Genomic DNA, 113930 nt, shown 5'->3' with positions numbered 1-113930 from the left:
CGGGATTACTTATGTTATTTAGAAGAAAGAAAGCGAATAGATAGTCGAGAAATATAAAAAGGATTACCGATTTGGTAATCCTTTTTGTTATATTATGAAACTGGTACTGCTTTTTCTTTTTTCCATGAAAGACCGAATCCAGTAAAGCCGACGATAATGGTTACGACTGGACAAGCTAAACAGAAGATTGCGTATGGCAGGTAATCGAATGTTGGAACGCTAAGAACGTTTGTTAAGAATACGCCACTGACACCCCATGGTACGAGTGGATTAATTACTGTACCAGCATCTTCTAATACTCGTGATAAATTACGACGCTCTAAACCGACTTCATCGTATTTATTAGCAAATGCTTGTCCTGTTAAAACGATGGATAAGTACTGCTCACCGAGTAAGAAGTTTACACCAATTGCAGTTGAAGCAGTAGAAATAATTAAGCGTGTGCTATTTTTTACGAAGCTAGAGATAATATTCATCAGCTGCGCTATAATGCCCATTCCTTGTAATAATCCTCCCATACACAGAGCTAGGAAAATAAGAGCGATTGACATCATCATACTTTGCAGACCACCGCGAGATAATAAGCTATCAATATCTTTAATACCAGTTTTAGAAACGTATCCGTCTTGCATAATTTTCATTAAATCCGCTAAAGAAGTGCTAGGTTTAAAAATAAAGAGAATAATAATCCCTACCACAATTCCTGCAAGTAATGTTGGAACTGCGGGTACCTTTTTAAATGCGAATAGGAACAGTAATAAAATGGGAATCAGCGTAACGATAGAAATCGTTGCATTTTTTTCTAGTGTGTTAATAAATGCTGAGAAATCAACGTTTCCACCAGATCCGCTTCCTAAAATGAAAAATGCGATAAAAGCAATAATGAAAGCTGGTACTGTTGTCCAAAGCATGTTACGAATATGTTCAAATAAATCTACACCCGTTACAGCAGGCGCTAAGTTTGTTGTATCAGATAAAGGAGACATTTTATCTCCGAAGAATGCACCAGAAATAATTGCACCAGCAATAAGAGCTGGATCGTATCCAAGGGCAGTACCCATTCCCATAAAGGCAAGTCCTACAGTTGCAGCAGTTGTAAATGCACTACCGATACTCGTTCCAACAATTGCACAAACAACAAAAACAGTTGGAACGAAAATTTTTGGAGATACAAGTTGGAAGCCATATACCATTAAAGTTGGAATAGTTCCAGCTGCGATCCAAACGCTAATTAATACGCCTACAAGTAAGAAAATAAATATAGATGGAATACCAGCTGAAATACTACTGATCATCCCTTTCTCCATAGTAGACCAAGAGATTCTCTTCAGGAATCCAAATGCTAATAAAAGAACGATACCAAATAAAATTGGGATGTGTGGTGAAACTTCTAATTGAATAACACTAAAACCAATACAGAAAAAGATAAAAGTTGTTAAAAGAACAGACTCAATTTTTGAAACCATTGTTTTCCCCTCCTAAGTAATGTAAAATAGCTCTTTTTTATATAAAATTCGCCAATATTGTATATTTCCTTCTAAATTTTAGAATTTTGTGACAAATTACCGGTAATTGTTAGTCCTTCTATATGATACGGAAATGATTGGATAAAAAAACGTCCCTGCATATAATTATGCAGGGACGAAGAAATCGCGGTACCACCCTAGCTTGTGAAATGAATGTATCACAAAATAAAGGGTCATATGATATGCGCTTATAAAATAAAAAACGTCCCTGCAATATATGCAGGGACGAAAAATTCGCGGTACCACCCTAAATTGTGAAACAGTGTCGTTTCACCACTCTTTAGACATAACGGTCTATAACCGTCTTTCACTACTCCTCACGTTTCGTAAAAGAAGCTCCAGGGGGTAATTCATAATTCGCTCTGTACTGGTTCGCACCGACCACCAGCTCTCTGAAATCAGAAATCGAAATACTACTAAATCCTATCAACGCCGATTCATATGATGTTAGTTAAATTTTTATCATATTTTCATCTTACATGTCAATAAAAATATTAAATATTTTTTTAGGGAAATAAAGGAGAATTGTTTTTAATGCTGTAAAAATGTACGTTATAATGAATTTGAAAGGGGGAGGAAAGAGTGAAGAAAAAAATAATTCTTTTTACCACTTTATTAGTTATTGGAGGAAGTGCTGGAATTTACACAGCTTTTGCGGCTGAATCAGAGCAGTTGAAACAAAAGCAAATACAACAGTCAGAAGTGAAGAAAGTAAAAGAAATAGAAGAGAAGAAATCAATGGAAAAAGCAGCAGAGAAACTAGGAGTTTCTACTGAGGGGAAAACAAAAGAAGAGGTTACGAAAGAAGTGAATACCGCTAGGTTTGAGGAGCGTCATGATTTATTAATTGAGCACGCTAAGCAACTTGGAATTGATACAGAGGGAAAAAAAGATGAAGAAATTATTTTAGAAATTGGAAAGATACAGCATGGAAAGTAGAACAACTTATCGTATGATAAGTTGTTCTTTTTTAAGAACCATTTGATTTTAAAATAATTGACAGTCATTCGGATTTAATGTTAACTGTATTTATAAATAAGTTAACATTAGGGGTGACAGTTGTGACAATAAATAGTAGAACGATTGAAAAATCATCTTATACATATGAAGAATTAGCAGAGAAAAATAAAGCTTACGTATGGCACCCATTTACACAAATGAAAGATTATTTAGAAGAAGATCCAGTCATTATTGAACGTGGAGAGGGAAGAAAGCTATACGATGTAAATGGTAATGAATATTGGGATGGTGTTTCATCTATATGGTTAAATGTTCACGGACATCAAGTACCGGAATTAGATGAAGCAATTCGTGAGCAATTAAATAAAATTGCTCATTCTACTATGTTAGGACTTGCTAACGTTCCATCTATTTTATTAGCAGAAAAAATTATTGAGGTTGTACCAGATGGATTGAAGAAGGTATTCTATTCTGATTCAGGTTCTACCGCTGTTGAAATTGCAATTAAGATGGCTTTCCAATATTGGCAGCATAAAGGGAAACCAAAGAAACAAAGATTCGTTACATTAAAAGAAGCATATCACGGTGATACAATTGGAGCTGTTTCAGTAGGAGCAATAGACTTGTTTCACCAAGTGTATAGTTCGCTCTTATTTGATGCGATTAAAATGCCGTATCCATATACATATCGTTCTCCTTACGGAAATAATAAGGAGGAAATTGTAAAAAGCCATTTAGAAGAAATGGAAGAATTGTTGAAAGAAAAGCATGAAGAAGTAGCTGCCATCATTGTAGAGCCATTAATGCAAGGTGCTGGCGGAATGATTACAATGCCAAAAGGATATTTAAAAGGACTGCGCGATTTATGTACAAAGTACAATGTATTATTTATTACAGATGAGGTAGCGACTGGATTTGGGCGTACAGGGAAAATGTTTGCGTGTGAACATGAAAATGTGACGCCAGACATTTTAACTGCTGGTAAAGGTTTAACAGGTGGATATTTACCAATTGCAGTTACGGTAACGACAGATGAAATATATAATGCCTTCTTAGGAGAATATGAAGAACAAAAAACATTTTTCCATGGACATAGCTACACAGGCAATCCGTTAGGGTGTGCCGTAGCAATCGCGAATCTAGAACTATATGAAAAAACAAATTTAATAGAAGAAGTGGCACGTAAAACGGATTATGTGGCAGCACAATTAGAAAAGCTCTTTGCGTATAAACATGTAGGTGATATTCGTCAGTGCGGATTAATGGTTGGTATCGAGCTTGTGAAGAATAAGGAAACGAAAGAAGCTTTTGACTGGAAAGAAAGAGTCGGTGTTCAAGTATGTAAACGCTCAAGAGAGCTGGGTATGATTTTACGACCGCTAGGTAACACGATTGTATTTATGCCGCCACTTGCTTCTACTTTTGAAGAGATTGATGATATGTTACGCATCTTATATAAGGCAATCTCGGATGTTACGGAGGGAGAATAATGAGTGGTTTTTTCATAACAGCAACTGATACTGAAGTTGGAAAAACAGTAGTTGCAGGTGCTATAGCAGGTGTATTTAGAGAATTAGGATATAACGTAGGGGTATATAAACCGTTGCAAAGTGGGCATGTTGCATCAAACCCTGAGGGAGATGCGGCAAGGTTAAAAGTATTATCAGGTGTACCGACACAAGAAAATGAAATTTGCCCTTATTCTATTGAAGAACCACTTGCTCCGAGACTTGCCATGAAAAGAGCTGGAAGAGTAGTAAAGTTAAAAGAAATTACTGATTACTATAATGAACTATTAAAAGAGTTTAATAGCTTATTTGTAGAAGGAGCAGGTGGGCTTGCTGTCCCATATACAGAAGATGCTTTAGTAATTGATTTTGCAAAAGAATTACAGTTGCCTCTTATTGTAGTAGCTCGTCCTACGTTAGGAACAGTAAATCATACAGTGTTAACGATTGCTTACGCAAAGGCGCATGGCCTAACCGTAGCGGGTGTCATTTTATCAGGTTGCAAAGAATGTGAAATGGAAAGAGTGCAAGAAAATAAAGAGATGATTGAAGAGTTGAGCGGGGTACCAGTTTTAGGATTATTACCATTCTTTGAAGGTGAGTTTACGAAAGAAGAAGTATTGGAATCTGCAAAAGAACATATTATGATTTCAAAATTAGAGGAGTTTATCCAAAATGAATCAAACGTGGCGGGCGCACCTTCAATCTAAATTACAACAATTACATGAGCAAGGGCAGTATCGAAATTTATATGTAACAGAGCAGGCAGAAGAGACTTGGCTTATTCGAGATAAAAAAAGGATGTTAAATTTAGCGTCAAATAATTATTTAGGGTTAGCTGGAGATGAAAGGTTAAAAGAAGCTGCTATTGCCTGTACAAAAAGATATGGAACTGGAGCGACTGCCTCTCGTCTCGTTGTAGGAAATCATCCATTATATGAAGAGGTTGAGAGAAGCATATGTGACTGGAAAGGTACTGAAAGAGCTTTAATTGTAAATAGTGGGTATACGGCAAATATAGGTGCCATATCTTCTTTAGCCTCTCGGCAAGATATTGTTTTTAGTGATAAGTTAAATCACGCAAGTATTGTTGATGGAATCATATTAAGCGGGGCAGAGCATAAAAGGTATCGTCATAATGATTTGGATCATTTAGAGAAGCTTTTGAAAATGGCTTCGCCTGAAAAGAGGAAATTAATCGTAACAGATACCGTTTTTAGTATGGATGGTGATACTGCGTATTTGAGAGATTTAGTACAACTGAAAGAGAAATACGGAGCAATCATTATAGTCGATGAAGCACATGCGAGTGGAATATATGGAATCGGCGGAGCTGGATTATCTCACATAGAAAAAAATCTTGCTCAAAAAATTGATATACATATGGGGACGTTTAGCAAGGCTTTAGGGTGTTATGGTGCGTATTTGACAGGTGATGAAATTTATATAGAGTATTTACAAAATATGATGAGAAGCTTTATTTTTACTACAGCTTTACCACCAAGTACGTTAGGGGCGGTGCAAAAAGCAATTGAAATTGTAAAAGAAGATAACGAAAGAAGAGAGAACCTTATAGCAAATGGAGAATACTTCAGAACTAAATTAAGGGATGCTGGTTTTGATATTGGGAATAGTTCAACTCATATTGTACCGATTGTAGTCGGTTCGAATGAACATGCTTTACGGTTTAGTGAAAGGTTACAAGAAGCAGGGATTGCGGCCATTGCAATTCGTCCGCCAACTGTGCCGGTTCATAGTTCTCGAATTCGCTTTGCAGTTACATCGCAACATACAATAGCTGATTTAAAATGGGCTATTGACCGAATTATCCACATTGCGAAAGAAGAGGAGCTTTTCGTATGAACGATCTAAAGATTATTTTTATCCCCGGATGGGGAATGGAAGAGAATATTTGGGATTTAGTACTTCCGTATTTTAAAGGATATCCTGTTCAATGCATAGATTGGCGTAATATGAACGAACGAAGTGAATTTGTGGAACGAATTATAGATGTAGCGCATAACGACAACGTAATTTTAGTTGGTTGGTCACTAGGAGCGTTAGCAGCAGTTGAAGCTTATAAAAAGATTAAGGCAAAAGGCATCGTATTAATTGGTGGTACTGCTAAATTTACAAATACGAGCGATTACAGTAACGGATGGAATGCCTTGCATGTAGAACGGCTGAAAAGGAATTTGTTGAGAAGGAAAGAAGATACGCTCAAGCGGTTTTATGAAAATATGTTTACGAAAGATGAGCTAAAAGGGAATAAAAACTTTGAAGACATTGTAGACCGTTTTAAAGGTGATTCTATTCAGTCTTTACAACTAGGTTTGGATTATTTAATAGAAACAGATATGAGAGAAGAACTAAAAGAAATTAAAGTACCTATACTACTTATTCACGGAGAACAGGATGTAATATGCCCATTGTCTGCGGCACGTAGTATGACGGAGAATAGCAGCAGCGAGCTGAAAGTAGTAAGTGAAGCAGGGCATGCATTATGTGTAACGAATTTTGAATATTGTGCAAATGAGATAATTCAATTTGTAGAGGGGATACGACATGATCAACAAAACGTTACTACAAAAACGGTTTAATGGGGCAGCCGTATCTTACGATCGATATGCAAATGTACAAAAAAAGATGGCACGTTCATTACTTTCAATCTTAAAGGAACGATATAGTGAAACGGCATCAATACGTATTTTAGAATTGGGGTGCGGGACGGGGTATGTAACAGAGCAATTATCAAAGTTATTTCCGAAAGCACATATTACAGCAGTTGATTTTGCTGAAAGTATGATTGCGATTGCGCAAACTAGACAAAATGTAAAAAATGTAACGTTTCACTGTGAAGATATTGAGCAATTACGATTAGAAGAATCATATGATGTCATTATTTCAAATGCTACATTTCAATGGTTAAATAATTTACAACAAGTGTTAAGAAATTTATTTCATCATTTGTCTATAGATGGGATATTACTCTTTTCAACGTTTGGACATGAAACATTTCAAGAATTGCATGCCTCGTTCCAACGTGCGAAAGAAGAAAAAAATATAAAAAATGAAACAGCGATTGGTCAACGTTTTTATTCGAAAGATCAGTTGCTTCATATATGCAAGATAGAAACAGGGGATGTGCATGTTTCTGAAACATGTTACATAGAGAGTTTTACAGAAGTTAAGGAGTTTCTGCATTCTATTCGAAAAGTAGGAGCAACTAATAGCAATGAAGGATCATATTGTCAAAGTCCCTCACTCTTTCGTGCGATGCTACGCATATACGAAAGGGACTTCACGGGAAATGAAGGGATAATGGCAACGTATCATGCTTTATTTATGCATATAACAAAAGAGGGGAAGAGATGAAATGAAACAAGTACAAACAAAAAGGGATTGGAAAAAGCTTGCATACGATGTAGTGGAAGAGAAGATGATTACGAAAGAAGATGCAATAGCGATATTAGAAGCTGATGATACAGAAGTTTTAGAAATTATGAATGCAGCTTACATCATTCGCCATCATCACTTTGGTAAGAAAGTAAAATTGAATATGATTATTAATACGAAATCTGGATTATGTCCTGAAGATTGTGGATATTGCTCACAGTCTATTATTTCAGAAGCACCGATTGATAAATATGCATGGTTAACGCAGGAGAAGATTGTAGAAGGGGCACATGAAGCAATACGCCGTAAAGCAGGTACATATTGTATTGTAGCGTCTGGTCGTCGTCCGACGGATAAAGAGGTAAATCACGTAATTGGAGCAGTTAAGGAAATTCGTGAAACGACAGATTTGAAGATTTGTTGTTGTTTAGGTTTCTTAAATGAAGATCAAGCAGGACGTTTAGCGGAAGCTGGCGTGCATCGTTATAACCACAACTTAAATACACATGCAAATAATTACGATAGTATTTGTTCAACTCATACGTATGATGATCGTGTTGATACAGTTCAAAAAGCGAAACAAGCTGGTATTTCACCATGCTCTGGAGCGATTTTTGGCATGGGAGAAACAATTGAAGAGCGTGCTGAAATTGCATTTGAATTACAACGTATAGATGCAGACTCTATCCCTTGTAATTTCCTTGTTGCTGTAAAGGGGACACCTCTTGAAGGGCAAAAAGAGTTAACGCCAGTAGAATGTTTAAAAGTACTGGCAATGATGCGTTTTGTAAACCCAACAAAAGAAATTCGTATTTCAGGAGGACGTGAAATCAATTTACGCTCTGTACAGCCAATCGGTCTATTTGCAGCAAATTCTATTTTTGTCGGGGACTACTTAACGACAGCTGGACAAGAGCCAACTGCGGACTGGGGTATGATTGCAGATTTAGGATTTGAGATTGAAGAATGTGCATTATAAGATAGATGAAAAAGCAAACTTGTAAAAGGGTTTGCTTTTTTTTGTAAATAAAATGTAATAAATAGTTGTGAACGCTTGATACTATTGGTTTTTGAACGAAAAAAAGAATTTTTGTGGACGAATTTTCCAAGCCCTAGTTGTACATAGTAAATATGTAATTTATATTGGGTTGGAGGATTTTACATGTACAAATACATATTAGCGATTATGACTTGTTTAATTTTAATAAAAGCAATAAGTTCTGATCCAGTTAAGGCTGCTGAAAATCCTGAACAAAAAGAGATGCAACAAAGAATCGAACAACACTTTCGAACGAAAGCTGAACATTTTGGATTGAAAACGGAAGGAAAAGATTTAAAGGAAGTTAGAAAAGAAATTACTATCATAGAAGAAGCGAAAAAAAGAGAGAATGTATGGAGAACAGCACAAGCTCTTCATATAAAAACAGAAGGAAAAACGATGAATGAATTAATAAAAGATGTACAAAAAAAGGTGGAAAAATAAAAAGAGGCCGCAGCCTCTTTTTATGCCCATTGTTTTGATAAGTGAGCCATTTCAATTGCAGCAACAGCTGATTCATATCCTTTATTACCAGCTTTCGTACCTGCGCGTTCAATCGCTTGTTCAATTGTTTCTGTCGTTAATACGCCGAAAATAACTGGGATGTCCATTTGTAGTGATAAAGACGCAACACCTTTTGCTACTTCATTACAAACGTAATCGTAGTGAGTTGTAGCACCTCGGATTACAGTACCTAATGTAATAACAGCATCATACTTTCCGCTACTCGCCATCTTTTTAGCGATTAAAGGAATTTCAAATGCACCAGGAACCCAAGCAACATCAATATCATTTTCTTCTACACCGTGACGCTTTAATCCGTCTAAAGCGCCGCCAAGTAACTTACTTGTAATAAATTCATTAAAACGTCCAACAACAACTCCAACTTTTAATCCTGTACCAACTAAATGACCTTCGAATACCATAATAAATCTCTCCTTTAATTATAAGTTTAGTAAGTGTCCTAATTTGTTTACTTTCGTTTGTAAATACGATTTATTTTCTTCTTTTGCCGGCATTTGCAACGGTACACGCTCGACTACTTCTAAATCATAACCTTGTAAGCCAGCAATTTTTCTTGGGTTATTCGTTAATAATCGTAAACTTTGTAAACCTAAATCTTTTAATATTTGAGCACCGATACCGTAATCACGAAGATCAGCAGGGAAGCCAAGTTTTTCATTTGCTTCTACAGTATCGAATCCTTCTTCTTGTAATTTATAAGCGCGAAGCTTATTAAGAAGCCCAATGCCTCGTCCTTCTTGTCTCATATAAAGAAGAACGCCTTTTCCTTCACGCTCAATTTGAGCAAGTGCTGCATGGAGTTGTGGTCCACAATCACAGCGGCATGAACCGAATACATCTCCTGTTAAGCATTCAGAATGAACACGTACAAGTACCGGTTCACCTGTTGAAATATCACCTTTTACAAGTGCGATATGTTCTTTCGTATCTAATGAGTTAGAATAGCCAATTGCTTGGAAAGTACCGAAATCTGTAGGTAATGTAATTTCCACTTCTCTCGTCACAAGTGTTTCATGATGGCGGCGATAAGCAATTAAATCTTCTATTGTAATCATTTTTATATCAAATTGTTTTGCGCATTCTATTAAATTAGGTACACGTGCCATCGTGCCGTCCTCATTTATAATCTCGCAAATAACTCCAGCTGGTTCGGCACCGCATAGCTTTGCTAAATCAACAGCAGCTTCTGTATGACCTGCACGACGCAGGACACCGCCTTCTTTCGCAATTAATGGAAAGATATGTCCAGGCCGATTGAAATCAGTGCCTTTTGATGCAGGGTTTAACAATTCTTGTATCGTAGTTGCACGTTCGTGAGCGCTAATTCCTGTTGTTGTAGAAACATGGTCAATGCTCACTGTAAACGCAGTGTGATGTGAATCTGTATTATGAGATACCATTGGTTCTAATTGTAGACGTTCTGCGTACCCTTCCGTAATCGGTACACAAACGAGACCACGGCCATGTGTAATCATAAAATTAATTGTTTCTGATGTAATGTACTCTGCTAAAGCAATAAAGTCGCCTTCATTTTCTCGGTTTTCATCATCACATACGATAACGACTTTACCTTGTTTTAAATCTTCTAGAGCTTCTTCAATACGATGAAACATTGTGCTTCCCCCTTATAGAAATCCGTTTTCTTGTAAAAAACTTTCGGTCATTGAACCTACTCGTTTTGCAGGTTTAGTAATAAAGCGTTCGATATATTTACCAATCATGTCACACTCAATATTTACGATATCTCCGGCATTTTTTTCTCCAATGACAGATTCGCTTACTGTGTGCGGGATGAGTGAAATCGTTATGGAAGCTTCGTCTATATCAAATATCGTTAAACTCGTTCCATCAACAGCAATGGACCCTTTATGCAAACAATAGTGTAGCAATTCATCAGAAATTGCTATTTTATAATAGACGGCATTGTAATGTTGTTTTTTAGTTAAAATCGTTCCGATGCCATCAATATGTCCTGAAACGAAATGTCCACCGAATCTTCCGTTTGCAGACATTGCCCGCTCTAAATTTACTTTAGAGTGGGGTTTAAGCATGCGAAGCGATGTCGACTGCATCGTTTCAGGCATTGCATCAACTGTAAATGAAGTAGTTGTAAAGTTTGTTACAGTTAAGCAAATACCGTTAACCGCGATACTATCACCTAAGTGAACATCTGATAAAATTTTCTTTGCATGAATCGTTAATTTCATCGCTTCTCCGCTTTGTTGCATGTTTGCTATCGTTCCTAATTCTTCTACAATTCCTGTAAACATTCCGTCACCTCGTTTCGGGCATTCGCAACGATTTTTATATCATCACCAATTTGTTTCATCTCTTGAATTTTCAAGGAAAGCGCATCTTGTAATTTTGAAAAACCATATCCTCCAAATAAAGTAGGAGCATCTTTCCCACCAATTAATTTCGGGCTTATATAGGTTACAATTTCATTAAAATTGTTTGTTTTTAAGAAACTTGCATGAATCGATTGGCCACCTTCAACGAATAGAGAAAGAATTTGTTTTTCTCCAAGAAAGGAAAGAAGGTCCTCGATTTCTATATGCTTCGTTTCCATTTGGAATATAGCTATATTTTTAGATTCATAAGAAGATATCTTCTCTTTCTTTACATCCTTACCGACAATAATCCATGTCGGTGCTAAACCATCTGTTATAACATGAGAAGATGGTGGCGTTCGTAAATGGGTATCTAAAACAACGCGAATAGGATGTTTTCCCCCATTTAGAATTCTTGTTGTTAAATGAGGATTATCAGCTATAACTGTATTCACTCCAACAAGAATTGCATCATGTGTATGGCGATATTGGTGAACATCAGCACGTGCTTCTTCACCTGTAATCCACTTACTTTCACCAGTTACAGTTGCTGTTTTTCCATCTAAGCTCATCGCTGTTTTGATTGTTACAAAAGGGCGTTTCGTTTTCATGTAGTGAAAAAAGTAGCGATTTAATAAAACTGCTTCTGCTTCAAGAACACCGGTAGTTACTTCAATTCTAGCTTCCTCTAATCTTCTTTTTCCGTTACCAGAAACGAGCGGATTACAATCGAGAGTAGCAATTACAACACGCTTAACTCCTTTTTCGATGAGCAATTCACAACAAGGTGGTGTTTTTCCAAAGTGGCTACACGGTTCCAGTGTTACATAAACGGTAGCGTCTTTGGCGTTCTGACCAGCCATTTGAAGGGCATGAACTTCTGCGTGTTCTTCACCAGCTCGTAAATGAGCCCCCATACCAACGATGTTTCCATCTTTTACAACAACAGCACCAACCATAGGATTTGGACTTGTTTGTCCTGATGTCCCTTCTGCTAACTGCAGGGCAATCCTCATATATTCTTGATCTGTCATTTTCTTCACCTCTCCTAAAAAAATCAAAAAACCCCAAGGATTTAATATCCTTGGGGTTTGGGAGACGTGATTTCTAGAAATATAGTTTGAATACGAAAGCATAGGAAAGAAACCTAACGATAATTGATATTTCTGCATAAAGAAAAAACCCAGCAAAATATCGAATTTTTAAACGCTAGTTGTCTCTTTTTATTTCAGTATAAAAAATAAGTATAGAAAATTAAACATATATAAAGAATCAAAATGAATCTTTAAAAATATGCATACTGAAATAAAAGTGTATTCACTATATAAAAAACTAGAAACATATCCTTCTCCCATCCAGACTATACTGTCGGCCCTAGAGTTTCACTAGATCCACCGTTTTCGAGTTGAAAACGGGTCACGGACTTAGAAGTTTTCACTTCATCACCGCCGGTTGGGAATTTCACCCGACCCCGAAGGATGCTGTTTGCTCAAATTATAGCACAAAAAAAATAAAAGGCTAGTAAAAAATATTCGAATGTGAAGAATTGTGTGAAAATATATGTGGGCTGGAATGGAAATAAAAGTATTAGAAATGTTGTAAGGAGAAGGGATATAACGGAGTTACTAAAAAGAAAAAAACATGCACAAAAAAATGTGCATGTCACATGTAAAATTATTCTGCCTCTGGTGCTCTAACAACAGACTCGAATTTACCTTTATGCGAAGCGTCGCAATAAGGCATATTTTTTGATAAACCACAACGGCATAAAGAAAATGCCGGTTTTGCTGGGAATACATTCCCTTGTGAGTCGACTAATTCCACGTCCCCTGTAACGCGAAAAGAGCCATTATCATTTACTTTAATTTGTACTTTTGCCAACGTTATCCCTCCTTCCCAAACGCTTAATTTCATCATATAATCAAGGGAAGTGCTTGGCAATATAAAGTGAAACTTTAATTAGTGGGGGAGGCATCCCCCACTAATTATTAGTTGAACCAATCGGGCTTTTAGGGGCAGTTAATCTCCCACCTAACGTCTTTGTTTCAGCCGAATTTTGAGGTGGGAGTTTTACTGCCCGCAAATAGCGGGGAAAAAAGAGCACTTTGTTTGAGAAAGAAGAGAGTGTTATAATAGTTTTCATAACTGACTAGAGTAAGGTGACGAGAGATGGATAAACAATTACATACATTACGAAACATTGCAAATGAGCGCACGTGGGCATCATTTTTGAATGATAATCATCCATATAGTTTGTTACATTGGTCCATTGCAGGTGTAGGGCAAGAGGCAAAGGATGTTTGGTTACTTCAAGATGAAGTAACATTTCAAACGACAGAATTCCCAACGTTAGATGATGCAATGCAATGGATTTCTGAAAATATGGAACAAGTTACAGACGTTTTAGCGCAATAAAAAACAGGCTTATGCAAGCCTGTTTTTTGTTTCTTTCACATATGTGTTTAAAAATTGATCGACGGCTGCTTCGTACTCTTCTTTATTTTCGTTATAAGAGCAAGCGTGTGCACCGTGTTCTGCAATATAAAGCTGCTTATTATTTTCTTTCGCTTCATATAACGCTTTTGTCATATCAGCTAAAATATAGTCGTCATCTTTACTATGAATAAAGAGAACGGGATTGTTAATGTTTTTTATACAGTCGATTGGTGAAACTTCACGAATTGTATAACCGTCACGAACTTTCAAAAATGCGTTTGCTAAAGGTAATAAAGGCCATTTTGGTAAATGGAATTCAACCTTTAAACGGTGCTGTAATTGTCCGTGAAAATCAGAGAAAGGACAATCTGCAATATAGAAATCAGCACCATCTTCTACAAGTCCTGCGTATTGAAGAAGTGTTGCAGCTCCCATAGATTCACCATGAATACCAAGTGTAATATTGGTGCCAAAACGGTTTTTTAGCCAGTCAACTACGGATTTTAAATCATGTTTTTCATAGTATCCATAGCTTGTTGTTTTTCCGCCAGTTTTACCATGACGACGATGATCGTAAATGAGGACGTTATATCCTCTTTTTAAGAATAAGTTTGCATATTTTACAGAGTTTATTTTATTTACAGTTACACCGTGGCAAAAAACCATAAACTTATTGGTGGAATGACCAGCAGGAATGTAATATCCGTGAAGGTCGTATCCGAATTGTGAAGGGATATGAATTTCTTCTTTATGAAGAGCATCAAAATCCTCTATACGAAAATGTTTTTTCGTTTCTCTTTCGAGTACTTCTTCCTCTGTTTTTTTCTTTAAGTACATCACTTTATTTGTAAAGAAAATCCCAAGGGCAGTTATTGCACCTAGTATAGTAAACAATGCTGCAAAAAAACGTTTCATACTTTACCTCATCCTCCAAATACCGTTACATGTGATACACTTATATTGTATCACAATGATATAAAAGGGGAGAAATAGGAAATGCTGCATATACAAAAAATTACGCCAGCGATGAAAGAAACAATCCGAATGTTCATGTGTGAGAACTGGGGAAGTTCATTGATGGTTTCACGTGGTAAGGGACATCAGTTAGAAGAGTTGCCAGGATTTGTTGCGCTCTTAGATGACAGAATAATCGGAATTATAACGTATGAAGTGACCGGGAATATGTGCGAAATTGTATCGCTAGATAGCTTTGAAGAAAGAAAAGGAATAGGGACGAAACTTGTGGATTGTGTATTACAAGTTGCAGAAGAAGAACGGTGCAGACAGGTTTGCCTTATTACAACAAATGATAATATGAATGCGTTACGATTTTACCAAAAACGTAATTTTGTAATGACTAATTTATATGTGAATGCGGTAGAGGAGGCACGAAAAATAAAGAAAGAAATTCCACGTATTGGATATGATAATATCCCAATTTTACATGAAATTCAGTTGGAGTATCGTTTAGTGAAATGATGTAACAATTTTCAGAAATGTGAGTTATTAATCTTGACGGATAGTGTAATTTAGTTTACCGTAAAATTGTAATCTATTACCATATTAAGGGGTGACGATGTGGCAACTATACGTGATGTTGCAAAATTGGCAGGTGTTTCAGTCGCAACCGTTTCACGAGTTATTAATGAAAAAGGATACGTTCATGAGGACACAGTAAAACAAGTAAAGGAAGCAATTGAAGAATTACGTTATAGGCCAAACAGTGCAGCGAAGCCACTATTTAAAGAGAATTCAACGATAATTGCATTACTTGTAGATAATTTATGTAACCAATCAAACATCACTTTGCTACATTGTATTGAGGAAATAGCATATAAAGAAGGTTATCAAATCATTATTTGTAATATAGAGAATAAAGATAGATACATACATATGCTGAAGCAAAATAACATTGCAGGTGTTATTTTGACAAGAGCAGTTTTTAAAAGTGTAGGAAAAATTCCATTTCCGTTTGTTGTGATCGATGAGCAACAATCACATGGAAATTATTATGAAAGTGGACAGAGAGCTGTTTCTTTATTAAAAGAGAAAGGGTGTCACTTTCTTGCATATTTCGGTGAGGGAGAAGAAAGTGAAGAAATGGAAGATCATATAGCAGGGTTTTTAGACGCTGTTTGGGATGAAGGAATCTCTTATCGAGAAGAATGTGTACAAGGGTATACAAATAAACAATTTATTACATTATTGCAAAACAATCCGTATGTAGATGGAATTGTAGCCTCAAGTGATCAGATTGCTATTGAGTTAATTCGGTCAGCGAGATTTCTAAATATACATATACCAGATAAATTAAAAATTGTTGGACCCAATGGGAGTATAGAGTGTGAATGGATAGGTTCATCACTACCGACAATTGAAAGCTATGTCAAAGATAACGGAAAAGTAGCTTTTCAACAATTAAAAGGAAAAATAAAAAAGTAAAAGGTGCGTTTTATACGCACCTTTTTATAATGTAATTGCGGCAATAAAGCCAAATATAAGTAACGGTATATTGTAATGTAGAAAAGTGGGTACACATGTATCCCATATATGATGGTGCTGACCATCAGCATTTAAACCGGATGTTGGTCCAAGGGTACTATCCGATGCTGGAGATCCTGCGTCACCTAGTGCTCCGGCTGTACCGATAATTGCAATTGTGGCCATTGGACTAAATCCAAGCTGAATGCAAAGAGGTACAAAAATGGTTGTTAAGATAGGGATGGTTGAAAAGGATGAACCAATTCCCATCGTAACGAGAAGTCCAATAACGAGCATAAGAAATGCAGCGAGTGGTTTGTTATTTCCGATTATATGTGCACTCGTTTGCACCAGAGATTCAACATGTCCTGTTTTTCGAAGAACAGCGCCGAATCCAGCGGCAGCAATCATAACAAAGCCAATGAAGGACATCATACGCATTCCGCTTGTTAATATCGCATCTGCTTCTTTAAGTGGTAGACTGCCACTAACTGATAAGACGATAATACCTGCTAAAGCACCGAAAATCATTGATTCTGTTGTTAATTGAACAGTTAATGTAGCAATGATAGATAATAACCCGAAAGTAATGCTACGTTTTGTATAGGGAACGATTTCATTTTCGGTAGAATGAATTTGTTCTGTTTCATACGTACGAGGTTTTCGGTACGTAATGAATACCGCTACACATAATCCAATAATCATACCAATTGCTGGAATAGTCATTGCTTTTGGAATAAGTGTGACATTAAATGTAAGGCCGCTTTGCGCAGCGTTGGTTTGTAATACGTCATGATAAATTTTTCCGAATCCTGCAGGGATCCACATATAAGGAGTAATCAATCCAAATGTAATAATACATGTGACAAGTCTGCGATCCACTTTCAGCTCATTTAATACTTTTAAAAGTGCTGGAATTAAGATGGGGATGAAAGCAATGTGAACAGGAATCACATTTTGTGAGAAACAAGCCATCGTTAAAATAATGAATAAAATAAGTATTTTAGAATAAACTTGTTTTTTCGTGTCTTGTTCATTGCCAATCCATTTTAATGCAGTTTGAATCATAGCATCTGGAAGTCCTGTTTTGGAAAGGGAAATAGCGAAACCACCAAGCATTGCATAACTTAAAGCGATTGGAGCACTGTTTCCAAGACCAGTTGTAAAAGTGTTAATCGTTTCTGAAATACCGAGTCCGCCGATAATTCCGCCTGTTAAAGCTCCAACAATGATGGCGACAATGACCTGGACACGTAACAAACTAAGCAATAGCATAATTGCTACTGCGACGAGTACAGCGTTCATAATAAATGTAATCTCCCTAAATTTTTATTCTGTTAAGACAAGTAAATATGAAACATTTTGCTATATTTATACATACTTGCGACATATTATTATAAAATGTTTTCTATGAAATGTAAAAGAGCCTTTTGTTACTAATGCTGAAAAGCTAGCTCTTGTTTAATTGATCGCAAAGAATTGGCGAATAATTCTGGTTCTTCTAAATCAGGAGAATGTGCTGAATTTGGGAACCAAATCATCTTTTTTATAGGCGCTTCAATAATATCGCAATATTCCTGAACGAGTGCATAAGGAGTTTGATAATCATAGCGACCAGAACAAAAATAAACTGGAATAGATAAACTTGAGATAGAAGAAAAGAAATCGATTGTCAGCATTTCTTCCCATAAAACACCAGATTTTAAATTTCCTGTGAGAAACTTGAACCAATCTAATAGCGTATACTCAGGAGAAAAGAAACCTTTTCGTATGAAAGAAAAGGAAGATCCGTTTTGGATTGCGCCTCCAAATGTGCCAAGCCACTTTCTTTGAATAATGAGACGTCTCGTATCTAAAAATGGTGGTTTGCCTAATTTTAAAAGGGAAGCTAATGCTTTTTTATGATCATGTTTTTTTGCAGAATGAATTAAATGTTGATATAGTAATTCTTCATTTTGTTTCATATGTACAATTTGCCCAATACCGATGTAAGCCTCGATATACTTTGGATATTGATGTGCTATGTTAAGCCCAATAATACTTCCCCAAGAATGACCAGCGAGAAATAGTTTTTGTTTGTTGAACCTTCTAAGTGCATATTGAATCACTTCTTTTGCATCGGAAACGAAGTGTTCGATTGTAAAATTTGCTCCGAAATCTTTCATTGAAAAAGATTTACCTGCCCCGCGCTGATCCCAATTAATAACAATAAAGTGCTTCTCTAATTCTTTTTGAAAATGACGAATAAATCCGATTTGTGCCATGCCGGGTCCACCATGACAGCATAATAAAATAGGCTGCTCTACGTTTTGCCCACGCATAAGGAGAGTTTGTTTTCGATTATTAATCATAACGCTTTCTATCGTAGCGATACTATTAGGAATGAGTTGTTTGTTTTCATTATAGAACTGAGGGGTATAGCTACGCAAAAGCATATTGAAAACCTCCTTTTGTGAAATCGTATGAATCGCACAGGCTATTCATTTTGCATATACTGTTAGAAAATCATTGTAACATACCATACTAGTGTCATTTCAACACGGGAGGAGGGAAATTGTGACGATTGGAGAAATTATAGATGGTTTAAATAGGCGTGAATCCATCGCTATTATAGCAAAACGTCTTGAAATAAGCCCGTATACATTATCGAAGAAATTAAGATTGATTGGATACGAATATGATGGAGAGCAGAAGAAACGTATTTTTGTAGGAGATGGAGAAGAACCACGTCACTTACAACTCCAAGAAGCGACCGCCCTTCAATATGAGAAAACAGATTATCAATTATTAATTTATGAGCAATTACAAAGTATTTATGAATTATTAAGAAGAAGAGAAGAAGTAATTGCACCAATTATGAGTAAAAGTACAGAGAAAAAGAGACGCACCTTTTCTATTAATACAGAAATATTAGCAAGATTGGACCTTATATCAGAATCGAAAGGAATTCAAAAATCTAAAATTGTAGAAGAGGCGTTGCAACAATTTTTACAGCAATATGAATTTAACAAAACATCACATTTTGATAACTAAAGAAAAGGATACTATGTTCATTGGAAGAACGAGTATCCTTTTTATGATGTATATTACGTATAAATACAGGATCAGTGCAAATCCTTTATAGCGTGAAAAATGAAATTTCTTATTAGAGAAACACTTAATTTACTTTTTGGATTCTTCCATCAATAACTGGCTGAATTGGTTCTTTTAATTGTTTTACGTAATCGACTAACGCTTCAAAGTCGTTTGGACCAGTTTCTGCATTTTTACCATTTTTAAATGATACGAATCCGTCACCGCCAGAAGCTAAGAAAGCATTTGCAACTACGCTATACGTTTTAGATGGAGATAATTCTTCTCCGTTTGTTAAACGTATATTTGTAACTTTTTCACCGTTTGGTTTATTTGCATCCCATGCATATTGAATACCTGAAATTTGAAGCATTCTTGTTGTTCCTTTTTGCCATTGCTGATTTAAAATATCGCGAATGTCTTGACCTGTTAAATCTACTTTAATCAATTGATTTCCAAAAGGTTGAATGCCGTATAACTCACCCCACGTAATATCACCAGCATCTAAGTCATTACGAATGCCACCAGGATTCATGAGGGCGATTTGAGTTTGCATCGTTTGACGTTGAGCATCGGCAACTAAATTTCCAAGAGTGGACTCACCAGCATCATTTTGTTTACGGTCGATAGATGCTGTAGATTTTCCGACCACCTCATTTACAAGTGGTGCGATTTTTTCTTTATATTGATCTAGTTTTTTCTTTACTTGTTTATCAGGTTCTACACCTTCATGATACGTTGTAACAACTTCAGCTTTTTTCTTTATAATATCCTTTGTTTTACGATCAATTGTTACATCCACGTCTGAGAAAGCCGTGCCGTAAGAATTTGCTTGGACAATTAGTTTATTATTTACTGTACCATTTACATACGTATGACTATGTCCACCGAAAATAACATCAACTTCTGGGTCTGTTTCATTTGCAATTCGAGTAAGGTCGCCATTTGTTACCCCAGACTCATCGGTTGTTCCACCGACATGAGCAAGAACGACGATAGATTTAACGCCGAGGCGTTTTAATTGTTGTGTTGATTTATTAATTGCTTCTACTTCATCAGTAATTTGTACATTTTTAAGCATCGTAGGCATAACGACATTTGGTGTATCAGTTGTAACAACACCAATGAATCCTACAGGAACACCATCTACCATTTTTACAGTAAATGGTGGTAAAAATAAGCGGCCAGTTGATTTGTTATAGAAGTTAGCAGCTACATAGGGGAAGTTAGCCCCTTTGAAATTCCCTGTGTTTTCATGATATCCACCGTAAATGAGGCGTTTCATTTCATCAATGCCTTCATCAAATTCATGGTTCCCGATTGTACCAACATCAAATTTTAAGTCATTTAAAAATTCAATCGTCGGTTCATCTTGTAATAATGCTGAAACTGGTGGACTAGCTCCGACGATATCACCAGCATGTACGAGAAGTGTATTAGGGTTTTGTTTTTTACGTTCTTTTAAATAAGTAGCTAAGTAATCAGCGCCACCAGCTTCTTTATTATTAATTTTTTTAACAGTATCTAGTTGTCCATGGAAATCATTAATACCAAGCATTTGTACGTCTATGTAGCGGTTTTGTTCAGCTGGATTCTGAGATGGGGGAGCGGCAAATACGCTTGAAAAAGTAATAGTGCTTAAAACAGCAACGGCAGGAATAATTTTTTTCCACATAGTTCATTTCTCCTTTTTTATAATCTGACATCATACGACATAATTTTAATAGATTCATAGAATTATAGCTACATAAAAATTTAGTCTTTTCGAAAAATTAACATATTTACAAAAAGTGAATAATAGAGTAAAGACCCTTTTTTATTGTCGATTTCATCGTGTATCTACTATAATGGAGAAAAAAGTAAAAGGTGAGTAGCATGAAGAAAAAGAAACAAAGACAAATGCAAAGACAATCGCAAGTGAATCAACCAAAGAAAGAAACACTTACATTAGGCGATCAATTAAATGATTCACTCATGCAACAATTAAAGAGTAAGAAGAAAGAGTTGCAAGTGAGAGAAGAGGAAAAAGAGGCAGCTGAACTGGAAAGAAAGCGCAAAGAACAAAAAGAACGTGAAAAGAATAAATCATTTGAAGAACTGCTAAGTGAAAGTAACCTTACTTGGAAAGACTTTAAATAATAAAAAAATGATCAGTGAATTTCACTGATCATTTTTTGACGAGCTTGTAAGAAAAGGGGAGTTAGTATGAGGAAAATTGTAGTTGTTCCGCATGAAAATCATTGGAGTGAAAAATTTCAAATGGAGGCTGAAAGATTAAAAACAGCGATGCCAGAAAGGGTGAAAATTCATCATATTGGAAGTACGTCAGTGCCAGGACTGGCAGCTAAACCTATTATTGATATGATCATGGAAGTAGAAAGTATCGAAAGGGTAGATAGGTGGAATGAACGATTTATAGAGCTTGGTTACATCGTAAAAGGGGAAAATGGTATTTCAGGACGCCGATTTTTTATCCATGGAACGGAAGAAAAACGTTCGTATCATTTACACGTGTTTGAAAAAGGAAACCCAGAGATAGTAAGGCATTTAGCGTTTCGTGATTATATGATGGCTCATTGTGAAGAAGCAGAGGCATATGCAACCTTAAAGAAAGAATTAGCCGAAAAGTATACATATGATGGCACGTTATATACGGAAGGGAAAAATGAGTTTGTGCGCAATGTGGATGAAAAAGCGAAAGAATGGAGAGAAAATAACGTGAATAAATGAGTTCACGTTATTTTTTTAGCTATATAAATGTGTTATGTAAACTGTACGTATGTTTTGACTTTTTGAATGAATCTTGTTGAAATAAAGTTATGGTTTATAAAAATGTAACAATGAAAGGGAGACGACTGTGTATATTCCAACAACTACACTTCATAATGGTGTGAAAATGCCGATGATTGGTCTAGGCGTTTATAAAGCAAAAGAAGGCAACGAAGTAAAACAAGCAGTAAAAACAGCGTTAGAAGTTGGATACCGTTCGATTGATACAGCAACTGTGTATGAAAATGAAAGCGGTGTCGGAGAAGCGATTCGTGAATCAGGAATTCCAAGAGAAGACCTATTTATTACAACAAAAGTTTGGAATGACGATCAAGGATACGAGGAGACACTCGAGGCGTTTGAAAAAAGCTTAAAGAAATTACAAATGGACTATGTAGATTTATATTTAATACATTGGCCGGTAAGAGGGAAGTATGTGGATACGTACCGAGCGTTAGAAAAATTATATGAAGAAGGTAAAGTGCGTGCAATTGGTGTTTCTAATTTTCATAAACATCATTTAGAACTGTTATTACCAAATTGCAAAGTGAAGCCGATGGTGAACCAAGTAGAACTTCATCCGATGTTAACGCAATTTGAATTGCGTAATTATTGTCAAGGTGAGCAAATCCAAATGGAAGCGTGGAGTCCGTTAATGAGGGGCGGAGAAGTATTTCAGCATCCAATCATTCAGGCTATTGCTAACAAATATGAAAAAACACCTGCGCAAGTTATATTAAGATGGGATATTCAAAGCGGGATTGTTACAATTCCTAAATCTGTTACACCATCTCGTATTAAAGAAAACTTTACTATTTTTGATTTCTCACTAACTGAAGAAGAGATAAATCAAATTAACACGTTGAATCGCGATTTACATGTAGGCACAAATCCTGATAAATATGATACGTTATAAAAAAGACTGTCTCCTAATAAAGGAGACAGTCTTCTGTTTATCGGTAATTCGATATTTTTAACGATGCAAAGCATATGTGTCATATTTAAAAATTTTTTGAAGTTGTACATATTCTTCTTTAGTTAAAGGTAACTGTTGGCTAGCTCGTATATTTTCCTGCAATTGTTGAAGAGAGCTTGCGCCAGGTATAACAGCTGCAACAGTCTTATTATGTAAGCAATATTTAATAGCTGTTCCTGTTAAAGAGCTTTCTCCAATCGTTTCTTTTACACTCGCTAGAGTTGTATGTAATTCATCGTAAGAATAAGAGAGGTAATCCTTTTCCTTTACTCTTTCTATTTTTCTTGCATTGTTATCAGTTAAAATTCCTTTTGCAAGTGGTCCGCGAGCAATGACGCTAATTTGGTGTTCATTCAGAAGCGGGAACCATTCTTCTGGACGACGATTTAAAAGGCTATATTCCATTAGTATACTAACGATGTTTGAGCGTTTTGCATATTCACGGATTACATTTGGACGAATAGAAGAAATACCGTAATGGCGAATAATACCTTCTTTTTTCAATTCTTCAAAAGCTTCAATTGTTTCATCTATTGGATCTTCAATCGTTCCGCCATGAAGTTGGTAAAGATCAATATAATCAGTTTGAAGTCTACGTAAACTTTCTTTTACTTCAGCCTTTATGTAAGCTTTAGAAGGGTCCCAAGACCAGCCGTTTTTTTCTTCTGTCCAACGATTTCCAACCTTCGTTGTAAGAACAATTTTGTCTCGTTTCCCCTTCAAGGCTTTTCCAACAAATTCTTCATTTAATCCGTAATCATATAAATCTGCTGTATCAAAAAAATTAATTCCTAAATCGATTGCTTCATCGACAATACGCATAGCCTCTGTTTCAGATGTACCGAGAGACATACAGCCAAGGCCCATTTCTGTAACAAATAAATCTGAGTTTCCTAATTGACGTTTTTTCATAGGTCAACCTCCTTACCTTTATTGTACGAGAGGGAAAAGAGGTTGACAAACGTTTCCTTTTCGCTTCGCATTAACTGCCCGCAAAAGCATAATTAATGTGAGCTTAACGGATTAATGTTTCACTTTATTTGCTGTAATCCACTCTTGTACAGTTGTATACTCTTTGCTATATTGTTTTAGCTTATGGCGAATTTGCCATGCTTTTCCGACTAACGTGATGCGATTTGGTAAAATATAAACTTTCATTTCTATCACGCTCCTTTCAATGTGGTAAAATGTATGAAGAAAGAATAGGAAATAGAACAGGGAGATGAAGTAGTATGAGTAATCTTACAGAGAGAACAGTAAAAACTGAGCCGATTTTTGATGGTAGAGTTATAAAAGTTCGTGTTGATGATGTAGTATTACCAAATGGAGAAATGAGTAAACGTGAAATTGTAAATCACCCTGGTGCAGTTGCGATTATTGCTATTACGGATGAGGGGAAAATTGTGCTTGTTGAGCAGTATCGTAAAGCGCTTGAAAAGGCGATTATAGAAATTCCAGCCGGCAAGTTAGAGCCTGGTGAAAAACCAGAGGTAACAGCAGTTCGTGAATTAGAAGAGGAAACAGGATATGTATGTGAAAATATGGAGCTTATTACTTCTTTCTATACATCTCCAGGATTCGCAGATGAAATTTTATATGTATATAAAGCGACAGGTTTGACAAAAAAAGAAAATAAAGCTGAGTTAGATGAAGATGAGTTTGTGGAATTAATGGAAGTATCGTTAGAAGAAGCGATTACTCTTATGAAAAATCTTCGTATTCATGATGCGAAGACGATGTTTGCAGTACAATATTTACAACTACAAAAATAAACACTCGCCAAAGGCGAGTGTTTTTTAATTGATTTTTGCATATACACGTGCATCACGTAAGCTACCGTCTGGTGCTAGGAAATCATTTTCCATTGTACCTTCTAGAATGAATTCTAGACGTTCTGCTAAGCTACATGCATTTATATTTGTTGCATCAGTACGAATTTCAATTCTTCTAGCGCCTAGTTTATCAAAGGCGAACTGAATTGCACCTTTAACAGCTTCGGTCATATAGCCTTGTTTTGTATAGGCACTATGTAGCCAGAAGTGAAGTGAAAACTTTGGAATATCCCAGTTTTCAGGCTTTAGTGTAATTGCTCCGATGAATGTACCAGATACTTTATCGTATAAGTGAAAATCAAGTGTTTCACGAAGTAAAAACTGTCCGTGAGCTTCGCGAACAATTTCTTCAGCACTCTCTTCTGTTTCAGCGTTAATTGGTATCCACGGTACTAAGTCTTCTAGAGAAGCTTGGATTGCTTCATATACTTCTGCACCATCACCTGGAAATGGTTTACGAACTTGCAAGCGTTCAGTTTGAAATAATGTTGGAAAATCTAATAATAATGGTTTCAAGAGAAATCCCTCCTATTCTCTACTTTTTAGTTTAGCAAAGTAGAGCGGAATTTCAATGTTAATTCGTCATACTTTTTTCTTTCTTTCATACATTTTTAATAAGAGTGTGAACGGAGGGAAGAAAAATGTGGCGAAAAAATTGGCAAGACCGTGTAATGTCTCACATACAGGAAAACTCTTCATTATATATATTTAACGCTGTTTTATTATTGATGGGAGTAATATTTGGAGCCATTCTTGTGAATAGTTTACAAATCAATCAAAAACAAGATTTATCATTTTATTTACAACGTTTTTTTGGACAAGTCTCTAAAGGAGAATTTGCCATTGCGGGCGAAATGTTTCGAGAAAGTTACTTTTCGCAATTAAAATACATCGGATTTATTTGGATTTTAGGGATTTCAATTATTGGATTACCACTTATTTTTATTTTATTATTTGTAAAAGGAGTTGTTGTTGGATTTACAGTTGGTTTTTTAGTAAGTCAGCATGGATGGAATGGACTATTATTAGCATTTGTATCTGTTTTGCCACAAAATTTAATTATCATTCCAGTCTTTCTCATTATGACAACCATTGCTGCAAGTTTTTCTTTACGGATGATTAGGCATCAATTTATTAGAAAAATAACCGAGCCACTATTACCATTATTAATCCGGTATACATGTTTCTTTCTTGTAATTGGAGTGGTGTTAGCACTTGCTTCTAGTGTGGAGGCTTACGCATCACCAGTTTTAATGAAAGAAGTTGTTGAGGCTATCAATAAAAAATAAATATTTTTTGAGAATAATTATCAATTTGTTTTTATTGTTTTTCTTTTGACAGAAGCCCTTCTTCTGATATAATGGTGTAAGAGTGGCGAGGAGGGAGTAGTACCGAATGGAAGAAAGAATTGAACGAATTAAGAAGCAATTACATGCAGCGAGCTACAAATTAACACCGCAACGTGAAGCAACAGTTCGTGTGCTGCTAGAAAATGAAGAAGATCATTTAAGCGCAGAAGATGTTTACCTCCTTGTAAAAGAAAAGTCGCCAGAGATCGGATTAGCAACCGTCTATCGAACTTTAGAACTATTATCTGAGTTAAAAGTTGTCGATAAGATTAACTTCGGAGACGGTGTTTCACGCTATGACTTACGCCAAGAAGGTGCGCAGCGTTTCCACCATCATTTGATTTGTACACAATGTGGTGCTGTACAAGAAATACAAGAAGATTTACTTGGTGAAGTGGAAAGGAAAGTAGAGCGAGACTGGAGCTTTAAGGTGAAAGATCATCGTTTAACATTCCATGGGATTTGTAAAAATTGTCAAGAAAATGAAACGGATGAAAAATAACCTTTTCCTATTTATCTAGGAAGAGGTTTTTTATTTGAATAAGGTATAAATTTATGAAAGCTTGGCATATGTTGTAATAACTTATATTTTGGAGGAATTTACAATGCGCCGAGCTTTAAAATTAACTTTTGATGGAATAAAAGTATTTTTATTATTTACAAGTTGTACGATTTTGTTTTATTTCGCTATACTATGGATAAATGAAGAATATGAAAGCTATCATCGTTATGAAAAACCTAAAGAAGAGACTGTAGAAAAAGTATCAGGGAATGAAGAACCGGCAAAGGATGCTTTCGTAAATAGAATGATGTTTTTCTATGAAAATGGGGAGTAGTGTAGAGTGGAAGATCAATTAAAAGATTTTATTCATTATATGGTTGTCGAAAAAGGATTAGCAAAGAATACAGTAGTATCTTATGAACGGGATTTAAAAAGCTACGTAAAGTATTTGCAAAATGTGGAACAGACGAAAACTTTTCATGAAGTGACCCGTTTACACATTGTTAACTTTTTGCAGTATTTAAAAGAGAACGGAAAATCTTCGAAAACATTGGCGCGTCATATCGCATCAATTCGTTCGTTCCACCAATTTTTACTTCGTGAACGAGCGGTAGAACACGACCCATCCGTACATATTGAAACGCCGCAAGGGGAACGGAAATTACCAAAAGTATTATCAGTTGATGAAGTAGAGGCGTTACTTCAAACACCAAAAATGACAAGTGCTTTTGGGATTCGTGATAAGGCGATGCTAGAGTTACTGTATGCGACAGGACTTCGTGTTTCAGAATTGATTGCACTCAATTTAGAAGATGTACATTTAACGATGGGATTTGTTCGTTGCATAGGGAAAGGGAATAAAGAAAGAATTATTCCACTAGGAAGTTTAGCAACGGAAGCGATTCAAAAGTATATTGAAAAAGGAAGAAGAGAATTAATGGGGAAAAAAGTAGTAGATGCACTCTTTTTAAACCATCATGGTAATCGATTATCAAGACAAGGATTTTGGAAAATATTAAAACGATTAGCGAAAGAAGCAAATATTGAAAAAGAGCTTACACCTCATACGTTGCGTCACTCGTTTGCTACGCACTTATTAGAAAATGGAGCAGATTTACGTGCTGTACAAGAAATGCTTGGCCATGCAGATATTTCAACGACGCAAATCTATACGCACGTTTCAAAAACTAGATTAAAAGATGTATATAAACAGTTTCATCCAAGAGCATAGTTACTATGCTCTTTTTTTCATAGATTAAGAGGGGAAGACCGTTTCACAGAAACTTCACAAACATTTCGTATATTGTTTTCAGCAGAAGACTGGAATATTACAATGTATTTCCTCTATACTAAATAAAGTATAAAGGAGGAAATGATGATGAAAAAACTTATTATGATTTTATTTATCGCGATGCTAGCGTTGGCTGGCTGTAATACAAACAAAGAAGAACCGAAAAAAGAAAAGAAACTTGAAAGTGTAAACGTAGCGATTCAAACGAATCCGAAAGAAATTAAACCTGGTGAAAAAACAGAAGTACAAGCACTTGTTACACAAGGAAAAGAAAGAGTAACGGATGCTGATGACGTAAAGTTTGAAATTTGGAAAGATGGCGACGAGAAACATGAGATGTTAGATGGTAAGCATAAAGGAAAAGGTGTTTATGCAGTAGAGAAAACATTTGAAACTGACGGAGTATATCATATTATTCCTCATACAAATGCACGCGATATGCACGTTATGCCAGAACATAAAGTTGCTGTAGGAAATGCGAAAGTAGAAGATGCGAAAAAAGAAAACAGCGACCACAGTGCAGGACATGGAGATCATAAAAGTGACACAATGATCCATCTTATGGCTGGAGACATAAAGGCAAATGCTGAATCTACAATGAAAGTTCATTTAAAGCAAAAAGAAGAAGCATTAACTGGTGCTGAAGTACAACTAGAGATTTGGAAAGATGGTGTTGAAAAACACGAATTTATTCCAGCGAAAGAAGGGAATAAAGGAGAGTATGAAACGAAACATACTTTCAAAGAGAACGGTGCTTACAAAGTGAAAGTGCATGTAAGAAAAGGCGAATTGCATGAACATAAAGAAGAAACGGTAGAAGTAAAATAAAAAGTAGCTCTTTAGAGCTACTTTTTATTTTTGTTATGAAGAAATAAATCATAAAATAATTAGCACTTCGTTGCAGAATGGATTACAATAGAAGTGTGAAGAAAATGAGAAATTCTACGAAAATGTATTAAAAAGAAAGCGTAAACATGTTATGATATCAGTATCAGATGTCTGACATCTGACTTAGAAAAAACTAGAAATGTTTTTGAGTCGTTTCAAGTAAAACGAAATAGGTTAGAGAATGGTTTAAAGAAGTACTGTTTGACAATGAGAATTCTTATGGATAACAGTTTCACTTTATAGCGTTTTGAACATACTACAAGAAGTAGAACTGAACTTATAGGAGGTCGCAGTTATGAATAAATATAAACGTATATTCCTAGTCGTAATGGACTCTGTGGGAATCGGTGAAGCACCAGATGCTGAGCAATTTGGTGATTTAGGATCTGACACAATTGGTCACATTGCTGAACATATGAATGGTTTACAAATGCCTAACATGGTGAAATTGGGTCTTGGTAACATTCGTGAAATGAAAGGTATCTCTAAAGTAGAGAAACCACTTGGATATTACACAAAAATGCAAGAGAAATCTACTGGTAAAGATACAATGACAGGTCACTGGGAAATCATGGGCCTTTACATTGATACACCATTCCAAGTGTTCCCGGAAGGATTCCCGAAAGAATTACTTGATGAATTAGAAGAAAAAACAGGCCGTAAAATTATCGGTAATAAGCCAGCTTCTGGAACTGAAATTCTTGATGAACTTGGTCAAGAGCAAATGGAAACCGGCTCTTTAATCGTTTATACTTCTGCTGATAGCGTATTGCAAATTGCAGCACACGAAGAAGTAGTGCCACTTGATGAGTTATATAAAATCTGTAAAATTGCACGTGAATTAACATTAGATGAGAAATACATGGTAGGTCGTGTTATTGCTCGTCCATTCGTTGGTGAACCTGGAAACTTTACACGTACACCAAACCGTCATGACTATGCATTAAAACCATTCGGCCGTACAGTAATGAATGAATTAAAAGATAGTGACTACGATGTAATTGCTATCGGTAAAATCTCTGACATCTATGATGGTGAAGGGGTAACGGAATCACTTCGTACGAAGTCTAACATGGATGGAATGGATAAGCTTGTAGATACATTAAATATGGACTTTACAGGTCTTAGCTTCTTAAACTTAGTTGACTTTGATGCATTATTCGGCCACCGCCGTGATCCACAAGGATACGGAGAGGCTCTGCAAGAATATGATGCACGTCTTCCAGAAGTATTCGCAAAACTACAAGAAGATGATCTATTATTAATTACAGCAGACCACGGTAATGATCCAATTCACCCTGGTACTGACCATACACGTGAATATGTACCATTATTAGCATATAGCCCAAGTATGAAAGAAGGCGGACAAGAGTTACCACTTCGTCAAACATTTGCTGATATTGGTGCAACAGTAGCAGAAAACTTCGGTGTGAAAATGCCAGAATACGGAACAAGCTTCTTAAACGAGCTAAAGAAATAGGGGGATAAACAAATGAATCGTGAACTTATTACAAAATCAGCTTCATACTTAAAAGAGAAATTTCAAGAGACACCACAAGTAGGACTAATCCTTGGATCAGGACTTGGTGTATTAGCAGACGAAATTGAGAACGCAGTAACAGTACCTTACAGTGAAATCCCTGAGTTCCCAGTATCAACTGTAGAAGGCCATGCAGGTCAACTAGTATTTGGTACACTTCAAGGTGTAACAGTAGTAGCAATGCAAGGACGTTTCCACTTCTATGAAGGATACGACATGCAAAAAGTAACATTCCCAGTTCGTGTTATGAAAGAACTAGGTGTAGAAACGGTTGTTGTAACAAACGCAGCTGGTGGTGTAAATACATCATTCGAGCCAGGCGATCTTATGTTAATTTCAGACCACATTAACTTCATGGGTACGAATCCATTAATCGGACCAAATGATTCTGAAATGGGCGTACGTTTCCCTGATATGTCTACATCATATACAGTAGAACTTCGTGAAATGGCGAAACAAGTTGCAGCAGACTTAAATATTAAAGTACAAGAAGGTGTATACGTTGGAATGACAGGTCCTGTATATGAAACACCTGCTGAAATTCGTATGCTTCGTACACTTGGCGGAGATGCAGTTGGTATGTCAACAGTACCTGAAGTAATTGTAGCACGTCATGCTGGAATGAAAGTATTAGGTATTTCTTGTATTTCAAATATGGCAGCTGGTATTTTAGATCAGCCACTTCATCACGATGAAGTAATTGAAACGACAGAACGTGTTAAAGCTAACTTCTTAGCATTAGTAAAAGCAATCGTAAAACAAATGAAGGGGTGACTTCACAATGAGAATGGTGGACCTAATTGCAAAAAAACGTGACGGACATGCATTAACGACAGAAGAAATTAACTTTATTGTTGAAGGATATACAAATGGTGATATTCCTGATTATCAAGTAAGTTCACTTGCAATGGCAATTTTCTTCCAAGATATGAACGATCAAGAGCGTGCGGATTTAACGATGGCAATGGTAAATAGCGGCGATACAATTGACTTATCAGCTATTGAAGGTGTAAAAGTAGATAAGCATTCGACAGGTGGTGTTGGTGATACGACGACACTTGTATTAGGTCCATTAGTAGCTGCTTTAGATGTACCAGTAGCGAAAATGTCTGGACGCGGTTTAGGACATACTGGTGGTACAATTGATAAATTAGAAGCAGTTCCAGGATTCCATGTGGAAATTGAAAACGATGAATTCATGCGTCTTGTAAATGAAAACAAAATCGCTGTTATCGGCCAAAGTGGTAACTTAACACCTGCTGATAAAAAGTTATATGCACTTCGTGATGTAACAGCAACAGTAAACTCAATTCCGCTTATTGCAAGTTCGATTATGAGTAAAAAAATTGCTGCTGGTGCAGATGCAATTGTTCTTGATGTAAAAACTGGAGCAGGTGCATTTATGAAAACGGATGAAGATGCAAAACGTTTAGCAGAAGCAATGGTACGCATCGGTAATAACGTTGGTCGTAATACGATGGCAGTTATTTCTGATATGAGTCAACCACTCGGTGAAGCTATCGGTAACGCATTAGAAGTACAAGAAGCAATTGATACATTACAAGGTAAAGGGCCGAAAGATTTAGAAGAGCTATGTTTAACACTTGGAAGTCAAATGGTGTACCTTGCTGGACAAGCTTCATCTTTAGAAGATGCACGTGAAAAGCTAATTGAAGTAATGAACAACGGAAAAGCGCTAGAATCATTTAAAACGTTCTTATCAGCGCAAGGCGGCGACGCATCTGTTGTTGATGACCCTTCTAAATTGCCACAAGCACAATTTAAAATTGAAGTGGAAGCGAAAGAAGACGGATATGTATCAGAGATCGTTGCAGACGAAATCGGAACAGCAGCAATGCTTTTAGGAGCAGGACGTGCAACGAAAGAGTCAGAAATTGATTTAGCAGTTGGCTTAATGCTGCGCAAAAAAGTAGGCGATAGCGTGAAGCAAGGTGAATCCCTTGTTACAATTTACGCAAACCGCGAAAATGTTGAAGATGTAAAAGCGAAAATTTATGAGAACATGAAGATCTCTAAAGAACACGTAGATGCACCAACTTTAGTACACGGTATCGTAACGAAGTAATAAAAAAAAGCTGAGGAGATTTCTCCTTGGCTTTTTTTACTATTTTTTGTTTATAATAATAATGGGTGAAATTATGATTAGAATTTGTGCAGTAACAAAAACAGATGAAGTATTATATGATGTTTCTCTAGAAGAAACAAAGAAAGACCATATTGTATGGTATTGGCTAGATTTATATAAGCCAACGAAAGAAGAGTATACATATATTCTGCAAGACCATTTTAAGTTCCATCCCCTTGCAATTGAAGACTGTCTAGAATATGTACAGAGGCCAAAAGTTGATTTTTATGATGGATATAACTTTTTAGTTCTTCACGCGTTTGGAGAAGATGGGCTAGAACCACATGAAATTGATTTGTTTGTTAGTGATCGCTATATTGTTTCTTTCCATTTTTCTCATAATAATGCAATTGAAAGAGTATGGAAAACACTTGGTGAGAAGAGGCGGATTAAGAAAGGACCTTTACATGTAGCACATACAATCACTGATCAAATTGTAGATGATTATTTCGCACCTGTATATTACATTGAAGATCATTTAAATGCGATTGATGATAATTTAACAGGTGAGACAGCAGGAGCCGTGCTAGAAGAAGTATTTGATATTAGGGCAGATTTATCTAAGTTAAGACGTACAATTATTCCAATGCGTGATTTATTGTATCGTATTTTGAATTCCACTCGTTTTTACGGTATAAGTGATCATGAGATTTATTTTAAAGATATACATGATCATTTACTTAAACTTACGGAAATGATTGAGGCAAGTCGAGAGTTAACGGCGGATATTCGGGATAGTTATTTTTCATTAAACTCACATCATATGAATAACATTATGAAAACATTAACTGTATTCTCGACTATTTTCATGCCATTAACATTTATTGCGGGAGTATATGGAATGAACTTTACGCATATGCCAGAGCTTGGTGGACAATATAGTTATTTTATTTGTCTTCTTCTAATGGCTTTAATTGGCGGCGGAATGATGGCATGGTTTTATAAAAAAGGATGGTTTAAGTAAAAAACCACCGAGGATTTCCTCGGTGGTTTTTCTTAACCAATAGCATGTAATACAAACATAGCTAAGAATAAGCATGTAATGATATACATAGATGGTGCGACTTCTTTACGCTTTCCAAGAGAAACTTTTAAGATAGGGTAAGCAATAAATCCGAACGCAATGCCATCAGCGATACTATATGTGAGCGGGATCATAACGATAATTAAGAATGCTGGAAATCCTTCTGAAAAGTCGTTCAGAGGAATTTGTTGAATGCTTGTAATCATCAGACCGCCAATAATAATTAAGATTGGTGCAATGGCACTATCAGGAATTAATTTGACAAACGGAAGAGCAAACAGTGATGCAAAGAATAGCAACCCAGTAACGATAGACGTCAGACCTGTCTTACCACCTGCAGTAATACCTGCGGCACTTTCTACTGTTGAAACGGTAGGGCTTGTGCCAAATAGACCACATGTCATTGCTGAAATTGCATTGGCTTGGTAAGCACGTGGGAATTTACGATCATCTTCTAATAAACCGTGCAGAAGTCCCATGTTCTCAAAAATAAGCACCATGCTTAAAGAGAATGTTGCAATCCAAAATGGTAAGGAAGAAAGTTTCCCAAATGACATAGCTCCAAACACATCACCATAATTAGCGAATGAGAATGAACTATTTCCCACTTGACTCGTATCCACAAGACCAAATAACCATGAGATACCAGTTCCTATTGCAATCGTCCATAAAAAGTTTCCACGTACGTTACGAATAAATAATACAAGTGCAATGATAAGAGTAAGTAATGTCGCAAGAACGACAGGATTACTTAATTTCCCCATTGCCACAGCAGTATTTGGGTTCGAAACGACTAAACCACCTTTTTGCAATCCGATAAACGCTAAAAATAATCCAATGCCGACAGTAATCGCTTCCTTTAATGACTTTGGAATTGATACTGATAGCACGCGAGCGATTGGTGTAAAAGCGGCAATTGCAAAAATAATACCAGAGATAAAGACAGCAGCTAATGCTTCTTGCCAAGTTAGTCCAAGCGTATGCACAGCTGTGTACGTGAAGAATGCATTTACACCCATACCAGGGACAAGAATAGCAGGTGCATTTGCCCAAAATGCCATGAGTAGACATCCGACAAATGAACTAAAAACAGTTGCTAAAATTCCAGCTTCAAGAGGAATGCCAGCATCTGATAAGATGGATGCATTTACAATCATAATATATACGATTGTGAAAAATGACGTAACTCCAGCTAAAACTTCTTGTTTTGGTGATGTTTCGTGTAAACCTAATTTAAATGTTCTTTCAAGTATTCCTTTCATGTTAAACCTTCTTTTTCATATCCCTCTCCCACCCGTGATATCTCTTTTGTAAGAGCTCACCGTCCTTTATTATATCAGAACATCATGTTTTTACAACAAGTAAAATGATAACGTTTACTTGTAAAGAGAATTCGTTATAAATACGTAAAAATAGCCCGTATGGATGAAATGATTTCTAATTCACCAGATTGAATGGGCGGGGCTGCTTGTGCATGTAAAGTAGCATAAGACGTAACCTCCCGTGGTAATTGGGCAGATTCTTCAACGAATGAGAGGGGAACAGGATTAATATTTAGATTATATGTACTCGCAATAGCACGAGCTTTTTCTACTGCCTGGTGCAGAGCTTGAATGAGAGCTTGCTCATAATATTTATTTGGATGAGATACTCGGAAACGTAAACCTTTTGCTACATTTGCGCCATTTGATACGGCTATATCATATACTTCCCCAGCTTTTTGTACATTTAAAACGGTAATTTCATACAAATGCTCCACACGGTATCCTTGTAGCAATGCTTTATCATTTACATATTCGTATTGAGGAGTGATCGTATAAGAAATCGTTTCTATATCTTTATCGGCAATACCAAGCTGTTTAAGTGCATCCAGCAATTGTTTTGATTGTACTGCATTTTCTTCCTGCGCTTGTTTTACATTTTTACTATCAGTTCGAATGCCAAGCGTTAATATAACAACGTTTGGTTTTGCTTTGACAACGCCTTCGCCTTGTACAGTAATAGTAGCTTCTTTACCAGTATTAGCTGTGCGTACGTTGTGTAAATAAGGATTTATTCCACCCTGCATTTTCCATCACCATCCTTTTTATATGTATATGTGTGAACAAAAAAGAAATTTATATGAAAAAAGTTACATAAATGAGAATGTTGAGGAAAGAAATCATATACAATATAGGTATTTATAGATTATAATATGTGTAAATATGATAAAAAAGGGACGAGGCTATTGAACGAAAAAAGAGAAACGCTGATTTTAGATTTATCTGCATCATTTCGAAAAATGATACGTTTATTACAAAATGATATTAATACACGTTTTGCAGAACATATGCCATATAATGAATTTTCTGTATTACGTGCGTTATTTTTAAACAGTCCACAGATGGCTTCGCAAATTGCGAGTGAAGTAAACGTAACCTCCAGTCATATTACAGCTGTTACAGATCGACTTGTACGAAAAGGATTAGTAGAAAGAAAACGTTCTAATTCAGATCGTCGTATCGTGTACTTAGAAATTACAGAGCACGGAAGAGAAGTAACTGAAAAACTTGAAGCTGTGCGTAAAGAATATTATAAAGAGAGATTTAAAGGTTGGAGCGACCAAGAAATAGAAATGGTCTTAGAACTATTTGGCCGCGTATTATAATAAATGAGGATAGGAAGCGAAAGCATTCCTATCCTTTTTCTTTTGAATAAAAATATTTTGAAACTCCGATACTTTAATTAAAAGATCGGAGGAAAGATTATGAAATATATTGCTGCACTTACCATTTTATTTGGTAGTTTTTTCTATTTTCAAACATTCACGTATGCAGATACGCCTATCCAAGTGGTGCGAAAAGAAGTGAAGTACATTGAAACTGATAATACAGTTTTATATTCGAAATTATGGGTTCGTTCTATGCAAAACGCAGTATTATTCCACCATAGCGATAATATTCGTAATCGGGACACATTACGTAATGTAATAAGTTCATCGCTTGTTAAAGCGAAGCAACTATCTTTTCAGAAAGCAGCACTTTATATACCGAGACTATCGCAATACGTATCAAAAATAGGGAAAGAAAACATTCAAGTGTACTACATTGCGATTCACTATAATGTGAAAAAAGAAAATGCATATCAATTAGATGGTATGAACTATTTTCTACAAGTATTTGTAAAAGAGCGTGGGGAATGGAAAATTGCCGAAAGTGTAGTTGCACCGACAGAGCAAATTGTGCAAAATGGTGATGGATTTGGGATGAAAGAAGAGATGGTGTATGGGGATAGGAGAGAGAATGTGAAATAACCTCCTTATTTAGATAGGGATATATATAATAAAAAGCATTGCTCTTGTGCAATGCCTTTTTATTTAGTTCATATAAGAGTTAAATAATTCATAACATCTTTCTTTTGTCATTGTATGACTTTTTTCGTCAGCTTCTATTAATGCCATTGTTCCGTGTTTATAGTTTCACATCTATAATGCTTTTTGAAACATGTATTCATCACCTTAATGTATGTTTATTTCCCTCTAAAAGCAAACTTCAATTTTAATAGACGTGTAAAAATGAAGTAACTTATGATAGCGAATAGGAAAAATCCAACATAATAAGGCAGAAGTGCATCTCGTCCGCCTAATATTCTACCGCCAAGCAGTCCGAAGCATAGAACAGTGCAAATCATGAACCATTTTTGCAAGTTGGGAAACAATAGTATTTTTCCGTTTTGTTCGTTCGGTGTACGTGTGTATAGAAAGGTTGCCATTGATAAAAAGATAATGATGTAAGCAAATGGTGTTAATAGTGTCCAAGGAGAAGGTACAGAAGTACGTTCCATTGGATTGTCCTGTGGTACACTAGAAAGTTTATTGCCATAGTCATCAAATGTTTCTATCGGGTGGTAATCATAAGTAATAGAAAAAGATTCTAATGGTGAAATGATATCTATATGTTGTAAGTACTCATGAGTACGTTGCTCTATTTCTCCTATTGCATCTAAAGACCATTGTGTATGGGAATAAATGAATCCGGAAATTAACAATCCAAAACCGTATGGTAAAAATAATAGAATGATAGTTAAACTACTTTGAGAGAATATATGTCCAGTAATGGTTCCGATAAATAAGGTGAATGTATAAATAGCGATAAGTACAACCGTAGCATATAGAAAGTAACTATAGAACGGAGTAAAGAGTTGATGCTCATTGTGAAACGACATGTTCTTTATTCCGTACATGCTAATCCAGCAAACAATTTGCACTGTAATAATATTCAAAACACCAAGCCACCATTTTGTTAAAAAAATATCTTTTCGTTTAAAAGGCATCGAGAATAGAAAATCAGTTGATTGATTGTTACGTTCCCATCCGATTAAAAGACAAGCAAGTGCAATAAGAGTAACTCCTTGAAAGAGGACGGCACCATCAGATGCGTGAAAATAGTAGGAGTAGTAATATGCATAGTCATCAAACTTCATTTTTGATTGTTTTAGTTGCATTTGCGCTTCTTGATAATATTTATAAGGTAGTTGATATAAACTAATTAACCAAAATAATAGAATTATATATTTTCCTTGCTTCCATTGCCTTATCCATAAAGCTTTATGAAACATGCGAATCCTCCTCAAACGTTGTGATAAAAATATCTTCGAGCGACATGGCTAATTCCTCAATGAGCAGTGGCTGTTCTTTATGAAACTTTTCCAATGTAGCTGCCACATTTCCCTCAATTAAGATTGTATATACTTTTCCTGTTTGATTTAATATTTTAATATTGCTTAAGTTTTCTAGTTTTTGAGGCAATGAACGTTCGTAAGCAACTTGTATTTTAGCAAATTGTGATTTTGCATCGTCTAGTGACGTAATAGATGCTACAGTATGTCCTTTTAACATAATGATTGTATCTGCAATTTGTTCCACTTCATCTAAATGATGAGTTGAGATGAAAATGGTAATCTCTTTTTCTGCAACTTCTCCAACGAGAAACTGTAAAATTTGCCTTTTCACGATAGGATCAAGTCCATTTGTCGGTTCATCTAAAATGATATATTCTGCTTTTGTAGAAACAGCTAAAATGATGGCGAGCAGTGCTTTCATTCCTTTTGAATAGCTACGAATTCGTTTGTTTGGTAAGTTAAAACGTTCTAACAATTCATAGAAATGTGTTTCATCAAATGCGGCATAAACTTCTTTATAAAAATTTACAATTTCTTTTATCGTATAGCCGTTCAGTATATTGGTAGAATCAGGAACATATACGATTTTTTGCTTTATTTCAGGACACTGATGAATGTTTGTATCTTCATATGTAACGGTCCCTGCATCAGGGTCTAAAATACCGACCATCGTTCGCAATAAAGTTGTTTTCCCCGCACCGTTTCTTCCGAGTAATCCGATGATACTCCCTCTTTGCAATGTGAAAGAAACATCGTCTAAAATCGTTTGATTATCAATTGTTTTCTTCAAGCTTGTCACTTTCAGCATCTGTATTTCCTCCAATCTCTTTATAGTATGAATCTATCCAATCATGAATTTTATCTTTCGTAACACCAAGATAAGAGGCTTCTAATAGTAATTGATGAAATTGCTTTTCAACCATAGCGATTTTCCTTTCGTCTAATGTTGGGGTAATCGATTGGGATACAAATGTTCCTTTCCCTCGTAATGTTTCAATAATCCCTTGTCGCTCTAACTCTTGATACGCTTTACTCACTGTATTTGGATTTATAACGAGTAAAGAAGCGAGTTCGCGTACAGAAGGAAGTTTGTCACTTGGAGCTAACATGTTCTTCAATACGAGTTCTTTTATATTTTGAACAATTTGTTCCCATATCGGAGTGTTGCTTCTTGGATCAAGTTGAATATGCAAGAGCAATGTCTCCTTCCTTATATGTATTAAGTGTACTACTATGTGTAATACACTTAATACAATATAGGGGACGAATGTATTTGTCAACTGAAAATGTTAGAAAAATTTGGTATTAAAAAAAGATAAATTGGAAAAAATAGGTCTGATATAGAATGGAGGGTTAGTCATGAAGCGAGTTTTTGGAATACTTGTTTGTTTCATGTTATTGCTTTCTGGAACTTCAGTGAGTTTTGCACAATCTGAGAAAACGAAGCAGGAGAAAACAGAAGAAACAACGCCGAAGTTAGCGGAACAAGCGTCGTCAGCAATCGTAATTGAGCAAGATACAGGTAAAGTTTTATTTGATAAAAATCCAAATGAAAAATTACCACCTGCTAGTATGACAAAGATTATGACAATGCTTTTAATTATGGAACAAGTTGAAAAAGGAAAACTAAAACTGACCGATAAAGTTAGAGCGAGCGAACATGCAGCTTCAATGGGTGGATCGCAAATCTTTTTAGAACCTGGGGAAGAGATGACTGTAAATGAGATGTTAAAGGGTATTGCAATTGCATCTGGAAATGACGCATCTGTTGCAGTAGCCGAGCATATCGCAGGTTCAGAAGAAGGATTTGTAAATATGATGAACAAAAAGGCGAAAGATCTAGGGCTGAAAAATACACATTTTCAAAACCCAACAGGTCTTCCGGCCAAAGACCATTATTCGACAGCAAATGATATGGCTATAATGGCAAGAGAATTGATGAAGTATCCACTTATTCGTAAATACACAGGTAAGTACGAAGATTATTTACGTGAAGATACGGATAAAAAGTTTTGGCTCGTTAATACGAATAAGCTAGTACGTTTTTATCCTGGCGTAGATGGAGTAAAAACAGGTTTTACGACAGAAGCGAAATATTGTTTAACAGCATCGGCTGAAAAAAATGGCATGCGTATCATTTCAGTTGTCATGGGAGCACCAACATCAAAAGAACGGAACAACCAAGTGACGAAGCTTCTTGACTACGCATTTGGTCAATATATGACAAAGAAATTGTATACGCGCGGCGAAAAAATTAAGACAGTTCAAGTAGGGAAAGGGAAAAAAGAAAAAGTAGATTTAGTTGCATCAGATAATGTTTCTCTTCTTATGAAGAAGGGCGAGAATATGGACAAGGTAAAACAAGAAGTAATTGCTGAAAAGAAAGTAAAAGCACCGATTAAAAAAGGTGACGCGCTTGGTACACTTGTTATTAAAAAAGATAAGGATGTTTTATTAAAACAAACAATTGTAGCAAAAGAAGATGTTGCTGCAGCGAGCTGGTGGGAGTTATTTAAAAGAAGTTTTGGGATGTTTTCAACATCAAAATAGCGGCAAATATTTTGCCGCTTTTCTATTCGTATGTAGGTGAATAATGCTGAAAGGTTTCACTTTATGACGAAATAGTTCTTCTTTTGTCAGCAGGGAGGATTCTTATTTTGTATCACGAAAATCTTTATGTATGCGAATGAGTAAAGTTTGAGCATAAGGAGGAAATCGTGTGAGTCTTTCCATGCAATTAGAAGTAAAACGTGACGTCCTATGTGTGAGACTAGCGGGTGAATTAGATCATCATACGGCTGAAGAGTTGCGAACGAAAGTAACAGATATGATTGAGACACATGGTGTTCATCATATTGTTTTGAGCCTAGAGAACTTATCGTTTATGGATAGTTCTGGTCTAGGTGTTATATTAGGCCGATATAAACACGTAAAGGGATTAGGTGGAGAAATGGTTGTTTGTGCAATTTCACCGCCTGTTAAGCGTTTATTTGAAATGTCGGGCTTATTCAAAATTGTTCGCTTAGAAGAAAGTGAAGCGCACGCGCTCGCGACGTTGGGGGTGGCATAGGTGAGAAATGAAATGAACCTTCAATTTTCAGCATTAAGTCAAAATGAATCGTTCGCTCGCGTTACAGTGGCGGCTTTCATTGCACAACTAGATCCAACGATGGAAGAATTAACGGAGATTAAAACAGTTGTGTCAGAAGCGGTTACAAATGCAATTATTCATGGGTATGAAGGAAATGCAGAAGGTATTGTTTATATTTCTGTAATTTTGGAAGAAGCAATGGTGAAACTCACGATTCGAGATGAAGGGATTGGAATTTTTAACTTAGATGAAGCGAGACAACCCCTTTTTACAACTAAACCTGAATTAGAGCGTTCCGGAATGGGATTTACTATCATGGAAAATTTTATGGATGAAGTAGAAGTTATTTCAAACGAATCTTTCGGGACAACAATCCATTTGACAAAATACTTATCAAATAGTAACGCTCTATGCAATTAAGGAGAATAGCCTATGGACATAGAGGTCAAAAATGAGAAGAAGAAACCTCAGTTAAAGGACCACGAGCTAAAAGCGTTAATTCAAAAAAGTCAAGATGGAGATCAACAAGCGAGAGATACAATCGTTCAAAGTAATATGCGCCTCGTTTGGTCGGTTGTACAGCGGTTTCTTAATCGAGGATACGAACCAGACGATCTATTTCAAATTGGATGTATTGGGCTCTTGAAATCGGTAGATAAATTTGATTTATCTTTCGACGTGAAATTTTCAACATATGCAGTTCCAATGATTATTGGTGAAATACAACGTTTCTTACGTGATGATGGATCAGTGAAAGTTAGTAGGTCTTTAAAAGAAACAGGAAACAAAATTCGAAAGATGAGAGATGAGCTTTCGAAAGAATTCGGAAGGGCTCCAACGATTAATGAAGTGGCAGAGGCACTAGAACTAACGCCAGAGGAAGTTGTTCTAGCACAAGAAGCGAGCCGGGCCCCTTCGTCTATACATGAAACTGTATATGAAAACGATGGAGATCCAATCACTATTTTAGATCAAATTGCAGATCAATCTGAAACGAAATGGTTCGATAAAATTGCTTTAAAAGAAGCGATTAGAGAACTAGATGAACGAGAGCGCTTAATTGTATACTTGCGTTACTATAAAGATCAAACACAGTCAGAAGTAGCAGAGCGCATAGGCATTTCGCAAGTACAAGTTTCAAGACTTGAAAAGAAAATATTAAAACAGATGAAAGATCGAATAGACGAATAATTGTCTATTCGATTTTTTTATGCCGTTAATAGGAGAGAGATGTTAATTTTCGCAAAAATTAACAGAATTTATTGATAATTTAGTCAATTTAAAATATAATCCAAGTATGAACTTGTCATAAAGGGGGAAGGAAATATGGAAACGAGGCAACAATGGGGAACGAGAGCTGGATTTATTTTTGCAGCGGTCGGATCTGCCGTTGGATTAGGAAACATATGGCGTTTTCCTTATACAGCGTATGAAAATGGAGGCGGGGCATTCTTTTTACCGTACTTATTTGCATTATTAACGACGGGTATTTCATTGTTAGCATTTGAGTTTGCTCTTGGTCATCGTCATCGTGGCTCAGCACCACTTACATTTTTCCGTATTAGCCCGCGTGCCGAATTTATTGGATGGTGGCAAATGTGCGTAACATTTATCGTTTCAACATATTATGCAGTGATTATTGCTTGGTCTATATCGTATACATACTTTGCAATTACTGGAGCATGGGGAAAAGACACGCAATCATTTTTATTTAAAGAGTACTTACATGTTGCAGATAAGCCAGGGCAATTTGGAGGACTTGTACCGGAAGTATTAATTCCATTAGCTCTCGTTTGGATTATTGTGCTTGGCGTTGCATTTAAAGGAGTTAAAAAAGGAATAGAAGTTGTTAACCGTATATTTATTCCTTTATTAGTTGTTATGTTCCTTATTATCGTCGTTCGTGCAGTGACGATGGAAGGTGCTATGCAAGGACTAGATGCATTCTTTAAACCAGATTGGAGTCGTATTTTTGATGGGAAAGTATGGCTTGCTGCTTATGGTCAAATATTCTTTAGTTTATCTTTAGCATTTGGAATTATGATTACGTATTCTAGTTATTTACCGAAAAACTCGGATACAACAAATAATGCCTTTATTACTGGATTTGCAAACTCAGGATTTGAATTATTAGCGGGTATTGGGGTCTTTGCAGCTCTTGGATTTATGGCGAATAATATGGGAGTACCGGTTGATAAAGTAGCAAGTGCTGGCGTTGGGCTTGCGTTCGTAGTATTTCCGCAAATTATTAATGAATTGCCGATGTCACCGTTGTTTGGTGTATTATTTTTCTTATCGTTAACGGTTGCTGGAATCACATCACTTATTTCACTCGCGGAAGTATGTTTTGCCGCTGTATCTGAAAAATTCAGTTTAAGTCGGGAAAAAACCATTGGAATTATGGGAACCCTTCTCGTGTTAGTTTCTCTTGTATTTGCAACACGTGGTGGGCTTATGTTCTTAGATGTTGTCGACTATTTCGCTAATAATTTCGGATTAATTACAATTGCACTTGCGGAAGTAGTGACGATAGGGCTCATTTTACGTCGTTTACCAGTTTATCAAAATCATGCAAACTTTGTATCTGATATTAAATTAGGAACGTTTTGGAGAGTAAGTTTACTCGTTATTACTCCGCTTATGTTAGGGTATATGCTAATTGATGGTACAATCCAAAACATTAAAAAGAATTATGGAGATTATCCGACTGAGTTTGTTGTAACGTATGGTTGGTCGATAGCAGCAGCCTTCCTTATCGTTGCGCTAATTATTAGTCTAAAGAAATGGAATGCACAAATACATTCGGATTCTGCCAAGCTTGAAAAAGAATGGAAAGATCGAGGTGTTTCATAATGAGTGGATCAGCAATTATGATGATGGTTATTGGAATAGTAGTCATTTGGGGAGGGCTTGCATTAAGTATTGCAAACTTATTTAAGAAAAAGGCATAAGTAAAAAACATCTGTACCGAAATGGTGCGGATGTTTTTTTATGAAAAAATTGTATTAGAAAAAAATTCAATAACCATACTACAACTACGAGGAAGAGTGAAGGGGTGAATGAAAGTTGGAACAAACGATTTATATTAAAATGCGCAATCGTTTAAAAGTTTCTCCTACTTATGAAGTAAAGCTGGGCGATGTTGCTCAACTTGCCGGAGATTCTTCCGTAGTTGAGTTGTTACAAAATGAGATAGTTTACAAAATAACAGCGCATGATAAGACGCATGTTGTAATTGATGTTATGAAAGTAATTGAGATTATTCAACAGAAAGCATCTCATGTACAAATTAATTTACTCGGTTCTGGACAAACTCTTGTTGAAATTATATACGAAAAAAAGAAGGCGCATCCAGTTTTTTTCGGGCTTGTATGGCTGTTACTTTTCATTGGAGCGGCCCTTGCGATCATTTATTTCCATGAAGATGTAAGTATGCAACAAGTACATCAACGGTTATATTACATGATTACTGGAGAATTTAATGCGCAACCACTTTTATTTCAAATTCCTTATTCTTTAGGTCTTGGCTTAGGGATGGTTTTATTCTTTAATCATGTATTTCAAAAGCGAATTAATGAAGAGCCAAGTCCGCTAGAAGTTGAGATGTTTCAATACCAACAGTCACTTGATCAATATGTAATCGTTAATGAAAACAAGGATAATATGAAACAACTTACCGATGATTGAGTCTGGATTTGTTATTTTAATTGGTTTAGCTGGAGGGATTGCGGTAGGTAGCGGATATGTCGCATTTTTAGCTGTACTTGGTATAATCCCCCGTTTAGCCCAATTAACGAGAAGTGGAAAGCATATTCAATATTTTGAGTGGGCAGTCATTGCAGGTACTTTAACAGGGGCTTGGTGCAGTTTGAAAAACATTACATTTCAAACGTCGCAATATTGGCTCGTTATATTAGGGATATTTTGTGGCACGTTCATTGGAATGCTTGCTGCAGCATTAACAGAGGTGTTAAATGTTCTACCTATTTTAGCGAAACGAGTAGGGGTAGAGGGGAAGATTGTTGTTTTACTCGTTGCTCTTGTACTTGGGAAAGTAATAGGCTCGTTGTTTCACTGGATTTATTTCGTAAAGTAGGAGGCAGTATATAAATGACAAGTCAGAAATTGAAGGATGATTACATAAATAAAGTGAAGGAGTATCATCCAAAGCCAAACTATTTACTAAATTGTATCAAAGCATTTCTTGTAGGTGGACTCATTTGTACAGTTGGAGAAGTATTGATGAAATTTTATATACATTATTTTCACTTCAGTGAACAAGAGGCAGGAAACCCCACTGTTGCAACTCTTGTTTTATTATCCGCGATTTTAACAGGGTGTGGTGTATATGATAAAATCGGTCAATTTGCTGGAGCAGGATCAGCGGTACCGGTGACAGGATTTGCAAATTCTATGGCGAGTGCTGCCTTAGAGCATAAGAGCGAAGGGGTTGTTCTAGGGATTGCTACAAATATGTTTAAACTGGCAGGAAGTGTAATTGTATTTGGGGTTGTTGGTGCATATATCATTGGGTTAATAAGGTATACCTTTAAAGTTTTTATGTCTTAAAGGAGGGGCTAGTATGAGGTTAACCGGAAAACAAACGTGGGTATTTCAAAATGATATATATGTGAATGCAACGGGTACTGCTGTCGGTCCGAAAGAAGCTGAGGGCCCTCTTGGAAAAGATTTTGATATTTCATACGATGACTTGCATTGTGGAGAGGAAAATTGGGAGCTCGCCGAACGAAGATTAATGTCAGACTCAATTCAACAAGCAGTGCAAAAAGGGAATATAAAAACATCGCAAATTGATTTCTTTTTAGCGGGAGATTTATTAAATCAAACAGTGACAGCAAATTATGTTGCGCGTAAGTGGGGCATTCCTTTTTTAGGAATGTTTAGCGCTTGTGCGACGTCTATGGAGACTTTAGCAGTTGGCTCAGCTTTTATAGACGGTGGATTTGCAAATCGTGTCTTAGCTACAGTAAGTAGTCATAATGCAACGGCTGAAAGACAATTTCGCTATCCAACAGAGTATGGTGGGCAAAAGCCAGGGACAGCAAATTCAACTGTGACTGGTGCAGGATCTATATTAATTAGCAATGAAAAAAGTGCAATTAAAATTACGGCGGCTACAATCGGAAAAGTGCAAGATTTAGGAATCACAAATCCTTTGGATATGGGGGCAGCGATGGCTCCAGCAGCAGCTCATACAATTCAACAGCATTTTGAAGATTTAAGAAGAAGTGCCGATGATTATGATTTGATTGTTACGGGTGATTTATCAGCTGTTGGGACGCCGATTGCAAAACAACTTTTACTTGAGGAAGGTTACGATCTTGGGCATATATACAATGATTGCGGATTGATGATTTATGAATCAAGTCAAGAAGAAGTGTTTGCAGGTGGTAGTGGTTGCGCTTGTTCAGCAGTTGTCACATATGGCCATTTATTACACGAGATGCAAAAAGGGAATTTACAACGAATTTTTGTCGTTGCCACTGGCGCATTATTAAGCCCGATGATGATGCAACAGAAAGAAACGATTCCAACAATTGCACATGGTGTCGTATTTGAAAGAGTTAAAGGAGAGTGAATTGTGGATTTTATATATGCATTTCTTGTAGGTGGAGCTATTTGTGTAATTGGGCAGCTATTGTTAGATTTCGCAAAGTTAACACCAGCTCATTTAATGGCAACTTTTGTAGTCATCGGAGCAATTTTAGATGGATTTGGATTGTACGATAAACTAATAAAGTTTGCAGGTGCTGGAGCAACAGTCCCTATTACAAGTTTTGGACATTCACTATTGCACGGAGCAATGCATGCAGCAGAAAAACATGGATATTTAGGAATTGGTATTGGCATGTTTAGTTTAACATCTGCGGGCATTTCCGCAGCGATATTGTTTTCGTTTTTTATAGCACTTATATGTAAACCGAAAGGATAAATCAAATGAGACGAAGGGTTGTTTTGGTCACAGATGGAGATGAATATGCAAAGCGGACAATTGAGCTTTTAACAAAGGAATTTGGGGGAAGGTGTATTTCAGCATCACAAAGTAATCCAACCAAATTGACAGGGAAAAAAGTTGTTGAGCTTATTATGCAAACGCCATATGACCCTGTATTTGTCATGTTTGATGACAGTGGATTTATTGGAGAAGGATCTGGTGAGAAGGCTTTAAAATATGTGGCTACCCATAAACAAATTGATGTGCTCGGAATTTTAGCAGTAGCGTCTAATACGCATCGTTGGGAATGGGCACGTGTAGATGTAAGTGTAGATCGGAATGGGAATTTAACCGAATACGGTGTTGATAAATTTGGACTTCCAGATGGTGAAATTGGCAGGATTAGTGGAGATACAATATATTGCTTAGACGATTTAAATGTTCCTGTCATTGTTGGAGTTGGTGATATTGGTAAAATGTGCGGGAATGATGAATGGGAGAGAGGGTCACCTATTACTAGAAAAGCGATTCAATTAATTTTGGAAAGGAGTGGTTTTTATGACGAAGCCTAAAAAAGTGGATATCCCTATATCAACTTTCATAAGTGACAATGAAAATTATTTAAAGCAGACAGTTGGACTAGGCGTTACATACGATGTTGGCATTCGTAAATTTCAAATTTTGAATAAAGAAATTGGTGTGTTATTTGTAAACGGACTTTGTGATACAAATTATATTATCCCTATTTTAGAAGAAGCGGTGGATACAAATGAGATAAGGGATGTAGAAGAAGATACAGTGAAGCTTTTAGAGAATCGCTTAATCCATCAACAAGTAAGCAAAGTGAAAACGATGGATGAGGTAATGCTCCAAGTATTATCAGGACTCATTGTGATATTTGTGGAAGGTGAAACGGAAGCGTTCGCGATCGATGTTCGTAGTTATCCAGGGCGAACACCGACAGAACCAGATACCGAAAAGGTAGTACGCGGCGCGAGAGATGGATTTGTTGAAAATATCGTTGTAAATACAGCATTAATTCGTAGAAGAATTCGAGATCCACGTCTTCGAAATGAAATTATTCGAGTAGGAGATAGATCACAAACGGATATTTGTATTACATACGTTCAAGATGTTGCAAACCCAGACTTAGTAAAGATTATAAAACAAGAATTAAATAACATCGATGTAGATGGAATTACGATGGCGGATAAAACAGTAGAAGAATTTGTTGTAAAGCAAAGCTATAACCCATTCCCACTTATTCGATATACAGAAAGGCCAGATGTAGCAGCAAATCATCTACTAGAAGGGCATGTGTTAGTACTCGTTGACACATCACCAAGTGCTATGATTACACCGACAACATATTTTCATCATTTACAGCATGCAGAAGAGTTTAGACAAAATCCAGCTGTCGGTACATTTTTACGCTGGGTGCGCTTTTTAGGTGTTATATTCTCGTTATTTTTATTACCATTTTGGTTAGTGTTTGTATTTGATCCAACTCTTTTGCCACCAAATCTTGCTTTTATTGGACCGACTAAGATGACACATTTACCAATTTTATTACAGGTGTTAATGGCAGAGGTCGGACTTGAGTTTTTAAGGATGGCAGCCATTCATACTCCAACGCCGCTATCGTCTGCAGCAGGGTTGATTTCCGCTATATTAATTGGGCAAATTGCAATTGATGTAGGTTTGTTTGTGCCAGAAGTAATTTTGTATGTAGCGGTTTCAATGATTGGTGCATATGCAACACCGAGTTATGAATTGGGACTTGGAAATAAGGTTGGGAAATTGTTTGTTATTATTTTAACAGGTCTCTTCCATGAGATGGGATTTGTAATTGGTATGACGATATTAATTTTATTTTTAACGTCTATAAAAAGTTTACAAACACCTTATTTATGGCCGTTTTTACCATTTGATTGGGGCGCATTAACAAAAATTTTACTCCGTCCAACAATGTCTAGTTTAAAAGTACGACCAAGTATAGTAAGACCTCAAAATGTAAAAAGACAAAAATAAACGGGATTATGTACCCGTTTATTTTTTTTAGTAAAAATTTATTGTTTTTTAACAAAAATCAAACATTTTTTGTGTACACTTAGAGTAGATATTGTGTATGGAAGGGGAAGAGGACATGATTAAATTATTTGTAAGTGATTTAGATGACACGCTCGTTTACGATGTGAATCATATGCAAAAAGAAGATGAACGTGCGCTGTGTTGGTTAGCTGAGAAAGGGACAAATATTTGTTTTGCCTCTGGCCGCTTTACACACAGAATTGATGAAGTTGTAAAAAGGTTTTCATTCCCATATTACACAACTGGCTTAAATGGAGCGACAATGTTATTTCCGGATGGGAATTTATTTCATGAATCGAGTTTTGAAAATGCGGCTGCCCAGGAAATATATCGATATATACATAAAAAAGGACTAGCGGATATTGTTTGTGCAAATGAGCAGCGATATACAAAAAGGAAAAATGAACATCACCATAATTTTGAAGCGTATATGGGCGTGCATATCGCTGAAATTGAAGCGTTAGAAGAAGAGTTTGGTAAGACTGTACACCCTGCAAAATTGTTTGTTTTTGGTGAAGAAGAGAAAATTGTGACGCTAGATCAAGAGCTACGAGATACGTTTCAAGGCGAAGCGGAAGTTTTTATATCAGGTAAACGCTATGTTGATATTATGCCAAGGGGCGTGAGTAAGGGGAGTGCTCTAAAGCGACTAATGGACCATTTGCAAATTGAAGCAAATGAAGTTGCTTGTATTGGAGATTCTTTCAATGATATTTCTATGTTTGAAGTAACCCCGCATTCATTTACTCTTCATCATGCCCATCCATATGTAAAGGAGAAAGCAAATCATATAGTGCGTTCGGTTGAAGAGGCTGTTATGAAATTACCGTTACTTGTATAAAAAAGAAGCCCGTCACTGGCGGGCTTCTTTTTTACTTGAATAAAGATTTAACAAAATCAATGATACTTGAGAAGAAATCTTTCACTTTATCTAGAAAACTTTGTCCTTCTTCAGATCCTAAAAAGGCAGAAACGTGTTCTTTTGCTTTGTTTAATTGACTACCAACTTGATTCCAATCGATATTAAGATTCTTCATTTTATCAAATAACGATACTAAGTTATCTAACTGTTCATCTGTTAATGTAATGCCTAATTGATCAGCAATTTTTTTAATTAATGAACGTAAATCTTCTGTTGTTTTTGGCTGTTCTTTTGCAATTTCTTCTTTAATTTTTGCAACAAGTTGAACTGCTTTTTCTTCACCAATTTTATCACCAAGCTGGGCTGTTTGTACCATTTCTTCATTCGCTACTTTTTTTACTTCTTCAGGAATTTGTTTATTGGACGCAGTTTCGTATGCTTTCATTAATCCAGTTAAAGCTGCAGTTCCTGAAACTTTAAAAGGTGCAGTAATTTGAATTTCTGCATCTTTTACACCTGCTGTAATCAAAGCGTTAGTGTACATTGCATCTGTTACCCAGTTAATATTCTTTGATCGTACAATAAGACCAGATCCTGGTTTTGTGTATGTAATCATAGAAGAAGAAATTGCTCTCGTACCAATTTGTGCTTTTGGAACAATGCCTTCTAGAAATTTATGTTCTTCCGCATTAGATACAGTAATAATTGTAGCATCTTTCGGTGCTTTCATTTCTTTTAACAGATCTTGTTTTTGTTGTTCAGATAAGTTCTCTCCTAATGTAACAATTGATTCTCCCTCGATGATGTCTGCAAATGAAGCTGTTGGCATCATAAATACCGTTACAGCTAATAGCAGAGCTAGTAATTTCGTTTTCACGAAAAATCGCTCCCTTTCTCTTTCTAAAATTTTCGGGCAACAAAGTTATTATAGTATATATTTCTTATTTGTCACCTAGCTTTTTCCACATTTCAAAAAAGAAGTATCTAGATTGTCGGATTCTTTTTGTTTCTAGTCATGAATGTGGTAATATAGTGCTGAGATAGTTGAAAGGAGACATATACGTATGAAAACTTTAGGATACATATTAATGGAAAACGGTGAAAAAATCGACTTGGAATTTTTCCCAGAAGAAGCACCGAAAACAGTAGAAAACTTTAAAAAATTAGCAGAGCAAGGATTTTATGACGGTGTTACATTCCACCGTGTTATTCCTGGTTTCGTAAGCCAAGGTGGAGACCCAACAGGTACAGGTGCAGGTGGCCCAGGTTACTCTATTCCATGTGAAACTGATGGAAACCCTCATAGACACCTTGTAGGATCACTTTCTATGGCTCACGCTGGTCGTAACACAGGCGGTAGCCAATTCTTTATCGTTCATGAGCCACAGCCGCATTTAGATGGTGTTCATACTGTATTCGGTAAAGCAACAAGCGGTATTGAAACAGTATTAAAAATGCGTCAAGGCGATGTAATGAAAGAAGTTAAAGTTTGGGAAGAGTAAGGTAAGGAAAAAGAGAGCTTTTGCTCTCTTTTTTTACTTTTAAATGGGACGGGGTACTTCTTCTGCAGCTCATCATACAAGTAGTATTGTTGCTAAAATATATTGCTTGTGAGAACAAACCTTTAACAAATTACATAGAATACATTACATTATATGTTTCAACAAATATTTTTTGTTATATTAATTTTGCTAGAATAGTGCTACTTTAGGGTAACTATTAATGAAGTGATGTTGAATGATATGTTTTTTTCCATTCCGTATAAAATTTTCTTTTTTACTCTATTTATTAAAGGAATAGTGCTGAAACATAGATTTGACTTTCTTCTTTTCGCTTTGTATGATTATCAAGTTGTTTTAGGCTCTTCTCACTCTGTTGAAAATATTGTAAAATGAATATGATATGAAAAGAGTGATTGAGGGGATTACTAGTTTGTAACTTTTGTAAGAAGGGATAAGGGTTATGTTAATTCGTTTTAAAAAAAGTTATGAAAAAATTGCAATGGGGCTTCTTTCGTTTATGCCAACTGAAAAAGATGTGAAAACATTACAATTGACAATGAAAGAATATGAAGCAAAAGATGATTGGCAATTGTATTTGTGGAAAGAGAATGAAGATTTTGTTGGAATAATGGGGATTGTAAAAAAAGAGAATCAAGTATTAGAAATTCAGCATTTGAGTGTGAATCCGTCTCACCGTCATGTGGGGATTGGAACGAAGATGGTTCAAGAGTTAAAGAATAAATTTCTTGAGTTTACAATTTGCGGAAATGAGCAAACGGCAAATTTTTGCGAAAAATGTAAAGGGCTAGAACAAAATATACATTCGTGAAAGCAGAGATAAGTAGTTTATTATCTCTGCTTTCTTTTTTGTAATTGTTCGTTTCGTTCAGTAATGACTTCTGTGCGATCACGCAAAGTGTGCTTGTTTATAATATATTCACCCGGGATAGCATTCAAGTCTTTCCAAGGGAGGTTTTGTTTTTGACATAACTCTATGCACTGCTTCTCTAACGATGAATCTGATAAGGGTAAAAATAAAGGTACAAAACGTTCTTTTTTATGGATAGATTGCAATCTTTCATTGAGCAAGGAAAGAAGTTGTACTTGATTAATTCCTAAACGTTGTAAAGACACACCGCTTTTTTCTAAAATTGTGATTGCGCTTTTCATCATTTTTGTGGAACCATTCCAGTTAGCACGTCTTTGGTGGTATAAAGAAACTGCAATTTGAATGAGACCAACTAAGTAATGATCACGATTTCCTCGTGGTTTTGTCTTCCAGTACTCTTCTAGTATTTCGTGGCATTCAAAATAGTCGTAATCTCCTTGGAAATGAATTAAAAATTGTATGTATTCGGTAGGATACATGTGTTCTCGCCCCTATCTAACGGTTATACATATAAGTGTATCATAGAAATATGAACAATAAACGACTAGGAGATTTCCCCCTAGCCGTTATTGTTCATATTAGCAGAAGCAAGCTGCTCCTACAATAATTAGTAAAATAAACAGTACAACAAGTAATGCGAACCCACCGCTAAAACCACAATCAACGTGACCCATAGTTTTTTGACCTCCTACATTGTTCTTACTACACTGTTATCATATGAAGTGGTGGGCATGATGACATAGGCATCGGTCTATTTTTAATTAAATTTCTTAAAAAGGTTGGATAGAACATGAGTATGCTCTATACTTATGTTGTTATAGAAAAAATGTGGTGGGATGCTTTGTGCAATATAATTTTAAAGTAGAGGCTTTTGAAGGGCCTTTAGATCTATTGTTACATTTAATACATCGTTATGAAATTGATATATATAATATTCCTGTAGCAGATATTACAGAGCAATATTTATCTTATGTGCATACGATGAAAGAACTTCAATTAGATGTTGCAAGTGAGTATTTAGTAATGGCCGCAACGTTATTACAAATTAAAAGTAAAATGTTGTTGCCGAAACATGAAGAAGATGTACTTGATAACGGTGATGATTTTATAGATGATCCTCGTCAAGAATTGATGGAGAGGTTAATTGAATATAAGAAATATAAGCAAGTTGCTACTGAGTTAAAAGAAAGAGAACAAGAAAGAGCACAGCTATATACACGTCCACCAATTGACTTTACATCGTTGCAACAAGAAGAAGAGACAAGCTTGCCTCTTGATGTTACGTTATATGATATGCTAGCGGCATTTCAAAAATTAATGCGCCGTAAAAAGGCAAAAAAACCTGTAACAACACGTATTACTCGTCAAGAAATACCAATTGAACAGCGAATGACTGATATTTTAAAGCAGTTAAAAATAAAGGGTGGTCGCCAAAGTTTTTATGATTTGTTTGTTGATGATGAACGTGAAATAATGGTTGTAACATTTTTAGCAGTTCTGGAACTTATGAAAAATCAACAAATCATAATTGAGCAAGAACATAATTTTGATGAAATTTTCGTATCAAGCTCTAATAAATCTACATAGGGCAAGTATGTGAAATTGGGATAGAAACACTTTATCTCATGCTATGTTTTAATGTATCGTTTGGAACAAGAGAAAAAATATTGAACCGAACGCATTGATTGTGATTCGGTTTTTTGATGTGTATTTTTATGGGAAAATAGAAGGAAGGAGCTCGTGAAATGGATAGGAAAGAACAAAAGTCAATTATTGAAGGCCTTTTATTTGTTTCTGGTGATGAAGGGATTTATCCAGAACAAATAGCGAAAGTTCTTGAAATTGAAATGAATGAAGTAATTAATATTTTAGAAGAAATGCAACAAGAATGTGAAGGTGCAAACCGTGGTTTGCAAATTGTACAGTATGCAAAAGTATATCGTTTTGCTACAAAGAAAGAACATGCTTCATATTATCAAAAATTAATAGATACACCAACAGCTGCTTCGCTCTCACAAGCTGCTCTCGAAACGTTAGCGATTGTTGCATATCGTCAACCAATCACAAGGACTGAAATGGAAGAGATTAGAGGAGTTAAAACCGATAAGGCGTTACAAACGTTGGTTTCACATTTACTTATAAAAGAAATGGGAAGAGCGGAAGGACCAGGGCGTCCTATTTTATACGGAACAACAAAAGAATTTTTGGACACATTTGGATTGAAAACATTAGATGATTTACCGCCGCTTTCTGAAGAGAATGAACAAATGAATGAAGCGGATTTATTCTTCGGTTCCTTACAAGAGATATCGAAATAAAAGCTTAGCATTTTGCTAAGCTTTTTTGTATATCAATTATTTACAGTGCCATACTAAATGAAAAAAGGAGACGAGTTATGAGAGGTATGCGGATTATTCTATTATTAGTTTCTGTTTTATTATGTTTTTCTTTAAATAGCGCATCAGCTAAAAGGTATATGATGTCCATTCATACTACGTCTCCTTTACATATGCATCGGCAACATCTTAGTAAAATGAAAGTGAGCTTTTTAAAAGTGGGGCAAGGTGATGCAACACTTATTATAATGCCAAACGGACAAACAATGTTAATTGATGGAGGACCTTATGAAGCAGGAGAGGTTATTATTCAGAAATTAATTGAGAAAGGGATTAATCATTTAGATGTAATTGTCAGTACGCATCCCGATATGGATCATATAGGGGGGCTAATTCCAATTGTAGAGCAAATGCCGGTATCGCTTATATTAGATAGCGGAAAAACATATAGTTCTCTTACTTATCATACATATCGGAATAATATTAAAAAAAGAGGGATACCTTTCGTTTCAGTAAAGGAAGGGCAATATATACCGCTGGATCCACATGTTTCTATACAAGTATTAAACAATGGGAAATCAAAAGATGAAAATAATGAATCCTCAATTGTTTTGAAGGTACGATATGGAAAAGCGGATTTTTTATTAATGGGTGACGCGGATGTACGGACAGAACATGAAATATTAAAACAATTTGATGTACATGCAGATGTTTTAAAAGTGGGGCATCACGGCTCTTATACTTCAACAAGTGAAACGTTTATAAAAAAAGTGGAACCGCAGTTTGCTATTCTGTCTTACGGGAGTAGTAATCCGTATGGACATCCTCACCAAAGTGTAGTAAAACGCTTAAAAAGGCACGGTATAATGGTACATAGAACTAATAAACGTACAGTAGAAATAGAAACAGATGGTGAACATGTTATGTTAGAATCTAGTGGGTTAATGCCATTGTTGAAGTGATTTCTATATTAGGGGTGGATACTGTCCCTTTTTGGAAAAATGAATATTATATATTATAGTTATAAGGGACGTAAGAAATTTCCTTTTTTGTTGAATAAAAAGGAAATTTTATTAGAATGTATAGACAACTACTCGTGCATATATTAAGATGGAACTAGGCGAATAAGGTAATAATAATAAGTAGGTATTTCATGGGAAAGGATCGATGAAAATGAAAACGCAAATTGTCATCAATGCCAAAATTTACACAGGTCAAGAAATAGTGGAAAACGGATTTATTCGTTACGCAGAAACCATTAAAGAAATTGGTTTGATGGCTCAATATGTACCACAAGAAAATGAAACTGTTTTTGATGCTACAGGGAAGATTGTAATTCCAGGTATGATCGATGTTCATATTCATGGTGGATACGATATTGATGCGATGGATGCAAATAGCGATGGGTTAGTAACTCTAGGTAAAGAAATGTTAAAAGAAGGGGTTACAACTTACTTCCCAACAACAATGACACAAGCTCCAGAGGCAATTGAAGCAGCGCTAACTGCTGCGAAAGAAGCAAAAGAAAAAGGAGCGCATTTCGAATATATTCACTTAGAAGGACCTTATGTTTCAAAGAAACGTGCAGGTGCACAACCACTTGAACATATCGTTCCTGCAAATATTGAGCAATTTAAACAATGGCAAGAAGCAAGTGGGAATTTAATTAAATTAGTAACATATGCACCAGAAGAAGAGGGAGCATTAGAGTTTGAACAATATCTTGCTGAAACTGGTGTAGTTGGCACAATGGGGCATACAGATGCAATTGATGCACAACTAAAAAATAGAAAGATTACACATGCGACACATTTATACAATCAAATGCGTGGATTACATCACCGTGAACCAGGAGTTGTTGGTCATGTGTTATTAAATCCAGATGTAATGGTTGAAGTAATTACAGATGGTATTCATATTCACCCTGATATGGTGAAATTAGCATATAAGTTAAAAGGACCGAAAAAAGTAAGTGTTATTACTGACGCAATGCGCGCAAAAGGTCTTGAAGATGGATTATATGAGCTTGGCGGACAGCCAGTACATGTAAAAGATGGTAGTGCTCGATTAGAAGATGGAACGTTAGCTGGTAGTATTCTAAAAATGGATCAAGCTTTCCGAAATGTAATTGAATTTACAGGTTGTTCAATCGAAGATGCAGTACTGATGACATCAGTTAACCAAGCAGAAGAGTTTGGGTTAAATAATAAAGGTGCATTAGCGGTAGGAAAAGATGCAGACTTTGTTGTGATGAATGAAGATTTACATGTATATGATACGGTTCGTTTAGGAATTCATATGAAGGAAGGGAAGTAATTAAATGAATATTCTTGTTGTAAAAACTCCAGAAGAACTAGCAGAAGCAGGCTATAAATTAATTGAAGAAGTTGTAAAAACAAAAGAAAATCCAACATTAGGAATGGCTACAGGAAGCTCTCCATTAGGTATTTATGCAGAAATGCGAAAAAATAAACTTGATACAAGCCGTGTAACCACTGTAAACTTAGATGAGTACGTAAATTTACCACATGAAGATAAAAACAGCTATCACTATTTCATGCAAGAACAGTTGTTTGATCATCTTCCATTTAAACAAACTTATGTACCAAACGGGATGGCAAGTGATTTAGAGGAAGAGTGCAAACGTTACGAGGGCATTCTAGCTGCTAACCCAGTTGACCTACAGATTCTTGGAATCGGTGAAAACGGTCACATCGGATTTAACGAGCCAGGAACATCGTTTAATTCTCCAACGAACATTGTTGAATTAACAGAATCTACACGCCAAGCAAACCTTCGCTTCTTCGAAAAAGAAGAAGATGTGCCAACTCATGCGATTACAATGGGAATTGGAAGCATTATGAAAGCGAAACAAGTTCTACTTGTTGCTATGGGTTCTAAAAAGGCAGAAGCTGTTAAAGAATTATTGCAAGGTGAATATAGTGAAGAGTGTCCGGCTACAGTTTTACAACGTCATCCGAATGTAACCGTAATTGCAGATCAAGAAGCTCTATCTTTATGCAGTGAGGCGATTGCTGATGAACATCGACAAGTATTCACCATTTCCGATCTATTATCAGATTCAAGAGTGGGTGAAACAGCTAATTGAGGACGGCGAATGGAAGCCGGGAGATAAAATCCCATCTGAGAATGAACTTTGTGATAAGTTCGAAGTGAGTCGTATGACAATCAGACAGGCGATTAATAATTTAGTGGAACAAGGCTATTTATATCGGAAGCGTGGAATTGGAACATTTGTCCAACTTCCGAAAGTGGAACAAAAATTGCAAGGAATGACGGGATTCACAGAAGACATGATTTCTCGTGGGATGAACCCAAGTAGTCAATTACTTAGTTTCCGCCTAGTTCCAGCTACTGCTAAAATAGCAGACCGGTTGAGAATACAGGAGGGGGAATCGGTTTATGAAGTGAGGCGTATTCGCTTAGCTGATGATGAACCGATTGCTTTTGAGACGACATATTTGTCGCCAGCTCTTGTAAAAGATATTAACGAAGAAATATTGCAACAATCTTTATATGAACATTTAGAGAAAAAACTGGGCTTTAAACTTGTTAGCGCTACTCAGTCAATTGAAGCTTCCGTTGCTACGGAAAATGAAGCTGAACATCTGCATATTCCTAAAAAGGCGCCTGTACTTGTAATGCGTCAATGGTCATATTCAGAAGGTGAGATACCGCTAGAGTATGTGAAATGTATTTATCGTGGAGATCGTTATAAATTTATTACGAATATCGCACGTAACAAATAGTATATTTCAGTTTGTGAAGTACAGTGGAATTGAAAATGGTTAACATGTAAAGAAATAAAAATACGACTCATCCTTATAAGGAATGAGTCGTATTTTTATTATGACCAATTACGTGGTTAACAGCATCTTTGACGTGATTTACTACATAGTGAGCGTGTTTTTTTACTGCATCATCTGCTTGTGACATAGCAAAACTGTGAGGAGTTAAAGAAAACATAGGAATATCATTGTAAGAATCCCCTATACAAGCAATTTCCTCAGGTTTTATTTGAAACTCATTTAATAAAACAGAAATGGCAGAGCCTTTACTAACATTCGGTGGCATTACATCTAAACATTGTTCTGCTGAGATGAAAGTACTAACTTTCCCGTGGAATTTTTCATCAATTTTTTTCTGAAGGAGTTGTAAGCTCTCCTTTGTTCCACCGACAGAAATTTTATTTGGGAAAATTGTATCATCAATCTTCTGTAGTAAGTTTGGTTCTTCAACAGAAGTCATAGTCACTTGTTGTTCAAGTTCTTGAATAAAAGGTGTTTTCTCTTCAATGTAATAATTATGCTCATCACTTACATAACGGAAATAAGGATTTTCATTTGTCATAGCTAGCAAATCGGGAAGTATGCTGGAATCAAAAGTTGCAGATAATAGTTGTTTATTTTCATGTGTATATACAAAAACACCATTTACACTAATGCGATGAAAATTTGTATTTACAGCTTTCATTAAGTCTGCAATTTCATTATCAAGTCTTCCGGAAGCAAAGCAAAGAATAACATTTTGCTCGGCAAGGCTGCGTAGTGCCGCGACATCTTGTTCATCAATAAGACCTCCGTGTTGCATCATTGTACCATCGATATCACTTACAAACATTTTAATCATGCTGTTATCTCCTTTCTATGTACAGTTGCTCTTACATTATACGCATCATATATAAACATGTCTAAAAAATGAATTTTTATTAAATGGCAGATGTTTTACATTGACGACAAAGAAGAATATTCTGTAACATAAAAGTAGGCTATTTAAGTACGAGGGTGGTGTTATATGAATAATTATCTAGAAATTAAAAAAGTTTTAAATAATAATGTCATCATTGCTAGCCATCCTGAACACGAGGAAGTAGTAGTGATTGGTAAAGGAATTGGATTTGGGAAAAAAGCGAAAGATGTATTGGAGCAAGAACAAATCGAAAAAATGTTTGTCTTAAAAAATGAACGTGATCGTGAACAATATAAATTATTAGTGCCGCATGTTAGTGAAAAATTAATTGAATTGATGAACGATATTATGCTGTACATTCAAGAAAAAGCGAAATCTCCACTAAATGAACATATTCATATTGCGTTAACAGATCATATTTCATTTGCGATTAAAAGGTTAAAACAAGGACTTACAATTGATAATCCTTTTTTAGTTGAAACAAAAATGCTCTATCCAGAGGAATATGAAATTGCGGAAGGTGTTGTAGAACTTTTAAATTCTCGTTTGCAAATTACATTGCCAGAAGGAGAAATTGGTTTTATTGCACTTCACATTTACAGTTCGCTTACAAATTCTGATTTATCTTCAGTTAATCAAAACTCCCGTCTCATTGCACAACTTGTATCTTTAATTGAGACAAACTTACAAATTACATTAGATCAAGAGAGCATTCATTATTTACGCCTTATTCGTCATCTTCAATATGCTATTGAGAGGGTGAAAAAAGGAGAAAAAGTAGAGGAATCGCAAAGTTTTGCTGATTTATTAAAGGCGGAGTATCCAGTTTGCTATAACGTAGCTTGGAAGCTAGTTAAGGTCATGCAAAAAGAGTTGCAACTACCTGTATATGAAGCGGAAAGTATTTATTTAACGATGCACTTGCAACGCTTAGTAAAGGCAGAGCATGTGTAAGAAGTCATATATTTTTGTCTAAAATGAAAACGTTAAAAAAAATGATTGAATCGCTTACAATAGTTATGTATAATAACTATTGCAAAGTTATACAAATTTCGACAAACACATTAAGGTGAAACGAAAACGTTTGCCTTAATTATAGTGAACTTATACGTAAACCTATTTTTGACACGTGTTACTGATTCGATCAGGCATGAGTGGAGAAAAGTAAGGAATGTAAGCTAGAGAAAGGGATATACTACCCTTTGTATAGCTATCGTTCTATCTTTTTTTCCTCATGTCTTTTTGGCGTTTGTCGGAAGGTATCAATATAGATAAGAGAGGAAGGGTTTCCATGTTTAAGAAGATCTTTGGTGTTCTTCAAAAAGTCGGAAAAGCGTTAATGCTTCCAGTAGCGATTTTACCGGCGGCAGGTATTTTACTTGGATTTGGTAATGCATTTCAAAATCCACAGTTAACAAATGTTATTCCTGCTTTAAAAGCAGATTGGTTCGTAATGGTTGCAAAAATTATGGAACAATCTGGTGATATTATTTTCGCTAACCTTGCATTATTATTCGCAGTTGGGGTAGCAATTGGTTTAGCTGGTGGAGACGGAGTAGCTGGTTTAGCAGCATTCGTCGGCTACTTAATTATGAACAAAACGATGAGTGTGTTCTTAGAAGTAGATAAGCTAGTGAAAGTAACAAGTTCTGGAGCAGACCCAGTAAAAATTGGATTTACAGATCCAGCGTATGCAAACGTATTAGGTATTCCAACGCTACAAACAGGGGTATTTGGTGGTATTATCGTCGGTATAGTAGCGGCATATTGCTATAATAAATACTTCAACATTGAATTACCATCATACTTAGGTTTCTTTGCAGGTAAGCGTTTCGTACCGATCGCAACTGCAACATTCTCTTTAATAGTAGGTATTATTATGTGCTTCGTTTGGCCATACATTCAAGGTGGCTTAAACACGTTCTCACATCAAATGATTGATGCAAATAGAACAATCGCAGCATTTATATTCGGTTTAATTGAACGTTCATTAATTCCATTTGGACTACATCACATTTTCTATTCACCGTTCTGGTTCGAATTCGGTCAGTATACAAATGCAGCTGGCGAATTAATCCGCGGTGACCAAAAAATCTTTATGGCACAGTTAAAAGACGGTGTAGAATTAACAGCAGGTACATTTACAACTGGTAAGTATCCGTTCATGATGTTCGGTCTTCCAGCAGCAGCTTTAGCAATGTACCATGAAGCACGTCCAGAAAATAAAAAATTAGCAGCAGGTATTTTAGGTTCTGCAGCATTAACATCTTTCTTAACAGGTATTACAGAGCCACTTGAATTTTCATTCTTATTCGTAGCGCCAGTATTATTCGGAATTCACGCTGTATTTGCTGGTCTATCATTTATGACAATGCAAATTTTAGGTGTTAAAATTGGTATGACATTCTCTGGTGGTTTAATTGACTTCCTATTATTCGGTGTACTACCAGGCCGTACAGCATGGTGGTGGGTAATTATTGTTGGTCTTGTACTAGCAGTTATTTACTACTTCGGATTCCGCTTTGCAATCCGTAAATGGAATCTAAAAACACCTGGTCGTGAAGAGGCAAATGCGAATGACGGTGCAGGAAAAGCAGAAGCAGGCGAACTTCCTCGTGAAGTATTAGTAGCACTTGGTGGTAAAGAAAACATTGCTTCTTTAGATGCTTGTATTACTCGTTTACGTGTTCAAGTTAACGAACAAAAGAATGTAAACAAAGACCGCTTAAAAGAACTTGGAGCAGCTGGTGTACTTGAAGTTGGAAATAACATTCAAGCTATTTTCGGACCGAAATCTGACACGTTAAAATCACAAATTCATGATATAATGTCAGGCCGTACACCTCATGTTGAAAAAGAAGAACCTGTAAAAGTGGAAGAAACTCCTCAAAAAGTTGATGAAAATGAAACAATTGTATCACCAATTGAAGGGAAAATCTTACCGATTACAGAAGTACCTGACCAAGTATTCTCAGGAAAAATGATGGGAGACGGATTTGCAATTGAGCCAACTGAAGGAACAGTAGTTTCTCCAGTTAATGGTGAAATTGTCAATGTATTCCCTACAAAACATGCGATTGGTATTCAATCTGAAGGCGGAAAAGAAATTTTAATCCACTTTGGTATTGATACTGTAAAATTAAATGGTGAAGGATTCGAGGCACTTGTCGCACAAGGTGATAAAGTGAAGCAAGGCCAACCATTATTAAAAGTAGATCTTGCATTTGTAAAAGAAAATGCACCATCTATCATTACACCAATTGTATTTACAAATTTACAACAAGGGCAACAAGTCGAATTGAAAAAAGATGGAAATGTTAAGAAGGGCGAAACCGCTATTATTGACATTCAGTAGGAATTTGACGCAAAATGTTTATAATTATAATAGGCGATGTGGTTGACCGAACATCGCCTATTATATACAATAGATGATGTAGTACTCACGTCTATACAACTAAAAAAAACTGTAATTTAAAGGAGATAAATTATCATGGAAAAAATCTTTAAAGTAACTAGCGACTCAGGAATTCATGCTCGTCCAGCAACTCTACTTGTAAACACTGCAAGCAAATTTGGTTCTGACATTAACTTAGAGTATAACGGAAAGAACGTTAACTTAAAATCAATCATGGGCGTTATGTCTTTAGGCATTCAACAAAACGCAGAAATTAAAATCACTGCAAATGGTGATGATGCAGCTCAAGCACTAGCAGCTATCGAAGAAACTATGAAAAACGAAGGATTAGGAGAATAATGACTCTTAACATTCAAGGGATCGCTGCATCAAGTGGGATTGCTATTGCAAAGGCTTTCAGACTTGAAAATCCTGAATTTAACATCGAAAAGAAATCAATTACAAATGAAGCTGCAGAAATTGCACGCTTAGACGCTGCGCTTGAGAAAGCAAAAACTGAATTAGAAGCTATTAAGGACCACGCATTTGCTGAGCTAGGTGCTGACAAAGCTGCGATCTTTGAAGCACATTTATTAGTGTTAAATGATCCAGAACTAGTAAACCCAGTAAAAGACAAAGTAAATAGCGAAAAAGTAAATGCTGAATTTGCAATGGATGAAGTTGCATCAATGTTTATTTCTATGTTTGAAAACATGGATAACGAATATATGAAAGAACGTGCTGCGGACATTCGTGACGTAACAAAACGCGTTCTTGCACATTTACTAGGAATTAACTTCTCAAATCCTGGTACAATTTCTGAAGAAGTAATCATCATTGCTGAAGATTTAACGCCATCTGATACAGCTCAGTTAAACCGTAAGTATGCAAAAGGTTTCACTACTGATATCGGTGGACGTACATCTCACTCTGCAATTATGGCTCGTTCTATGGAAATTCCAGCTGTTGTTGGTGCGAAAGTTGTTATGGAAAAAATCCAAAACGGCGATATCGTTATCATTGACGGTTTAGATGGAGAAGTAATTGTAAACCCATCAGAAGAAACTCTTCGTTCGTTTGAAGAAAAGAAAGCGAAATTTGAAGAGCAAAAAGCTGTATGGGCAAAATTAAAAGACCAAGCTACTGTAACAAGTGACGGACATCACGTTGAGCTTGTTGCAAATATCGGAACACCAAATGATGTACAAGGTATTATCGATAATGGTGGAGAAGGCGTTGGTTTATACCGTACAGAATTCTTATACATGGGCCGTGACAATCTTCCAACAGAAGAAGAGCAGTTCGAAGCGTATAAAGCAGTTCTTGAAGGTGTAAAAGAAGGTCAACCAGTTGTTGTTCGTACACTTGACATCGGTGGAGATAAAGAGCTTCCATACTTACATTTACCAAAAGAAATGAACCCATTCTTAGGATACCGTGCAATTCGCTTATGTCTTGATGAGCAAGATGTGTTCCGTACACAACTTCGTGCATTACTTCGTGCTAGCGTATACGGTAACTTAAAAATTATGTTCCCAATGATTGCAACTCTTGATGAGTTCCGTCAAGCGAAAGCGATTTTATTAGAAGAGAAAGCAAAACTTGTAGAAGCGGGTACTACTGTTTCTGATTCTATTGAAGTTGGTATGATGGTTGAAATCCCAGCTTCAGCGGTATTAGCAGATCAATTCGCGAAAGAAGTTGACTTCTTCTCTATCGGAACAAATGATTTAATCCAATACACAATGGCTGCAGACCGAATGAACGAACAAGTATCATACTTATACCAACCATATAACCCATCTATTTTACGTCTTGTAAAAATGGTTATCGATGCTGCTCATAAAGAAGGCAAATGGGCTGGTATGTGTGGTGAGATGGCAGGCGATTCACTTGCTATCCCATTATTATTAGGATTAGGTTTAGATGAGTTCAGTATGAGTGCAACATCTATTCTTCCTGCAAGAACACAACTAAGCAAGTTGTCAAAAGCAGAAATGGAGACATTAGCAGAAAAAGCATTAATGATGTCAACTGCTGAAGAAGTTGTTGAATTAGTTAAAAGCATATAATAGTAAAAAACCTGAGTCGATTTGAAATCGGTCTCAGGTTTTTTTATTACACATACCTTAGGTGATTTTATTGATTAAACTTCTCTTAAAGAGCAATTGCGATAACATCTTCTGGGCAAACACGTAGAATCCCTTCAAATCTATCGTCATTACGATTGTTTCCATTCTTATCATCTTTGTTGTTGTCTTTGTCGTTATCTCTTCTTAATGCAGAGAATAGAGCAATACCGTTACAGAATCCCTCAAAAACTAAATTGCGGAATGTTCCATTTCCTTTTAGTTTAAGAAGCGAAACTTCAGTGCCTATAGAAAGATTTGCAAGTACGTTACATACAGCAGGTCGTTGTGGTCTAATTTCTACTCTCTCTTTCTCACGATGGTTGTGCTCTCTTTCATGATGATGACAGTCTCTAAAGTTATCACAGCATCCAAATGATCCAAACATAATCCTCATCACCCCCTTCACACTTATAATCTATGTAAGTTCGGTAGTTAGTGACTGGACAGAGAGTGGAATTTTTTCTAGGGGATTTTCTCATTTTAAATGACTAGCTGGGTGTTTAGTATGGAATGATGTTTAAAATAGGGGGAATATAACAAAAAAATGTAAAAACCACCAAAATAAACGAAATGGGTAGCCTTTACACTTTTTTACTTTTATATAAAACGATGATATATACAGGAAGAGCTAGGAGTAGTGGTACAATGGATCGTGCAGTATGTTTTTCTGATTCTAATTGGAATGCTTCTTCTTTTGGGAATTGTAAAATGGAGATGTTTGCGGCATCACCAATAAAATATAGAAGCAGTACAGTTACTATGTAACATAAAAGTGCGATCAAGCTTCCGTATGAACTCAATGAAAATCCCTCTCTTGTTATCTATTTGTTATCATTGTATCATAATTGTAACAAAAACACACGGGTATATTTCAATACCTTAACAAAATTCGACACAAAACGTCACGTTTATTTATGATAAAGCAATAGAATATACTTTTCTATAAATATAAATGTCGAATGATTTGTAGTAATATTACAAAAGTATGACAGGAAATAAAAAAACGAAGGTAATGTAGTTACCTTCGTTTTTTATTATTTTGCCCACTCACTCACTTGCTCTACGCTCATACGTGGTGCAGGGTGGCCTTTTAAAGTTGATTCACCAATTGTAATAAGCATAATTGGAACGTAACGAGATGAAACGTTAAATTCGTCTGTCAGTGCTTGTGGATTGAAGCCACCAATAGCACAAGTATCCCAACCAGTTGCTTTAGCTGCAAGCATAAGTTGCATTGCTGCTAAAGATGCATTTGAAAAGGCAGCATCTCTCGGGAATTGTTCACGAGCATATGCAGATTCAATATTTTTAGCTAAGCGTTCTTTTGCTTCTTCTTTCATAAATCCTTGTTCTACAATTGGACCATACACTGGCTCAACATTTTTATAAGCTTCTAAATCACCTAAAATAGCGACTACTGCAGAAGCGTCAACAATTTGTTGTTGGTTATAAGCTATTGGGTGTAATCGTTTTTGTACATCTTCACCTTGAAAAACAAGGAATTTCCAGTGTTGTAAGTTCCAAGCAGAAGGTGCTTGTGCTGCGGCTTTTAAAATCTCATGTAATTCTGTAGATGAGATTTCTTTATTTGGGTTGAATGCACGTGTAGATGTGCGTTCATATAGAACGTTAAAAAAGTTATCGTTTGTCATTATATATCCTCCAAATTGTATATGAAATTATCGGGAAAACTCAATGTATATTACTTACATTTTGTAAGTTGTCGAATTTAAGAATATAATATCTTTATTTTAATTGTCAAGTTTTAAGAAATAAGCTAGGGCATTCATACAAACGATATAATTCCTATAATCATACACTAAAAAAGGAATTTATAGAGTGAAAAGGGAAGATAACATTCTCAATTAGCTTGTTAATATGTATCTCTCACAAATTAATGTTTATTGGAGAACAGTCTTTTAAAAATGTTTGTGAGGAATTCAGTAGAACAAGATATATGAAGTGAGTGAAGACTAGTGATGAACATACTACATTTTTTATTAGAGAATACGGTTTTCCAAAATGTGTTACAAGATCTGCAGTTAAATGTCCTTTATATAGAAAATGGATGTAAGCATCAACAAACGATAGAAAATATCCATCCAAAATGTATGTTTATAGCAAATAGTTTTGAAGAGGGCGAACTATTATTTCAAAGAACAAAACCGCACATTATAATTATGTATGTAACAGATTATTCTCAAATCAAATATATAAAGAATATGTATACCCCGCAAAGTACATTCATTGTCATTTGGGATCAACAAATAACAAAAGAATTTACAGATGTACTTGCATTAGGAATACGTAATATTGTAATAGCCCCTGTAACTCCACAAGCAGTATTAGAAGAAGTGAATAAGAGTTTGTATCAACTTTCTTTAGTAAGGCAAGTTAGTTTGCAACAGGAATTGCTTCAAACGATGTTTGATTTTCAAAATGATTTATTATTTATAGTAGAAGATGATGAGATTGTTGATTGTAATACAAATTTTTTAACGTTTTTCGGATATGAAAATTTGTTTGCCTATCGTGAGCAACATTTAGTATTTGCTGAACATTTTATTAGAGAAAATGGATACTACTCGACGACGCATGATATAACATGGCTAGACGATACTTTATCAAGTGGTAGAAGAATTAAGATGTCAAATTATGAAGGGACAGTATCTACTTTTCTATTACGTGCGACACCATTGCCAGAAGATTTATCAAGATTTATTGTAAAGTGCACGGAAATTACAGAATTAGATGAAATTTATCAAGAACAAGAAAGACTTGCTATGGTAGATTCATTGACAGAGATTTATAATCGTTTAAAGTTTCAACAAATACTAGAGGTAGAGTGGGAAAAGGTAATACGTAGTGATGAGAAAATAGCAATCATTTTATTTGATATAGATAATTTTAAAACAGTTAATGACACATATGGTCATGATTTTGGCGATTTGGCATTAATACAACTTGCAGAGCTTATGAAATCTAAAGTGGAGCAGCAACATGTATTTGCAAGATGGGGAGGAGAAGAATTCATTATATTGGTGACAAATACAGTGGAAAAGGAAGCATTTCAAGTTGCGGAGTCATTACGATTCTTCATTGAAACAAAACAATTCACTGGAATTTCGAAGTTAACAGCTAGCTTTGGAGTTGCGTTATATGAACAAGGAACTACAAGAGAAGAGTTAATGCAACGAGCGGACATTGCTTTATATGAAGCGAAAAAAAATGGAAAGAATCAAGTATGTGTGTATAGAAAAGAAAAAATGTAATTTTTCGCAACAAATTGTTGCGATTTTTTTTTATTGTTTGATAATAGAATAGGGGGACAATTTTTAGCGAAGGAATTATGGAGGATCGACATGATAAAAAAAGTAATGATAATGGCTTCACTGTCTGCTATAGTTGGCGGCGGAGTATACTATTTTCTTGTTAGCCCCAATATAAAGGAAAACACAGTATTAACAACTAAGGTGAATCCTACTATTGAATCGGAAGTGCAAGGGAATATAGAAGAAAAAGAAGAGCAACAAATTGATTACGCTAGCATATCTCAAAAATTAGATCAATATTTAGTCGGAAAGCAATTTAATGGAACAGTTTTGGTAACAGATAAAGAGCATGTTATATTGAATAAAGGATATGGCTATGCTGATGTTCAAAATAAAATTGAAAATACGCCTCAAACAAAATATCGTATCGGTTCTATTACGAAAACAGTTGTTGCCACATCTATTTTACAGCTGCAAGAACAAGGGAAATTGAATATTCAAGATAATGTAAATAAATATATTCCTTCATTTCCGGAGAATAAAAATATTACGCTATATCATTTATTAACACATACCTCTGGTTTACCTGAACACGCAAAAGGCAATGTTAATGCTGCTTCCCGTTTACAGTTAATTAATTGGATTGGACGTCAAAATTTAGAATTTCCTGCAGGAACAGGTTGGAGATATACAGATTATAATTATATGGTGCTTGCTTATATAATAGAACATATATCGAAAAAACCTTTAGGAGATTACATAAAAGAAAATATATTTGTAAAAGCAGATATGCATGAATCCGGTATGGGAAATATGGTACCTGGAGATAAAAATTTTACAAAGGGTTATGTGAAAAAAGATCAAGAGCTTGTACCAGCACAGAAGTTAGGCATGGATTGGCTATATGGTTGTGGTGAGATGTATACGACAGTTGGAGATATGAAGAAGTTAGACGAAGCAATTATAAATGGAAAACTTCTTTCTGAACAAAGTATACAAGCAATGTTTTCACCTTCAGCAGAACGGAAATATGCATTTAGTTTTTATATATATCCAGATTATTTTCATAATCATGGTGTATTATCTGGTTGGAACACTTTCAATAATTTTAATAAAGAAAAAGGAATTTTTGTTATGTTATTTTCAAATGTGAAAAATAGTATGGATGATGACTTTAATAAAGAGTTCCGAAAGATGGTAAATGATTTATTAGAACAAAGGGGATGAGAAAATGGAACATAAAACTTTATCAATAGGTTTCATTGGTATTGGCGTAATGGGAAAAAGTATGGTTTATCACTTAATGCAAGATGGTCATAAAGTATATGTATATAATAGAACGAAAGCAAAAACAGATTCTTTAGTGCAAGATGGTGCACATTGGTGTGATACACCAAAAGAGTTAGTGAAGCAAGTTGATATTGTAATGACAATGGTTGGATATCCACATGATGTAGAAGAAGTGTATTTTGGTATAGAAGGAATTATAGAGCATGCAAAAGAAGGTACGATAGCAATTGACTTTACGACATCTACACCTACTTTAGCAAAACGCATTAATGAAGTTGCAAAAAGCAAAAAAATATATACGTTAGATGCACCTGTCTCAGGAGGAGATGTTGGTGCGAAAGAAGCAAAACTCGCAATTATGGTAGGTGGAGAGAAAGAAATATATGATAGATGCTTACCTTTACTTGAAAAGTTAGGAACAAACATTCAATTACAAGGACAAGCTGGGAGTGGACAACATACAAAAATGTGCAATCAAATTGCGATTGCTTCCAATATGATTGGAGTATGTGAGGCTGTTGCTTACGCGAAGAAGGCTGGACTGAATCCAGATAAAGTGTTAGAGAGCATTTCAACAGGGGCAGCAGGTAGCTGGTCATTAAGTAATTTAGCTCCTCGAATGTTAAAAGGAGACTTTGAGCCGGGATTTTATGTAAAGCATTTTATGAAAGATATGAAAATTGCTTTAGAGGAAGCAGAAAAATTACAATTACCAGTCCCAGGCTTAAGTATGGCGAAAGAATTGTATGAAGAGTTAATTAAGGATGGCGAAGAAAATAGTGGAACACAAGTATTATATAAAAAATATATAAGGGGGTAAACGAGGTGGACCTTCAAAAGTTTGATGAGATGATTGATACTGTACAGCGAGCTACTTGTATGAAAATTAATGAAAAACAAAAAGAAGCTTTTAAACAAAAGTATGATTTTGAACCAGAATTTGAATATGGAAGAGATGAGAAGGGGCATTATGTAATTCGAACCTCAAAAAAGATGTTAGAAGAAATGGAGTTTTATTTGGCATTGAAATATGATCGTGATGGAGTGGATCTTTATATGCAAGCTGAGATTGACGGTATATTTCATGTATCTGTTAGCTATGGTGAAGATGCCCTACATCTACAAGAATTGTTTCAATTTCTAGAAGAAAATAAATAAAAGTCCTCATTTGAGGACTTTTATTTATTTAGTCATCTTTAATTTTTATAATTATAAATTAGAAGCGCGGCGGCATCGTTCAACCGGGAATGGGATAATTTGTGCGATGTGATTAGGACCCAATTGTTTTGTACGAGCATGGCGTATTATATAAAAAGCACACAGAATTGAAACCGGAATAGCGCCGAATAAACCAAACAATAAAGCGCTTACACAAGATGCAACAAATCCTAAAACACCAATTTCTAACTCTTCCATAATAGCTCCTAAAATAACAGGAAATGCTCCACATGTAACTCCAAGTATAAGTGCGATAAGTAAGCTCATGATTATCCCCCTCTGTTTGCGATATTATTTTCCTTCTTAATTAATTGTAGTATATCATATACAAAACAGAATTTTCAGAAAAATTTCAATAAATATTCAAAAAATGTTCAAAAAATATACTTGAAAAATCAAGGTGTTAAATTTGTGATGAAGTGGTACTTTTGAGTAAATAAAAAATCAGGCTTATTTCAAAAATGAAATAAGCCTGTTCCATAGGAGGATGTATATATGTAGAGTGAATAAAAGTTTGGAAAAGGGGGTCCAAGTCCTTTTATTCAACTAACTACCTTAATAGATTGGAACCCAGCCTTCAGTTGTCACAAAAATACGAATAGCTACAACTTGACGATCATCTTGCAAGGTAAAATAATGTCTTGCATTTTCAGGAACAGATATGAGATCGCCTGGCTCAAGTTCAACATCAAAGAATTTCCCATCTTTGCCTTCAATAGCGAAAATACCATGACCACTGACGATAAAGCGAACTTCGTCATCTGTATGATGATGTTCTTTTTGGAAATTAATTAATAATTCGTCAAGGTTAGGTGTGCTATTTGAAAGTGAAATTACATCATGTGCTTTATAACCTCGACTTGCTGAAACATCAGCGATTTCTTTTGAAAAAACAGCTAATATTTCAGCTTTGTTTTCATCTGTTAACGAATAATTTTCATTTAAATGAGTAGGAAGTTTAGAAATGTTCCATTTCTCATATAAAACGCCTTCCTCTTGTAGAAATTTAGATACTTCCACTTCATTTTCAATGCGAGTATTTACTTCATGAATACGAATTTGCGCCATTAGAAACGCCTCCTTGAATTGATAATAGTTTTATATGAAATTGGAATAAAAACTCATAAGCTTCTAATCTTTTCTTTGCATCAAAGCTATCTCGGCCCCATACGGTAATACCGTGGTTACGGATTAATACTGCTCCTGAATCACCTTGTATATGCTTTCGGAAGTTTTCTCCAAGCGTTGGGATATGGGCATGGTTTTCGATAATAGGAATGTTAATTGTTGCACCTTCTTCCCAAATATCGAGAGCTTTAATAATTTCTTGATTTTGAAGGGTGACTGCATCATTATATAAATTTGTGATGACATTGTTATCAGTTGTATGAACATGAAGTACGCACCCGGCATTTGTATTGTTATAAATATGTGTATGCAATATTGTTTCTGCTGACGGGCGTAATTCAGTCTCTAATACGGGAACCCCTAGATAATCTACTAATAGAAAATCATCTGGAGTAGTTTTTGTTTTATCTTTACCACTTGCTGTAATAAGAAAAGTAAGTGGCTCATGACTAACCTTTATAGAAATATTACCACTCGTTGCTGGAAACCAATTTCGTGTTGTTAATTCTTTTTTTATCTCGCTTAAGTCATACCATTGACGAAAAAGTTGTTTCATGATTTCACCTCCAACAAATGTTTTAATTCATTTTGAATATCATGGAATGTTTCAAACGGTGTATAAGCAATATAATTCTCTTCACACTTTGTAATAAGGAAGTCACGAGCAAATACTTTATCTGCTTGTTTCGCAGCTTGTAAATCAGTAATTGAATCTCCAATCACAATATGGAAGTCATTCGTATCACTCAATTTACGGATGAGTGATGATTTACATAATCCGCAATGATTTTGACAATGATGATCACAAGGATGAGGCCAATTCACCGTAATGTATTCATTTGAAAAATCTGTTTCATTACAGTAAATTTGCTCTTTTGGAATGAGTCCTTGTAAGAGTGGATAGACGAAGAAATCCATTCCACCTGATATAACGTAAAAAGAAATATTATTTTCCTTTACGAATTGTATAAATTCATGAAAGCCACTGCGAATTTCGGCAGTTTCTTTTAAAAATTGAATTATATTATCGCGCAGATGAGTAGGTATCAATTGAAATAATTGAGAAACACCCTCTTGAATAGATAGCTCTTGTGATAAAATTCTATTTTTTACTTCTTCTGCTTCTGGTGGAGCGAATTTTTCCATAATGGACATAATGTTATCATTATTTGTAATCGTACCATCGAAATCACAAAACACTTGAATACTCATAACTTCACCTCATGAGAGGGGTTTCCCCATATTTGTAGTGCGCTATGTAAATTAATTTCATCTACTTCATGGAGTAATTTACCTTGCAAAGTAGCTGTAATTGCAGTACGGAAAGCTTTACCACCGCCTTGCGCTCCATACGGATGCCCATGTATCCCGCCGCCGGCATTAATAACAACATCTTTACCGAAATCTTGCAGAATAAAAGGAACGAAACCAGGATGAATACCCGCAGATGGGACAGAAAAACTTTTCTTGAAAAATACATCTTCCTCAGTTAAATATTTTGAAATGCTGAGAGCTTCTTCTTTTTCTAATGCAACGCTTCCGTACGGAGACGGGAATAAAGAAAAATCTGCACCAGCATAACGTAGTAGCTTTCCAAGTAATAATGGAGATGAGATTCCATATAACTGTGAGGCTGAATAAGCACCACTTACAGCAGGGTGTGCCATAATAGGAACTGAAATTTCATCATCTTCTGCAAGTGATTGTAGTACATCTAGTCCGTAAGCAAATACGTTAAATAATAGAATATCAGCTCCAGCTTGCACTGCACGTTTCGCATTTTCTTTTAAATCAAAAGTTCGTCCTGTTAAATTTACGGCATATAACGTTTTATGTCCGTATGTTTCATATACGGATTGTAAAACTTCTTTTCCAGATACAATGCGTTTCGTAAGTGGTGTTAATGCATTTTCAAATAATATTTCATCATCTTTTACTATATCTACACCACCACTTGCTTGATCACGTAATTGCGTTTTTAAATACCCAATATTTCGTCCAATCATTCCTTTAAAAATACTCATTAAAAGGGGACGATCATGCACTTGTAAAAGGTTTCGAATACCATCTATCCCGAATTTTGGACCAGGAAAATGTTTTTTTAACTCGTCTGAAAAAGTTAAGTCAATTAATTTTACTTCGCCATCAAGGGATAGCTTTCCAAATGTAGTCGTTAAAATTGCTGGTAAATCTGGACTGAAGTTTAATAACGGATATTCGATTTTAATAATTCCGCGTTTTACTTTTTTACGTAAATACGAATTCGTATGTTCATGTTCAGCTAATTCCTCAATATGAATGACGTTGCCTTTATGTTGCTTTAATTGTTCTTGCAATAATTGTGGCAAATGAGTCCAAGAGCCAATTGTTAAACCAAGTGCAATTTGCTCAGCCTTTTTTTCTAAGTTATGTGAATCATCATGGATTAAATACGTCGCTATAATTCCGCTCATTGTTATAACCTCCTAGTTAAATAAAAAAACCTCTCAGCTAAGGAGAGGTTTTTTTACAACCAGCTCCTTATCTGTCAGCGTAATGCTGCGAGAATTAGCACCGTGTCTACAATTGTAGATCGGTTGCCGGGTTTCGTCGGGCTCGTCCCTCCACCTGCTCTTGATAAGAAGTATTTAGAAATGTTTAAATTTTTAAGATAACTGAATTTTGTCAGATATTTTTCATGTTGTCAATTACTTTTTGAAAAAATTTAATTTATCAATTCGATTAATGGCTTCTCGTAATCTATCTTCTGTATGCAAGAGACCAACACGGACATACCCTTCGCCATGTTCACCAAATCCAACACCAGGAGCAACTGCAACATGTGCTTTTTCTAGTAAAATATCAGCAAATTGCTCAGAGGTATATCCTTTTGGAACAGGAAGCCATGCAAAGAATGACCCTGTTGGAATGTCTACATTCCAACCAATTGATTGACAAGCCGAAATAAGAGCGTTTCGTCGAGATTCGTAACTATTTACAAGGTCTATTACGCAAGACTGTGAACTTAATAGTGCTTCGCGGGCAGCATCTTGAACTGCACCAAAAATACTAACATACATATGATCTTGTAATAAGTTAATGGTTTCAATGACACTTTCATTCCCTACTGCAAAAGCAATACGCCATCCAGCCATATTGAAAGTTTTCGATAGAGTGTAAATTTCAATACCTGTATTTTTAGCACCGTCTGCTTGCAAGAAACTAACAGGTTTTTGACCATCAAATCCGATAGCGCCGTAAGCAAAATCATGAACGACTAATATATTATGTTTATTAGCAAAATGAATAGTTGCATCAAAAAAATCTTTTGATGCAGTAGCACCTGTAGGATTATTTGGATAGTTTAAAAACATTAATTTTGCACGCTCGGCAATAGAGTTATTAATTTTTGTATAATCTGGTAAAAAGTTATTTTCTGCAATAAGCGGCATTGTTTCAAATTGTGCTTTGGCTAAAGCAACTCCTGATAAATAATCTGGATAGCCTGGATCTGGAACGAGAATCGTATCACCAGGGTTTGTAAAACAAACTGGTAATTCTACTAATCCAGCCTTTCCACCAAACAATATAGCAACTTCAGTTTTCGGATTTACTACTACATCATATTCACGTTGATAGAATGTTGCCACGGCTTCTTTTAAACTTTCATGTCCGCGAAATGGCGGATATTTATGATGAATGGTCTTTTCTGCAGCATCTTGTAAAGCTTTTACGATATGCTGCGGTGTTGGTTGATCTGGATTACCTTGACCTAGATTAATAACATCATGACCAGCTGCAACGACTTTGTTAACTTTTGCAACAAGTGAAGCGAAAAATTGTGTTGGCAATGATGTTACTATCTCAGAAGGTTGAAATAATTTCATACTTTCCACCTCTTTTGAAAGTTGTTACAATTCTAGTGACAAATGATATAATCTTTCCAGTATTTTGTAAAGAGAAAAATAAGAATGGGGCTGAAAAAATGAAAGTCGCATGTATTCAAATGGATATTGTTTTTGGAGATGTAGAAAAAAATATTGAGAATGCTAAAAATAAAATAAGCGAAGCGATGAAGGAGAGACCGGATGTTATTGTCTTACCAGAATTGTGGACAACAGGATATGATTTAACAAGACTTTCTGAAATTGCAGATAGGGATGGATTGGAAACGAAAGAAAAGTTGAAAGAATGGTCGAAACAATATGGTGTACATATTGTTGGTGGTTCCATAGCGAAGCAAACAGAGCAAGGTGTTACAAATACAATGTATGTGGTAGACAAGGAAGGAGAACTAGTCAATGAATATAGTAAAGTGCATTTATTTCAGCTTATGGATGAACATAAATATTTAATCGCAGGAAATAGTACAGGTGAATTTAAGTTAGATGATATAGAGTGCGCCGGCACAATTTGTTATGACATTCGTTTTCCAGAGTGGATGCGCGTTCATACTGCGAAAGGTTCAAAAGTTTTATTTGTTGTAGCAGAATGGCCATTAGTTCGTTTAGCACATTGGCGTTTGCTATTGCAAGCAAGAGCAGTTGAAAATCAGTGTTATGTTGTTGCCTGTAATAGGGCAGGAAAGGATCCGAATAATGAGTTTGCCGGTCATTCTTTAATTGTCGATCCTTGGGGCGAAGTTGTTGTAGAAGCGAATGAAGAAGAATCAATTTTATTTGGAGAGCTTGTATTCGAGAAAATTAAAGAAGTACGTAAAGGAATTCCAGTTTTTGCGGATCGCCGTCCAGAATTATACAAATAAAATGTTGACAAGTGATTTTTATTCTTGGTATAGTCTTCAACATAAAGTTAAAAATTCAAAAAATTATACAACTCTTATCAAGAGCAGGTGGAGGGATTTGGCCCGATGAAGCCCAGCAACCGACCGTAATACCATTGTGAAATGGGGCGTTTATTACGCCAAAAGGCACGGTGCTAATTCCAGCAGAAAGTAAAACTTTCTGGCAGATAAGAGGGGAGAAGATAAACTTCAAACCTCTTTCTTAGTGGAAAGAGGTTTTTCTGTGTTAGAAAAACCTCTGAATTTAAAAAGGGGGAGAAGACGATGGGATATTATTCATTAACAGAAATAACAGCTGTACAATATGCGAAAGAGAATGGCTATTTTGAGGCGAAGGCAAATGTCATTTGTCATGAAATCGGAGATGGAAACTTAAATTACGTGTTCAAATTAGATGATGGAGAGAAATCCATTATAATAAAACAAGCACTGCCTTATGCGAAAGTAGTTGGTGAAAGTTGGCCGTTGTCTATAAAAAGAGCAACGATTGAAAGCAAGGCACTGCAAATTTTTGCGCAGTATGTACCGGATTATGTTCCGGTAGTGTACAGTCATGATGAAGAGTTAGCGATAACGGTAATAGAAGACTTATCAAGACTAACAATTACAAGAAAAGGATTAATAGACGGAGAAGAATATCCGCTTTTATCCCAGCATATCGGCCGTTTTCTAGCACATGTTTTATTTTACACTTCAGATTTTGGTTTACAATCAGAAGAGAAGAGGGTACTAGAAGGTACCTTTGTAAATCCGGATCTTTGTAAAATTACAGAGGATTTAGTGTTTACAGATCCGTTTGGACATTATGATACAAATGATTATGAGCCAGATTTACAGCTCGTGGTTGATGAACTTTGGAGTGATAAAACTTTAAAACTAAAAGTAGCACAATATAAATATAAGTTCTTAACAAGAAAAGAAACTCTTATTCATGGTGATTTACATACTGGTAGTATTTTTTCGTCACCTTCTGAAACGAAAGTGATTGATCCAGAATTTGCGACCTATGGCCCATTTGGATTTGACATAGGTCAATTTATTGCAAATCTATTATTAAATGCTTTATCTAGAGAAGAAGAAAAAAGAAGTGTATTATTTTTCCATATAGAAAAGACGTGGAGTTATTTTGTAGAGACTTTTACAAAGTTATGGATTGGAGAAGGTGTAGAAGCATATACGAAAGAAAAACAATGGTTACCAATTATTTTGCAAAATATCTTTACTGATGCTGTTGGATTTGCTGGATGTGAACTGATTCGTAGAACAATTGGTTTAGCTCATGTAGCAGATTTAGATGAAATAGAAAATAAAGAAACAAGAATTCAAGCTAAGAAACAAGCGCTATCCTTAGGTAAAGAACTAATAAAATATGAATCTAAAAGTGCTGATATTCAACTGTTTCGAACGTTATTTCAACAGACAGTTTCAGGAGGCATAAAAGCATGAGTACAATTGTTACTGTTCCGATATCTGTAAGTTGGAAAGGTGATGCAATTGCGGTATTAAATCAAACGAAATTGCCGCATAGCACAGAATATAAAACATTGACGACTATTGAAGAGGTTTGGAAAAGCATCGTAATGTTAGAAGTACGAGGAGCGCCTGCAATTGGAATTGTAGCTGCATTTGGCTTGGCGCTTGCATCAAAAAAATATAACACTGTACATATTGAAGAATTTCAAAAGAAGTTTAATAGAGATTGTAATTATTTAGGAACGTCACGCCCGACAGCAGTCAATTTATTTTGGGCAATTGATCGTATGAGAGAATCTATTCGAGAGATTACTACAATAAAAGAAGCACAAAAAACATTAGAAGAAGAAGCGCTTCGCATTCAGCAGGAAGATGAAGAGGTGTGCCGAAATATTGGGGAATATGCGTTAACATGTTTTAAAGATGGCGATAATATTTTAACAATCTGTAACGCTGGAAGTATCGCAACTGCCAGATATGGAACTGCATTAGCTCCCTTTTATATTGGAAAAGAGAAAGGTGTGCGTTTACATGCATATGCGTGTGAAACGAGACCAGTTTTACAAGGTGGTCGCTTAACGACGTGGGAATTGAAGCAAGCAAATATTGATGTGACCCTTATTACAGATAATACTGCAGCTCATGCTATTCAAACGAAAGAAATAAATGCAATTATTGTAGGGGCGGATCGAATTGTCGCAAATGGAGATACGGCAAATAAAATAGGGACAATGAATTTAGCTATTTTAGCAAAGCACTTTGATATCCCATTTTATGTTGCTGCGCCACTGTCAACATTTGATGTTAGGAAAGAAAATGGAGCCGAGATAATTATTGAAGAAAGAGATGAAACAGAAGTTACGAAAATCTTTGGAAAACAAGTAGCACCAATTGGAACGAACGTTTATAACCCTGCATTTGACGTAACACCGAACGAATTAATTACAGGAATTATTACTGAGAAAGGTATTATAAGCGGGGATTATAAACGAGAAATTGCATCATTATTTGAAAAACAGGCTAATACATAATAGCTTGTTTTTTTATGCCTAAATGCATTGTTTTCTCTTACTTATATAATGAAAGGAGGAGAAGGGGATGGAAGAGTGGATCAAGATGATAGGTAATGTAGGGTTTCCAATTGTTGTAACATTATATTTACTCCACCGTATTGAAAGTAAATTAGAGGGGGTAATTGTTGCAATTGAGAAGCTCCCGCGGCAATTACTAAAGTACGAAGATCCTCGCGATAAAAAATAAAGTTTGCTCTTCGTGAGCAAACTTTATTTTTTATTGAGCAGTATAACCACCATCGATAACGACAGCTTGACCAGTTATACCTTTCGCTTTTTCGCTCGCTAAAAACATAGCATAATCAGCGATTTCTTGTACTTGTAGCAAACGCTTCTGTGGTACAAGTGGATAAATGACATCTTCTAAAACATTTTCAAGTGGTACATTTCTTGTAGTAGCTAAGTTTTGTAGTTGATTACGTACAAGAGGGGTATCGACATAACCAGGGCAAAGGGCATTAACAGTAATACCATGCGTAGCACCTTCTAAAGCGGCAACTTTTGTTAATCCAATTACGCCATGTTTTGCACTATTATAGGCAGCTTTTCCAGCAAACCCAACCAGGCCGTTAATAGAAGCGACATTAATAATACGACCATATTTTTGTTGTTTCATAATCGGAAAGGCATGCTTAGTTGCGATAAACGGAGCAATTTGCATAATTTGAATTAGCAGCTCGAACTTTTCAGTTGGAAAGTCTTCAATGGGTGAAACGTGTTGCATTCCTGCGTTGTTAATTAATATATCTAATGAACCGAAATGATCAACTGTTTGAGAAATTGCTGCTGTAATTTCCTCTTCAGATGTAACGTCACATTTTAAACCGATAGCTTGAAAACCTTCATTTTGTAATTGTTCAGCAGCTTCTTTCGCACGTTCTTCAAGACGATCAGTAATCACAACTTTTGCACCTTCTTTTGCAAAAGCACTTCCCATTTCATATCCAATACCACTCGCAGCACCTGTTAAAAAGACAACTCGATTTGTAACCATGATGAAAAACATCCCTTCGTAATAAAGTTCTCATATTGCTCTATTTAGAGAGGGGATAATAAAAATCCTGCAAAGATTTGGAAAAATATTGTTAGGAGGATTTGAGTTATGTCAACAAGTCAAATGTTGAAAGGGATTTTAGAAGGATGCTTACTTGCTATTATTTCTGAAGGTGAAATATACGGTTATGAAATGAGTGAAAAGCTAGCGAAGTATGGCTTTACAATGGCGAGTGAGGGAAGTATTTATCCGTTATTAATACGAATGCAAAAGGAAGGATTAATAACAAGTGTAATGAAGGAATCTCCATCTGGCCCAAAGCGAAAATATTATACATTAACAGAAAAAGGCGAGGAAGCACTTAATGAATTTATGGATCGCTGGGAAGCGATGCAAAGTAGTGTAGAGCGTCTACTAGTAGGGAAGGGGAGAAAAAAATAATGCTATCAAGAGAAGCACGAAAGTTTTTATTAGATATGAGATTATTTTTGACGGCAAAGAGTGTAAAAGAAAGTGATATTGAAAACTTTTTAGAAGATGCAGAGTTGCATTTAATAGAAGGTGAGAGTGAGGGCAAGAGTGTAGAAGATATTTTTGGAAGCTCACCGAAAGAATATGCAAATGAACTTGTAAAAGTGATGGAAAGAGATAGACAGGAGACGTGGAAGCAAATTGGTTTTACAGTAATGAATATCGTATCATTTTGGATTATTGCTTCTATCTTAATAGTGAATCATGGAATGTTACAGATTTCACTTATTCAGTGTATCGGTTATAGTTTTTCATTGATTTTAGTTGTTATAGGTCCTAATTTTCTACTTCGTAAAATGGCCTTCGTAACAAGTTTTACAAAAACATGGTTTTCTATGTGGTCTTTAGTTATGATTGCTCCAATGTTTTTATTAGGAGCTGTTACGATATTAGACGTGATCTATCCGACAAAAACGCTCACATTCACCGAAGTGCAAGGTTATATAGTAGCTGGTGGGATTTTTATCATCACAGTAGCTATAAATATATATTTTGAAGGATGGTTTAAAAACTTATATTTAATCATTCCACTTTCAATTATGTTAGTGTTTAAAACATTTACATCGGAAGATCTTATGCCAATGCTAATTCAATTTATATGTTTATACGGAAGTTTATTTATTTTAATTTTCGTTGAAATTATGATGAAGACGAATAGAAGAGAAATGGTTAAATAAGGGAGGGGTTATAATGAAGATTTCTAAAGAAGGTGAAAAGTTTTTAATCGATACGAAAGTATATTTAATAACAAAAGGGATTAAAGAAGAAGATGTGGACGCTTTTCTAGAAGATGCAGAGCTTCATTTAATAGAAGGTGAAAAAAAGGGAAAGACAGTAAGTGACATATTTGGTGACTCACCAAAAGAGTATGCGGAAGAATTAGCGAAAGAGATGGAGAAGGATAAAAGCGGGAGCATAAAGACTATTTTAGGAATGATAATTGGGATAGGTGGATATTGGTTACTTACAAATATTTTATTTGAAAGTCCGAATCAACAATTTAAGTTAACAAATGTACAGTTAATCGGTTATCCTATCGTTTTAATCATTACGATTATTGGAACAATTGTTGCATTTAGAATGTCTTCTTTCAAAAGCAAATTAGTAGAATTTGGAATTATTTATGTAATAGTAATGGTTCCTATTTTATTATTGGTGTTATTGATGTTTATGAATAAATGGTATGGGACGCCTATATTACAATTGTCGACAATGCAAACATATATATTAGCAGCAATTATCTTTTTATTACTTCTTATTGGTGAAGTATATGTTCTTGGCTGGATGGGTGTTTTGGTGCTAATTGTTCCTCTTGCAATTATGTTCATATTTAAAGACTTAGAAGAAAGTAATGTATTTTGGGGAATTGCAAAGGTCTTACTTATGTATGGAAGTATATATGGATTAATGAAATGGTCTTTAAAAATTGAAGAAAGAAAAAGTGTGAACTAGAAATTCAATAAAAAGCGGCTGCTCTGGATATACCAAAAATTATTTCCAAAGAAATATTATATAGGGATTTTTAGAGGGATTACATTTATATTTAGTTGTCTATTTTTATTTCTAGCAGCCGGGATTTGGTTTGTTGATTGGAATAAGTTGTTTTAAACAGTAACATGAGGGTTACTGTTTTTTTCTTTGTAATAAAGAGCTTTGTAAAGAGAGCGCTTTTTGTTCTTCCGTTAATAAGGAATGAATATGAATGTTTTCTGGACGAGGGACTATCGGATACATAAGATTTGTTGGAGAAGGGTGGTGCTCCGTGCCGGTTGGAGAATGAGGATCTGCATGAGTAAGTTTTCCATGAACACGTCTTGTAAATAAAATATGACCAATTTCGTGAGCGAGCGTATATATATTTTTCATAGGAGCAGCCGAATTTGTTAAAACGATATAGCCAGTAAGTTGCTGTTGTTTTGCTAAAGAATAAGCGCAGGCAATTACTGCTGTTTCTTTGAAATAATTACTGCCAATATAACAAATATAAAGATCGCATTCAGGAGCTTCATTTACACATGCTTGGAAAAAGGATGCCAACTTTTCTTGACTTTGAATGGAATTTTTATAACTGATTTCACGGTCAGAAAAACGGAAAAGTTCATTTAATACAATGACTTCTTGAATTTGAAATGTAATAGGGTGCCAAATTGATTCTGCAACAGCTAAATCTTTTGCGATACGGTCATCAGAAATATCGGCGCCTGGAGTAATGCAAATACATATATTGACGTATGGATCCATAAGGAACACCTCAAATAAAAAATTCTTCCTATAATATATGTGGGAAAAAGATGCTATGTATGGATAAACGCCTTCTTTATTGAATATATAGATGACAAGTCGAAAAAATTTCATAGTTCTATAACATGGTGTGGCCGTCTTTTTGATATAGTAAAGGAAAGGGGGAGAATATATGTATACATTAAAAATCGTTTCAGACAGAGAAGCACTTTATCAATTTGCGAGTTATGTAAGAGTTGTACAAGGGGTTGAAGATGTATATGTAGAGGTGGGAGAACCTTTATATGAACATCCTTTAATGAAGTTTTATGTACATATTAAGCTGAAAGAAACATATGAGCAACATAAAGTGTTACAGGAAATAGCAAGATTAGTAGAATTAGGTCGTTTTACATATGTCCATTATCGTAATGATGAAATTGAGGAAGCTTTTGAAGCTGTAAAATATGAAAGTTTTAAGAAATAAAGGTGAAAAAAAGGAGGCGAAAGCTTCCTTTTTTTCTTTAAAATTACATGAACAAAAAGAGAAAAATTTTGTTATGATAAGGGAGGTTAGGGAAAGGGGAATTTACATATGGGGTATATTGAAGAGTTACGCAAAGTCGTTGGTACAAGGCCGCTTATTCTCGTAGGATCAGCAATCATTATATTAAATGATAATCAAGAAGTATTGCTTCAATATCGTTCAGATACATATGATTGGGGTGTACCTGGTGGGGCGATGGAACTGGGCGAAACGACAGAAGAAACTGCACGTAGAGAGTTATTTGAGGAAACGGGATTAACTGCAAAAATAATGCAATTTCTTGGTGTTTTATCAGGAAAAGAAGTATATTTCCGTTATCCGAATGGCGATGAAATTTTCAATGTCATTCATCTGTATCAGGCACATCATGTGAGCGGGGAATTGAAGCTCGATCATGAAGGGCTCAAACTCCAATATTTTCCGGTTGATAAGTTGCCAAAATTGAATGAAACGACAGAGAAAATTTTACAAAAGTTTTTATATGCGCTAACAGAATAGAAGGTTAATTCCTTCTATTTTTATTATATTAAATATTTTGATTTTTTAGTATGTTTATAGTATGATAGTTATAGATATACATCTTATGGAATTTCACCTAAAAACTTACTAGGGTACATAAGAGAGGGGCAAGTACAAAATGCATAATGTTGTTATTACAGCTGCAGTTCGTTCGCCAATTGGAACTTTTGGAGGAGCGCTAAAAAATGTAACGCCAGTAGAATTAGCTGTTCCTGTACTTCAGGAAGCTGTAAAACGAGGCGGGGTAGAACCACATGAAGTTGATGAAGTAATTTTAGGTCATTGTATTCAAAGAACTGATGAAGCAAATACGGCGAGAACAGCTGCATTAGCGGCAGGATTTCCTGACACAGTTACGGGATATACAATCCAACGTCAATGTTCTTCAGGTATGCAAGCAATTATGTCAGCTGCAATGCAAATCCAATTAGGTGTAAGTGATGTTGTTGTTGCAGGTGGAGTAGAAGCGATGAGTTCGAGCCCTTATGCATTGAAACAGCACCGCTGGGGACAACGTCTACAGCACGGAGAAATTCGTGACACGGTGTGGGAAGTGTTAGAAGATCCGATTCACCATATTATGATGGGTGAAACAGCGGAAAATTTAGTTGAACAATATGAAATTACAAGAGAGGAACAAGATGAAGTTGCTCTTCGCAGTCATACATTGGCACTGCAAGCAATTGAGTCTGGATACTTTGACGATCAAATTGTTCCTATTACGATAAAAGAACGTAGAAAAGAAATAGTATTTTCGAAGGATGAACATCCACGTGCAGATATTACAGCTGAAAAATTAGCAGGATTAAAACCAGCGTTCCGTAAAGACGGATCAGTAACTGCAGGAAATGCATCTGGCCTGAATGACGGAAGTGCAGTTCTAGTATTAATGAGCGAAGAAAAAGCGAAAGAAAAAGGCTTACAACCGTTAGCTAGAATTGTTGGATATTCAGTAGCTGGGGTAGATCCAAAAATTATGGGTATTGGGCCAGCACCAGCAATTCGTAAAGGTTTAGAAAAAGTAGATTGGTCATTAGAAGATGCAGATTTACTTGAAATTAATGAAGCTTTCGCAGCTCAATATTTAGCTGTAGAGAAAGAGTTAGGTTTAGACCGTGAAAAAGTGAACGTAAACGGTAGTGGCGTAGGACTTGGGCATCCAATTGGTTGTACAGGGGCTCGTATTACAGTAAGTTTAATTCACGAATTAAAAAGACGTGGGTTAGAAAAAGGAATTGCCTCTTTATGCGTCGGTGGCGGTATCGGGGTTGCCTTATTTATAGAAGCACTATAAAAAAGAAGCAGCTATTGCTGCTTCTTTTTTTACGACTCAAATAGATGATGGAATAATCGATCGCGATTTTCAAAGAAAAGTTTCGTCGTTTGGTAATGCTCAGTTTCTTCTAATGTGGATTCGTGAATTCCCTCTTGTGTTAAAGAGTATATAGTGGATTCAGGATAAGCCATTAAAATAGGAGAATGCGTCGCGATAACAAATTGTGAACCTTGTTCAGCTAGCTCATGCATTCGAATGAGCATGGAAAGTTGTCTCATCGGTGATAAAGCTGCCTCAGGCTCATCTAAAATGTATAAACCTTTTCCTGAAAAACGGTTCATAAATAAGGAAAAGAATGATTCGCCGTGAGATTGTTCGTGTAGTGAAACACCGCCGTAAGATTTTATAGCATCTATTTCATCAATATAAGAAGCAACGTTATAAAATGATTCAGCGCGAAGAAAGAAACCGTCGTTTGGTGTATTGAAACTTTTTGAGATTCGAAGGTATTCATGTAAAGATGAATGTGAATCGTTTGTGCTAAAGCGGAAATTCTTCGTTCCACCTTCTGCATTAAAACCTAACGCAATTGCAATTCCTTCAAGTAATGTTGATTTACCTGTTCCGTTTTCTCCAATAATGAATGTTACATTTGGATGGAAAGCTAGTGATTGTAATGTTCGGATAGCGGGTAAGCAGTAAGGATATGCGGAAAAACTAGGGATAGTTTCTTTTTTTAATGTGACATTTTGTAAAAAGGGTACGTCAATCAATATATAAACCTCAATTCATAACGGATTTTGAATTTAAAAAGGTAGCAAATACAAGTGTTAATAACACCTGAATCTCTTCTTGTCTTCTGAATATTTATGTGGATTATATCATTTAAACTATCATATTCCAATGTGAAAATAAATATTGCATGAAGTTCCATTCTCTCGTTATGATAGATGGTATTCTATTGAAAATGTGAGAAGGAGTTAAAGTATGCCGTTTACATTTGCACATCCAGCAGCAGTTCTCCCTTTTGCGAAAAAGCATTCTAAACATATTTCAGTAACGGCTCTTATATTAGGTAGTATGGCGCCTGACTTTGAATATTTCTTACACTTTAGACCGTATGGTGTAATTGGGCATACGTGGCTTGGGTTCTTATATTTAAATTTACCACTTGTCTTCTTATTAGCATACATATATCATTACATTTTAAAAAAGCCTTTTATAACACATTTACCTAAACCATTTGCTGGCTACTATACATATGCAGTAGACAAGGGGTGGGGTCTTCATACATGGAAGGAGCTTTTTGTATTTTGTTATTCAGCATTATTCGGTATGTTAACGCATGTTGTTTGGGATGCATTCACTCATAAGACAGGCTATTTTGTTATGAAAATATCATTATTGCAAAGAGAATGGTATAGTATCTCTGTTTATAAATATATGCAACATGGAAGTACATGTATTGGTTTTCTATTATTAGTATACGTTTTATGGAAGCATAGAAATGAAATGGGTAAAGACTTTATTTTAGCTTCGGAAAAAAGAAAGTATTGGATTTCAGTAATTGTTGTGGCAACTATTATATTTATCGTGCATGTGTTCCTAGATCCCTATTTTCATATTTTCCAAATTGGAGGTATAATAGTATCTGGACTGACAAGTTCATTTTGTGGACTTTTCATTGTTTCTATAGTTTACAAAGCAAGGGACTAATTTTATATTCATGAATGATAGCGTTAGGAGAAATGAAATGATGAAAGCATGGAAAAGTATTTTTGTTTTATGTAGTTTTCTTCTTATGTTAAGTGGTTGCTTCCATCAAGAAGAAAAGAAAGCTGAACCGAAGAAGAAAGAATCTATTCCTGAAACAAAAGAATATGGTGGGCGTGAGCTGAAAAAAGTAGGACAAAAAGTGAAAGAAACAGGATGGGGTACTTTCAAGTTAGAGCAGATGCATTCTGTGAATCAAACATTTGAAGTAGCGCCAATGAAAATTCACGTACAAGATGTGAAAGTAATCTCTTTATCACAGATGAGTGAAAAGGCAAAAAATACATTGAAAGTATACACGGCACTAACTCCTGAAGAAGTAAAACGTAGATTAGGGGATAAAGTAAGCCAAGAAGATGCAGAATTATATGCATCGCTAAGTGGAACAGAGATTAGTAATACAATTCGTTACGTTGAGATTACATATAAAGTGGAGAATAGCGGAAATAAAAATATGCAATTTTTCTCTATGAATGATGTTATAATTAATGGTAAGCAACATTTTAAAGTAGCGACTCAAAACTTTTTATATGACGAAGATACGTTAGTTGGTACAAAAAATGTATCAAGAGAAGACTATAAGCCTGGTGAAACAAGAGATGGGATTATTGGTTTAATACTTGACGATGGAAAAGACAAGGTAAAGGATATTCAGTTTATAACTGATGATTTACTTGCAGGAGATTCAGAAACACAAGATGTTGTAAAAGAGCCACAAACGTTTAATATCTCACTTTCGGAGTAATGTGTTTTTAAAATAATGTAAGACAAAGCAGTCAGCACTCAAAAGATTATGCTGACTGTTTTTTTATTTCTTTTATGTATGAATCTACATTTTGAAAAGGCACCTTAATTTTAAACGCATCTTTTTGTTCATTAAATTGCTTTTCATTGTAGGGACCGAAACGTTTATTGTGCTTTACGTCAATAATCCAATAATGTTCACTTTTTTTATTTGCAATTGCTGCGTCAGGGTTGTTTGGATCTGATTTTTCCTCAGTTTGTTTTGCAATAATGTATTTATCATCCCAAGCAATGTCTGTAATTTTTGCAGGGATGTATTGTGTGGCATATACAGCATCTTGCGAGGGGAAAAGTTCAAATGCATTTCCAGAAGTACGTATGAGCTCGTATTCATCGTTAACCGTATAAGTTAAGTGACTTGTGTTTCCTGTACAACCGGTTAATAGGAAGGCGACGAATAGGATTATCCATTTTTTCAATATGGGAACCTCCTTTATAATGCTATTGTAACAAATTGTACAAGAAAAGTAAGAGAAACGCTAGTTTACAATGTTTTTTAGAAGTGGTACGATGAGACGGGTAAAGAAGGATATGAAGGAGTCGACATAAAATGAAGTTAAAGATGCATCGTCCAGCGCTTGTAATGAATCGCATAGGTGCTTCCCTAATTGACATGTTTTTAATCTCGGTTATGTATGGTGCAGTAGTAGCTATTATGACCGGAAACTATAGTGCTATGTTTAAGCGCTTTAATATAAGTTTAGGTGATTTTAGATATGATTTCGCAGTAGTTTTCATATTAATGGCGATATATTTTATTGTGTTACCCTTTATTTGGAACGGTGTTACACTTGGCAAAAAGGTAACGAGAATAAAATTAATTTCATTGAAGAGTGAAAAGCTAACGTTGCAAACATTAATTATAAGATTTTTTGTATTGTTATTGCCGAACGTATTGCTATTAGGAATTCCATTAATATGTAACGTATATATGATGTTGTTCCGCAAAGACAATTGCGGTTTTCAGGACTTAATTACAAAGACGAAAGTAATAAGTCTTGTATAATGAAAAAAGACCTTTTTATACATAAAATAAGAAGGTCTTTTTTTGTTATACTACAATTTATGTAATAATATCATTTTGGGTTTTGATAGATTGAAAATTGAGAAAAATTTACAATGATTAAAATAATATCTTTATATAATAAGGGGGAAATTGAAATGACTGGAGGTAGTGTAATCTTTTGGGAGATTTTAATTTTCATCGGTTTAGTTTTCGATCAGCGTAATAGTAGGAAAAAAGAAAGAGTAAAAAAAGTAATCGCTTACAAATAAATGAGCAATTTTTCTTGCTTGCAGAATAATCTCATAAAGGAGTATACTGAATGACGGTAAGACTTATAGAAGGGGTAATGAAAATGAAGCTTGCAGGAAAAGTTGCTATCGTAACTGGTGGTGGCATCGGTATTGGACGTAATACAGCTCTTTTGTTGGCTAAACAAGGCGCAAAAGTAATTGTGACGGACATTGATCAAGAAAGTGGACAAGCAACAGTGGAGGAAATTACGAATCTAGGCGGAGAAGCCCTTTTTGTATTCTATGATATGGAAAAGCAAGGAGATTGGCAACGCGTTATTAGCATCACTTTGAATGCATTCAGTCGCATTGACATGCTTTTTCAAAATGCTGGTTTATATAAAATAGATTCTATCTTTTCTCGCCAACAAGAGAACGATTCCAATGTACTTTGTATTAATGACGTTTGGATAGAGATAAAACAATTAACGTCATCTTTTATGAAACAGCAAGAAGAAGTGGTGCTTAGTGATTTACCGATTTTCGGTATTATTAGCACGAAAGGACAATCATTTCATACAGTAGAAGCCCTAGTATAATAATGAAAACCGCCCTCAATATATGTGGACGGTTTTTTGTATGTTATATAGAAGGAAATTTTTTTAGCGAATACGTTGTTCTGTTTGGCTGTCAAAGAAATGCGCTTTATTTAAATCAAATGCCAATTTAATTTGGTCTCCAGGTGAGAATATATGTCGTGCATCAACACGTGCTGCAAAATCTTGATTTCCAAGTTTCATATATAAAATAGATTCAGCACCTAACAATTCAGCAACTTCAATTTTTGTTGTGAAAGTAGTAGATTGTGAAGCTTCTAAAAATAGTAGTTCATCATGAATGTCCTCCGGGCGAATACCTAAAACAATTTCCTTATTTACATAGCCTTGTTCACGCAGCATCTTCATTTTTCCTTCAGATACTTTGATTTTTATAGTATTGTCTATAACGAAATCGGTTTCAGTCAATTTACCACGGAAGAAGTTCATCGCTGGTGACCCGATAAATCCACCCACGAAAATGTTTTCTGGTGTTTCATATACTTCTTTTGGAGTTCCAATTTGTTGAATCTTTCCATCCTTCATAACGACAAGACGCGAAGCCATAGTCATTGCTTCTGTTTGGTCATGTGTTACATAAATTGTTGTTGTTCCAAGGCGATGATGTAGCTTAGAAATTTCTGAGCGCATTGCAACACGGAGTTTAGCATCTAAGTTTGATAATGGCTCGTCCATTAAGAAAACTTTTGCATCTCGAACGATTGCTCTACCTAACGCAACACGTTGGCGCTGTCCACCTGATAATGCTTTCGGTTTTCTATCTAAATATTGTTCAAGTCCTAAAATTTTTGCTGCATCTTTTACACGACGATCGATTTCATCTTTTGGTATTTTTCGAAGTTTTAATCCAAATGCCATATTATCATATACACTCATATGTGGATAAAGAGCGTAGTTTTGGAATACCATTGCGATATCTCGATCTTTTGGAGGAACATCATTCATTAGTTTACCATCAATTGAAAACTCGCCTTTTGAAATATCTTCGAGTCCAGCTACCATTCGTAACGTTGTAGATTTTCCGCATCCAGAAGGACCGACAAATACGATAAATTCTTTATTTTGAATGTGTAAATTAAAATCAGTTACAGCTGTTACGTTATTATCATATATCTTATAAATGTTTTCTAATTTAAGTTCTGCCATGGTATTTCCCCCTAGAAATAATTATGCAAACGTTTTCTTTGAGTTCATTATAAACGAATAGATTCAAAAAATAAATAAAAAAATAAAACGTTATCATATATTGGAGAATTATTAGTGATTTTCGCGTTTTTTCTTAGAAAAAGAACAATAAAAATTGTAAGCGCTATTTTAAATTGAGATAGAATCTGTTATCATTCATTAATGAAAACGTTTGCACCTTAAAAAAGAGAAAAATGAATTATGAATGAAATGGGGTAGCATAATGGAAAAACAATGGTGGAAAGAAAGCGTAGTATATCAAATTTATCCTCGTAGCTTTATGGATAGTAATGGTGATGGTATAGGAGATCTTCAAGGGATTATTTCAAAGCTAGATTACTTAAAAGAGTTAGGGATTGATGTGATTTGGTTATCACCAGTCTATGAATCTCCAAATGATGATAATGGTTACGATATAAGTGATTATTGTAAAATTATGAACGAGTTCGGAACAATGGAAGATTGGGATGAACTATTACATGAAATGCATGAACGTAATATGAAATTGATGATGGATTTAGTTGTTAATCATACATCTGATGAACATAATTGGTTTATTGAATCACGTAAATCAAAAGATAATAAATATAGAGATTACTATATATGGCGTCCTGGAAAAGAAGGGAAAGAACCGAACAACTGGGGAGCTGCTTTTAGTGGATCTGCATGGAAGTATGATGAAATGACGGATGAATATTATTTACATCTGTTTTCTAAAAAACAACCGGATTTAAACTGGGATAATGAAAAGGTAAGACAAGATGTTTATGAGATGATGAAGTTTTGGTTAGAAAAAGGAATTGATGGATTCCGCATGGATGTTATCAATTTTATTTCTAAAGAAGAAGGGTTACCAACAGTTGAAACAGATGAAGATGGTTATGTTTCAGGTCATAAACATTTTATGAACGGTCCAAACATTCATAAATATTTGCATGAAATGAATGAGGAAGTATTATCGAATTATGATATTATGACGGTTGGTGAAATGCCTGGTGTAACGACAGAAGAAGCCAAATTGTATACTGGAGAAGAACGAAAAGAGTTGCAAATGGTATTCCAATTTGAACATATGGATTTAGATTCAGGAGAAGGTGGAAAGTGGGATGTAAAACCATGTTCACTTCTTACTTTAAAAGAGAATTTAACAAAGTGGCAAAAAGCATTAGAGCATACCGGATGGAATAGCCTTTATTGGAATAACCATGATCAGCCCCGCGTTGTATCTCGTTTTGGTAATGATGGAATGTATCGCATTGAATCTGCGAAAATGTTAGCGACAGTTCTTCATATGATGAAAGGAACGCCATATATTTATCAAGGTGAAGAAATCGGAATGACGAATGTTCGATTCCAATCAATTGATGAATATCGAGATATTGAAACGTTAAATATGTATAAAGAAAAAGTGATAGACCATGGTGAAGATATAGAAAAAGTAATGGATTCTATTTATATAAAGGGTCGTGATAATGCTAGAACTCCAATGCAGTGGGATGATCAGAATCACGCTGGATTTACAACAGGTGAGCCTTGGATTACTGTAAATCCTAACTATAAAGAGATTAATGTGAAACAAGCAATCCAAGATGAAGGTTCAATTTTTTATTACTATAAGAAATTAATTGAGCTACGCAAAAATAATGAAATAGTTGTATATGGATCATATGATTTAATATTAGAGAATAATCCTTCTATTTTTGCTTATGTAAGAACATATGGAGACGAAAAACTACTTGTTATTGCAAACTTTACTGCGGATGAAAGTGTATTTGAAATGCCTGAGGATATTAGTTATAGTGAATCAGAATTATTCATACACAATTACGATGTAGAAATCGGATCGATAGATAACATTACATTACGTCCGTATGAAGCGATGGTATTCAAATTGAAATAAGAAAAATCCTTATGCCACCTTGGCATAAGGATTTTTTGGGTTACCATTTTAATATGGAGAATCCATATGGAGGAAGTGTAACTTGTAATACACTTGCTTCTGCTGAAAATTCTTCATTTGTATAAATGTTAATTATTTTCTTACCAGTAACATGAAGAGGGAGTGAAACTGTAACTTCACTATTAGTGGGGTTTAAAACGAAAAAGATAGTTTCATCCTCATATGTTTTCGTATAAGAAATATAATTATGTTCATCATTTGCTTCGATGAATTGAAAAGTACCATGTCCTCCAAAAGCTGCATGTTGTTTTCGTAATGAAATCAATGTTTGTATATGTGTAAATAATGCATGATCTTGTTCTTTAGTATCCCAAATCATACATTTACGGCAATCGGGGTCCATACCACCATCCATGCCGATTTCATCTCCGTAATAAATACATGGAGAGCCGATGAAAGAAAGATGGAATACATAGAGCAATTTCAACTTATTTTTATCTCCATTGCATGTTGTTAAAATTCTTGGAGTATCATGGCTATCTAATAAATGAAAGGCTGCTTCATTTACATTCATAGAGTAGGAATGTAGAGATTCTGTAATTTGCTTCATGAATTCACTTGCTTTAATGGAATCGTTAGCAAAGTAAGAAAGTAGAGCGTTTGTAACAGGGTAGCTCATGACAGCATCAAATTGATCGCCTTGTAGCCACGGAAGGGCATCGTGCCAAATTTCTCCCAAAATATATACTTCAGGATTTAATGTCTTTATTTCAGTTCGGAATTCTCTCCAAAAGTTGTGATCGACTTCATTTGCGACATCAAGACGCCAGCCATCTATATTGAATTCTCGTACCCAATAACGTCCTACTTCAAGTAAGTATTCTTTTACATCTGGATGAGCTGTATTTAATTTAGGCATATACGGTGTAAAGGCGAAAGTATCATAATTTGGAAGTGGCTTGGTTATAATCGGGAATTCATGAATGTGGAACCACTCTTTATATGCGGACTTCTCACCGTTCTCTAGAACGTCTTGAAATTTCTCGAAAAAGTATCCACTATGATTAAACACAGCATCGAGCATTACTTTTATACCGTGCTTATGACATTCTTCAACGAGCTCTTTGAAAGTTTCTTTCGTCCCAAATTGTGGATCAATTTCCATATAGTCAATTGTGTCATATTTATGGTTTGAATGAGCTTTGAAAATAGGTGTGAAATATATTCCGGAAATGCCAAGCTTAATAAGGTAATCAAGGTTTTGAATAACACCAGCAAAATCTCCACCGAAAAAATTAGTTGGAGTTGGATTCGTACTTCCCCAAGGAAGAGTGTTTTCTGGATTCAGCGTACTATCGCCATTAGCGAATCGTTCAGGGAAAATCTGATACCAAATGGTGTCTTTAATCCAGGGTGGTGCTTTGAATACATCATCTGCATGAATAAATGGAAAACAGAAAAAGTTACCAACATCATCATTTGGAATGTTAGAAAAGAATCCTCGCTCTGTATAAATAAGAGTGTCTGTTTCAGATTTTAATTCAAATCCATAACGTAAGCGCTTAAATTTTGGTTCGATTGAAATGGACCAATAATCAAATAATGCAGTAGAACCCGTTTTTTTCATTGGTGTACTTAATGAAATCCATTTCCCGTCTTTCCATTCGTAAGGATCACCGTAAATAAGATCGGCGTTTTGAATATCATCTTTCTTAGTACGTATGCGGATGTGAATTGTTTGTTCATTGTAAGCGTATGCATAATTATCTTTCGGCCTATGATAAATGGCTTCTTTAAACATATAGAAAATCCCCCTTCAATATCTCTATACATAGTATTCCCTTAAGTGTAATAATAAAGCCTATATTGCAAACGATTGCCTTTCTCGTAGCTTTAATATTGCTTATAAGAGTAGTATTCATTTCATATAAAGTCAATGCATAAAGAGTATAATGACATAATTTTTAAATTAATATTTGCAAAATGAATAAAAGAATGTATAATGATAGACAAATAGCGCAAACGTTTTCATAAATTGAAATATTGTTTGCGCTTCAATTAAACTATTAAATGCAAACGTTTTCAGTTACTAAGGTACATAGACAATTTAGGGAGGTTTTTGGGATGAAGAAAGCATTATCATTATTAACGGTTTCCGCATTATCTATTGGTATGTTATCTGCATGTGGACCGAAAGATTCAGGGAAAAAAGAGGAAAGTAAAGCGAAAAAAGACTATGACCTTCTTGTTTGGGAAGATGAGAAAAAAGGTGTGGGTCTAGAGCCAGCGGTGAAAAGTTTTGAAAAGAAATATAATGTGAAAGTAAAAGTTGAAGAGGTTCAGATGACGAAACAAATAGAAAAACTTCGTCTCGACGGTCCAGCTGGCACAGGGCCAGATGTTGTAACATTGCCACATGATCATATTGGTAATGCGGTAACAGAAGGGCTACTTTCAGAAGTGAAAGTAGATGATACAGTAAAAAGTAAATTTACAGATTTATCAATAGAAGCACAAACATATAACGGAAAAATATACGGTTTACCAAAAGCGATTGAAACACCAATCTTTATTTATAATAAAAAAATGATGCAAAAAGCACCCGAAACGATGGATGAACTGTTTAACTTCTCAAAAGACTTTACGAAAGATGGAAAATACGGATTTTTAGCACTAGGAGATAACTTCTACTTCGCTAATGCATTTATGGCAGGTATGGGTGGTTATGTATTTGGTGAAAAAGATGGAAAGCCAAATGCAAATGATATTGGATTAAATAATAGCGGTGCGGTACAAGGTGCTGAATATATTCAAAAATGGTACAAAGAAAAGTTATTCCCGAAAGGTATTATCGGTGAATCTGGTGGTTCAGCTGCAGATGGATTGTTTAATGAAGGAAAAGCAGCATCTATTATGAATGGTCCATGGGCATTCCAAGCGATGGAAAAGGCTGGAATAGATTATGGTGTTGCTCCAATGCCGAAATTACCAAATGGTCAACCGATGAAAACGTTCGTTGGCGTAAAAGGATGGCATGTAACAAGCTTCTCTAAACAAAATGATTTAGCTACAAAATTTACTGAGTGGGTTACAAATGAAGAAAATGCTAAAATTCGCTTTGAGAAAACGAAAGAAATTCCACCAGTAAAATCAGTAATGGAAGATCCAATCATTAAAGAAAATGAGGCTGCAAAAGCGGTTGCGACGCAATCGGAAAATGGAATTCCAATGCCGAATATTCCAGAAATGCAGGAAGTTTGGAAACCAGCTGGGGATGCGCTTCAATTAGTTGTATCAGATAAAGAAGCACCAAAATCCGCACTTGATAGTGCAGTGAAACAAATTAAAGGTAATATTGAGGCAAATCATAGTAAGAAAAAATAAGGTGAAATTCGTGCCTCTAATATGAGGGGCACGAATTCTCTCCCTTCCATGTGGGAAGAAAAAAGGGGGAAGGAACATGCAAACATCTATGGAACCTGCAAAGGGGTTAAACCATTCAAAGCATAGGAAAATGGCAACCGTGTTATCAATCATTCCGGGCATGGGCCAAATATATAATAAACAATTTGTAAAAGGTCTTATTTTTCTAGTATTAACAGGTTCATTTATTGTAGCCTTTGCTGATTTATTAAATATGGGATTATGGGGCATTGTAACGCTCGGTACAGAAGTTCCACGTGACCATTCTGTCTTTCTATTAGTAGAAGGGATCTTGGCACTTATCGTTATCGCGTTTGGGCTCGGCATATATGCATTTAACTTATATGATGCATATCAAAATGGAAAGAAACGTGATATAGGAACACCGTTAAATTCTGTAAAAGAGCAATACCGTAATTTGTTAGATCAAGGCTTTCCTTATTTAATGGTTTCACCAGGTTTTCTACTACTTATCTTTGTTGTCGTATTTCCAATCATCTTCGTAATTTTAATTGGATTTACAAACTATGATTTATATCATTCTCCTCCAGCTAAATTAGTAGATTGGGTGGGTTTTAAAAACTTTATTGATATTTTCACATTACCGATGTGGAGAGATACATTTTTAAGTGTATTTTCTTGGACTGTCATTTGGACATTCGTTGCAACAACATTACAAGTTGCACTTGGTATTTTTTTAGCGATTATCGTAAATCAGCCTGGTATTAAAGGTAAGGCAATTATTCGAACAATCTTTATTTTACCGTGGGCTGTTCCAGCATTCGTATCTATTCTTGTATTTGCTGGTATGTTTAATGAAACATTTGGAGCAATTAACAACCAAGTATTAGCTTTATTCGGGATTGAAAAGATTGCTTGGATGACAGACCCGTTTTGGTCAAAGATTGCTTTAATTATGATTCAAACATGGCTTGGTTTCCCGTTCGTCTTTGCAATGACAACAGGTATATTGCAATCGATTCCAGGAGAATTATATGAAGCGGCTACAGTAGATGGAGCAACTGCTTGGCAACAGTTCCGCAAAATTACATTGCCACTTGTGTTATATGCAACAGCGCCAATATTAATTACGCAATATACGTTTAACTTTAATAATTTTAGTATTATTTATCTATTTAATAACGGAGGACCTGCTGTGTCTGGACAAAATGCAGGTGGAACGGATATTTTAATTTCATGGATCTATAAGTTAACGATGACTTCGGCTCAGTACGGCAAAGCAGCAGCTCTTACAATGATTTTATCGTTAATTGTTATTACAGTTGCGTTATGGCAATTTAAGAGAACAAAATCATTCCAAGAAGAGGATATGATGTAAATGAATATTAAACGACAAAAGATGCTACGTCTTTCATTAAGTTATTTAGTTATCTTCATAATGTGTGCGATTATTTTCTATCCATTACTATGGATAATTGGCTCATCGTTTAATCCAGGGGATAGTTTATCTGGGTCAAGTATTATTCCGAAAAATGCCACATTAGATCATTATCGCAAGCTACTTGATCTCGATTCAAGTAATTACTTACTTTGGTATAAAAATACTTTGAAAGTTAGCGTAATGACGATGATTTTCTCTGTACTAGCCATTAGTTTTACTGCTTATGCATTTTCGAGATATCGTTTTGTTGGAAGAAAGAATGGTTTATTAACATTTTTAATTCTGCAAATGATCCCGAATTTTGCAGCGTTAATCGCACTATATATATTAGCTCAGTTAACAGGATTACTTGATACACATCTTGCATTAATTTTAATTTATGTGGGCGGAGCAATTCCGATGAATACATGGCTTATGAAAGGGTATTTTGATACGATTCCGAAAGAGTTGGATGAATCAGCTCGAATGGATGGAGCAGGGCATTTCCGTATTTTCTGGCAAATCATTATGCCACTTGCAAAGCCAATCGTAGCGGTTGTAGCGTTATTTACTTTCATTGGTCCATTTACAGATTTCATTTTAGCGAGTATTATTTTGCGAACACCAGAAAATTATACTTTAGCAGTTGGATTATATGAAATGGTTGCGAAGAAATTCGGTAATGAATTTACAACGTTTGCAGCGGGTTCTGTGTTAATTGCGATCCCGATTTCAATTTTATTCCTATCACTACAAAAATATTTTGTTTCCGGTTTAACAGCTGGAGGTACGAAAGGATGAAAAATGGGACATTACGTCCCATTTTTCTTTTCATCTCCCTATAAATAACTTTATAGGGAGATGAAAAGAGATTTGACATCACATGCGAAAAGATGTGAAATAAATAGTATATTATAGTATAGGAAAAAATAGCTATATCCCTTACAATACATGAAGAGGGAGAATAGGATTAGTTTTGCAAGATATAAGAAATGAAAGTTTATGACTTGCAATGAGTGCGAGATAAAATATATGAAAAATGGCAGAGAAATGAGAGGAGGGGGATTTTTATGACAGTTACAATTAAAGATGTGGCGAAGCAAGCGAATGTTGCACCATCAACAGTTTCTCGTGTAATTGCTGATAATCCAAGTATAAGTGAAAAGACAAAGCGCCGTGTTAGGAAAGTGATGAGTGAATTAGGGTATCATCCTAATTTAAATGCGAGAAATCTTGCGAACCAAACGACGAAAACACTTGGTCTTGTTATGCCAAGTTCTGCAAGTAAAGCTTTTCAAAATCCATTTTTCCCAGAAGTTATAAGAGGGATTAGTTCATTTGCACACGTAGAAGGTTATGCGCTTTACATGTCGACAGGTGAAACGGAAGAAGAAATTTTTAATGGTGTCGTAAAGATGGTACAGGGACGCCAAATTGGTGGAATTATTCTTTTATATTCAAGGGAGAATGATCGGATTATTCAATATTTACATGAACAAAATTTCCCGTTTGTTTTAATAGGAAAACCATATAATCGAAAAGATGAAATTACATATGTAGATAATGACAATTATACAGCTGCAAGAGAAGTCGCAGAATATTTAATTTCATTAGGGCATAAGCAAATCGCGTTCATTGGTGGTGGATCAGATTTACTTGTAACGAGAGATCGTTTAGCTGGTATGAGTGATGCCTTGAAATTAGCAGACATTGTATTACCAAAAGAGTATATTTTACATTTTGATTTTTCGAGGGAAAGTGGTCAACAAGCGGTTGAGGAATTAATGGGACTGCAGCAACCGCCGACGGCAATTATGGCAACGGATGACTTAATTGGACTTGGTGTGTTAAGTGCTCTTTCTAAAAAAGGATTCGTTGTACCGAAGGATGTTTCTATTGTAAGCTTTAATAATGCTTTATTATCAGAAATTGCGAGCCCTCCACTTTCGACAGTTGATGTGAATATTTATCAGCTGGGATATGAGGGAGCAAAAGCTTTAGTTGATAAAGTAGAGAATGCAGAATCCACTGCAAAGTGTATCATTATTCCTCATAAATTACTAAAACGTCAAACTTGTGATTATTATGCATAAAAAAAGCTAAGAGTTTAACTCTTAGCTTTTTTCTTTAGAAAGGCTTCTAATCGGTCGCAGCCTTCTTTTAAAGTTTCAATACTATACGCATAGGACAAACGAAGGTAGCCTTCACCGTATTCAGAGAATGCTGTTCCAGGAACTACAGCTAGTCCAGCTTCTTTGACAAGATCAAGTGCAAAATCAAATGATGAAGATGTCAAATGACCAACATATGGGAATAAGTAAAATGCACCTGTTGGTTTTTCAACTGTTAATCCCATTTGAGTGAGTCTATTATATACGTAATCACGGCGTTTTTTATATTGATGACGCATCATTTTTGGTGCGTCTTTAGCTGCTGTTAATGCTTCGATTGCAGCGTATTGAGCGATTGAAGTAGCGCACGTTACATTGTATTGATGAACTTTTAATATATGCCCTGCTAAATAGCTTGGTGCGAATAAAAGGCCAACACGCCAGCCAGTCATAGAATGTGATTTAGATAAACCGTTAATGACAATAGTCTTTTCACGCATTTCTGGGAAATGAGCGATAGATGTATGCTTTTGTTCATATACAAGCTCGCTATAAATTTCATCTGAAAGAACGAAAATATTTTTATCTTTTAAAACATCTACAATATCTTTTAGTTCTTCTTTTGATAAGGTTACACCAGTTGGGTTAGAAGGGTACGGTAGTACGATACATCTTGTTTTTTCTGTAATAGCATTTTTTAGCGCTTCAGCTGTTAAACGAAATCCAGTTTCACGAACATCTACAAAAATAGGCGTTGCACCGCATAATCGAATAATAGGTTCGTATCCTGGATAAATAGGAGCAGGCAAAATTACTTCTGTTCCGGGCTCTAAAATCGTTCGGAATGCAACGTCAATTGCTTCACTAGCACCAATTGTAACGATGGTTTCGTTTTCAGGTGAGTAATGTAAATCGTAGTTATCTTTTACGAAGTTACAAGCTGCCTTGCGTAATTCTAGTAAACCAGCGTTATGTGTATAGCTTGTATAGTTTTCTGTAATAGCCCGTTTTGCCGCTTCTTTTACGAGAGAAGGTGTAGGGAAATCGGGTTGTCCGATTGTTAAAGAAATCAAATTATCATAGTTTTGAATCATGTTAGAGAATTGACGGATTCCAGAAATTTGGATGTCCTTCACTCTAGGGTTAATGAATTGTTCCATTGTATCTCCCTTTCTTCCGTTTGAAAATTAAGTTCATTTTATCATATTTTCTATGATCGCGCTTTGTATATGTAATTTAGAAAGAGAGAGAAAAGAGAAAAAAAGCCGCTATAAGCGACTTTTTAATATCCGTATTCCCAATCTATTTCATCTTCATTCCAGAGTACAGAGGATACCTTGCCAAGGTGAACAACTGATTCGTTCACAGCACATGTGCAATTTTCATCTCCTGCTTTATGCTGTAACTCTTCATATACTGATTTTTCAACATTTTCTAGAACAACCAAATTTTCTTCTTTTAAAACAAGCGTAGTACCCGCCATATTTATCTTCCTCCTACTAAAGTAATGATCACTTATTTGTAAACATAGATAGTATGGATTATATGCTGTATTTTGCTATAGTTGTCCGTCTAAAAAAGTATTTTTATATTTTCTTTGTAATCCGTATTCATTGTATACTGCACGAAGGAAATTTGGTACAGGGTTTACAATCATTTCGAAAATCTGTAACAATTATGATGAGTTGTTAACAAAGAATTAACAAATATATTAAGAAAAATCAAAATTTTAAAACAAATACACCTATAAAATGATATAATCATATCAAAATACATATAGGGGATGAGAGGTTATGGAGCTTATCCGTGATTTATTGATTCAAATTGCCATCATAATTTTGCCACTATTTTTATATGAAGCGATTCGTTTAAATCGCTATCAAGAAATGCCTCCGAAGCCAAATCGTTACTTTATTATGTTTTTATCTAGCGTTACGCTCATTCTCTCCATGACATACTCTATTTGTTTTGGCAATGTGTGTGGATATAACTTTCACCCCATTCCAATTGTCAGTGGTTTTTTATATGGTGGGATTGTTGGTTTAATCCCAGCGGTTATTTTTGTTGCATATGAATGGTTACTAAAGGGAATGAGCTTTCTTCCAGTTTTAGAAGTAATATTTCTATTGATAGTTCCGCTATTTTTATCAAAGAAATGGTCTCTTTTTTCAAGGGATAAGAAATTAATTTTAGCATTTATGATTTCATCATTTTATGTGCTTGTTTCTTTAGTATTAGGTATGATTAATGTTCTTTTGGAAACAGGATTTACACCGTATATTTCGCAAATATATAGCGGATTTATATTTGCCTCGCTTATCATGGTCATGACAATGGTATTTCAGGTGTATTTAACTGAATATTTAAATGAAAATGCATTGCTACGTACAGAGATGCAAAAATCAGAAAAGCTTAATATTGTAAGTGAGTTAGCAGCAAGTGTGGCACATGAAGTTCGAAATCCACTTACTGTTGTTCGTGGATTTATCCAATTGTTAGAAAGTACGGAAGATGTGAAGAATAAGGATTATATGCGTCTCGTATTAGCTGAATTGGATCGGGCGGAACAAATTATTTCAGATTACTTGAATTTAGCAAGGCCGCAAATTGAGAAAAAAGAACACATTTGTTTATCAGCCCAATTAATAGAAATGACCACTCTCATGTCGTCATTTGCAGCGATGCAAGGTGTATATTTACAAGTTGAAATTTCAGAAAGTCTTTATACGATTGGTGATAAGACAAAATTGAAGCAAGCTATTATGAATGTTGTTAAAAATGGTATTGAAGCAATTCAAGGAAATAAAGGATATTTAAAAGTAACAGCTATTCAAAAAGACGAAACAATCATAATAAGAGTTAAAGATAGTGGTGTTGGTATGACAAAAGAACAGTTAGCAAGACTGGGACAACCATATTATTCTTTAAAAGAAAAAGGGACAGGATTAGGGCTTATGGTAACATTTAGTATTTTACAAGCGCATAATGGTACATTGGAATATAAGAGTGAAAGTGGAAAAGGCACTGAAGCAATTATTATATTACCAGCTGTACAAAATAAGGAATAAAAGTTACCGATGGAAGGTAACTTTTTATTTTATATTGTTTATTCATTTGTTTTTTCTTGTTTTGCTCGGTTAAATAAACTTTTAAATGATTGAAAGAAGCTTTGCTCTTTTGAGGCAGCAACCATTCTTTTTGTTTCTTGAATTTCTCGAATAACTTGCATAAGCTGTGCATCACGGTTACTGTCCTTGTTATAAATTTGACTAACAAGTTTATTCATTTTTTCTTCCTGTTTGGATTCTCGTTTATACATATGATTCATTAATAAGTCCATCTTTTCTTTTTGCAATGCATCTGTTTGAGCGGCGTGATCGACTAACTCTTGAAGCATTTTTTCTTGAGAGCCTTCTTTTACATAAACTTGTTGCATCAATTCGTCTAGTTTCTCATCCTTTAAACGATTTTGTGTAATTAGAGTAGAATTTTGATGAATAATTGCCTCATTTAATTGAGCTAGCATTTCAAGTTTTAACATGAACTCCTCAAAGTTACGCCCATCTTCTTTTTCTTTCGGTTGTATCTCTTGTTTATCTTGTATAACTGGTACAGGTGGGGCCTCTTTTTCTTTTAAAATAATCGGTATCGTTTCTGAAATATCTTCTTGTAATGTAGCAGCTCTTTCATGTATAGATTTCAATAGTTTTAAATCATCAAGTTTATAAATACGAGCATCAGCTGTTTTGGAAATCATATAACCATGTTCCTCTAACAGTTGACTATATTTGCGGACTATATGTTTTGGGATGCCTGTTTTATTCGTAACATCTTTCGTTTTATAGGTAGCTTCCATGATATTTCCTCCCCAAAAAGTATCGTATATATCATTTCAATCTTTTATGAGGACTTCCTTTGAAAAAGAATGTCGGAAGTCTATTAGTTTTCTACAGCATTAGTGAAAAAATGAAAGTTTTTGGCGGAATGGCAAGGAATAACTAAGATAATGTCTGAAAACATATACAGGAGAAGTTTGTTATAATAACGGAGGAAAAAAGAAACTGGTAGAAACATGGAGGTATACATGAAGCAATTAAAAGGTATTATCATTTCAATTATCGCAATTCTGTCTATTGTAGTAGCAGTTTATGAAGTACTTGTGCCAGAGGAAACAAGTGTAAAGAAAACGAATACGTATGATCAAGTGTTAGAATTTCCGAAAGAACGTTATCCAGAGACAGGAAAACATATTACGGATGCTATAAAAGAAGGGCATTCAGAAGTTTGTACAATCGATCGTGGTGGTGCTGCAGATAGAAGGAAATTGTCGTTAGCACCATATCCTTCAAAAAAAGGGTATGATCGTGATGAATGGCCAATGGCGATGTGCAAGGAAGGTGGAAAAGGAGCACATATTGAATATATAAGTCCGGCGGATAACCGCGGAGCAGGCTCTTGGGTAGGGAATAAGTTAGATAAATATCCAGATGGTACGCGTGTGAAATTTGAAGTGAAGTAGTAGTTGTACATTTCATAATGAAGGAGAATGGGAACTATGGAGTTAACAATTTCTTATTCGCAATTAATGTTGATGAACTATGACGGTGAGCAGCCTTATGTAGACTGGACGGATGAAGATTTTGAAAGAGGTTATGCTCAGGCAGAGGGAACTGTTATTTTTGAAGCACTTTCTGATTATACTTGTGAAGTGAAAGTGACTTGCGAGAAACATATTGAAAAAGAAGAAGTGGTTAGAACGATTACGGTTCCTTTTACAGTTGAAAATGAAAGTATCGTTATAACGAGTATTCTTTCAAATAAATTTCAAATACCTATTCCAAATGGTGAGTATACAGTGGTCTTACAAGCAATTCCTCTTGAAGAGCCAACGGATGATGAATTATATAAAATACAATACGAATTCTTTTTTGAAAGTAAAGAATAAAAAATGGGTTATCCTGAGAAAAGGATAACCCATTTTTGTTATGCGTTTGTTTTTAAAAGGGAACGAGCATCTTTCGCTGCTTGCACCATATGTTCTAAAGCTGGAATAACTTCTTCTGTTCTTCTCGTTTTTAAACCACAATCAGGATTAATCCAGAAATATTTAGGATCGCATACTTCTAAAGATTGTTCTACAATTTTATACATTTCATCTTTACTCGGTACACGTGGGCTATGAATATCATATACGCCTAGGCCGATGCCTTTTTCATATGTTGTATGTTTTAAAGTATCAATAAATTCTCCGTGACTTCTTGATGTTTCAATAGAAATCACATCTGCATCTAATGCGCGAATCGCGTCAACAATATCTTCGAAGTTACTGTAACACATATGAGTATGAATTTGTGTTTCATTTGCTACAGAAGAAGTTGCTAAAAGGAAGGATTGTACTGCCCATGTAATATAAGCATCCCAATCTTTTTCTTTTAGTGGCATTCCTTCACGAAGTGCGGGCTCATCGACTTGGATTACTCTAATTCCGGAAGATTCAAGTAGTTCAATTTCGTGACGAAGAGCTAGTGCAATTTGATACGAAACTTCTTTTCTTGGAATGTCATTTCGAACGAAGGACCAATTTAAAATTGTAACAGGGCCAGTTAACATTCCTTTTACAACTTTCTCCGTTAAGCTTTGTGCATAAACTGTTTCCTTAATAGTCATTCCGTTAATAAAGGCTACATCACCATAGATAACAGGTGGTTTTACGCAACGGGAACCGTATGATTGTACCCAACCGTTTTTAGTGAATGAGAAACCAGCAAGGCGCTCACCAAAATATTCGACCATGTCAGTTCTTTCAAATTCACCATGTACAAGGACATCAAGCCCAATTTCTTCTTGGTAACGAATCCATTTTTCTGTCTCTTTTTCAATAAATTGTTCATATTGTTCATTTGAAATAACACCGTTACGCCATTCTTTTCGCGTTTGACGAACTTCAGTTGTTTGCGGGAAGCTACCAATAGTCGTTGTTGGTAATAGCGGTAACTCCAGGGCAACTTGTTGTAATTCGTATCGTTTTTCAAATGGAAGAGGACGTGAAAAATCTTCTTCTTTTAGTGCTGTTCGTGCTGCTTTGACATCTTCACGGTTACGTGCAGCAGATGAACGAATTGTATGATGTACATTTCGGTATGTTTCCAGCTCATTACTAATGCTTTCTGTACCTTGAGTGAGAGCGGAATGAATAAGAACTAACTCTTCTAATTTTTGATTTGCAAATGCTAACGCATCAAACAGCTCACTCGATAAGTGAGTTTCTTCTGTTTTATCGATTGGTGTATGCAATAAGCTACAAGAAGGCTGAACGATGAAATCTTTCGTTTGGACTTGTTTTTGTAACGTTGTAAATAACGCAAGAACTTCATCAAGGTCAGCTCTCCAAATGTTACGGCCGTCTATACAACCGACAGCTAAAGTTTTATCAGCTGGGAATCCATATTTTGAAATAGCATGTAAATTACCTTCTTTACCATGAATGAAATCTAATCCAATACCGGATACCGGGAATGTAATAATTTCTTCATAGTTTTCTTCTACGCTATCAAAATATGTTTGTAAAAGAAGAGTCGCATTTGGAACTTCTTTACGAATAGCTTCATAAATTTCTTTTGCTTGTTGAACTTCTTCTTTAGTTAAAGAAGCGAAAATCGGTTCATCAACTTGAATGGCTTGTGCACCAGCTGCATGTAGTTCTGAAAGCAGTTGTACGTAAGGTGCAACTAACTGTTTTAAAATGGTAGAAAATTGTTCTTGTGTATAGCCTTTAGCTAATTTTAAGAAAGTATATGGTCCTAAAATAACAGGCTTGCCATCTACTCCTAATTCTTGTTTTGCCTCTTCGTATAAGCGAAGTGGACGATTATCTTTTAAAGAGATTTGTAATCCCTCTTCATATTCAGGAACGATATAGTGATAGTTTGTGTTAAACCATTTTGTCATTTCGGAAGCTACGTGATCTTTAGAGCCACGCGCCATTGCGAAATATACATCAAGGTAAGATGTAAACTCAGAAAAACGTGATGGGATAAATCCTAGCATATAGGCAGTATCCAAAACGTGATCATAATATGTAAAGTCGCCAATTGGAATGAGTTCAATCCCTTTTTCTTGCTGTACTTTTACGTGTTGAAGGCGAATTTCTTTCATTGTTGTTAAAAATTGTTCTTCATCGATTTTATTGGACCAAAAAGCTTCCAATGTTTTTTTCCACTCTCGTTGTAGTCCGATACGTGGATAACCTAAGTTACTTGTTTGAATTGCCATTTTAAATTCCTCCCTAATTGAAAGTAAGCATTTCCGTTTACTAGGAAATACCTATAACAAAAAGTACAAAGACATAGAAAATAAGCCTTCCTTTTTGTTTTAACACCTCATCATCATCCGTGAATCTATCAGTGTTGTTAAAACAGGCAGGTCTCCTGACTTATGCTTCATATAATTTCTTTCACCTTCCCGTTTTCACAGTGGCACTAAAAAGAAATCTCAGCATTTACAGTGGCGGGACCGTGTTGGAGTTTCACCAAGCTTCCCTTTTAAACACGAAACGAAACTTTCGTGTACCTATTTTCCTTTTGAAAGGAATTTAACAAGCGATATGATATTGAAACAAATTCTAACACAATTTTTGGAATTTTGTCTACTGTTTTAAAATAAGAAAATTCCAAAGTTTTTATTTCTTATTATTCTGACTTTTTTTATTCTGAAGTAACTAATAATATTACAGTATAAAAAGAGAAATTGAGCTATGAAAGAAGTAGGGATGTCTTCTTTCATAGCTCAATTTTCATCTATAGCAACTTCTGAAAGTCGGCCTGCTATAGCATCTTTAAGGAGGGTGTTTAGCCATTGTAATTCAACTGTAATATGCTCAATTACACTTTGTAAAATATATAGTTGTGCACGTGGAACTTTTCCTTTATTACAATCATATATCGTTTGCATAGTATGTAAATATTGAAGAGTATCGTTTTTCTTTTTTTCTAAAATAGGAACTAATTCGTGATCATTGCTAAAGTGAGCGAAAGATAAGGCTGAATAAATAGGTTTATATATTTGGTTTTTTGCTTCGAATTGTTTTAATAGTAAAGTGTGGAATAGTTTTTTGCCTTCTTCTGTTATATGAAAAATCGTTTTGTCAGGTCGATTTGTGTCTCTAATTACATTTGTAATATGAATTGCGCCTTGCTTTTCTAATTGCTCGAAGGCGTAATAAAGTGATCCTTTAGCATATTTAATGTAACAATCCATTTGTCGTTCTTTCATAATATGCTGCACTTCATATGGATGTTTATCTCCTTCGAGTAGCAAGCCGAGAATGACTAATTTCATGCTCATGCTGTCTCAACTCCTGTATATAAAAACTTTATCCGGCATTAACGGGCAGCAAGACACCCACCCAAAAATTCAGCAGAACCAAAGAAGTTAGGTGGGGGGCGGGCTGTCCATAAAAGCCCGATTGGTTCAATTAATAATCAGTGGGGGATGAACAAAACCGCCACTGATTAAAGATTCACTTTATACATATTATAAACGGCATATCCTTTTTCATAAAGGGATATGCCGCTTCTTTTTTATATTAACTGACTTGCTTTTGTTTTTCTTTCTTTTTAGGGCCTGTATAGAGGCGTTCATTTCCCATAAGTAAAATACAAATAATACTTAGTACAGCCGGAATAAGTGCCCAGAAGAATGTGTTCGCAATAGATGTAGCGAGAGCTTCTTTAATACCCGCTAATATTTCAGCAGGAATTTTTGCGGTAGCGCCTGGTGATAATAAGAAACTTGTGTCTCCACCTTTTGGAGCTAATTTTGCTAGTTCAGGGGGGAACACAGAGTTTAGTTTATCTGTAAAAATATGATTTTGAATTGTACCGAAAATCGTTACACCAAGAGTCATACCGAGTGATCGGAAGAATGAGTTTGTTGATGTCGCCGAACCACGGTCTCGCATTTCTAACTTGTGAATAGAAGACATACTTAATACTGAGAATGAGAAGCCAACACCAAGCCCAGCGAGAATCATAAATAGTGTTACGAGTAAACGAGGTGTGTCCATTGTTAAAGTACTTAATAAATAAATACCAAGAACGAAGAAGACGCCAGATACCATCATAATGTTACGATAGCTTGTTCGAGAAGCTAATTGTCCTCCTGTTTGACTTCCAATTACAGAACCAACCATCATTGGTGTTAAAATTAATCCAGCATTAGAGGCGGAACCTCCAAGAACGCCTTGAATGAAGATTGGAATATAAACTGTACAGATAATAAAAGCGGCACCATAGAAAAAGGCAACTCCTTGACTAGCTGCGAATAAAGGTTTTTTAAATAGATGGAACGAAATAATAGGCTCGGTTGCTTTTCGTTCTACAAAGAAGAAAATAATAAGCGTAATAACTACTGTTGTAAATAAGCCAATAATTACATTGGAATTCCAGGCATATTCCTTACCACCAAGTTCTAATGCGAACATTAAGCAAACGATACTTATGACAAGTGTAATAGCACCAGCCCAATCAATTTTTTGTTTTCTAAATTCTAGAGACTCACTGTAGTATTTAGTAATGAAGAAAAAGGAGATAAGTCCTAATGGAATATTGATATAGAAGACCCAATGCCAACTTATATAGTCTGTAATATAAGCGCCTAATAAAGGACCGAATACACTAGAGGTCCCGAAAACAGCACCGAATAGTCCTGTCATCTTCCCGCGTTTTTCTGGTGGGAAGATATCGTACATAATTGTGAAGGCGATAGGCATAAGAGCACCACCACCGATACCTTGAATAGCTCTATAAATACTTAATTGCTCAATACTTGAAGCTGTTCCGCAGAGCGCAGAACCGAATAAGAAAAGAATGAGGCCACCAATATAAAAACGTTTCCGCCCATACATATCAGAAAGTTTCCCGAAGATAGGCATCCCTGCCATTGTTGCTACCATATAAGCTGATGTGACCCAAACAAACTTATCAAATCCTCCTAAGTCTCCAACAATTGTTGCCATTGCGGTTGCAACGATTGTATTATCCATTGCGGCCATTAATATACCAAGCAGTAAACCAGCAACAACAAATTTTGTCTTGTTGGCGTCTTTTTTTAATGGTTGAGTTTCCAAATATAACCCTCCTTTAGAAATAAGTAAACTATATTAAGTTTTGAGTGCAGTGGATAAAAAATTTAAATGTATAGTTGATTTTAATTTCTTTTCCATAAGTGCACTGATATGCCATAAAGAATATTATAGTCAAATTTGACTATAAGGCAAACTTTTTCTTCCGTCAAAATATTCTTTCGTATGAGTAGAGAACGAGTGAACCATACTGAATATTGCCATAAAGTAAATTGTAAAAAAATTTCATTAAGAACACCTTCTGTTAATAGATGAAAAATGGTTTTTTCTTCATATTGTCGAATAGGATAAAAGGAAGAGAAATATTAAACATTGCTTGTAGTAAGCTTTAGTAATTTGGGGAATTCATTGTGTGTATGATACATCTGAAATGAGGTGAATATATATTATGAAAATATGGGGGCGAATTTCGGATACAGGAAAGTATTCAATACCGCTACAACCAGTATTGTGGATTGACGGATCGAAAAAGGAAAATGAATTTCCTCAAGTAGCCGTTACATTAAAAATTGGTAGTATGTATACAGAACAATTTTCGTATGAATTGACCTACGATGTAAACGACATACTTATTATGAGAATTGAAGTGGAAAATAAAGGGGTAGAAATGATTTCGAGAGTTGTTGTAAGTCATATGATTCGAGATTACTTTGCTTATATTCCTAATTCTTTAAAAGTTGATAAGGGGATAAGTGAGTTTTTATTCCAGCTTGTAAGGTGGCGAATTGATGATTTGTTACCGAATGAAAAGGTGGAACTACGTTGTAAAATAAAAGCTAATAAAGATAAAGCTCTTAAACAAGCATTCTTTCAGGCTACATATACATTTCAAGATAAAGAGATATCATATGGTCCACTGCAAACAAATGAAGTTGTTGTGCGTCAATAATAAAAAGGAACCTGTACAAAAGGTTCCTTTTTTTAGTGAAGGTTGTGTTTTTTGAGTATTTTCTTTTGCTCCATTCCTTTTTTTCCTACATAGTTATTTTTGTAGCCAAAGTATAGAATAAATAAAAATGAAACAACATTAACAATAGCGTCGATTTGATCGTTTGTAATAAAGTGTATGCCGAAAGAGGTAAATAATAATTTTAATGATAATAGAAAACCAGCTAGTAAACGCATAGCATCTGATAGATTCTCTTTTTGTAGCATATAGATTACTCCTTTCTATAAAAGTTATATATTATATATATGAAATAGAGTAGAAAAGGTATACAAGCTTAAGCAGAAATGTACATTGGATATGTACATTTTTTATTTTGTAGAAAAACATTATTGATATAGAAACATATATTGGTATAAAAGGGGGAGAAGTATGAAACATAAAGGGAAAATTAGTGGATTATTACTTGGAAATACAGTGGCAGTTACAGAATGGATTGCACTTCAGGATGTAATTGCAAAACTGGATTCACGATCATTTTATACCGTCTTTATTATTTATATATTGCAAATGATACTAAGTTATTATTTTGGACATTGGTACGATAAAAGAGCGAACAAGCGTATGAATGTAGAAGTAGGAGGAATGGCAAGCAACGATTTTGTTGTTGATTTTTTTGGGAAAGTAGCCGCTTTATCTGAAAGAGCTTCCCGTAATATTACAGTTTACATTCTTTCTGTAAAAGAATGGGAAGGATTAAAAGACGCGTTGCAAGAAAAAAAATTGGGAGTGTTAGTACAAAAATTAGAGAGTACCATTGTAAAGTCAATTCGGAAGGGAGATGTTGTTACAAAGTGGGATGAAAATAAGTATGTTATTGTAGCAATTGATAATGGTCATGAAACATCAACAATAACAAACAGATTAATGAAAAATATTGAAAGTGAAATAGAAGGTGATTTACTCAGTGTCACTCTTTTATTTGGAGCAGCTAGCTATCCAGTAGAAGGAAAAACGTTTGAAGAACTGTTGAGAAAGTCGCAAAATCAATTGTACCAGTATAGAAATTTGCAAGAAAATGAGTGAAGCTTTGATTTGAAGATATTTGATAGGAAGAAGTTTTATTTGTAACATTTTTTTGACTTTTATTACAAAAAAACGCTTCGTTTGTAATAAAAGTCTTTAAAAATATATGAAATAAGCATATAATTATGATGGTAGTGCCAATGCAATTTGCACAATGTGTTTTATTTTAAAAGTGTAGAGGAAAGCAAGCTCTACACTTTTCCTTTTTAGGAAATGAAAAGAATATTTGTAAGTTGTTGCGAGATATCGATTGTACTGTGTAAAATGAACAAAGAGATTATTTGATAGAAAGCTGGAAAGGGAATGATAGACGTGAGAGCGGAACGATCACCTTTTATCAGGTGAACTATTATAGTCTTATTAAGACTGAGGTGAAATTCTGTGGCCATTAAGGTAATACATAGTGTGAACAGGTTTTAAAAAACACGAAGTACTATACTTAAAGATGGAGATGGAACTGCTAAATACTTCAAAAAGAATAATGTAATATTAAGTAATAATTTGTACAAACAATATTAATGATCTTCGTAAAAAAGATGCGAGTGTATAGAACAATTACATATTTTATAACTTTTTTATATTACACGATGGTCGTTTATAAGTAGGAGGAAGAGATGTTGAAATATAGTAAATTAGCAATTATAACTGCATTATCAATGACTTTATTAGCTGGTTGTTTTGGACCGAAACCAGAAGAAGAATTATATGTAGCGTTTGAAAACGCTGCTAAACAAGAAAAAACAATGTTTGAAGATGCAAAAAAACTTGAGGCTTTAGAGAAAGAAGGACAAGAATTATATAACCAGATTGTGCAAGAAGGAAAAGATAATAATCAAACTGTTAAAGAAAAACTGAATCAAGCAGCAAAGAATACAACTGAACGAGAAAAAGTACTTACAAAAGAAAAAGAGGCCTTAAATAAAGCGCAAGAAGAAGTGAAGTCAGCTGATAAGTATGTGAAGAAAATTGAAGATAATAAGTTGAAAGATCAAGCTGATAAAGTGAAAAGCATGTATGAGAAACGACACGATTCATTTAATAAAATGTATGACAGCTATAATAAATCTTTAAAACAAGAAAAAGAGTTATATACAATGTTACAAGATAAAGGTACTAAATTAAAAGATATTAGTGAAAAAGTAAAAGTAGTAAATCAATCTTATAAGGATATTGAGTCAGAAAAAGATAAATTTAATGAATTCACAAAGTCTTATAATACAGAAAAAGTAGCTTTTTATAAACAAGCAAATATTAAAATTAAAGAAGAAAAAAAATAAAACAGTTTGGCCTACACTTGGCCAAACTGTTTTATTTTTTTGTATAAGTACGACTATACCATGGAACCGGTTCACTTAATTTTTTTTCTTGTTTCAATGCTTCAGGCCCAATATAATCTTGAAGTGTTTTTTTTGCTACTGTTAAAGATAAGGTTGTTTTCGGGTTTCGATAGGAGGATTCAAGGTGACCAAGATGCGGTAGAATTCGAAAATCTTCTTTCGTAGGAGGGATGTGGAAAAAATAATCGCCTAAACGTATAAGGACATCAGATTGTTGTTGGCTAAAACGTGGGTTTCTAGAAAAATGTAATCCTTCTTTAATTGCTTTTTTTTCAGCAATCAAACGCTCTAAAGCTGTCTTTTTTAACCAGTATAAATATTTAGGATTAGTAGCTGCTTTAGCATGACGATTCACAACGAAAATAGATTGAGCTAGTCGATTAATAGAATGTTGGTTTTGTAATTGAGATTGTGGTTGTGAAGGTTTCATATTGAATCTCCTTTCAATTTTTCATTATTATAGCATAAATAAAATAGGTTTTTATTATATGCAAAAAGTGATTGTATATATTTT

129 protein-coding genes, 1 pseudogene, 4 riboswitches and 1 other annotated feature (1 of these 135 cut by a window edge) are annotated in these 113930 nt (G+C 35.3%); of the genes and pseudogenes, 85 read left to right on the top strand and 45 right to left on the bottom strand.

Annotation, left to right across the window (positions count from 1 at the left end):
* A protein-coding gene (cpdB, locus tag MHI26_RS21260) for a bifunctional 2',3'-cyclic-nucleotide 2'-phosphodiesterase/3'-nucleotidase (RefSeq protein WP_151547408.1) crosses the window boundary here: on the top strand, positions 1–44 show its end. It extends 2353 nt beyond the left edge of the window; only the last 44 of its 2397 coding nucleotides appear in the window; the start codon falls outside the window, past its left edge; it ends in the stop codon at positions 42–44.
* A gap of 48 nt (positions 45–92) precedes the next feature.
* Here cpdB and nhaC read toward each other — a convergent pair whose 3' ends face one another.
* Complete coding sequence (gene nhaC, locus MHI26_RS21255; RefSeq protein WP_061666316.1) at positions 93–1466, bottom strand: Na+/H+ antiporter NhaC; 1374 nt, start codon at positions 1464–1466, stop codon at positions 93–95.
* Between the two features lie 278 nt (positions 1467–1744).
* Positions 1745–1965: a binding site (T-box leader), on the bottom strand.
* Positions 1966–2108: 143 nt separating this feature from the next.
* On the opposite strand from nhaC, the gene MHI26_RS21250 reads away from it, so the two are divergent.
* The 8 genes from MHI26_RS21250 to MHI26_RS21215 all read left to right on the top strand — a co-directional run bounded on the left by MHI26_RS21250 (position 2109) and on the right by MHI26_RS21215 (position 8873).
* Entirely contained in the window at positions 2109–2465 is a 357-nt protein-coding gene (locus MHI26_RS21250) for a hypothetical protein (RefSeq protein ID WP_061666317.1), read from the top strand.
* A 77-nt stretch (positions 2466–2542) separates the two neighbouring features.
* A complete protein-coding gene (gene bioA, locus MHI26_RS21245; protein ID WP_061666318.1) occupies positions 2543–3976 on the top strand; it encodes an adenosylmethionine--8-amino-7-oxononanoate transaminase in 1434 nt (477 codons plus the stop codon).
* Entirely contained in the window at positions 3976–4704 is a 729-nt protein-coding gene (gene bioD, locus MHI26_RS21240; protein WP_000012477.1) for a dethiobiotin synthase, read from the top strand. Before bioA ends, bioD begins: the two co-directional genes overlap by 1 nt.
* Positions 4670–5857: an 8-amino-7-oxononanoate synthase gene (gene bioF, locus MHI26_RS21235; protein ID WP_001077299.1), complete on the top strand. Its 1188-nt coding sequence runs from the start codon at positions 4670–4672 to the stop codon at positions 5855–5857. Before bioD ends, bioF begins: the two co-directional genes overlap by 35 nt.
* Positions 5854–6594, top strand: a complete 741-nt coding sequence (locus MHI26_RS21230) for an alpha/beta fold hydrolase (RefSeq protein ID WP_061666319.1) — start codon at positions 5854–5856, stop codon at positions 6592–6594. The genes bioF and MHI26_RS21230 overlap by 4 nt, the downstream gene beginning before the upstream one ends.
* Positions 6560–7369, top strand: coding sequence for a malonyl-ACP O-methyltransferase BioC (gene bioC, locus MHI26_RS21225; RefSeq protein WP_061666320.1), 810 nt, complete (start codon positions 6560–6562; stop codon positions 7367–7369). The genes MHI26_RS21230 and bioC overlap by 35 nt, the downstream gene beginning before the upstream one ends.
* Position 7370: 1 nt before the next feature.
* Positions 7371–8369 carry a biotin synthase gene (bioB, locus tag MHI26_RS21220; protein ID WP_000815856.1) on the top strand — a complete coding sequence of 333 codons (999 nt, stop codon included), beginning with the start codon at positions 7371–7373 and terminating at the stop codon, positions 8367–8369.
* A gap of 183 nt (positions 8370–8552) precedes the next feature.
* Entirely contained in the window at positions 8553–8873 is a 321-nt protein-coding gene (locus MHI26_RS21215) for a hypothetical protein (protein ID WP_061666321.1), read from the top strand.
* Positions 8874–8893: 20 nt separating this feature from the next.
* On the opposite strand, the gene ribH is transcribed toward MHI26_RS21215, so the two are convergent.
* The 5 genes from ribH to MHI26_RS21190 all read right to left on the bottom strand — a co-directional run bounded on the left by ribH (position 8894) and on the right by MHI26_RS21190 (position 13165).
* On the bottom strand, positions 8894–9355 hold the full coding sequence (gene ribH, locus MHI26_RS21210) for a 6,7-dimethyl-8-ribityllumazine synthase (protein ID WP_000230895.1): 462 nt from the start codon (positions 9353–9355) through the stop codon (positions 8894–8896).
* An 18-nt stretch (positions 9356–9373) separates the two neighbouring features.
* Positions 9374–10567 (bottom strand): bifunctional 3,4-dihydroxy-2-butanone 4-phosphate synthase/GTP cyclohydrolase II, encoded by a 1194-nt coding sequence (ribBA, locus tag MHI26_RS21205; RefSeq protein WP_061666322.1) that lies wholly within the window; start codon positions 10565–10567, stop codon positions 9374–9376.
* A 12-nt stretch (positions 10568–10579) separates the two neighbouring features.
* Positions 10580–11224, bottom strand: coding sequence for a riboflavin synthase (ribE, locus tag MHI26_RS21200; protein WP_000493902.1), 645 nt, complete (start codon positions 11222–11224; stop codon positions 10580–10582).
* Positions 11206–12318, bottom strand: a complete 1113-nt coding sequence (ribD, locus tag MHI26_RS21195; protein ID WP_061666323.1) for a bifunctional diaminohydroxyphosphoribosylaminopyrimidine deaminase/5-amino-6-(5-phosphoribosylamino)uracil reductase RibD — start codon at positions 12316–12318, stop codon at positions 11206–11208. Before ribD ends, ribE begins: the two co-directional genes overlap by 19 nt.
* Before the next feature lie 305 nt (positions 12319–12623).
* Positions 12624–12767, bottom strand: a riboswitch (FMN riboswitch).
* Positions 12768–12958: 191 nt separating this feature from the next.
* Positions 12959–13165, bottom strand: a complete 207-nt coding sequence (locus MHI26_RS21190; RefSeq protein ID WP_001151582.1) for a CDGSH iron-sulfur domain-containing protein — start codon at positions 13163–13165, stop codon at positions 12959–12961.
* 288 nt (positions 13166–13453) lie between these two features.
* Here MHI26_RS21190 and MHI26_RS21185 point away from each other — a divergent pair, with 288 nt between their 5' ends.
* Positions 13454–13699, top strand: a complete 246-nt coding sequence (locus MHI26_RS21185; RefSeq protein WP_000360793.1) for a DUF2552 family protein — start codon at positions 13454–13456, stop codon at positions 13697–13699.
* 9 nt (positions 13700–13708) lie between these two features.
* On the opposite strand, the gene MHI26_RS21180 is transcribed toward MHI26_RS21185, so the two are convergent.
* Positions 13709–14635, bottom strand: coding sequence for an alpha/beta hydrolase (locus tag MHI26_RS21180; RefSeq protein ID WP_000819234.1), 927 nt, complete (start codon positions 14633–14635; stop codon positions 13709–13711).
* Between the two features lie 81 nt (positions 14636–14716).
* Here MHI26_RS21180 and MHI26_RS21175 point away from each other — a divergent pair, with 81 nt between their 5' ends.
* A complete protein-coding gene (locus MHI26_RS21175) occupies positions 14717–15199 on the top strand; it encodes a GNAT family N-acetyltransferase (RefSeq protein WP_061666324.1) in 483 nt (160 codons plus the stop codon).
* A 99-nt stretch (positions 15200–15298) separates the two neighbouring features.
* Positions 15299–16162 (top strand): LacI family DNA-binding transcriptional regulator, encoded by an 864-nt coding sequence (locus tag MHI26_RS21170; RefSeq protein WP_000201351.1) that lies wholly within the window; start codon positions 15299–15301, stop codon positions 16160–16162.
* A gap of 24 nt (positions 16163–16186) precedes the next feature.
* Here MHI26_RS21170 and MHI26_RS21165 read toward each other — a convergent pair whose 3' ends face one another.
* The gene (locus MHI26_RS21165; RefSeq protein WP_061666325.1) at positions 16187–17506 is read right to left on the bottom strand and encodes a Na+/H+ antiporter family protein; all 1320 of its coding nucleotides are present in this window, start codon (positions 17504–17506) and stop codon (positions 16187–16189) included.
* A 131-nt stretch (positions 17507–17637) separates the two neighbouring features.
* Entirely contained in the window at positions 17638–18636 is a 999-nt protein-coding gene (locus tag MHI26_RS21160) for an alpha/beta fold hydrolase (protein ID WP_061666326.1), read from the bottom strand.
* Positions 18637–18757: 121 nt separating this feature from the next.
* Here MHI26_RS21160 and MHI26_RS21155 point away from each other — a divergent pair, with 121 nt between their 5' ends.
* The gene (locus MHI26_RS21155) at positions 18758–19234 is read left to right on the top strand and encodes a ribbon-helix-helix domain-containing protein (RefSeq protein WP_000151934.1); all 477 of its coding nucleotides are present in this window, start codon (positions 18758–18760) and stop codon (positions 19232–19234) included.
* A 124-nt stretch (positions 19235–19358) separates the two neighbouring features.
* Here MHI26_RS21155 and MHI26_RS21150 read toward each other — a convergent pair whose 3' ends face one another.
* Complete coding sequence (locus tag MHI26_RS21150; RefSeq protein WP_000265546.1) at positions 19359–20948, bottom strand: bifunctional metallophosphatase/5'-nucleotidase; 1590 nt, start codon at positions 20946–20948, stop codon at positions 19359–19361.
* A gap of 200 nt (positions 20949–21148) precedes the next feature.
* Here MHI26_RS21150 and MHI26_RS21145 point away from each other — a divergent pair, with 200 nt between their 5' ends.
* From MHI26_RS21145 to MHI26_RS21135, 3 genes are all read left to right on the top strand, one after another.
* Positions 21149–21412, top strand: coding sequence for a YqkE family protein (locus tag MHI26_RS21145; protein ID WP_000727560.1), 264 nt, complete (start codon positions 21149–21151; stop codon positions 21410–21412).
* Positions 21413–21478: 66 nt separating this feature from the next.
* Positions 21479–22003 carry a GrpB family protein gene (locus tag MHI26_RS21140; RefSeq protein ID WP_061666327.1) on the top strand — a complete coding sequence of 175 codons (525 nt, stop codon included), beginning with the start codon at positions 21479–21481 and terminating at the stop codon, positions 22001–22003.
* A gap of 127 nt (positions 22004–22130) precedes the next feature.
* Positions 22131–22958: an aldo/keto reductase gene (locus MHI26_RS21135; RefSeq protein WP_061666328.1), complete on the top strand. Its 828-nt coding sequence runs from the start codon at positions 22131–22133 to the stop codon at positions 22956–22958.
* A gap of 57 nt (positions 22959–23015) precedes the next feature.
* On the opposite strand, the gene MHI26_RS21130 is transcribed toward MHI26_RS21135, so the two are convergent.
* Together MHI26_RS21130 and mciZ are read right to left on the bottom strand one after the other, a co-directional pair.
* Positions 23016–23930, bottom strand: a complete 915-nt coding sequence (locus MHI26_RS21130) for an aldo/keto reductase (RefSeq protein WP_061666329.1) — start codon at positions 23928–23930, stop codon at positions 23016–23018.
* Positions 23931–24041: 111 nt separating this feature from the next.
* Positions 24042–24176, bottom strand: a complete 135-nt coding sequence (gene mciZ, locus MHI26_RS21125) for a Z-ring formation inhibitor MciZ (protein ID WP_000870292.1) — start codon at positions 24174–24176, stop codon at positions 24042–24044.
* A gap of 74 nt (positions 24177–24250) precedes the next feature.
* Here mciZ and MHI26_RS21120 point away from each other — a divergent pair, with 74 nt between their 5' ends.
* Positions 24251–24790 carry an NUDIX domain-containing protein gene (locus tag MHI26_RS21120; RefSeq protein WP_000067931.1) on the top strand — a complete coding sequence of 180 codons (540 nt, stop codon included), beginning with the start codon at positions 24251–24253 and terminating at the stop codon, positions 24788–24790.
* Between the two features lie 24 nt (positions 24791–24814).
* Here MHI26_RS21120 and MHI26_RS21115 read toward each other — a convergent pair whose 3' ends face one another.
* Positions 24815–25366: a GNAT family N-acetyltransferase gene (locus tag MHI26_RS21115; protein ID WP_000803479.1), complete on the bottom strand. Its 552-nt coding sequence runs from the start codon at positions 25364–25366 to the stop codon at positions 24815–24817.
* Positions 25367–25521: 155 nt separating this feature from the next.
* On the opposite strand from MHI26_RS21115, the gene spoIIM reads away from it, so the two are divergent.
* From spoIIM to corA, 9 genes are all read left to right on the top strand, one after another.
* Positions 25522–26139, top strand: a complete 618-nt coding sequence (spoIIM, locus tag MHI26_RS21110) for a stage II sporulation protein M (protein WP_223285805.1) — start codon at positions 25522–25524, stop codon at positions 26137–26139.
* Positions 26140–26245: 106 nt separating this feature from the next.
* Positions 26246–26701, top strand: a complete 456-nt coding sequence (fur, locus tag MHI26_RS21105) for a ferric iron uptake transcriptional regulator (protein ID WP_000392657.1) — start codon at positions 26246–26248, stop codon at positions 26699–26701.
* 103 nt (positions 26702–26804) lie between these two features.
* On the top strand, positions 26805–27035 hold the full coding sequence (locus tag MHI26_RS21100) for a YqzK family protein (RefSeq protein WP_001250432.1): 231 nt from the start codon (positions 26805–26807) through the stop codon (positions 27033–27035).
* A 6-nt stretch (positions 27036–27041) separates the two neighbouring features.
* Complete coding sequence (gene xerD, locus MHI26_RS21095) at positions 27042–27932, top strand: site-specific tyrosine recombinase XerD (protein ID WP_000390088.1); 891 nt, start codon at positions 27042–27044, stop codon at positions 27930–27932.
* 144 nt (positions 27933–28076) lie between these two features.
* Complete coding sequence (locus MHI26_RS21090) at positions 28077–28820, top strand: FixH family protein (RefSeq protein WP_042972652.1); 744 nt, start codon at positions 28077–28079, stop codon at positions 28818–28820.
* Positions 28821–29175: 355 nt separating this feature from the next.
* Complete coding sequence (gene deoB / locus MHI26_RS21085; RefSeq protein ID WP_001046081.1) at positions 29176–30360, top strand: phosphopentomutase; 1185 nt, start codon at positions 29176–29178, stop codon at positions 30358–30360.
* 12 nt (positions 30361–30372) lie between these two features.
* Entirely contained in the window at positions 30373–31194 is an 822-nt protein-coding gene (locus MHI26_RS21080; RefSeq protein WP_001078446.1) for a purine-nucleoside phosphorylase, read from the top strand.
* Between the two features lie 7 nt (positions 31195–31201).
* A complete protein-coding gene (locus MHI26_RS21075; RefSeq protein WP_001243069.1) occupies positions 31202–32506 on the top strand; it encodes a pyrimidine-nucleoside phosphorylase in 1305 nt (434 codons plus the stop codon).
* Between the two features lie 61 nt (positions 32507–32567).
* A complete protein-coding gene (gene corA, locus MHI26_RS21070) occupies positions 32568–33530 on the top strand; it encodes a magnesium/cobalt transporter CorA (protein ID WP_002026281.1) in 963 nt (320 codons plus the stop codon).
* A gap of 32 nt (positions 33531–33562) precedes the next feature.
* On the opposite strand, the gene MHI26_RS21065 is transcribed toward corA, so the two are convergent.
* Both MHI26_RS21065 and MHI26_RS21060 read right to left on the bottom strand, forming a co-directional pair.
* Positions 33563–34852: an NCS2 family permease gene (locus MHI26_RS21065; RefSeq protein WP_000676244.1), complete on the bottom strand. Its 1290-nt coding sequence runs from the start codon at positions 34850–34852 to the stop codon at positions 33563–33565.
* A 134-nt stretch (positions 34853–34986) separates the two neighbouring features.
* Positions 34987–35658 carry an SIMPL domain-containing protein gene (locus tag MHI26_RS21060; RefSeq protein WP_061666330.1) on the bottom strand — a complete coding sequence of 224 codons (672 nt, stop codon included), beginning with the start codon at positions 35656–35658 and terminating at the stop codon, positions 34987–34989.
* A gap of 159 nt (positions 35659–35817) precedes the next feature.
* Here MHI26_RS21060 and MHI26_RS21055 point away from each other — a divergent pair, with 159 nt between their 5' ends.
* Together MHI26_RS21055 and MHI26_RS21050 are read left to right on the top strand one after the other, a co-directional pair.
* Positions 35818–36237 carry a MarR family winged helix-turn-helix transcriptional regulator gene (locus MHI26_RS21055; protein WP_001003307.1) on the top strand — a complete coding sequence of 140 codons (420 nt, stop codon included), beginning with the start codon at positions 35818–35820 and terminating at the stop codon, positions 36235–36237.
* A 99-nt stretch (positions 36238–36336) separates the two neighbouring features.
* On the top strand, positions 36337–36882 hold the full coding sequence (locus MHI26_RS21050; protein ID WP_061666331.1) for a hypothetical protein: 546 nt from the start codon (positions 36337–36339) through the stop codon (positions 36880–36882).
* A gap of 215 nt (positions 36883–37097) precedes the next feature.
* Here the strand turns inward: MHI26_RS21050 and MHI26_RS21045 are convergent, their stop codons facing one another.
* From MHI26_RS21045 to MHI26_RS21035, 3 genes are read right to left on the bottom strand one after another with little or no spacing between them, the layout of a single operon-like run.
* Positions 37098–38186 (bottom strand): ABC transporter permease subunit, encoded by a 1089-nt coding sequence (locus MHI26_RS21045; protein WP_061666332.1) that lies wholly within the window; start codon positions 38184–38186, stop codon positions 37098–37100.
* Positions 38176–39057 carry an ABC transporter ATP-binding protein gene (locus MHI26_RS21040; protein WP_061666333.1) on the bottom strand — a complete coding sequence of 294 codons (882 nt, stop codon included), beginning with the start codon at positions 39055–39057 and terminating at the stop codon, positions 38176–38178. Before MHI26_RS21040 ends, MHI26_RS21045 begins: the two co-directional genes overlap by 11 nt.
* Positions 39023–39442: a GntR family transcriptional regulator gene (locus MHI26_RS21035; protein WP_000548040.1), complete on the bottom strand. Its 420-nt coding sequence runs from the start codon at positions 39440–39442 to the stop codon at positions 39023–39025. Before MHI26_RS21035 ends, MHI26_RS21040 begins: the two co-directional genes overlap by 35 nt.
* 166 nt (positions 39443–39608) lie before the next feature.
* Between MHI26_RS21035 and dacF the strand changes: the two genes are divergently transcribed.
* The 14 genes from dacF (at position 39609) to MHI26_RS20965 (ending at position 50228) form a co-directional block, all read left to right on the top strand.
* Positions 39609–40799: a serine-type D-Ala-D-Ala carboxypeptidase DacF gene (gene dacF, locus MHI26_RS21030; protein WP_000831995.1), complete on the top strand. Its 1191-nt coding sequence runs from the start codon at positions 39609–39611 to the stop codon at positions 40797–40799.
* 169 nt (positions 40800–40968) lie between these two features.
* Positions 40969–41319, top strand: a complete 351-nt coding sequence (gene spoIIAA / locus MHI26_RS21025) for an anti-sigma F factor antagonist (protein WP_000059133.1) — start codon at positions 40969–40971, stop codon at positions 41317–41319.
* Positions 41320–41760 (top strand): anti-sigma F factor, encoded by a 441-nt coding sequence (gene spoIIAB, locus MHI26_RS21020; RefSeq protein WP_001243398.1) that lies wholly within the window; start codon positions 41320–41322, stop codon positions 41758–41760. It abuts the gene before it with no gap.
* Between the two features lie 12 nt (positions 41761–41772).
* Positions 41773–42531, top strand: a complete 759-nt coding sequence (gene sigF, locus MHI26_RS21015) for an RNA polymerase sporulation sigma factor SigF (protein WP_000350729.1) — start codon at positions 41773–41775, stop codon at positions 42529–42531.
* Between the two features lie 135 nt (positions 42532–42666).
* Entirely contained in the window at positions 42667–44193 is a 1527-nt protein-coding gene (locus tag MHI26_RS21010; RefSeq protein ID WP_000450089.1) for a sodium-dependent transporter, read from the top strand.
* Positions 44193–44291 carry a methionine/alanine import family NSS transporter small subunit gene (locus MHI26_RS21005; protein WP_000016826.1) on the top strand — a complete coding sequence of 33 codons (99 nt, stop codon included), beginning with the start codon at positions 44193–44195 and terminating at the stop codon, positions 44289–44291. Before MHI26_RS21010 ends, MHI26_RS21005 begins: the two co-directional genes overlap by 1 nt.
* 115 nt (positions 44292–44406) lie before the next feature.
* Positions 44407–45027: a stage V sporulation protein AA gene (locus tag MHI26_RS21000; protein ID WP_061666334.1), complete on the top strand. Its 621-nt coding sequence runs from the start codon at positions 44407–44409 to the stop codon at positions 45025–45027.
* The gene (gene spoVAB, locus MHI26_RS20995; protein ID WP_000572939.1) at positions 45020–45436 is read left to right on the top strand and encodes a stage V sporulation protein SpoVAB; all 417 of its coding nucleotides are present in this window, start codon (positions 45020–45022) and stop codon (positions 45434–45436) included. The genes MHI26_RS21000 and spoVAB overlap by 8 nt, the downstream gene beginning before the upstream one ends.
* A 14-nt stretch (positions 45437–45450) precedes the next feature.
* Positions 45451–45909, top strand: coding sequence for a stage V sporulation protein AC (gene spoVAC / locus MHI26_RS20990; protein WP_061666335.1), 459 nt, complete (start codon positions 45451–45453; stop codon positions 45907–45909).
* Between the two features lie 13 nt (positions 45910–45922).
* Positions 45923–46939 carry a stage V sporulation protein AD gene (gene spoVAD / locus MHI26_RS20985; RefSeq protein WP_001241139.1) on the top strand — a complete coding sequence of 339 codons (1017 nt, stop codon included), beginning with the start codon at positions 45923–45925 and terminating at the stop codon, positions 46937–46939.
* A 3-nt stretch (positions 46940–46942) separates the two neighbouring features.
* Positions 46943–47293, top strand: coding sequence for a stage V sporulation protein AE (gene spoVAE, locus MHI26_RS20980; protein ID WP_000345907.1), 351 nt, complete (start codon positions 46943–46945; stop codon positions 47291–47293).
* A gap of 5 nt (positions 47294–47298) precedes the next feature.
* The gene (locus tag MHI26_RS20975) at positions 47299–47868 is read left to right on the top strand and encodes a stage V sporulation protein AE (protein WP_001254418.1); all 570 of its coding nucleotides are present in this window, start codon (positions 47299–47301) and stop codon (positions 47866–47868) included.
* Positions 47855–49327 (top strand): spore germination protein SpoVAF, encoded by a 1473-nt coding sequence (gene spoVAF, locus MHI26_RS20970; RefSeq protein WP_000165594.1) that lies wholly within the window; start codon positions 47855–47857, stop codon positions 49325–49327. The genes MHI26_RS20975 and spoVAF overlap by 14 nt, the downstream gene beginning before the upstream one ends.
* Before the next feature lie 97 nt (positions 49328–49424).
* The gene (locus MHI26_RS20965) at positions 49425–50228 is read left to right on the top strand and encodes an HAD family hydrolase (protein WP_003307772.1); all 804 of its coding nucleotides are present in this window, start codon (positions 49425–49427) and stop codon (positions 50226–50228) included.
* A 31-nt stretch (positions 50229–50259) separates the two neighbouring features.
* Here the strand turns inward: MHI26_RS20965 and MHI26_RS20960 are convergent, their stop codons facing one another.
* Positions 50260–51126, bottom strand: a complete 867-nt coding sequence (locus tag MHI26_RS20960; RefSeq protein WP_000850515.1) for a DUF1002 domain-containing protein — start codon at positions 51124–51126, stop codon at positions 50260–50262.
* A 187-nt stretch (positions 51127–51313) separates the two neighbouring features.
* Here MHI26_RS20960 and MHI26_RS20955 point away from each other — a divergent pair, with 187 nt between their 5' ends.
* Both MHI26_RS20955 and ribT read left to right on the top strand, forming a co-directional pair.
* Positions 51314–51751, top strand: a complete 438-nt coding sequence (locus MHI26_RS20955; protein ID WP_000853782.1) for a peptidylprolyl isomerase — start codon at positions 51314–51316, stop codon at positions 51749–51751.
* Between the two features lie 460 nt (positions 51752–52211).
* Positions 52212–52580 (top strand): GNAT family N-acetyltransferase RibT, encoded by a 369-nt coding sequence (gene ribT, locus MHI26_RS20950; RefSeq protein ID WP_000908400.1) that lies wholly within the window; start codon positions 52212–52214, stop codon positions 52578–52580.
* A 20-nt stretch (positions 52581–52600) separates the two neighbouring features.
* Here the strand turns inward: ribT and MHI26_RS20945 are convergent, their stop codons facing one another.
* Entirely contained in the window at positions 52601–53119 is a 519-nt protein-coding gene (locus tag MHI26_RS20945; protein WP_061666336.1) for a DUF309 domain-containing protein, read from the bottom strand.
* A 99-nt stretch (positions 53120–53218) separates the two neighbouring features.
* Positions 53219–53314: a YjcZ family sporulation protein gene (locus tag MHI26_RS20940; RefSeq protein ID WP_000510194.1), complete on the bottom strand. Its 96-nt coding sequence runs from the start codon at positions 53312–53314 to the stop codon at positions 53219–53221.
* 169 nt (positions 53315–53483) lie between these two features.
* Between MHI26_RS20940 and scpA the strand changes: the two genes are divergently transcribed.
* From scpA to MHI26_RS20910, 6 genes are all read left to right on the top strand, one after another.
* Entirely contained in the window at positions 53484–54227 is a 744-nt protein-coding gene (gene scpA, locus MHI26_RS20935) for a segregation/condensation protein A (protein WP_001199754.1), read from the top strand.
* 158 nt (positions 54228–54385) lie between these two features.
* On the top strand, positions 54386–54958 hold the full coding sequence (scpB, locus tag MHI26_RS20930; RefSeq protein WP_000375171.1) for a segregation/condensation protein ScpB: 573 nt from the start codon (positions 54386–54388) through the stop codon (positions 54956–54958).
* A gap of 77 nt (positions 54959–55035) precedes the next feature.
* The gene (locus tag MHI26_RS20925) at positions 55036–55938 is read left to right on the top strand and encodes a ComEC/Rec2 family competence protein (protein ID WP_001214827.1); all 903 of its coding nucleotides are present in this window, start codon (positions 55036–55038) and stop codon (positions 55936–55938) included.
* A 211-nt stretch (positions 55939–56149) separates the two neighbouring features.
* Positions 56150–57292 carry an N-acetylglucosamine-6-phosphate deacetylase gene (nagA, locus tag MHI26_RS20920; protein WP_001987227.1) on the top strand — a complete coding sequence of 381 codons (1143 nt, stop codon included), beginning with the start codon at positions 56150–56152 and terminating at the stop codon, positions 57290–57292.
* Positions 57293–57296: 4 nt separating this feature from the next.
* Positions 57297–58085, top strand: a complete 789-nt coding sequence (gene nagB, locus MHI26_RS20915; RefSeq protein ID WP_001024207.1) for a glucosamine-6-phosphate deaminase — start codon at positions 57297–57299, stop codon at positions 58083–58085.
* Positions 58015–58746 (top strand): GntR family transcriptional regulator, encoded by a 732-nt coding sequence (locus tag MHI26_RS20910; RefSeq protein WP_014894892.1) that lies wholly within the window; start codon positions 58015–58017, stop codon positions 58744–58746. Before nagB ends, MHI26_RS20910 begins: the two co-directional genes overlap by 71 nt.
* A gap of 73 nt (positions 58747–58819) precedes the next feature.
* Here MHI26_RS20910 and MHI26_RS20905 read toward each other — a convergent pair whose 3' ends face one another.
* Positions 58820–59626 (bottom strand): Cof-type HAD-IIB family hydrolase, encoded by an 807-nt coding sequence (locus MHI26_RS20905; protein WP_000594251.1) that lies wholly within the window; start codon positions 59624–59626, stop codon positions 58820–58822.
* Positions 59627–59791: 165 nt separating this feature from the next.
* Here MHI26_RS20905 and glcT point away from each other — a divergent pair, with 165 nt between their 5' ends.
* The 4 genes from glcT to ptsP all read left to right on the top strand — a co-directional run bounded on the left by glcT (position 59792) and on the right by ptsP (position 65152).
* Positions 59792–60640 carry a glucose PTS transporter transcription antiterminator GlcT gene (gene glcT / locus MHI26_RS20900; RefSeq protein WP_001067323.1) on the top strand — a complete coding sequence of 283 codons (849 nt, stop codon included), beginning with the start codon at positions 59792–59794 and terminating at the stop codon, positions 60638–60640.
* A 337-nt stretch (positions 60641–60977) separates the two neighbouring features.
* Positions 60978–63041 (top strand): PTS glucose transporter subunit IIABC, encoded by a 2064-nt coding sequence (gene ptsG, locus MHI26_RS20895; RefSeq protein WP_000473190.1) that lies wholly within the window; start codon positions 60978–60980, stop codon positions 63039–63041.
* Positions 63042–63176: 135 nt separating this feature from the next.
* Entirely contained in the window at positions 63177–63440 is a 264-nt protein-coding gene (gene ptsH, locus MHI26_RS20890) for a phosphocarrier protein HPr (RefSeq protein WP_000411080.1), read from the top strand.
* Complete coding sequence (gene ptsP, locus MHI26_RS20885; protein ID WP_061666337.1) at positions 63440–65152, top strand: phosphoenolpyruvate--protein phosphotransferase; 1713 nt, start codon at positions 63440–63442, stop codon at positions 65150–65152. The genes ptsH and ptsP overlap by 1 nt, the downstream gene beginning before the upstream one ends.
* An 85-nt stretch (positions 65153–65237) precedes the next feature.
* On the opposite strand, the gene MHI26_RS20880 is transcribed toward ptsP, so the two are convergent.
* The 3 genes from MHI26_RS20880 to MHI26_RS20870 form a co-directional block, all read right to left on the bottom strand.
* Positions 65238–65597: a DUF3915 family protein gene (locus tag MHI26_RS20880; protein ID WP_000468022.1), complete on the bottom strand. Its 360-nt coding sequence runs from the start codon at positions 65595–65597 to the stop codon at positions 65238–65240.
* A 196-nt stretch (positions 65598–65793) separates the two neighbouring features.
* Positions 65794–66012: a hypothetical protein gene (locus MHI26_RS20875; protein ID WP_000100493.1), complete on the bottom strand. Its 219-nt coding sequence runs from the start codon at positions 66010–66012 to the stop codon at positions 65794–65796.
* A 234-nt stretch (positions 66013–66246) separates the two neighbouring features.
* Positions 66247–66864 (bottom strand): nitroreductase family protein, encoded by a 618-nt coding sequence (locus MHI26_RS20870; RefSeq protein ID WP_061666338.1) that lies wholly within the window; start codon positions 66862–66864, stop codon positions 66247–66249.
* A gap of 327 nt (positions 66865–67191) precedes the next feature.
* On the opposite strand from MHI26_RS20870, the gene MHI26_RS20865 reads away from it, so the two are divergent.
* The 4 genes from MHI26_RS20865 (at position 67192) to MHI26_RS20850 (ending at position 70932) form a co-directional block, all read left to right on the top strand.
* Complete coding sequence (locus tag MHI26_RS20865; protein ID WP_001023184.1) at positions 67192–68484, top strand: GGDEF domain-containing protein; 1293 nt, start codon at positions 67192–67194, stop codon at positions 68482–68484.
* Between the two features lie 90 nt (positions 68485–68574).
* A complete protein-coding gene (locus tag MHI26_RS20860; protein ID WP_000592894.1) occupies positions 68575–69711 on the top strand; it encodes a serine hydrolase in 1137 nt (378 codons plus the stop codon).
* A gap of 4 nt (positions 69712–69715) precedes the next feature.
* On the top strand, positions 69716–70594 hold the full coding sequence (locus tag MHI26_RS20855; RefSeq protein WP_000400425.1) for an NAD(P)-dependent oxidoreductase: 879 nt from the start codon (positions 69716–69718) through the stop codon (positions 70592–70594).
* A gap of 5 nt (positions 70595–70599) precedes the next feature.
* Positions 70600–70932: a DUF3909 family protein gene (locus tag MHI26_RS20850; protein WP_000365616.1), complete on the top strand. Its 333-nt coding sequence runs from the start codon at positions 70600–70602 to the stop codon at positions 70930–70932.
* A 51-nt stretch (positions 70933–70983) separates the two neighbouring features.
* Here MHI26_RS20850 and MHI26_RS20845 read toward each other — a convergent pair whose 3' ends face one another.
* From MHI26_RS20845 to MHI26_RS20820, 6 genes are all read right to left on the bottom strand, one after another.
* Complete coding sequence (locus MHI26_RS20845) at positions 70984–71259, bottom strand: hypothetical protein (protein ID WP_000054662.1); 276 nt, start codon at positions 71257–71259, stop codon at positions 70984–70986.
* A 288-nt stretch (positions 71260–71547) separates the two neighbouring features.
* Positions 71548–72060, bottom strand: coding sequence for a 1,2-dihydroxy-3-keto-5-methylthiopentene dioxygenase (locus MHI26_RS20840; RefSeq protein ID WP_000057322.1), 513 nt, complete (start codon positions 72058–72060; stop codon positions 71548–71550).
* The gene (locus MHI26_RS20835; RefSeq protein ID WP_000811345.1) at positions 72038–72676 is read right to left on the bottom strand and encodes a methylthioribulose 1-phosphate dehydratase; all 639 of its coding nucleotides are present in this window, start codon (positions 72674–72676) and stop codon (positions 72038–72040) included. Before MHI26_RS20835 ends, MHI26_RS20840 begins: the two co-directional genes overlap by 23 nt.
* Positions 72673–73332 (bottom strand): 2-hydroxy-3-keto-5-methylthiopentenyl-1-phosphate phosphatase, encoded by a 660-nt coding sequence (gene mtnX / locus MHI26_RS20830; protein ID WP_000027471.1) that lies wholly within the window; start codon positions 73330–73332, stop codon positions 72673–72675. The genes MHI26_RS20835 and mtnX overlap by 4 nt, the downstream gene beginning before the upstream one ends.
* Positions 73329–74573 carry a 2,3-diketo-5-methylthiopentyl-1-phosphate enolase gene (gene mtnW / locus MHI26_RS20825; protein ID WP_061666339.1) on the bottom strand — a complete coding sequence of 415 codons (1245 nt, stop codon included), beginning with the start codon at positions 74571–74573 and terminating at the stop codon, positions 73329–73331. Before mtnW ends, mtnX begins: the two co-directional genes overlap by 4 nt.
* A gap of 64 nt (positions 74574–74637) precedes the next feature.
* Positions 74638–74743, bottom strand: a riboswitch (SAM riboswitch).
* A gap of 64 nt (positions 74744–74807) precedes the next feature.
* Positions 74808–75986, bottom strand: coding sequence for a pyridoxal phosphate-dependent aminotransferase (locus tag MHI26_RS20820; protein WP_000765531.1), 1179 nt, complete (start codon positions 75984–75986; stop codon positions 74808–74810).
* A gap of 14 nt (positions 75987–76000) precedes the next feature.
* Between MHI26_RS20820 and MHI26_RS20815 the strand changes: the two genes are divergently transcribed.
* From MHI26_RS20815 to MHI26_RS20800, 4 genes are all read left to right on the top strand, one after another.
* Complete coding sequence (locus MHI26_RS20815; RefSeq protein WP_061666431.1) at positions 76001–76864, top strand: carbon-nitrogen family hydrolase; 864 nt, start codon at positions 76001–76003, stop codon at positions 76862–76864.
* A gap of 71 nt (positions 76865–76935) precedes the next feature.
* Positions 76936–77077: riboswitch (SAM riboswitch) on the top strand.
* Between the two features lie 90 nt (positions 77078–77167).
* Entirely contained in the window at positions 77168–78349 is a 1182-nt protein-coding gene (gene mtnK, locus MHI26_RS20810) for an S-methyl-5-thioribose kinase (protein WP_000542690.1), read from the top strand.
* Positions 78346–79407 (top strand): S-methyl-5-thioribose-1-phosphate isomerase, encoded by a 1062-nt coding sequence (mtnA, locus tag MHI26_RS20805; protein ID WP_061666340.1) that lies wholly within the window; start codon positions 78346–78348, stop codon positions 79405–79407. The genes mtnK and mtnA overlap by 4 nt, the downstream gene beginning before the upstream one ends.
* Positions 79408–79474: 67 nt before the next feature.
* Positions 79475–79636, top strand: a complete 162-nt coding sequence (locus MHI26_RS20800; RefSeq protein WP_000393336.1) for a YvrJ family protein — start codon at positions 79475–79477, stop codon at positions 79634–79636.
* 30 nt (positions 79637–79666) lie between these two features.
* On the opposite strand, the gene MHI26_RS20795 is transcribed toward MHI26_RS20800, so the two are convergent.
* Positions 79667–80443, bottom strand: a complete 777-nt coding sequence (locus tag MHI26_RS20795; protein ID WP_000258449.1) for a 3-hydroxybutyrate dehydrogenase — start codon at positions 80441–80443, stop codon at positions 79667–79669.
* A gap of 108 nt (positions 80444–80551) precedes the next feature.
* Between MHI26_RS20795 and MHI26_RS20790 the strand changes: the two genes are divergently transcribed.
* From MHI26_RS20790 to MHI26_RS20775, 4 genes and pseudogenes are all read left to right on the top strand, one after another.
* On the top strand, positions 80552–80884 hold the full coding sequence (locus tag MHI26_RS20790; protein ID WP_000107989.1) for a PadR family transcriptional regulator: 333 nt from the start codon (positions 80552–80554) through the stop codon (positions 80882–80884).
* A complete protein-coding gene (locus tag MHI26_RS20785) occupies positions 80884–81651 on the top strand; it encodes a DUF1129 domain-containing protein (RefSeq protein WP_000952331.1) in 768 nt (255 codons plus the stop codon). The genes MHI26_RS20790 and MHI26_RS20785 overlap by 1 nt, the downstream gene beginning before the upstream one ends.
* Positions 81652–81664: 13 nt before the next feature.
* Positions 81665–82426, top strand: coding sequence for a DUF1129 domain-containing protein (locus MHI26_RS20780; RefSeq protein ID WP_061666341.1), 762 nt, complete (start codon positions 81665–81667; stop codon positions 82424–82426).
* 12 nt (positions 82427–82438) lie between these two features.
* Positions 82439–82582, top strand: a pseudogene (locus MHI26_RS20775) (DNA-binding protein); the annotation flags it as partial.
* A gap of 15 nt (positions 82583–82597) precedes the next feature.
* Here the strand turns inward: MHI26_RS20775 and MHI26_RS20770 are convergent.
* Complete coding sequence (locus tag MHI26_RS20770; protein WP_061666342.1) at positions 82598–83215, bottom strand: ImmA/IrrE family metallo-endopeptidase; 618 nt, start codon at positions 83213–83215, stop codon at positions 82598–82600.
* A gap of 172 nt (positions 83216–83387) precedes the next feature.
* On the opposite strand from MHI26_RS20770, the gene MHI26_RS20765 reads away from it, so the two are divergent.
* From MHI26_RS20765 to MHI26_RS20755, 3 genes are all read left to right on the top strand, one after another.
* Positions 83388–83681, top strand: coding sequence for a DUF3928 family protein (locus MHI26_RS20765; RefSeq protein WP_000288331.1), 294 nt, complete (start codon positions 83388–83390; stop codon positions 83679–83681).
* Positions 83682–83789: 108 nt separating this feature from the next.
* Entirely contained in the window at positions 83790–84239 is a 450-nt protein-coding gene (locus tag MHI26_RS20760) for an NUDIX hydrolase (protein WP_000540529.1), read from the top strand.
* Positions 84240–84378: 139 nt separating this feature from the next.
* Entirely contained in the window at positions 84379–85554 is a 1176-nt protein-coding gene (locus MHI26_RS20755) for an acetyl-CoA C-acetyltransferase (protein ID WP_000552080.1), read from the top strand.
* Between the two features lie 29 nt (positions 85555–85583).
* On the opposite strand, the gene MHI26_RS20750 is transcribed toward MHI26_RS20755, so the two are convergent.
* Positions 85584–86309 carry an AAA family ATPase gene (locus tag MHI26_RS20750; RefSeq protein ID WP_000568014.1) on the bottom strand — a complete coding sequence of 242 codons (726 nt, stop codon included), beginning with the start codon at positions 86307–86309 and terminating at the stop codon, positions 85584–85586.
* A 214-nt stretch (positions 86310–86523) separates the two neighbouring features.
* On the opposite strand from MHI26_RS20750, the gene MHI26_RS20745 reads away from it, so the two are divergent.
* Together MHI26_RS20745 and MHI26_RS20740 are read left to right on the top strand one after the other, a co-directional pair.
* Positions 86524–87252, top strand: coding sequence for a DUF4184 family protein (locus MHI26_RS20745; RefSeq protein ID WP_001116860.1), 729 nt, complete (start codon positions 86524–86526; stop codon positions 87250–87252).
* Between the two features lie 37 nt (positions 87253–87289).
* Positions 87290–88054 carry a hypothetical protein gene (locus MHI26_RS20740; protein WP_000973897.1) on the top strand — a complete coding sequence of 255 codons (765 nt, stop codon included), beginning with the start codon at positions 87290–87292 and terminating at the stop codon, positions 88052–88054.
* 46 nt (positions 88055–88100) lie between these two features.
* On the opposite strand, the gene MHI26_RS20735 is transcribed toward MHI26_RS20740, so the two are convergent.
* Positions 88101–88532, bottom strand: a complete 432-nt coding sequence (locus MHI26_RS20735) for a DUF3997 domain-containing protein (protein ID WP_000758793.1) — start codon at positions 88530–88532, stop codon at positions 88101–88103.
* 131 nt (positions 88533–88663) lie between these two features.
* On the opposite strand from MHI26_RS20735, the gene MHI26_RS20730 reads away from it, so the two are divergent.
* The 3 genes from MHI26_RS20730 to MHI26_RS20720 all read left to right on the top strand — a co-directional run bounded on the left by MHI26_RS20730 (position 88664) and on the right by MHI26_RS20720 (position 89948).
* Positions 88664–89119 (top strand): RDD family protein, encoded by a 456-nt coding sequence (locus MHI26_RS20730; protein ID WP_000769078.1) that lies wholly within the window; start codon positions 88664–88666, stop codon positions 89117–89119.
* 155 nt (positions 89120–89274) lie between these two features.
* A complete protein-coding gene (locus MHI26_RS20725; RefSeq protein WP_000145648.1) occupies positions 89275–89388 on the top strand; it encodes a hypothetical protein in 114 nt (37 codons plus the stop codon).
* A gap of 50 nt (positions 89389–89438) precedes the next feature.
* Complete coding sequence (locus MHI26_RS20720; RefSeq protein ID WP_000218414.1) at positions 89439–89948, top strand: SDR family NAD(P)-dependent oxidoreductase; 510 nt, start codon at positions 89439–89441, stop codon at positions 89946–89948.
* A gap of 63 nt (positions 89949–90011) precedes the next feature.
* Here MHI26_RS20720 and MHI26_RS20715 read toward each other — a convergent pair whose 3' ends face one another.
* The gene (locus tag MHI26_RS20715) at positions 90012–91112 is read right to left on the bottom strand and encodes an ABC transporter ATP-binding protein (protein ID WP_061666343.1); all 1101 of its coding nucleotides are present in this window, start codon (positions 91110–91112) and stop codon (positions 90012–90014) included.
* Positions 91113–91374: 262 nt separating this feature from the next.
* On the opposite strand from MHI26_RS20715, the gene malL reads away from it, so the two are divergent.
* The gene (gene malL / locus MHI26_RS20710) at positions 91375–93051 is read left to right on the top strand and encodes an oligo-1,6-glucosidase (protein ID WP_086407642.1); all 1677 of its coding nucleotides are present in this window, start codon (positions 91375–91377) and stop codon (positions 93049–93051) included.
* A gap of 40 nt (positions 93052–93091) precedes the next feature.
* Here the strand turns inward: malL and MHI26_RS20705 are convergent, their stop codons facing one another.
* Positions 93092–94852: an alpha-glycosidase gene (locus MHI26_RS20705; RefSeq protein WP_061666345.1), complete on the bottom strand. Its 1761-nt coding sequence runs from the start codon at positions 94850–94852 to the stop codon at positions 93092–93094.
* A 323-nt stretch (positions 94853–95175) separates the two neighbouring features.
* On the opposite strand from MHI26_RS20705, the gene MHI26_RS20700 reads away from it, so the two are divergent.
* The 4 genes from MHI26_RS20700 to malR all read left to right on the top strand — a co-directional run bounded on the left by MHI26_RS20700 (position 95176) and on the right by malR (position 99948).
* A complete protein-coding gene (locus tag MHI26_RS20700; protein ID WP_000709931.1) occupies positions 95176–96435 on the top strand; it encodes an extracellular solute-binding protein in 1260 nt (419 codons plus the stop codon).
* Positions 96436–96511: 76 nt separating this feature from the next.
* Positions 96512–97813 (top strand): maltosaccharide ABC transporter permease MalC, encoded by a 1302-nt coding sequence (gene malC, locus MHI26_RS20695; protein ID WP_001194983.1) that lies wholly within the window; start codon positions 96512–96514, stop codon positions 97811–97813.
* Positions 97814–98656 carry a maltosaccharide ABC transporter permease MalD gene (malD, locus tag MHI26_RS20690; RefSeq protein WP_001022600.1) on the top strand — a complete coding sequence of 281 codons (843 nt, stop codon included), beginning with the start codon at positions 97814–97816 and terminating at the stop codon, positions 98654–98656.
* Positions 98657–98925: 269 nt separating this feature from the next.
* A complete protein-coding gene (gene malR / locus MHI26_RS20685; protein ID WP_061666346.1) occupies positions 98926–99948 on the top strand; it encodes a maltose operon transcriptional repressor MalR in 1023 nt (340 codons plus the stop codon).
* A gap of 14 nt (positions 99949–99962) precedes the next feature.
* Here malR and MHI26_RS20680 read toward each other — a convergent pair whose 3' ends face one another.
* Positions 99963–101126, bottom strand: coding sequence for an aminotransferase A (locus tag MHI26_RS20680; RefSeq protein WP_000434576.1), 1164 nt, complete (start codon positions 101124–101126; stop codon positions 99963–99965).
* A 122-nt stretch (positions 101127–101248) separates the two neighbouring features.
* Positions 101249–101449 carry a hypothetical protein gene (locus MHI26_RS20675; RefSeq protein ID WP_000929277.1) on the bottom strand — a complete coding sequence of 67 codons (201 nt, stop codon included), beginning with the start codon at positions 101447–101449 and terminating at the stop codon, positions 101249–101251.
* 310 nt (positions 101450–101759) lie between these two features.
* Here MHI26_RS20675 and kinB point away from each other — a divergent pair, with 310 nt between their 5' ends.
* Positions 101760–103034, top strand: a complete 1275-nt coding sequence (kinB, locus tag MHI26_RS20670; protein ID WP_000420361.1) for a sporulation sensor histidine kinase KinB — start codon at positions 101760–101762, stop codon at positions 103032–103034.
* Between the two features lie 38 nt (positions 103035–103072).
* Here the strand turns inward: kinB and MHI26_RS20665 are convergent, their stop codons facing one another.
* The gene (locus tag MHI26_RS20665; RefSeq protein WP_000388465.1) at positions 103073–103822 is read right to left on the bottom strand and encodes a DUF3967 domain-containing protein; all 750 of its coding nucleotides are present in this window, start codon (positions 103820–103822) and stop codon (positions 103073–103075) included.
* Between the two features lie 228 nt (positions 103823–104050).
* On the opposite strand from MHI26_RS20665, the gene nucA reads away from it, so the two are divergent.
* On the top strand, positions 104051–104485 hold the full coding sequence (gene nucA / locus MHI26_RS20660; RefSeq protein WP_000811508.1) for a DNA-entry nuclease: 435 nt from the start codon (positions 104051–104053) through the stop codon (positions 104483–104485).
* A gap of 36 nt (positions 104486–104521) precedes the next feature.
* Complete coding sequence (locus tag MHI26_RS20655; RefSeq protein WP_000424036.1) at positions 104522–104911, top strand: competence protein ComJ; 390 nt, start codon at positions 104522–104524, stop codon at positions 104909–104911.
* Positions 104912–104949: 38 nt separating this feature from the next.
* Here the strand turns inward: MHI26_RS20655 and metE are convergent, their stop codons facing one another.
* The 3 genes from metE to MHI26_RS20640 all read right to left on the bottom strand — a co-directional run bounded on the left by metE (position 104950) and on the right by MHI26_RS20640 (position 110092).
* Positions 104950–107238 (bottom strand): 5-methyltetrahydropteroyltriglutamate--homocysteine S-methyltransferase, encoded by a 2289-nt coding sequence (gene metE / locus MHI26_RS20650; protein ID WP_001007611.1) that lies wholly within the window; start codon positions 107236–107238, stop codon positions 104950–104952.
* Positions 107239–107366: 128 nt separating this feature from the next.
* Positions 107367–107554: riboswitch (cobalamin riboswitch) on the bottom strand.
* 197 nt (positions 107555–107751) lie between these two features.
* Positions 107752–108309 (bottom strand): PadR family transcriptional regulator, encoded by a 558-nt coding sequence (locus MHI26_RS20645; RefSeq protein ID WP_000062063.1) that lies wholly within the window; start codon positions 108307–108309, stop codon positions 107752–107754.
* Between the two features lie 241 nt (positions 108310–108550).
* Positions 108551–110092 (bottom strand): MDR family MFS transporter, encoded by a 1542-nt coding sequence (locus MHI26_RS20640; RefSeq protein ID WP_061666347.1) that lies wholly within the window; start codon positions 110090–110092, stop codon positions 108551–108553.
* Positions 110093–110495: 403 nt separating this feature from the next.
* Between MHI26_RS20640 and MHI26_RS20635 the strand changes: the two genes are divergently transcribed.
* Complete coding sequence (locus MHI26_RS20635) at positions 110496–110996, top strand: hypothetical protein (protein WP_000708116.1); 501 nt, start codon at positions 110496–110498, stop codon at positions 110994–110996.
* A 32-nt stretch (positions 110997–111028) separates the two neighbouring features.
* Here MHI26_RS20635 and MHI26_RS20630 read toward each other — a convergent pair whose 3' ends face one another.
* A complete protein-coding gene (locus MHI26_RS20630; protein ID WP_000939448.1) occupies positions 111029–111262 on the bottom strand; it encodes an SPP1 phage holin family protein in 234 nt (77 codons plus the stop codon).
* A 163-nt stretch (positions 111263–111425) separates the two neighbouring features.
* Here MHI26_RS20630 and MHI26_RS20625 point away from each other — a divergent pair, with 163 nt between their 5' ends.
* Both MHI26_RS20625 and MHI26_RS20620 read left to right on the top strand, forming a co-directional pair.
* A complete protein-coding gene (locus tag MHI26_RS20625; protein ID WP_000680817.1) occupies positions 111426–112079 on the top strand; it encodes a diguanylate cyclase domain-containing protein in 654 nt (217 codons plus the stop codon).
* A gap of 614 nt (positions 112080–112693) precedes the next feature.
* Entirely contained in the window at positions 112694–113356 is a 663-nt protein-coding gene (locus tag MHI26_RS20620; protein ID WP_000922464.1) for a YkyA family protein, read from the top strand.
* Positions 113357–113387: 31 nt separating this feature from the next.
* Here the strand turns inward: MHI26_RS20620 and MHI26_RS20615 are convergent, their stop codons facing one another.
* On the bottom strand, positions 113388–113846 hold the full coding sequence (locus MHI26_RS20615) for a YkyB family protein (protein WP_000804864.1): 459 nt from the start codon (positions 113844–113846) through the stop codon (positions 113388–113390).
* Positions 113847–113930 lie beyond the last annotated feature (84 nt).

Origin of the sequence: Bacillus sp. FSL K6-1218 (assembly GCF_038006445.1) — a bacterium.
In the GTDB taxonomy this organism is placed as follows: Bacteria; Bacillota; Bacilli; order Bacillales; family Bacillaceae_G; genus Bacillus_A; species Bacillus_A thuringiensis_S.
Note: the sequence above shows the minus strand (reverse complement) of the source record. Positions and strands in the feature narration are given on the sequence as shown.

What these genes read in the sequence shown, in the direction of transcription:
- MHI26_RS21010 (WP_000450089.1), top strand. Translation starts at nt 42,667, where the DNA reads ATGGAAACGAGGCAACAATGGGGAACGAGAGCTGGATTTATTTTTGCA.
- nucA (WP_000811508.1), top strand. Translation starts at nt 104,051, where the DNA reads ATGAAGCAATTAAAAGGTATTATCATTTCAATTATCGCAATTCTGTCT.
- MHI26_RS20965 (WP_003307772.1), top strand. Translation starts at nt 49,425, where the DNA reads ATGGAAGGGGAAGAGGACATGATTAAATTATTTGTAAGTGATTTAGAT.
- nagA (WP_001987227.1), top strand. Translation starts at nt 56,150, where the DNA reads ATGAAAACGCAAATTGTCATCAATGCCAAAATTTACACAGGTCAAGAA.
- MHI26_RS21065 (WP_000676244.1), bottom strand. Translation starts at nt 34,852, where the DNA reads ATGAAAGGAATACTTGAAAGAACATTTAAATTAGGTTTACACGAAACA.
- MHI26_RS21165 (WP_061666325.1), bottom strand. Translation starts at nt 17,506, where the DNA reads ATGAACGCTGTACTCGTCGCAGTAGCAATTATGCTATTGCTTAGTTTG.
- MHI26_RS20845 (WP_000054662.1), bottom strand. Translation starts at nt 71,259, where the DNA reads ATGAGCTTACTTATCGCACTTATACTTGGAGTTACATGTGGAGCATTT.
- bioB (WP_000815856.1), top strand. Translation starts at nt 7,371, where the DNA reads ATGAAACAAGTACAAACAAAAAGGGATTGGAAAAAGCTTGCATACGAT.
- dacF (WP_000831995.1), top strand. Translation starts at nt 39,609, where the DNA reads ATGAAGCGAGTTTTTGGAATACTTGTTTGTTTCATGTTATTGCTTTCT.
- glcT (WP_001067323.1), top strand. Translation starts at nt 59,792, where the DNA reads ATGAATAATTATCTAGAAATTAAAAAAGTTTTAAATAATAATGTCATC.
- mtnX (WP_000027471.1), bottom strand. Translation starts at nt 73,332, where the DNA reads ATGAGTATTCAAGTGTTTTGTGATTTCGATGGTACGATTACAAATAAT.
- MHI26_RS20905 (WP_000594251.1), bottom strand. Translation starts at nt 59,626, where the DNA reads ATGATTAAAATGTTTGTAAGTGATATCGATGGTACAATGATGCAACAC.
- MHI26_RS20780 (WP_061666341.1), top strand. Translation starts at nt 81,665, where the DNA reads ATGAAGATTTCTAAAGAAGGTGAAAAGTTTTTAATCGATACGAAAGTA.
- MHI26_RS20755 (WP_000552080.1), top strand. Translation starts at nt 84,379, where the DNA reads ATGCATAATGTTGTTATTACAGCTGCAGTTCGTTCGCCAATTGGAACT.
- MHI26_RS21075 (WP_001243069.1), top strand. Translation starts at nt 31,202, where the DNA reads ATGAGAATGGTGGACCTAATTGCAAAAAAACGTGACGGACATGCATTA.
- MHI26_RS20675 (WP_000929277.1), bottom strand. Translation starts at nt 101,449, where the DNA reads ATGGCGGGTACTACGCTTGTTTTAAAAGAAGAAAATTTGGTTGTTCTA.
- MHI26_RS21130 (WP_061666329.1), bottom strand. Translation starts at nt 23,930, where the DNA reads ATGAAAAAACGTCAATTAGGAAACTCAGATTTATTTGTTACAGAAATG.
- spoVAD (WP_001241139.1), top strand. Translation starts at nt 45,923, where the DNA reads ATGAGGTTAACCGGAAAACAAACGTGGGTATTTCAAAATGATATATAT.
- ribBA (WP_061666322.1), bottom strand. Translation starts at nt 10,567, where the DNA reads ATGTTTCATCGTATTGAAGAAGCTCTAGAAGATTTAAAACAAGGTAAA.
- MHI26_RS20795 (WP_000258449.1), bottom strand. Translation starts at nt 80,443, where the DNA reads ATGGTTACAAATCGAGTTGTCTTTTTAACAGGTGCTGCGAGTGGTATT.
- MHI26_RS20730 (WP_000769078.1), top strand. Translation starts at nt 88,664, where the DNA reads ATGAAGTTAAAGATGCATCGTCCAGCGCTTGTAATGAATCGCATAGGT.
- MHI26_RS20725 (WP_000145648.1), top strand. Translation starts at nt 89,275, where the DNA reads ATGACTGGAGGTAGTGTAATCTTTTGGGAGATTTTAATTTTCATCGGT.
- MHI26_RS20860 (WP_000592894.1), top strand. Translation starts at nt 68,575, where the DNA reads ATGATAAAAAAAGTAATGATAATGGCTTCACTGTCTGCTATAGTTGGC.
- MHI26_RS21185 (WP_000360793.1), top strand. Translation starts at nt 13,454, where the DNA reads ATGGATAAACAATTACATACATTACGAAACATTGCAAATGAGCGCACG.
- spoVAB (WP_000572939.1), top strand. Translation starts at nt 45,020, where the DNA reads ATGATTGAGTCTGGATTTGTTATTTTAATTGGTTTAGCTGGAGGGATT.
- scpB (WP_000375171.1), top strand. Translation starts at nt 54,386, where the DNA reads ATGGATAGGAAAGAACAAAAGTCAATTATTGAAGGCCTTTTATTTGTT.
- MHI26_RS21090 (WP_042972652.1), top strand. Translation starts at nt 28,077, where the DNA reads ATGATGAAAAAACTTATTATGATTTTATTTATCGCGATGCTAGCGTTG.
- MHI26_RS20865 (WP_001023184.1), top strand. Translation starts at nt 67,192, where the DNA reads ATGAACATACTACATTTTTTATTAGAGAATACGGTTTTCCAAAATGTG.
- MHI26_RS20760 (WP_000540529.1), top strand. Translation starts at nt 83,790, where the DNA reads ATGGGGTATATTGAAGAGTTACGCAAAGTCGTTGGTACAAGGCCGCTT.
- nagB (WP_001024207.1), top strand. Translation starts at nt 57,297, where the DNA reads ATGAATATTCTTGTTGTAAAAACTCCAGAAGAACTAGCAGAAGCAGGC.
- corA (WP_002026281.1), top strand. Translation starts at nt 32,568, where the DNA reads ATGGGTGAAATTATGATTAGAATTTGTGCAGTAACAAAAACAGATGAA.
- MHI26_RS20635 (WP_000708116.1), top strand. Translation starts at nt 110,496, where the DNA reads ATGAAAATATGGGGGCGAATTTCGGATACAGGAAAGTATTCAATACCG.
- MHI26_RS21005 (WP_000016826.1), top strand. Translation starts at nt 44,193, where the DNA reads ATGAGTGGATCAGCAATTATGATGATGGTTATTGGAATAGTAGTCATT.
- mtnW (WP_061666339.1), bottom strand. Translation starts at nt 74,573, where the DNA reads ATGAGCGGAATTATAGCGACGTATTTAATCCATGATGATTCACATAAC.
- bioD (WP_000012477.1), top strand. Translation starts at nt 3,976, where the DNA reads ATGAGTGGTTTTTTCATAACAGCAACTGATACTGAAGTTGGAAAAACA.
- MHI26_RS21040 (WP_061666333.1), bottom strand. Translation starts at nt 39,057, where the DNA reads ATGCTGAAAGTGACAAGCTTGAAGAAAACAATTGATAATCAAACGATT.
- MHI26_RS21145 (WP_000727560.1), top strand. Translation starts at nt 21,149, where the DNA reads ATGAAGAAAAAGAAACAAAGACAAATGCAAAGACAATCGCAAGTGAAT.
- MHI26_RS21080 (WP_001078446.1), top strand. Translation starts at nt 30,373, where the DNA reads ATGAATCGTGAACTTATTACAAAATCAGCTTCATACTTAAAAGAGAAA.
- MHI26_RS20790 (WP_000107989.1), top strand. Translation starts at nt 80,552, where the DNA reads ATGTCAACAAGTCAAATGTTGAAAGGGATTTTAGAAGGATGCTTACTT.
- MHI26_RS21060 (WP_061666330.1), bottom strand. Translation starts at nt 35,658, where the DNA reads ATGCAGGGTGGAATAAATCCTTATTTACACAACGTACGCACAGCTAAT.
- MHI26_RS21045 (WP_061666332.1), bottom strand. Translation starts at nt 38,186, where the DNA reads ATGTTTCATAAAGCTTTATGGATAAGGCAATGGAAGCAAGGAAAATAT.
- MHI26_RS20945 (WP_061666336.1), bottom strand. Translation starts at nt 53,119, where the DNA reads ATGTATCCTACCGAATACATACAATTTTTAATTCATTTCCAAGGAGAT.
- fur (WP_000392657.1), top strand. Translation starts at nt 26,246, where the DNA reads ATGGAAGAAAGAATTGAACGAATTAAGAAGCAATTACATGCAGCGAGC.
- MHI26_RS20620 (WP_000922464.1), top strand. Translation starts at nt 112,694, where the DNA reads ATGTTGAAATATAGTAAATTAGCAATTATAACTGCATTATCAATGACT.
- MHI26_RS20910 (WP_014894892.1), top strand. Translation starts at nt 58,015, where the DNA reads ATGAACATCGACAAGTATTCACCATTTCCGATCTATTATCAGATTCAA.
- MHI26_RS20840 (WP_000057322.1), bottom strand. Translation starts at nt 72,060, where the DNA reads ATGGCGCAAATTCGTATTCATGAAGTAAATACTCGCATTGAAAATGAA.
- MHI26_RS21050 (WP_061666331.1), top strand. Translation starts at nt 36,337, where the DNA reads ATGAAATATATTGCTGCACTTACCATTTTATTTGGTAGTTTTTTCTAT.
- ptsP (WP_061666337.1), top strand. Translation starts at nt 63,440, where the DNA reads ATGACTCTTAACATTCAAGGGATCGCTGCATCAAGTGGGATTGCTATT.
- malD (WP_001022600.1), top strand. Translation starts at nt 97,814, where the DNA reads ATGAATATTAAACGACAAAAGATGCTACGTCTTTCATTAAGTTATTTA.
- MHI26_RS21150 (WP_000265546.1), bottom strand. Translation starts at nt 20,948, where the DNA reads ATGTGGAAAAAAATTATTCCTGCCGTTGCTGTTTTAAGCACTATTACT.
- bioF (WP_001077299.1), top strand. Translation starts at nt 4,670, where the DNA reads ATGAATCAAACGTGGCGGGCGCACCTTCAATCTAAATTACAACAATTA.
- MHI26_RS20770 (WP_061666342.1), bottom strand. Translation starts at nt 83,215, where the DNA reads ATGGATCCATACGTCAATATATGTATTTGCATTACTCCAGGCGCCGAT.
- spoVAF (WP_000165594.1), top strand. Translation starts at nt 47,855, where the DNA reads ATGACGAAGCCTAAAAAAGTGGATATCCCTATATCAACTTTCATAAGT.
- MHI26_RS21230 (WP_061666319.1), top strand. Translation starts at nt 5,854, where the DNA reads ATGAACGATCTAAAGATTATTTTTATCCCCGGATGGGGAATGGAAGAG.
- mciZ (WP_000870292.1), bottom strand. Translation starts at nt 24,176, where the DNA reads ATGAAAGTTTATATTTTACCAAATCGCATCACGTTAGTCGGAAAAGCA.
- MHI26_RS21140 (WP_061666327.1), top strand. Translation starts at nt 21,479, where the DNA reads ATGAGGAAAATTGTAGTTGTTCCGCATGAAAATCATTGGAGTGAAAAA.
- MHI26_RS20665 (WP_000388465.1), bottom strand. Translation starts at nt 103,822, where the DNA reads ATGGAAGCTACCTATAAAACGAAAGATGTTACGAATAAAACAGGCATC.
- kinB (WP_000420361.1), top strand. Translation starts at nt 101,760, where the DNA reads ATGGAGCTTATCCGTGATTTATTGATTCAAATTGCCATCATAATTTTG.
- ribE (WP_000493902.1), bottom strand. Translation starts at nt 11,224, where the DNA reads ATGTTTACAGGAATTGTAGAAGAATTAGGAACGATAGCAAACATGCAA.
- MHI26_RS20700 (WP_000709931.1), top strand. Translation starts at nt 95,176, where the DNA reads ATGAAGAAAGCATTATCATTATTAACGGTTTCCGCATTATCTATTGGT.
- ptsH (WP_000411080.1), top strand. Translation starts at nt 63,177, where the DNA reads ATGGAAAAAATCTTTAAAGTAACTAGCGACTCAGGAATTCATGCTCGT.
- MHI26_RS21215 (WP_061666321.1), top strand. Translation starts at nt 8,553, where the DNA reads ATGTACAAATACATATTAGCGATTATGACTTGTTTAATTTTAATAAAA.
- MHI26_RS20765 (WP_000288331.1), top strand. Translation starts at nt 83,388, where the DNA reads ATGTATACATTAAAAATCGTTTCAGACAGAGAAGCACTTTATCAATTT.
- ribD (WP_061666323.1), bottom strand. Translation starts at nt 12,318, where the DNA reads ATGACAGATCAAGAATATATGAGGATTGCCCTGCAGTTAGCAGAAGGG.
- MHI26_RS21160 (WP_061666326.1), bottom strand. Translation starts at nt 18,636, where the DNA reads ATGCTTTTGCGTAGCTATACCCCTCAGTTCTATAATGAAAACAAACAA.
- MHI26_RS20645 (WP_000062063.1), bottom strand. Translation starts at nt 108,309, where the DNA reads ATGAGCATGAAATTAGTCATTCTCGGCTTGCTACTCGAAGGAGATAAA.
- malC (WP_001194983.1), top strand. Translation starts at nt 96,512, where the DNA reads ATGCAAACATCTATGGAACCTGCAAAGGGGTTAAACCATTCAAAGCAT.
- bioA (WP_061666318.1), top strand. Translation starts at nt 2,543, where the DNA reads ATGTTAACTGTATTTATAAATAAGTTAACATTAGGGGTGACAGTTGTG.
- ptsG (WP_000473190.1), top strand. Translation starts at nt 60,978, where the DNA reads ATGTTTAAGAAGATCTTTGGTGTTCTTCAAAAAGTCGGAAAAGCGTTA.
- ribH (WP_000230895.1), bottom strand. Translation starts at nt 9,355, where the DNA reads ATGGTATTCGAAGGTCATTTAGTTGGTACAGGATTAAAAGTTGGAGTT.
- spoVAC (WP_061666335.1), top strand. Translation starts at nt 45,451, where the DNA reads ATGACAAGTCAGAAATTGAAGGATGATTACATAAATAAAGTGAAGGAG.
- MHI26_RS20870 (WP_061666338.1), bottom strand. Translation starts at nt 66,864, where the DNA reads ATGACAAACGATAACTTTTTTAACGTTCTATATGAACGCACATCTACA.
- malL (WP_086407642.1), top strand. Translation starts at nt 91,375, where the DNA reads ATGGAAAAACAATGGTGGAAAGAAAGCGTAGTATATCAAATTTATCCT.
- bioC (WP_061666320.1), top strand. Translation starts at nt 6,560, where the DNA reads ATGATCAACAAAACGTTACTACAAAAACGGTTTAATGGGGCAGCCGTA.
- MHI26_RS20705 (WP_061666345.1), bottom strand. Translation starts at nt 94,852, where the DNA reads ATGTTTAAAGAAGCCATTTATCATAGGCCGAAAGATAATTATGCATAC.
- MHI26_RS20855 (WP_000400425.1), top strand. Translation starts at nt 69,716, where the DNA reads ATGGAACATAAAACTTTATCAATAGGTTTCATTGGTATTGGCGTAATG.
- MHI26_RS21175 (WP_061666324.1), top strand. Translation starts at nt 14,717, where the DNA reads ATGCTGCATATACAAAAAATTACGCCAGCGATGAAAGAAACAATCCGA.
- deoB (WP_001046081.1), top strand. Translation starts at nt 29,176, where the DNA reads ATGAATAAATATAAACGTATATTCCTAGTCGTAATGGACTCTGTGGGA.
- MHI26_RS20720 (WP_000218414.1), top strand. Translation starts at nt 89,439, where the DNA reads ATGACGGTAAGACTTATAGAAGGGGTAATGAAAATGAAGCTTGCAGGA.
- MHI26_RS20740 (WP_000973897.1), top strand. Translation starts at nt 87,290, where the DNA reads ATGATGAAAGCATGGAAAAGTATTTTTGTTTTATGTAGTTTTCTTCTT.
- MHI26_RS20820 (WP_000765531.1), bottom strand. Translation starts at nt 75,986, where the DNA reads ATGAAATTATTTCAACCTTCTGAGATAGTAACATCATTGCCAACACAA.
- MHI26_RS21100 (WP_001250432.1), top strand. Translation starts at nt 26,805, where the DNA reads ATGCGCCGAGCTTTAAAATTAACTTTTGATGGAATAAAAGTATTTTTA.
- malR (WP_061666346.1), top strand. Translation starts at nt 98,926, where the DNA reads ATGACAGTTACAATTAAAGATGTGGCGAAGCAAGCGAATGTTGCACCA.
- mtnK (WP_000542690.1), top strand. Translation starts at nt 77,168, where the DNA reads ATGGGATATTATTCATTAACAGAAATAACAGCTGTACAATATGCGAAA.
- sigF (WP_000350729.1), top strand. Translation starts at nt 41,773, where the DNA reads ATGGACATAGAGGTCAAAAATGAGAAGAAGAAACCTCAGTTAAAGGAC.
- spoIIM (WP_223285805.1), top strand. Translation starts at nt 25,522, where the DNA reads ATGTCTCACATACAGGAAAACTCTTCATTATATATATTTAACGCTGTT.
- metE (WP_001007611.1), bottom strand. Translation starts at nt 107,238, where the DNA reads ATGGCAATTCAAACAAGTAACTTAGGTTATCCACGTATCGGACTACAA.
- MHI26_RS20630 (WP_000939448.1), bottom strand. Translation starts at nt 111,262, where the DNA reads ATGCTACAAAAAGAGAATCTATCAGATGCTATGCGTTTACTAGCTGGT.
- MHI26_RS21180 (WP_000819234.1), bottom strand. Translation starts at nt 14,635, where the DNA reads ATGAAACGTTTTTTTGCAGCATTGTTTACTATACTAGGTGCAATAACT.
- MHI26_RS20625 (WP_000680817.1), top strand. Translation starts at nt 111,426, where the DNA reads ATGAAACATAAAGGGAAAATTAGTGGATTATTACTTGGAAATACAGTG.
- ribT (WP_000908400.1), top strand. Translation starts at nt 52,212, where the DNA reads ATGTTAATTCGTTTTAAAAAAAGTTATGAAAAAATTGCAATGGGGCTT.
- MHI26_RS20785 (WP_000952331.1), top strand. Translation starts at nt 80,884, where the DNA reads ATGCTATCAAGAGAAGCACGAAAGTTTTTATTAGATATGAGATTATTT.
- MHI26_RS20715 (WP_061666343.1), bottom strand. Translation starts at nt 91,112, where the DNA reads ATGGCAGAACTTAAATTAGAAAACATTTATAAGATATATGATAATAAC.
- mtnA (WP_061666340.1), top strand. Translation starts at nt 78,346, where the DNA reads ATGAGTACAATTGTTACTGTTCCGATATCTGTAAGTTGGAAAGGTGAT.
- MHI26_RS20975 (WP_001254418.1), top strand. Translation starts at nt 47,299, where the DNA reads ATGAGACGAAGGGTTGTTTTGGTCACAGATGGAGATGAATATGCAAAG.
- MHI26_RS21120 (WP_000067931.1), top strand. Translation starts at nt 24,251, where the DNA reads ATGAGTAATCTTACAGAGAGAACAGTAAAAACTGAGCCGATTTTTGAT.
- MHI26_RS20680 (WP_000434576.1), bottom strand. Translation starts at nt 101,126, where the DNA reads ATGGAACAATTCATTAACCCTAGAGTGAAGGACATCCAAATTTCTGGA.
- MHI26_RS20925 (WP_001214827.1), top strand. Translation starts at nt 55,036, where the DNA reads ATGAGAGGTATGCGGATTATTCTATTATTAGTTTCTGTTTTATTATGT.
- MHI26_RS20835 (WP_000811345.1), bottom strand. Translation starts at nt 72,676, where the DNA reads ATGAAACAACTTTTTCGTCAATGGTATGACTTAAGCGAGATAAAAAAA.
- MHI26_RS20800 (WP_000393336.1), top strand. Translation starts at nt 79,475, where the DNA reads ATGGAAGAGTGGATCAAGATGATAGGTAATGTAGGGTTTCCAATTGTT.
- MHI26_RS20880 (WP_000468022.1), bottom strand. Translation starts at nt 65,597, where the DNA reads ATGTTTGGATCATTTGGATGCTGTGATAACTTTAGAGACTGTCATCAT.
- MHI26_RS20615 (WP_000804864.1), bottom strand. Translation starts at nt 113,846, where the DNA reads ATGAAACCTTCACAACCACAATCTCAATTACAAAACCAACATTCTATT.
- MHI26_RS20955 (WP_000853782.1), top strand. Translation starts at nt 51,314, where the DNA reads ATGAAAACTTTAGGATACATATTAATGGAAAACGGTGAAAAAATCGAC.
- MHI26_RS20745 (WP_001116860.1), top strand. Translation starts at nt 86,524, where the DNA reads ATGCCGTTTACATTTGCACATCCAGCAGCAGTTCTCCCTTTTGCGAAA.
- MHI26_RS20655 (WP_000424036.1), top strand. Translation starts at nt 104,522, where the DNA reads ATGGAGTTAACAATTTCTTATTCGCAATTAATGTTGATGAACTATGAC.
- nhaC (WP_061666316.1), bottom strand. Translation starts at nt 1,466, where the DNA reads ATGGTTTCAAAAATTGAGTCTGTTCTTTTAACAACTTTTATCTTTTTC.
- MHI26_RS20940 (WP_000510194.1), bottom strand. Translation starts at nt 53,314, where the DNA reads ATGGGTCACGTTGATTGTGGTTTTAGCGGTGGGTTCGCATTACTTGTT.